The organism is Pseudoxanthomonas sp. YR558 (assembly GCF_900116385.1).
Taxonomy (GTDB): domain Bacteria; phylum Pseudomonadota; class Gammaproteobacteria; order Xanthomonadales; family Xanthomonadaceae; genus Pseudoxanthomonas_A.
This window is the reverse complement of sequence record NZ_FPCI01000002.1, coordinates 56,677-169,178: the sequence shown is the minus strand read 5'-3', so window position 1 is coordinate 169,178 and position 112,502 is coordinate 56,677. Positions and strand designations below refer to the sequence as shown.

General features: G+C 67.2%; 106 protein-coding genes, 1 tRNA gene and 2 pseudogenes (2 of these 109 only partly in view). 44 read left to right on the top strand and 65 right to left on the bottom strand.

What is annotated here, in order from left to right; genetic code table 11:
* Positions 1-313, bottom strand: the 5' end (the start) of a protein-coding gene (gene glmS, locus BM365_RS12370; protein WP_093489867.1) for a glutamine--fructose-6-phosphate transaminase (isomerizing). 1,514 nt of this gene lie to the left of the window's left edge; the window shows 313 of its 1,827 coding nt (coding positions 1-313); it begins with the start codon at positions 311-313; the stop codon falls past the left edge of the window.
* Between the two features lie 194 nt (positions 314-507).
* Between glmS and BM365_RS12365 the strand changes: the two genes are divergently transcribed.
* The 7 genes from BM365_RS12365 to BM365_RS12335 all read left to right on the top strand — a co-directional run bounded on the left by BM365_RS12365 (position 508) and on the right by BM365_RS12335 (position 9,088).
* The gene (locus BM365_RS12365; RefSeq protein WP_093490763.1) at positions 508-1,776 is read left to right on the top strand and encodes an efflux RND transporter periplasmic adaptor subunit; all 1,269 of its coding nucleotides are present in this window, start codon (positions 508-510) and stop codon (positions 1,774-1,776) included.
* A 76-nt stretch (positions 1,777-1,852) separates the two neighbouring features.
* Positions 1,853-2,575 (top strand): ABC transporter ATP-binding protein, encoded by a 723-nt coding sequence (locus BM365_RS12360; RefSeq protein ID WP_093489866.1) that lies wholly within the window; start codon positions 1,853-1,855, stop codon positions 2,573-2,575.
* An 11-nt stretch (positions 2,576-2,586) separates the two neighbouring features.
* Positions 2,587-3,897, top strand: coding sequence for an ABC transporter permease (locus tag BM365_RS12355; RefSeq protein ID WP_093489865.1), 1,311 nt, complete (start codon positions 2,587-2,589; stop codon positions 3,895-3,897).
* Between the two features lie 23 nt (positions 3,898-3,920).
* Positions 3,921-5,144 carry an ABC transporter permease gene (locus BM365_RS12350; protein ID WP_093489864.1) on the top strand — a complete coding sequence of 408 codons (1,224 nt, stop codon included), beginning with the start codon at positions 3,921-3,923 and terminating at the stop codon, positions 5,142-5,144.
* A 57-nt stretch (positions 5,145-5,201) separates the two neighbouring features.
* Positions 5,202-6,413: an ABC transporter permease gene (locus BM365_RS12345; RefSeq protein ID WP_093489863.1), complete on the top strand. Its 1,212-nt coding sequence runs from the start codon at positions 5,202-5,204 to the stop codon at positions 6,411-6,413.
* Positions 6,414-6,416: 3 nt separating this feature from the next.
* Positions 6,417-7,754 (top strand): sigma-54-dependent transcriptional regulator, encoded by a 1,338-nt coding sequence (locus BM365_RS12340; protein ID WP_093489862.1) that lies wholly within the window; start codon positions 6,417-6,419, stop codon positions 7,752-7,754.
* Positions 7,751-9,088 carry a sensor histidine kinase gene (locus BM365_RS12335; protein ID WP_093489861.1) on the top strand — a complete coding sequence of 446 codons (1,338 nt, stop codon included), beginning with the start codon at positions 7,751-7,753 and terminating at the stop codon, positions 9,086-9,088. Before BM365_RS12340 ends, BM365_RS12335 begins: the two co-directional genes overlap by 4 nt.
* Before the next feature lie 16 nt (positions 9,089-9,104).
* Here the strand turns inward: BM365_RS12335 and glmU are convergent, their stop codons facing one another.
* A complete protein-coding gene (gene glmU, locus BM365_RS12330) occupies positions 9,105-10,472 on the bottom strand; it encodes a bifunctional UDP-N-acetylglucosamine diphosphorylase/glucosamine-1-phosphate N-acetyltransferase GlmU (protein ID WP_093489860.1) in 1,368 nt (455 codons plus the stop codon).
* 121 nt (positions 10,473-10,593) lie between these two features.
* Between glmU and BM365_RS12325 the strand changes: the two genes are divergently transcribed.
* A complete protein-coding gene (locus tag BM365_RS12325; protein WP_093489859.1) occupies positions 10,594-10,998 on the top strand; it encodes a GtrA family protein in 405 nt (134 codons plus the stop codon).
* 59 nt (positions 10,999-11,057) lie between these two features.
* Here BM365_RS12325 and BM365_RS12320 read toward each other — a convergent pair whose 3' ends face one another.
* From BM365_RS12320 to BM365_RS12280, 9 genes are all read right to left on the bottom strand, one after another.
* Positions 11,058-11,480, bottom strand: coding sequence for a F0F1 ATP synthase subunit epsilon (locus tag BM365_RS12320; protein ID WP_093489858.1), 423 nt, complete (start codon positions 11,478-11,480; stop codon positions 11,058-11,060).
* 80 nt (positions 11,481-11,560) lie between these two features.
* The gene (gene atpD, locus BM365_RS12315; protein WP_093489857.1) at positions 11,561-12,967 is read right to left on the bottom strand and encodes a F0F1 ATP synthase subunit beta; all 1,407 of its coding nucleotides are present in this window, start codon (positions 12,965-12,967) and stop codon (positions 11,561-11,563) included.
* Positions 12,968-13,006: 39 nt separating this feature from the next.
* On the bottom strand, positions 13,007-13,870 hold the full coding sequence (gene atpG, locus BM365_RS12310; protein ID WP_093489856.1) for a F0F1 ATP synthase subunit gamma: 864 nt from the start codon (positions 13,868-13,870) through the stop codon (positions 13,007-13,009).
* An 84-nt stretch (positions 13,871-13,954) separates the two neighbouring features.
* The gene (gene atpA, locus BM365_RS12305; RefSeq protein ID WP_093489855.1) at positions 13,955-15,502 is read right to left on the bottom strand and encodes a F0F1 ATP synthase subunit alpha; all 1,548 of its coding nucleotides are present in this window, start codon (positions 15,500-15,502) and stop codon (positions 13,955-13,957) included.
* Between the two features lie 46 nt (positions 15,503-15,548).
* Positions 15,549-16,076: a F0F1 ATP synthase subunit delta gene (locus tag BM365_RS12300; RefSeq protein WP_093489854.1), complete on the bottom strand. Its 528-nt coding sequence runs from the start codon at positions 16,074-16,076 to the stop codon at positions 15,549-15,551.
* Between the two features lie 17 nt (positions 16,077-16,093).
* A complete protein-coding gene (locus BM365_RS12295) occupies positions 16,094-16,564 on the bottom strand; it encodes a F0F1 ATP synthase subunit B (RefSeq protein WP_056880792.1) in 471 nt (156 codons plus the stop codon).
* Between the two features lie 106 nt (positions 16,565-16,670).
* Entirely contained in the window at positions 16,671-16,973 is a 303-nt protein-coding gene (gene atpE / locus BM365_RS12290) for a F0F1 ATP synthase subunit C (protein ID WP_056880791.1), read from the bottom strand.
* Between the two features lie 66 nt (positions 16,974-17,039).
* Entirely contained in the window at positions 17,040-17,837 is a 798-nt protein-coding gene (atpB, locus tag BM365_RS12285) for a F0F1 ATP synthase subunit A (RefSeq protein WP_093489853.1), read from the bottom strand.
* Between the two features lie 29 nt (positions 17,838-17,866).
* Positions 17,867-18,238 carry an ATP synthase subunit I gene (locus tag BM365_RS12280; protein ID WP_233210804.1) on the bottom strand — a complete coding sequence of 124 codons (372 nt, stop codon included), beginning with the start codon at positions 18,236-18,238 and terminating at the stop codon, positions 17,867-17,869.
* Positions 18,239-18,665: 427 nt separating this feature from the next.
* On the opposite strand from BM365_RS12280, the gene BM365_RS12275 reads away from it, so the two are divergent.
* On the top strand, positions 18,666-18,869 hold the full coding sequence (locus BM365_RS12275; RefSeq protein ID WP_093489851.1) for a DUF2061 domain-containing protein: 204 nt from the start codon (positions 18,666-18,668) through the stop codon (positions 18,867-18,869).
* Between the two features lie 71 nt (positions 18,870-18,940).
* Here BM365_RS12275 and lpdA read toward each other — a convergent pair whose 3' ends face one another.
* From lpdA to BM365_RS12220, 11 genes are all read right to left on the bottom strand, one after another.
* Entirely contained in the window at positions 18,941-21,082 is a 2,142-nt protein-coding gene (gene lpdA, locus BM365_RS12270) for a dihydrolipoyl dehydrogenase (protein ID WP_093489850.1), read from the bottom strand.
* A 13-nt stretch (positions 21,083-21,095) separates the two neighbouring features.
* Entirely contained in the window at positions 21,096-22,523 is a 1,428-nt protein-coding gene (locus BM365_RS12265; RefSeq protein WP_093489849.1) for a dihydrolipoyllysine-residue acetyltransferase, read from the bottom strand.
* Positions 22,524-22,699: 176 nt separating this feature from the next.
* On the bottom strand, positions 22,700-23,218 hold the full coding sequence (locus BM365_RS12260; protein ID WP_093489848.1) for a DNA-deoxyinosine glycosylase: 519 nt from the start codon (positions 23,216-23,218) through the stop codon (positions 22,700-22,702).
* Positions 23,219-23,221: 3 nt separating this feature from the next.
* Positions 23,222-23,677, bottom strand: a complete 456-nt coding sequence (locus BM365_RS12255; protein WP_093489847.1) for a DMT family transporter — start codon at positions 23,675-23,677, stop codon at positions 23,222-23,224.
* A 45-nt stretch (positions 23,678-23,722) separates the two neighbouring features.
* Positions 23,723-24,784, bottom strand: coding sequence for an alpha/beta hydrolase (locus tag BM365_RS12250; protein ID WP_217645171.1), 1,062 nt, complete (start codon positions 24,782-24,784; stop codon positions 23,723-23,725).
* 24 nt (positions 24,785-24,808) lie between these two features.
* Positions 24,809-26,626, bottom strand: a complete 1,818-nt coding sequence (locus BM365_RS12245; protein WP_233210803.1) for a hypothetical protein — start codon at positions 26,624-26,626, stop codon at positions 24,809-24,811.
* A gap of 239 nt (positions 26,627-26,865) precedes the next feature.
* Positions 26,866-28,116, bottom strand: a complete 1,251-nt coding sequence (locus tag BM365_RS12240; RefSeq protein ID WP_233210802.1) for an MFS transporter — start codon at positions 28,114-28,116, stop codon at positions 26,866-26,868.
* A 151-nt stretch (positions 28,117-28,267) separates the two neighbouring features.
* The gene (locus BM365_RS12235; protein ID WP_093489844.1) at positions 28,268-30,766 is read right to left on the bottom strand and encodes a TonB-dependent receptor; all 2,499 of its coding nucleotides are present in this window, start codon (positions 30,764-30,766) and stop codon (positions 28,268-28,270) included.
* Positions 30,767-30,837: 71 nt separating this feature from the next.
* Positions 30,838-33,849 (bottom strand): beta-phosphoglucomutase, encoded by a 3,012-nt coding sequence (gene pgmB, locus BM365_RS12230; protein WP_093489843.1) that lies wholly within the window; start codon positions 33,847-33,849, stop codon positions 30,838-30,840.
* A gap of 240 nt (positions 33,850-34,089) precedes the next feature.
* Entirely contained in the window at positions 34,090-35,124 is a 1,035-nt protein-coding gene (locus tag BM365_RS12225; protein WP_343124177.1) for a LacI family DNA-binding transcriptional regulator, read from the bottom strand.
* Between the two features lie 5 nt (positions 35,125-35,129).
* Positions 35,130-35,579, bottom strand: a complete 450-nt coding sequence (locus BM365_RS12220; protein WP_093489842.1) for a DUF1801 domain-containing protein — start codon at positions 35,577-35,579, stop codon at positions 35,130-35,132.
* Between the two features lie 273 nt (positions 35,580-35,852).
* On the opposite strand from BM365_RS12220, the gene BM365_RS12215 reads away from it, so the two are divergent.
* Positions 35,853-36,494 carry an OmpW/AlkL family protein gene (locus tag BM365_RS12215; RefSeq protein ID WP_093489841.1) on the top strand — a complete coding sequence of 214 codons (642 nt, stop codon included), beginning with the start codon at positions 35,853-35,855 and terminating at the stop codon, positions 36,492-36,494.
* A 58-nt stretch (positions 36,495-36,552) separates the two neighbouring features.
* On the opposite strand, the gene BM365_RS12210 is transcribed toward BM365_RS12215, so the two are convergent.
* Together BM365_RS12210 and BM365_RS12205 are read right to left on the bottom strand one after the other, a co-directional pair.
* Positions 36,553-37,110, bottom strand: coding sequence for a hypothetical protein (locus BM365_RS12210; RefSeq protein WP_093489840.1), 558 nt, complete (start codon positions 37,108-37,110; stop codon positions 36,553-36,555).
* A 30-nt stretch (positions 37,111-37,140) separates the two neighbouring features.
* A complete protein-coding gene (locus BM365_RS12205; protein WP_093489839.1) occupies positions 37,141-38,025 on the bottom strand; it encodes a DMT family transporter in 885 nt (294 codons plus the stop codon).
* Positions 38,026-38,103: 78 nt separating this feature from the next.
* Between BM365_RS12205 and BM365_RS12200 the strand changes: the two genes are divergently transcribed.
* Genes BM365_RS12200 through BM365_RS12190 form a run of 3 tightly spaced genes read left to right on the top strand, consistent with a single transcriptional unit; the run spans position 38,104 to position 39,871 of the window.
* Positions 38,104-38,802 (top strand): DUF2306 domain-containing protein, encoded by a 699-nt coding sequence (locus BM365_RS12200; protein ID WP_093489838.1) that lies wholly within the window; start codon positions 38,104-38,106, stop codon positions 38,800-38,802.
* A 30-nt stretch (positions 38,803-38,832) separates the two neighbouring features.
* Positions 38,833-39,315, top strand: coding sequence for a YajQ family cyclic di-GMP-binding protein (locus BM365_RS12195; protein WP_093489837.1), 483 nt, complete (start codon positions 38,833-38,835; stop codon positions 39,313-39,315).
* Entirely contained in the window at positions 39,308-39,871 is a 564-nt protein-coding gene (locus BM365_RS12190; protein WP_093489836.1) for a DUF1415 domain-containing protein, read from the top strand. Before BM365_RS12195 ends, BM365_RS12190 begins: the two co-directional genes overlap by 8 nt.
* A gap of 73 nt (positions 39,872-39,944) precedes the next feature.
* Here the strand turns inward: BM365_RS12190 and BM365_RS12185 are convergent, their stop codons facing one another.
* From BM365_RS12185 to BM365_RS12170, 4 genes are all read right to left on the bottom strand, one after another.
* The gene (locus tag BM365_RS12185; RefSeq protein ID WP_093489835.1) at positions 39,945-40,397 is read right to left on the bottom strand and encodes an REP-associated tyrosine transposase; all 453 of its coding nucleotides are present in this window, start codon (positions 40,395-40,397) and stop codon (positions 39,945-39,947) included.
* A gap of 120 nt (positions 40,398-40,517) precedes the next feature.
* Positions 40,518-41,207, bottom strand: coding sequence for an HAD family hydrolase (locus BM365_RS12180; protein ID WP_255412319.1), 690 nt, complete (start codon positions 41,205-41,207; stop codon positions 40,518-40,520).
* Positions 41,204-41,911, bottom strand: coding sequence for a pseudouridine synthase (locus BM365_RS12175; protein ID WP_093489834.1), 708 nt, complete (start codon positions 41,909-41,911; stop codon positions 41,204-41,206). The genes BM365_RS12180 and BM365_RS12175 overlap by 4 nt, the downstream gene beginning before the upstream one ends.
* A gap of 4 nt (positions 41,912-41,915) precedes the next feature.
* A complete protein-coding gene (locus tag BM365_RS12170) occupies positions 41,916-43,001 on the bottom strand; it encodes a class I SAM-dependent methyltransferase (protein ID WP_093489833.1) in 1,086 nt (361 codons plus the stop codon).
* A 148-nt stretch (positions 43,002-43,149) separates the two neighbouring features.
* On the opposite strand from BM365_RS12170, the gene BM365_RS18260 reads away from it, so the two are divergent.
* The 5 genes from BM365_RS18260 (at position 43,150) to BM365_RS12145 (ending at position 47,400) form a co-directional block, all read left to right on the top strand.
* Positions 43,150-43,272, top strand: coding sequence for a hypothetical protein (locus BM365_RS18260; RefSeq protein WP_255412318.1), 123 nt, complete (start codon positions 43,150-43,152; stop codon positions 43,270-43,272).
* A 431-nt stretch (positions 43,273-43,703) separates the two neighbouring features.
* Positions 43,704-43,773 (top strand) — tRNA-OTHER (locus BM365_RS12165).
* 425 nt (positions 43,774-44,198) lie between these two features.
* Positions 44,199-45,317 (top strand): slipin family protein, encoded by a 1,119-nt coding sequence (locus BM365_RS12155; RefSeq protein ID WP_093490759.1) that lies wholly within the window; start codon positions 44,199-44,201, stop codon positions 45,315-45,317.
* 60 nt (positions 45,318-45,377) lie between these two features.
* On the top strand, positions 45,378-46,133 hold the full coding sequence (locus BM365_RS12150) for a hypothetical protein (protein WP_093489832.1): 756 nt from the start codon (positions 45,378-45,380) through the stop codon (positions 46,131-46,133).
* Between the two features lie 49 nt (positions 46,134-46,182).
* A complete protein-coding gene (locus BM365_RS12145) occupies positions 46,183-47,400 on the top strand; it encodes an RtcB family protein (RefSeq protein WP_093489831.1) in 1,218 nt (405 codons plus the stop codon).
* A gap of 113 nt (positions 47,401-47,513) precedes the next feature.
* Here the strand turns inward: BM365_RS12145 and BM365_RS12140 are convergent, their stop codons facing one another.
* Together BM365_RS12140 and BM365_RS12135 are read right to left on the bottom strand one after the other, a co-directional pair.
* The gene (locus BM365_RS12140) at positions 47,514-50,015 is read right to left on the bottom strand and encodes an ABC transporter permease (protein WP_093489830.1); all 2,502 of its coding nucleotides are present in this window, start codon (positions 50,013-50,015) and stop codon (positions 47,514-47,516) included.
* Positions 50,012-50,749 carry an ABC transporter ATP-binding protein gene (locus BM365_RS12135; RefSeq protein WP_233210801.1) on the bottom strand — a complete coding sequence of 246 codons (738 nt, stop codon included), beginning with the start codon at positions 50,747-50,749 and terminating at the stop codon, positions 50,012-50,014. The genes BM365_RS12140 and BM365_RS12135 overlap by 4 nt, the downstream gene beginning before the upstream one ends.
* Positions 50,750-50,819: 70 nt before the next feature.
* On the opposite strand from BM365_RS12135, the gene BM365_RS12130 reads away from it, so the two are divergent.
* A complete protein-coding gene (locus BM365_RS12130; protein WP_093489829.1) occupies positions 50,820-51,464 on the top strand; it encodes an arylesterase in 645 nt (214 codons plus the stop codon).
* A gap of 115 nt (positions 51,465-51,579) precedes the next feature.
* The gene (locus BM365_RS12125) at positions 51,580-51,792 is read left to right on the top strand and encodes a hypothetical protein (protein WP_056880770.1); all 213 of its coding nucleotides are present in this window, start codon (positions 51,580-51,582) and stop codon (positions 51,790-51,792) included.
* Positions 51,793-51,798: 6 nt separating this feature from the next.
* On the opposite strand, the gene BM365_RS12120 is transcribed toward BM365_RS12125, so the two are convergent.
* From BM365_RS12120 to BM365_RS12105, 4 genes are all read right to left on the bottom strand, one after another.
* Positions 51,799-52,443 (bottom strand): DsbA family oxidoreductase, encoded by a 645-nt coding sequence (locus tag BM365_RS12120; RefSeq protein ID WP_343124176.1) that lies wholly within the window; start codon positions 52,441-52,443, stop codon positions 51,799-51,801.
* A gap of 22 nt (positions 52,444-52,465) precedes the next feature.
* Positions 52,466-53,758 carry a Xaa-Pro dipeptidase gene (locus BM365_RS12115; protein WP_139227423.1) on the bottom strand — a complete coding sequence of 431 codons (1,293 nt, stop codon included), beginning with the start codon at positions 53,756-53,758 and terminating at the stop codon, positions 52,466-52,468.
* A 95-nt stretch (positions 53,759-53,853) separates the two neighbouring features.
* Positions 53,854-54,888 carry an aldo/keto reductase gene (locus BM365_RS12110; protein WP_093489827.1) on the bottom strand — a complete coding sequence of 345 codons (1,035 nt, stop codon included), beginning with the start codon at positions 54,886-54,888 and terminating at the stop codon, positions 53,854-53,856.
* A 101-nt stretch (positions 54,889-54,989) separates the two neighbouring features.
* Positions 54,990-55,724 carry an SDR family oxidoreductase gene (locus BM365_RS12105; protein ID WP_093489826.1) on the bottom strand — a complete coding sequence of 245 codons (735 nt, stop codon included), beginning with the start codon at positions 55,722-55,724 and terminating at the stop codon, positions 54,990-54,992.
* Between the two features lie 200 nt (positions 55,725-55,924).
* Between BM365_RS12105 and BM365_RS12100 the strand changes: the two genes are divergently transcribed.
* Positions 55,925-56,833, top strand: a complete 909-nt coding sequence (locus BM365_RS12100; RefSeq protein WP_093489825.1) for an AraC family transcriptional regulator — start codon at positions 55,925-55,927, stop codon at positions 56,831-56,833.
* 109 nt (positions 56,834-56,942) lie between these two features.
* Positions 56,943-57,515, top strand: a complete 573-nt coding sequence (locus BM365_RS12095) for a DUF3016 domain-containing protein (RefSeq protein WP_093490756.1) — start codon at positions 56,943-56,945, stop codon at positions 57,513-57,515.
* A 9-nt stretch (positions 57,516-57,524) separates the two neighbouring features.
* On the opposite strand, the gene BM365_RS12090 is transcribed toward BM365_RS12095, so the two are convergent.
* Positions 57,525-58,349: a hypothetical protein gene (locus tag BM365_RS12090; protein WP_093489824.1), complete on the bottom strand. Its 825-nt coding sequence runs from the start codon at positions 58,347-58,349 to the stop codon at positions 57,525-57,527.
* A gap of 98 nt (positions 58,350-58,447) precedes the next feature.
* Here BM365_RS12090 and msrB point away from each other — a divergent pair, with 98 nt between their 5' ends.
* From msrB to BM365_RS12065, 5 genes are all read left to right on the top strand, one after another.
* On the top strand, positions 58,448-58,915 hold the full coding sequence (gene msrB / locus BM365_RS12085) for a peptide-methionine (R)-S-oxide reductase MsrB (protein ID WP_093489823.1): 468 nt from the start codon (positions 58,448-58,450) through the stop codon (positions 58,913-58,915).
* A 78-nt stretch (positions 58,916-58,993) separates the two neighbouring features.
* Positions 58,994-60,052 carry a CorA family divalent cation transporter gene (locus BM365_RS12080; RefSeq protein WP_093489822.1) on the top strand — a complete coding sequence of 353 codons (1,059 nt, stop codon included), beginning with the start codon at positions 58,994-58,996 and terminating at the stop codon, positions 60,050-60,052.
* A 34-nt stretch (positions 60,053-60,086) separates the two neighbouring features.
* Entirely contained in the window at positions 60,087-60,860 is a 774-nt protein-coding gene (locus BM365_RS12075) for a HipA family kinase (RefSeq protein WP_093489821.1), read from the top strand.
* Complete coding sequence (locus BM365_RS12070; RefSeq protein WP_093489820.1) at positions 60,847-61,254, top strand: DUF3037 domain-containing protein; 408 nt, start codon at positions 60,847-60,849, stop codon at positions 61,252-61,254. The genes BM365_RS12075 and BM365_RS12070 overlap by 14 nt, the downstream gene beginning before the upstream one ends.
* Positions 61,251-61,541, top strand: a complete 291-nt coding sequence (locus BM365_RS12065) for a DUF4031 domain-containing protein (RefSeq protein ID WP_093489819.1) — start codon at positions 61,251-61,253, stop codon at positions 61,539-61,541. The genes BM365_RS12070 and BM365_RS12065 overlap by 4 nt, the downstream gene beginning before the upstream one ends.
* Before the next feature lie 7 nt (positions 61,542-61,548).
* On the opposite strand, the gene BM365_RS12060 is transcribed toward BM365_RS12065, so the two are convergent.
* Entirely contained in the window at positions 61,549-63,414 is a 1,866-nt protein-coding gene (locus BM365_RS12060; protein ID WP_093489818.1) for a M56 family metallopeptidase, read from the bottom strand.
* A 1-nt stretch (position 63,415) separates the two neighbouring features.
* On the bottom strand, positions 63,416-63,811 hold the full coding sequence (locus BM365_RS12055) for a BlaI/MecI/CopY family transcriptional regulator (RefSeq protein ID WP_056880756.1): 396 nt from the start codon (positions 63,809-63,811) through the stop codon (positions 63,416-63,418).
* A 163-nt stretch (positions 63,812-63,974) separates the two neighbouring features.
* On the opposite strand from BM365_RS12055, the gene motA reads away from it, so the two are divergent.
* Together motA and motB are read left to right on the top strand one after the other, a co-directional pair.
* Complete coding sequence (gene motA, locus BM365_RS12050; RefSeq protein ID WP_056880755.1) at positions 63,975-64,829, top strand: flagellar motor stator protein MotA; 855 nt, start codon at positions 63,975-63,977, stop codon at positions 64,827-64,829.
* Between the two features lie 9 nt (positions 64,830-64,838).
* Positions 64,839-65,834: pseudogene (gene motB, locus BM365_RS12045) on the top strand (flagellar motor protein MotB); the annotation flags it as partial.
* A 21-nt stretch (positions 65,835-65,855) separates the two neighbouring features.
* Here the strand turns inward: motB and BM365_RS12040 are convergent.
* Positions 65,856-66,269, bottom strand: a complete 414-nt coding sequence (locus BM365_RS12040; RefSeq protein ID WP_093489816.1) for a VOC family protein — start codon at positions 66,267-66,269, stop codon at positions 65,856-65,858.
* Positions 66,270-66,465: 196 nt separating this feature from the next.
* Between BM365_RS12040 and BM365_RS12035 the strand changes: the two genes are divergently transcribed.
* Genes BM365_RS12035 through BM365_RS12025 form a run of 3 tightly spaced genes read left to right on the top strand, consistent with a single transcriptional unit; the run spans position 66,466 to position 70,486 of the window.
* Positions 66,466-69,030: a TonB-dependent receptor gene (locus tag BM365_RS12035; RefSeq protein WP_093489815.1), complete on the top strand. Its 2,565-nt coding sequence runs from the start codon at positions 66,466-66,468 to the stop codon at positions 69,028-69,030.
* Positions 69,031-69,050: 20 nt separating this feature from the next.
* Complete coding sequence (locus BM365_RS12030) at positions 69,051-69,326, top strand: hypothetical protein (protein ID WP_093489814.1); 276 nt, start codon at positions 69,051-69,053, stop codon at positions 69,324-69,326.
* A gap of 2 nt (positions 69,327-69,328) precedes the next feature.
* Entirely contained in the window at positions 69,329-70,486 is a 1,158-nt protein-coding gene (locus BM365_RS12025; protein WP_233210800.1) for a cytochrome-c peroxidase, read from the top strand.
* 9 nt (positions 70,487-70,495) lie between these two features.
* On the opposite strand, the gene BM365_RS12020 is transcribed toward BM365_RS12025, so the two are convergent.
* Positions 70,496-71,050, bottom strand: coding sequence for a DUF6630 family protein (locus BM365_RS12020; protein ID WP_093489813.1), 555 nt, complete (start codon positions 71,048-71,050; stop codon positions 70,496-70,498).
* Positions 71,051-71,302: 252 nt separating this feature from the next.
* On the opposite strand from BM365_RS12020, the gene BM365_RS12015 reads away from it, so the two are divergent.
* The 4 genes from BM365_RS12015 to BM365_RS12000 all read left to right on the top strand — a co-directional run bounded on the left by BM365_RS12015 (position 71,303) and on the right by BM365_RS12000 (position 73,372).
* Positions 71,303-71,773 carry a fasciclin domain-containing protein gene (locus tag BM365_RS12015; protein WP_233210870.1) on the top strand — a complete coding sequence of 157 codons (471 nt, stop codon included), beginning with the start codon at positions 71,303-71,305 and terminating at the stop codon, positions 71,771-71,773.
* Between the two features lie 124 nt (positions 71,774-71,897).
* Positions 71,898-72,608, top strand: coding sequence for a DUF6445 family protein (locus BM365_RS12010; protein WP_093489811.1), 711 nt, complete (start codon positions 71,898-71,900; stop codon positions 72,606-72,608).
* A 51-nt stretch (positions 72,609-72,659) separates the two neighbouring features.
* Positions 72,660-72,908 (top strand): DUF3297 family protein, encoded by a 249-nt coding sequence (locus tag BM365_RS12005; protein WP_093489810.1) that lies wholly within the window; start codon positions 72,660-72,662, stop codon positions 72,906-72,908.
* A gap of 89 nt (positions 72,909-72,997) precedes the next feature.
* Positions 72,998-73,372, top strand: a complete 375-nt coding sequence (locus BM365_RS12000; RefSeq protein WP_093489809.1) for a YciI family protein — start codon at positions 72,998-73,000, stop codon at positions 73,370-73,372.
* 7 nt (positions 73,373-73,379) lie between these two features.
* On the opposite strand, the gene BM365_RS11995 is transcribed toward BM365_RS12000, so the two are convergent.
* From BM365_RS11995 to BM365_RS18185, 14 genes and pseudogenes are all read right to left on the bottom strand, one after another.
* Positions 73,380-75,314 (bottom strand): alpha/beta hydrolase family protein, encoded by a 1,935-nt coding sequence (locus tag BM365_RS11995; RefSeq protein ID WP_093489808.1) that lies wholly within the window; start codon positions 75,312-75,314, stop codon positions 73,380-73,382.
* A 72-nt stretch (positions 75,315-75,386) separates the two neighbouring features.
* Positions 75,387-76,721, bottom strand: a complete 1,335-nt coding sequence (locus BM365_RS11990) for a phospholipase effector Tle1 domain-containing protein (RefSeq protein ID WP_093489807.1) — start codon at positions 76,719-76,721, stop codon at positions 75,387-75,389.
* 23 nt (positions 76,722-76,744) lie between these two features.
* Positions 76,745-77,275, bottom strand: coding sequence for a hypothetical protein (locus tag BM365_RS11985; RefSeq protein ID WP_093489806.1), 531 nt, complete (start codon positions 77,273-77,275; stop codon positions 76,745-76,747).
* Positions 77,276-77,628: 353 nt separating this feature from the next.
* A complete protein-coding gene (locus BM365_RS11980; RefSeq protein ID WP_139227422.1) occupies positions 77,629-78,150 on the bottom strand; it encodes a hypothetical protein in 522 nt (173 codons plus the stop codon).
* Positions 78,151-78,341: 191 nt separating this feature from the next.
* Entirely contained in the window at positions 78,342-78,974 is a 633-nt protein-coding gene (locus BM365_RS17865) for a hypothetical protein (RefSeq protein ID WP_139227421.1), read from the bottom strand.
* A gap of 26 nt (positions 78,975-79,000) precedes the next feature.
* Positions 79,001-79,534, bottom strand: coding sequence for a hypothetical protein (locus tag BM365_RS17860; RefSeq protein ID WP_139227420.1), 534 nt, complete (start codon positions 79,532-79,534; stop codon positions 79,001-79,003).
* 221 nt (positions 79,535-79,755) lie between these two features.
* Positions 79,756-80,163, bottom strand: a complete 408-nt coding sequence (locus BM365_RS11965; protein WP_093489802.1) for a VOC family protein — start codon at positions 80,161-80,163, stop codon at positions 79,756-79,758.
* 10 nt (positions 80,164-80,173) lie between these two features.
* The gene (locus BM365_RS11960; protein ID WP_093489801.1) at positions 80,174-80,599 is read right to left on the bottom strand and encodes a YciI family protein; all 426 of its coding nucleotides are present in this window, start codon (positions 80,597-80,599) and stop codon (positions 80,174-80,176) included.
* 111 nt (positions 80,600-80,710) lie between these two features.
* Positions 80,711-82,810, bottom strand: a complete 2,100-nt coding sequence (locus BM365_RS11955) for a gluconolaconase (RefSeq protein ID WP_093489800.1) — start codon at positions 82,808-82,810, stop codon at positions 80,711-80,713.
* Between the two features lie 98 nt (positions 82,811-82,908).
* A complete protein-coding gene (locus BM365_RS11950; RefSeq protein ID WP_093489799.1) occupies positions 82,909-84,645 on the bottom strand; it encodes a prealbumin-like fold domain-containing protein in 1,737 nt (578 codons plus the stop codon).
* A 251-nt stretch (positions 84,646-84,896) separates the two neighbouring features.
* Complete coding sequence (locus tag BM365_RS11945) at positions 84,897-85,634, bottom strand: energy transducer TonB (protein WP_093489798.1); 738 nt, start codon at positions 85,632-85,634, stop codon at positions 84,897-84,899.
* A 32-nt stretch (positions 85,635-85,666) separates the two neighbouring features.
* Entirely contained in the window at positions 85,667-86,419 is a 753-nt protein-coding gene (locus BM365_RS11940; RefSeq protein ID WP_158253473.1) for a TonB family protein, read from the bottom strand.
* Positions 86,420-86,465: 46 nt separating this feature from the next.
* The gene (locus tag BM365_RS18190; protein WP_233210869.1) at positions 86,466-87,446 is read right to left on the bottom strand and encodes an isoaspartyl peptidase/L-asparaginase family protein; all 981 of its coding nucleotides are present in this window, start codon (positions 87,444-87,446) and stop codon (positions 86,466-86,468) included.
* Between the two features lie 198 nt (positions 87,447-87,644).
* Positions 87,645-88,211: pseudogene (locus tag BM365_RS18185) on the bottom strand (cyanophycinase); the annotation flags it as partial.
* Between the two features lie 313 nt (positions 88,212-88,524).
* Between BM365_RS18185 and BM365_RS11930 the strand changes: the two are divergent.
* The 3 genes from BM365_RS11930 to BM365_RS11920 all read left to right on the top strand — a co-directional run bounded on the left by BM365_RS11930 (position 88,525) and on the right by BM365_RS11920 (position 93,317).
* Complete coding sequence (locus BM365_RS11930; protein WP_093489796.1) at positions 88,525-89,121, top strand: RNA polymerase sigma factor; 597 nt, start codon at positions 88,525-88,527, stop codon at positions 89,119-89,121.
* Positions 89,099-90,133, top strand: a complete 1,035-nt coding sequence (locus BM365_RS11925; protein WP_093489795.1) for a FecR family protein — start codon at positions 89,099-89,101, stop codon at positions 90,131-90,133. Before BM365_RS11930 ends, BM365_RS11925 begins: the two co-directional genes overlap by 23 nt.
* 112 nt (positions 90,134-90,245) lie before the next feature.
* Positions 90,246-93,317 carry a TonB-dependent receptor gene (locus BM365_RS11920; RefSeq protein ID WP_233210798.1) on the top strand — a complete coding sequence of 1,024 codons (3,072 nt, stop codon included), beginning with the start codon at positions 90,246-90,248 and terminating at the stop codon, positions 93,315-93,317.
* A gap of 76 nt (positions 93,318-93,393) precedes the next feature.
* On the opposite strand, the gene BM365_RS11915 is transcribed toward BM365_RS11920, so the two are convergent.
* Together BM365_RS11915 and arfB are read right to left on the bottom strand one after the other, a co-directional pair.
* On the bottom strand, positions 93,394-93,954 hold the full coding sequence (locus BM365_RS11915) for a lysophospholipid acyltransferase family protein (protein WP_093490753.1): 561 nt from the start codon (positions 93,952-93,954) through the stop codon (positions 93,394-93,396).
* A gap of 40 nt (positions 93,955-93,994) precedes the next feature.
* A complete protein-coding gene (gene arfB / locus BM365_RS11910) occupies positions 93,995-94,429 on the bottom strand; it encodes an alternative ribosome rescue aminoacyl-tRNA hydrolase ArfB (protein WP_093489793.1) in 435 nt (144 codons plus the stop codon).
* A gap of 124 nt (positions 94,430-94,553) precedes the next feature.
* On the opposite strand from arfB, the gene BM365_RS11905 reads away from it, so the two are divergent.
* On the top strand, positions 94,554-95,111 hold the full coding sequence (locus tag BM365_RS11905; protein WP_093489792.1) for a DUF2059 domain-containing protein: 558 nt from the start codon (positions 94,554-94,556) through the stop codon (positions 95,109-95,111).
* 56 nt (positions 95,112-95,167) lie between these two features.
* Here BM365_RS11905 and BM365_RS11900 read toward each other — a convergent pair whose 3' ends face one another.
* The 6 genes from BM365_RS11900 to rhlB all read right to left on the bottom strand — a co-directional run bounded on the left by BM365_RS11900 (position 95,168) and on the right by rhlB (position 100,839).
* The gene (locus BM365_RS11900; RefSeq protein ID WP_093489791.1) at positions 95,168-95,782 is read right to left on the bottom strand and encodes a hypothetical protein; all 615 of its coding nucleotides are present in this window, start codon (positions 95,780-95,782) and stop codon (positions 95,168-95,170) included.
* Between the two features lie 71 nt (positions 95,783-95,853).
* Complete coding sequence (ung, locus tag BM365_RS11895; RefSeq protein WP_093489790.1) at positions 95,854-96,561, bottom strand: uracil-DNA glycosylase; 708 nt, start codon at positions 96,559-96,561, stop codon at positions 95,854-95,856.
* Positions 96,562-96,577: 16 nt separating this feature from the next.
* Positions 96,578-97,417 carry a response regulator gene (locus BM365_RS11890; RefSeq protein WP_093489789.1) on the bottom strand — a complete coding sequence of 280 codons (840 nt, stop codon included), beginning with the start codon at positions 97,415-97,417 and terminating at the stop codon, positions 96,578-96,580.
* Positions 97,418-97,431: 14 nt separating this feature from the next.
* A complete protein-coding gene (gene ftsX, locus BM365_RS11885; protein ID WP_093489788.1) occupies positions 97,432-98,376 on the bottom strand; it encodes a permease-like cell division protein FtsX in 945 nt (314 codons plus the stop codon).
* Positions 98,373-99,059 (bottom strand): cell division ATP-binding protein FtsE, encoded by a 687-nt coding sequence (gene ftsE / locus BM365_RS11880; protein ID WP_093489787.1) that lies wholly within the window; start codon positions 99,057-99,059, stop codon positions 98,373-98,375. Before ftsE ends, ftsX begins: the two co-directional genes overlap by 4 nt.
* 100 nt (positions 99,060-99,159) lie before the next feature.
* A complete protein-coding gene (gene rhlB, locus BM365_RS11875) occupies positions 99,160-100,839 on the bottom strand; it encodes an ATP-dependent RNA helicase RhlB (RefSeq protein WP_093489786.1) in 1,680 nt (559 codons plus the stop codon).
* A 225-nt stretch (positions 100,840-101,064) separates the two neighbouring features.
* Here rhlB and trxA point away from each other — a divergent pair, with 225 nt between their 5' ends.
* A complete protein-coding gene (trxA, locus tag BM365_RS11870; RefSeq protein WP_093304080.1) occupies positions 101,065-101,406 on the top strand; it encodes a thioredoxin TrxA in 342 nt (113 codons plus the stop codon).
* 207 nt (positions 101,407-101,613) lie between these two features.
* A complete protein-coding gene (gene rho, locus BM365_RS11865; protein WP_093489785.1) occupies positions 101,614-103,308 on the top strand; it encodes a transcription termination factor Rho in 1,695 nt (564 codons plus the stop codon).
* Between the two features lie 51 nt (positions 103,309-103,359).
* Here rho and BM365_RS11860 read toward each other — a convergent pair whose 3' ends face one another.
* A complete protein-coding gene (locus BM365_RS11860; protein ID WP_158253472.1) occupies positions 103,360-105,324 on the bottom strand; it encodes a winged helix-turn-helix domain-containing protein in 1,965 nt (654 codons plus the stop codon).
* 157 nt (positions 105,325-105,481) lie between these two features.
* On the opposite strand from BM365_RS11860, the gene BM365_RS11855 reads away from it, so the two are divergent.
* Positions 105,482-106,339, top strand: coding sequence for a DUF2306 domain-containing protein (locus tag BM365_RS11855; protein WP_093490752.1), 858 nt, complete (start codon positions 105,482-105,484; stop codon positions 106,337-106,339).
* A gap of 34 nt (positions 106,340-106,373) precedes the next feature.
* Here BM365_RS11855 and BM365_RS11850 read toward each other — a convergent pair whose 3' ends face one another.
* Positions 106,374-107,147 (bottom strand): energy transducer TonB, encoded by a 774-nt coding sequence (locus BM365_RS11850; protein ID WP_093489783.1) that lies wholly within the window; start codon positions 107,145-107,147, stop codon positions 106,374-106,376.
* A 189-nt stretch (positions 107,148-107,336) separates the two neighbouring features.
* Between BM365_RS11850 and BM365_RS11845 the strand changes: the two genes are divergently transcribed.
* A complete protein-coding gene (locus BM365_RS11845) occupies positions 107,337-109,130 on the top strand; it encodes a monovalent cation:proton antiporter-2 (CPA2) family protein (protein ID WP_093489782.1) in 1,794 nt (597 codons plus the stop codon).
* 9 nt (positions 109,131-109,139) lie between these two features.
* Here BM365_RS11845 and BM365_RS11840 read toward each other — a convergent pair whose 3' ends face one another.
* Both BM365_RS11840 and BM365_RS11835 read right to left on the bottom strand, forming a co-directional pair.
* Positions 109,140-112,436 (bottom strand): ankyrin repeat domain-containing protein, encoded by a 3,297-nt coding sequence (locus BM365_RS11840; protein WP_093489781.1) that lies wholly within the window; start codon positions 112,434-112,436, stop codon positions 109,140-109,142.
* Positions 112,429-112,502: the final stretch of a YcgL domain-containing protein gene (locus BM365_RS11835; RefSeq protein ID WP_093489780.1), read on the bottom strand. 184 nt of this gene lie beyond the right edge of the window; 74 of the gene's 258 nt are visible here — the last part of the coding sequence; its start codon lies beyond the right edge, outside the window; its stop codon occupies positions 112,429-112,431. The genes BM365_RS11840 and BM365_RS11835 overlap by 8 nt, the downstream gene beginning before the upstream one ends.

The following is a 112,502-nucleotide window of genomic DNA, read 5'->3' as shown; positions in this document are numbered from 1 at the left end:
CGTGGTTCTCGATGATGCCGTTGTGCACCAGCGCCACGCCGTGGCTGATGTGCGGATGCGCATTGGCCTCGGTGACGCCACCGTGGGTCGCCCAGCGTGTGTGGCCGATGCCCAGGCTCGCGTTGAAGCCCTCGGCAGCGGCGGCGCCCTCCATTTCGGCCACGCGGCCGGTGCGGCGCACGCGACGCACGTCCTGCTGGTCGACCACCGCAATGCCCGCCGAATCGTAGCCCCGATATTCCAGCCGCTTCAGTCCTTCGATGAGTACTGGCACCACGTCGCGATCGGCGATCGCGCCCACAATTCCGCACATAGGCCTGTGCCTTCCTTCTGGATGAGTCGTGTGGACATTCTACGTGTCCGGCACTGGACAGGCCCTGTCCGGCGAGTGTCCGCGGACACCCGGACAGCCTGTTGCGCCGGACAACCCCCTTTTGAATCAACCGCTTGCGTTTGGCACGCATCCTGCTGATACGAGCAGGTCATTCCAAAGAACGCATGCCACCGATGATTCGGGACACCTCCGCGCAAGACCGAGTGCTCAGCTCCACCCAGACCCGCCCGGCCTGGCGCCGTTGGGTGTGGCCTGCGGCTGGTGGCGCCCTGCTGCTGGCCGGCATCGTGTTCGCCGCCCGCGGCTGGCTCTCCGGCACCGCCTCGGTGGACGGGGCCCGCCTGCGTTTCGGCGAAGTCACCCGCGGCGACCTGGTCCGCGACATCGCCGCCGACGGCCGCGTCATCGCCGCCAACAGCCCCACCCTGTACGCCGTCGCCGGTGGCGTGGTCACCCTGAAGGTCGTGGCCGGCGACAAGGTCGCCAAGGGCCAGCCCCTGGCCGAGATCGACAGCCCGGAACTGCGCAGCAAACTGGCGCAGGAACAGACCATGCTGGCTGGCCTGGAAGCCGAATCCAGCCGCGCCACGCTGGACGCCAGCGTCACCCGCGCCAACGCGCAGAAGGCGCTGGACCAGGCGGAGATCGAACGCCAGGCCGCCGAACGCACCCTGCAGCGCTACCAGCGCGGCTTCGAAGGCGGCGCCGTGCCGCAGGTCGATGTGCTGGAGGCCCAGGACAACCTGCGCAAGGCCGAGATCTCCCTTTCCCACGCCCGCAAGGACGCCGGCCTGCAGGGCCAGGGTGCCGGCCTGGATGCCCGCAACAAGCAGCTTCTGGCCGAGCGCCAGCGCGCGGTGGTGGCCGAAGTGCAGCGCCAGGTCGATGCACTGACCCTGCGCGCGCCGTTCGATGGCCAGGTCGGCCAGGTGCAGGCCGTGCAGCGCTCCAACGTGGCGATCAACGCGCCGGTGCTGAGCGTGGTCGACCTGTCCGTCTTCGAAGTCGAGATCAAAGTGCCGGAGAGCTTCGCGCGCGACCTCGCCATCGGCATGCCGGCCACGCTGACCAGCGCCGGCCAGCCGTACCCGGGCGAGATTTCCGCGGTGTCGCCGGAAGTGGTGAACGGTGAAGTCGTCACCCGCCTGCGCTTCTCCGAGAAACAGCCGCCCGGCCTGCGCCAGAACCAGCGCCTGTCCGCGCGCATCCTGATGGACACCCGCCGCAACGTGCTGATGGTCGAGCGTGGCCCGTTCGTCGAACAGAGCGGCGGCCGCTACGCCTACGTCATGGACGGCAGTTCTGCGGTGCGTCGCCCGGTGCAGTTGGGCGTCAGCAGCCTGAGCAATGTCGAAGTGCTGAGCGGCCTGCAACCCGGCGACAAGGTCGTCGTTTCCGGCAGCGACCTGTTCGGCGATGCCGAGCGCGTCTCGGTCAACTGATCCGCATCATCCGCCTTCCCCCGCGTCCTCCCCCACGTCATCCCCTCCGCACCCGAACCCGAAGAAGGAACCCGCCATGCTTGAGATGCGCCAAGTCGCCAAGGTCTACCGCACCGAACAGGTGGAAACGCATGCGCTGCGTTCGCTCGACCTGCATGTCCGCGAGGGCGAGTTCGTCGCGGTCACCGGCCCGTCGGGTTCCGGCAAGACCACCTTCCTCAACATCGCCGGCTTGCTGGAGACCTTCACCGGCGGTCAGTTCCTGCTCGACGGCCAGGACGTGAGCCACCTCGGCGACGACGCACGCTCGCGCCTGCGCAACCAGAAGATCGGCTTCATCTTCCAGGGCTTCAACCTGATCCCCGACCTCAACCTGTTCGACAACGTCGACGTGCCGCTGCGCTACCGCGGCATGCCCGCCGCCGAGCGCAAGCAGCGCATCGAAGACGCGCTCGCCCGCGTGGGCTTGGGCTCGCGCATGAAGCACTACCCCGCCGAACTGTCGGGCGGCCAGCAGCAGCGCACGGCGATCGCACGCGCGCTGGCCGGCAGCCCGCGCCTGCTGCTGGCGGACGAACCCACCGGCAACCTGGACTCACAGATGGCGCGCGGCGTGATGGAGCTGCTGGAGGAGATCAACCGCCAGGGCACCACGATCATCATGGTCACGCACGACCCCGAACTCGCCGCGCGCGCGCAGCGCAACGTGCACATCGTGGACGGCATGGCCACCGACCTGTCGGTGGAGCCTGCGCTGATCCGTGCGGCGCACGCCGCTGAAGCCAACGCCTCCGCCTGAGGAGACCTGCCATGTTCGGCTACTACTTCACTCTCGCGCTGCGCAGCTTCAAGCGCAACAAGGCGCTGACCTTCCTGATGGTGTTGGCCATCGCACTCGGCATCGGCGCCAGCATGACCACGCTGACCGTGTTCTACGTGCTGTCGGGCGACCCGATTCCGCAGAAGAGCGACAAGCTGTTCTATCCGCGCATCGACCCGCGCTCGGCGAATGGCTTCACCCCCGGCGACGAGCCGGAAGACCAGTTCACCCGCCACGATGCCGAGCGCATGCTGCGCGACAAGAAGGGCGATCGGCAAGCCTTCATGACCGGCGGCGCGTCCTCGATCGAAACGGAAGACGGCAGGATCGAACCCTTCCGCATCGACTCGCGCTACACCACCGCCGATTTCTTCCCGATGTTCGAGGTGCCGTTCCGCTACGGCAACGGCTGGTCGGCGGCCGACGACGAATCGCGCGCGCGCGTGGCCGTCATCTCCAAGGCGCTGAACGAGAAACTGTTCGGCGGCGCCAACAGCGTCGGCCGCGAGATCAAGGCCTCAGGCGCGACGTTCCGCATCATCGGCGTGCTGGACGAATGGCGTCCGGCACCGAAGTTCTACGATATGACCCAGGACCGCTTCACCGAAGTGGAGCAGCTCTTCGTGCCGTTCTGGACTTCGCGCGCACTGAAGATGGGCACGCAGGGCAACATGAACTGCTGGGGCGATTCCAGCGCGGAAGAAGAGGGCTCGCAGGGCCCGAACGCGCCGTGCTCGTGGCTGCAGTACTGGGTCGAGCTGGGCACGCCGGAGAAAGTCGAGGCCTACAAGCAATACCTGAAGAACTACTCCGACCAGCAGCGCGCCGCCGGTCGTTTCGAACGGCCCGCCAACGTGGACCTGCACAACGTGATGCAGTGGCTGGACAAGCAGGGCGCGGTGCCCGCCGATGTTCGCCTGCAGGTGTGGCTGGCGTTCGGCTTCCTGGCCGTGTGCCTGCTCAACACCGTCGGCTTGCTGCTGGCGAAGTTCCTGGGCCGCGCTTCGCAGATCGGCGTGCGGCGAGCGCTGGGTGCGACGCGCAAGGCGATCTTCGCGCAGTGCCTGGTGGAAGCGGGCACGGTCGGGCTGGTCGGTGGCCTGCTGGGCCTCGTGCTCGCCTGGCTGGGCCTGCTGGCCGTTCGCCAACAGCCCGCCGGCTATGCCGACCTCGCGCACATGGACCTGAAGATGCTGCTGGCCACTTTCGCGCTGGCGATCATCGCCAGCCTGCTCGCCGGCATGCTGCCCGCGTGGCGCGCCATGCAGGTGACGCCCGCCATCCAGCTCAAGAGCCAGTGACCCATCCATTCAAGAGGCACGTCATGGACATCCGCCCCATCCTCTCCACCCTGGCCCGCCACAAGACGGCCGCCGCCCTGATCGTGCTGGAAGTGGCGCTGTCGTGCGCCATCATCTGCAACGCGGTGTTCCTCATCACCCAGCGGCTGGAGCGCATCGATCGCCCCACCGGCATGGCCAACGAGGAGATCGTGCGCATCAGCATGGGCAATCTCGGTGAAAACCCCGAAGCCGACGCACTAGTGAAGCAGGACGTCGCCAGCCTGCGCGCGCTGGCGGGCGTGAAAGCCGCCGGCAGCATCAACCACGTGCCGTTCGACAACTCCTCGTGGAACACCTCGATCCAACTGGTGCCGGATCAGGAGCGTCCCACCGCCCAAGCGAACGTCTATCTGGGCGATGCGGTGATCGATACGCTGGGCCTGCGGTTGGCAGAAGGCCGCGACTTCACGCCGGACGAGTACGTCAACTGGACCGAGATCAACAAGCAGAACGCGAAGGTCATGATGCCTGCGGTGATCCTCAGCCGGGAGTTGGCGAACAAGCTGTTCCCGGGTGAGAGCGCGATCGGCAAGAACATCATTTCGTGGAACGCCGACAACGTGCCGCACCGCGTGGTCGGCGTGGTGGACCGGCTGATCCGCACCAACGACAACGGCGGCCCTGCCGAAGCCGGCTACACGATGATCCTGCCGGCGAAGGACCTCACCATGGGGACCTTCGTGCTGCGGACCACGCCGGAACGGCGCACGGAAGTCCTGAAGGCCGCGCTTGCGACGCTGGAGAAGAACAGCGCACGCCGGTTGGTGCTGCGCGACGGCACCTTCAGCGACATCAAGAGCGATTACTACCGCGGCGACCGCGCGATGGCCTGGCTGTTGATCACCGTGATCATCTCGCTGCTGGTGGTCACCGCGCTGGGCATCGTTGGCCTGGCCAGCTTCTGGGTGCAGCAGCGCACCAAGCAGATCGGCATCCGCCGTGCGCTGGGCGCGACCAAAGGCCAGATCCTGCGCTACTTCCAGACGGAGAACTTCCTGCTGGCCACGCTGGGCATCGTCATCGGCATGATCCTGGCCTACGGCATCAACCAGTTGCTGATGGGCAAGTACGAACTGCCGCGCCTGCCGCTGCTCTATCTGCCGGTCGGTGCCGTGCTGCTGTGGCTGCTGGGCCAGGTGGCCGTGTACGGCCCTGCGCGCAAGGCAGCATCGGTGCCGCCTGCGGTCGCCACGCGCACCGCCTGATCCTTCGGCTCCCTGCCGCGCACGCCCCACCGGCGTGCGCGGCCCGATGGGGTTCCCATGTCTCCTCCTTTCCTGCTGCTGGGGCGCCACCATGCGGGCACCTGGTTGATCGCCGTGCAACTGGCGATCGGCGTGGTGCTATGCCTGCAGGCCTGGCAAGCGCTGACGGACCTGCAGGTCGCGCGCACCTCGCCGGATGGCATCGTCGACACTGGTCTGATGCTAGTGCCGTGGATGCAGATGACGCCGGCGTCGGATCCGGGCGTGGACGACGTGCTGCATCGCTTGCGCAGCGTGCCCGGCGTGCTGTCCGTCACGGCGGCCAACCAAGTGCCGTATGGGAACAACGCGTGGAGCGTGCACGCGTGGACGCCGGCGCGTCCCGCCGAGCGCAACGTCGTGTCAGTGTTCCTCGCCGATGAACACTTCAGCAAGACGCTGGGCATCGCCACGGTGCGTGGACGCGATTTCCTGCCGGGCGAGTTCCGCGACTATGCCGGTGATCAGGACGACCTGCACGCAGGCCCGGGGCCGGCCGTCATTTCCTCCGCGCTGGCCACGCGCCTGTACGGTGACGTCGACCCGCTCGGCCGCACCCTGTCGACCGCACCGGGCGCGCAGTTGCGCGTCATCGGCGTGATCGAGCGGCTGCCGCCACCGGCGAGTGCGCCCGATGCGCGCGACCTGGCCATGATGCTGCCGGTGCGGATGGTACGTGCCGGAGATGCGCAGTTCCTGGTGCGCCATACGGGTCCCACCGACGACATGGCAGCGCGCATTCGGTCGGTCCTGTCGGCCGCCCATCCCGACGTCGTCGCCGCCGACCCTGTCGACATAGCTGCATTGCGCGACGTGTCGCTGCATGCGCCCCGCCTGCGTGCAGGCTGGTCGGTGGGCGCCTGCATCGCCTGGTGGGTCTCCGCACTCGGCCTGTTGATGCTCGGCGGCCAACGGTGGGTGCAGGAACATGCGCAGGAATTCAGTCTGCGCCGCGCCGCCGGGGCCACCGGCCGCCAACTCGCGCGTCGGTTGCGTCTCGAATACCTGTGGCTGGCCTGCGCAGCGGCATTGCTCGGCCTGGCCTGCGGCGGCTGGCTGCTGCCGCGCATCGCGCCGGCGTGGCTGGCGAGTACGCCATCGCTGGGATCGATGGTGGCCATCGCCGCTTGGGTGGCGTTGGCCGTGCAGTTGGCCGCCGCGTGGCCCGCGTACCTGGCCCGCCGCATCCCGCCGCACCTCGTCAGTCGCAGCCCTTCGGTTAGGCTATAGCGCATGCCTACCATCCTCGTGATCGACGACAACCTGGCCGTCAGTACGGCGCTGGAAGTCCTGTTCTCCCTACACGACATCGACACCCTGCACGCCGAATCACCGGCGGCCGGCCTGGCGCTGCTGCGCGAGCAGCCGGTGGACCTGGTCATCCAGGACATGAACTTCAGCGAGGACACCACCTCCGGCGCGGAAGGCGAACAGCTGTTCATCGACCTGCGCGCCGAATGGCCCGACATGCCGGTGATCCTGCTGACCGCGTGGACGCATCTGGAAGCGGCGGTGAATCTGGTCAAGGCCGGTGCCGCCGACTACGTGGCCAAGCCCTGGGACGACCGCAAGCTGCTGGCCACGGTCAACACGCTGCTCGAACTGACCGAGACACGCCGCGAACTCGATCGCCGGCGCAGCCGCGAACGACGCAGCCGTCATCAGCTCGAACAGAAGTACGACCTGCGCAACCTCGTGTTCGAAGACCCCGCCAGCGAACGCGTGATCGCGCTCGCCTGCCAGGTGGCCCGCTCGGACCTGCCGGTGCTGATCACCGGGCCGAACGGGGCCGGCAAGGAGAAGATCGCCGAGATCATCCAGGCGAACTCCAGCGTGAAGCAGGGCCCGTTCGTGACCCTCAACTGCGGTGCGCTGCCGTCGGAACTGATCGAGGCCGAACTGTTCGGCGCGGACGCCGGCGCTTACACAGGCGCCAACAAGGCACGCGAGGGCAAGTTCGAAGCGGCCGACGGCGGCACGCTGTTCCTCGACGAGATCGGCAACCTGCCGCTGACCGGGCAGATGAAGTTGCTGCGCGTACTTGAAACCGGCCGCTTCGAGCGCCTAGGCTCCAACCGCGAGCGCAAGGTCGCCGTGCGCGTGATCAGCGCGACCAACGCGGACCTGCCGACGATGATCCGCGATGGCAGCTTCCGCGAAGACCTCTACTACCGACTCAACGCGATCGAGCTCGCACTCCCGCCGTTGGCCGAACGTCCCGGCGACATCCTGCCGCTGGCCGAACGCTTCCGCCCCGACGACAAGCCGCTCGGCGAGAGCGCTCGCGCCGCGCTGCTGCGGCACGCGTGGCCCGGCAACGTGCGCGAATTGCGCAACGTCATCCAGCGCGCGGGCTTGCTGGCGATGGGCGAGCGCATCGAAGCCGGCGACCTCAACCTGCCGCGGGCAGCGCCCGTGCGCACGACGGTCGTGGCCGAGCCCGAGCGTGCCGACATCGAGGCCGCGATCGCGCGTGCCGGCGGGGTGATCGCGCAGGCTGCCACTGACCTCGGCATGAGCCGGCAGGCGCTGTACCGGCGCATGGAACGCTTCGGCATCAAGGCCACATGATCCGTCGTTCGCTCGCCGGCCGCGTGTTGTCCTGGCTGCTGCCGTTGCTGGTGGTGGCGCTGGTGCTGCCGGTCGCGCTGTCGCACTGGCTGCAGGACGACCTGCTGGCGGTACTGGTGTCCGCGCTGGTCGTGCTTCCGCTGGCGGCCTGGGCGATCCACCGCGGCCTGCGCAGCACGCGCTCGTTATTCCGCGCGCTCGCTGGCAGCGTCAACAGCTATCGGGATGGCGAGTACAACTTCGGCATCCATTGGCAGGGCAGCGACGAACTTGCAGAACTCGTGCGCTCGCACGGCGCGTTGGGCGAGGTCCTGCGCGAGCAGCGGCAGACCCTGGTGCAGCGCGAACTGCTGCTCGACACGATGGTGCAGAACACCCCGGTGGCCATGTTGCTGGTCGCCCCCGGCGGCGATGGCGTTCGCCGCGTGGTCTTCGCCAACGTCGCCGCGCGCAAGCTGCTGCACGGCGGATGGAAGCTGGAAGGCCAGGACTACGACACGTTGGTGGCCGCTTCGCCGGTGGAGATGCGCGAGGCGCTCGCCCGGAGCGGCGACAGCCTGTTCGCCATGGGCAGCGAAGAGGACGACGAGGAAGAACAGGTCTACCACCTCGCGCGGCGCAACTTCCGCCTCAACGGGCGTCCGCACGAACTGCTGCTGCTGCGCCTGCTGACGAACGAGCTGCGCCGGCAGGAAGTGATGACCTGGAAGAAGGTCATCCGCGTGATCAGCCACGAGCTCAACAATTCGCTGGCGCCGGTCGCCTCGCTGGCGCACTCGGGCGCGGAGCTGGTCCGCCGCGGCAAGCACGAGCGCCTGGAAGAAGTGTTCGGCACCATCGAGGACCGCGCGCGCCACCTGGAAGGTTTCATCCGTGGCTATGCGCGGTTCGCCAAGCTGCCCCAACCGCAGTTGCATACCGTGCACTGGCGCGCCTTCCTGGAAGGCCTGCAGCGGCAGATCGGCTTCGAACTGTCGATGCAGGAAACCGACATCGACGGTCGCATCGACCTGGCGCAGATCGAGCAGGCGCTACTGAACCTGTTGAAGAACGCGCATGAGTCCGGCACCACGGCCGACGGCGTGTCCGTGCGCGTCACCCGCCTGCCCGGCTGGGTCCGTATCGAGGTGATGGACCGCGGCACGGGCATGAACGACGCCGTGCTGCAGAACGCGCTGGTGCCGTTCTATTCCACCAAACGCAACGGCACCGGCCTGGGCCTGGCGTTGACGCGCGAGATCATCGAAGCGCACGGTGGCCGCCTGTCATTGCACAACCGCGATGGCGGCGGCCTGTGCGTGGCGATCCAGTTGCCGGACGCGCCGGCGGCGTAGCGACGCGAAGCGCGCCTTACTTCGGCTGCTTCACCGGCCGCTGCCAACCCTCGACCGTCATCTGCCGCGCACGCGCGACGGTCAGCTTGTCGGCCGGGGCATGCTTCGAGATCACCGAGCCGGCACCGATCGTCGCGCCGTCCGCCAGCGTCACCGGTGCGACCAGCGAGGAGTTCGAACCGACGAAGACGCGATCGCCGATCGTCGTGGTGGACTTGTTCACGCCATCGTAGTTGCAGGTGATGGTGCCGGCGCCGATGTTGGTGCCGGTGCCGATGACGGTGTCGCCGAGATACGTCAGGTGGTTCGCCTTGCTGCCCACGCCGATGCGCGCGTTCTTCGTCTCGACGAAGTTGCCCACGTGCACGCCATCGGCGAGCACGGTGCCGGGACGCAGGCGCGCATAAGGGCCGATCAACGCGGCGCCTTCGCTGGCGACGCCTTCCAGGTCGCAGTGCGCGCGCACCTGCGTGCCGGCCGCGAGCGAAACATCCTTCAGGCGCGTGAACGGACCGATGACGACGCCATCGCCCAGTTCGATCTTGCCTTCCAGCACCACGTCCACGTCGATCTGCACGTCGCGCCCCACCGTCACCGTGCCGCGCTGGTCGAAGCGCGCCGGGTCGGCCAGGCGCGCGCCCTGCACGCACAGCGCGCGCGCGGCGCGCAGCTGGTAGGCGCGTTCGAGCTGCGACAGCTGCCAGGGATCGTTCGCGCCTTCCGCTTCGATAGGCTCGCCGACGAGCACCATTTCGGCCGGCGTGAATTCATCCGCCGCCATCGCGAAGACGTCGGTCAGGTAGTACTCGCCCTGCGCGTTGTCGTTCGACAAGCGGGCGAGCCAACCCTTCAGCGCGCTGCCGTCGGCGGCGATGATGCCGGTGTTGATGATGCGGATGCGGCGCTGCTCCTCATCGGCGTCCTTGTGCTCGACGATGGCGGCCACGCGGCCCGCTTCATCGCGGACGATGCGGCCGTAGCCAGTGGGATCGACCGGCTCGGCGACCAGCACCGCCAGACGACCGGGCGCATCGAGCAAGCGCTGCAGCGTCTCGCTGCGGGTCAAGGGCACGTCGCCGTACAGCACCAGCACCCGCGCGCCGTCGGGAATGGCCGGGATCGCCTGCGCGACGGCGTGGCCGGTGCCCAACTGCTGCGCCTGGTGCGCCCAGTGCAGGTCGGGCTGGTCGGTGAAGGCCGCCTGCACCTGGTCGCCGCCATGGCCGTAGACCACATGCACGCCGGCCGGCGACAGCGCGCGCGCCGCCTCGATCACATGCGCCAGCATCGGGCGCCCGGCGATGGGCTGTAGCACCTTCGGCAGCGCGGATTTCATGCGCTTGCCTTCGCCGGCGGCGAGGATGACGACGTGGAGTGGCTTCATGTGCGCATGTCCCTGTGGCTGTGCGGCGTCGCGATGTCGTCGCATGGTAGCAATTCCCCCTCCAACGCAAATCACGCCCTCCCGGTGCCATCGCTGCGTATCCCGCAGTTACCATGCGCGCATGCCCCCACCCTCTCCGCGCCATCTACTGTTCCGCCAAGGCGGCAGCTACATCGCCGTCGGCCTCGCGCAGTTGTTGCTGGACTGGCTGGTCTTTGTTGGACTGACTGCACTCGGTGTGCCGGCAGCGCCGGGCAACCTGGCCGGGCGCATCAGTGGCGCGCTGCTCGGTTTCTGGTTGAACGGACGCGTGACCTTCGCGCGCGAGGGCGCCGCACGCCTGGGCTGGTGGCGGTTCGCCAAGTTTCTGCTGGTGTGGGTGCCGCTGACGGTGGTGAGCACGCTGGCAGTGACCTGGGTGGCCACGTCACTGGGCCTGGCGCACGCCTGGCTGGCCAAACCGCTGGTGGAAGGCGTGCTGGCCCTCATGGCCTTCTTCCTCTGGCGGCACGTGGTCTACCGCTGACGCCTACGAAAACGCCGGCACGAGGCCGGCGTTTCCAATACAGCGTTCGGGCCTGGACCTCAGTGCTTGAGGTTCTTGCGCAGGCGCTCCAGCGCGCTGAGCTGGGCGATGCTCATGGCCAACTGGGCCTGGGCTTCTTCCACGCTCATCTTCGGGTCCTTGTGGGACAGCACGCGCTCGGCTTCTTCCTTGGCTTTGCGGACCTGCGCTTCATCGATGTCGGTCGCACGCACGGCGGTGTCCGCCAACACGGTGACGACCTGCGGCTGCACCTCGAGGATGCCGCCGGAGATGGCGAAGTCCAGCTGCTCGCCACTGGCCAGCGTCACCACGACCTTGCCCGGCTTCAGGCGGGTGATCAGCGGCGCATGCTTCGGCGCGATGCCCAGCTCGCCCAGTTCGCCGGTGGCGACGACCAGGGTGGCTTCACCGTGGAAGATTTCCTGCTCGGCACTGACGATGTCGCAACGGATGGTGCTCATGGAACTCTCTTTGCCGTGTAGGGCGGACCTGGGTCCGCCACGGATTGCCGCGAAGGCGGGCCGAAGCCCGCCTCAGGTGCTTACGCCTTCTCGGCGAGCTTCTTGGCCTTCTCGACGGCTTCGTCGATGCCGCCAACCATGTAGAACGCCTGCTCCGGCAGGTGGTCGTACTCGCCGTCGCAGATCGCCTTGAAGCCGCGGATCGTGTCCTTCAGCGAGACGTACTTGCCCGGCGAGCCGGTGAACACTTCGGCCACGTGGAACGGCTGGCTGAAGAAGCGCTCGATCTTGCGGGCGCGCGACACGGCCTGCTTGTCTTCTTCGGACAGCTCATCCATGCCGAGGATGGCGATGATGTCCTTCAGTTCCTTGTACTTCTGCAGCGTCGACTGCACGCGGCGCGCGGTGTCGTAGTGCTCGTGGCCGATGACGTTCGGGTCCAGCTGGCGGCTGGTCGAGTCGAGCGGGTCCACGGCCGGATAGATACCCAGCGAAGCGATGTTACGGCTCAGCACGACGGTCGCGTCCAAGTGGGCGAACGTGGTGGCCGGCGACGGGTCGGTCAGGTCGTCCGCGGGCACGTACACGGCCTGGATCGAGGTGATCGAGCCGGTCTTGGTCGAGGTGATGCGCTCCTGCAGGACGCCCATTTCCTCGGCCAGCGTCGGCTGGTAACCCACAGCGGACGGCATGCGGCCGAGCAGCGCCGACACTTCGGTACCGGCCAGCGTGTAGCGGTAGATGTTGTCGACGAACAGCAGCACGTCCTTGCCCTTGCCGGACGCGTCCTTCTCGTCGCGGAAGTACTCGGCCATGGTCAGGCCGGTCAGCGCGACGCGCAGGCGGTTGCCCGGCGGCTCGTTCATCTGGCCGTACACCATCGCCACCTTGTCGAGGACGTTGGAGTCCTTCATCTCGTGGTAGAAGTCGTTGCCCTCGCGGGTACGCTCGCCCACGCCGGCGAACACGGACAGACCCGAGTGCGCCTTGGCGATGTTGTTGATCAGTTCCATCATGTTGACGGTCTTGCCGACGCCGGCGCCGCCGAACAGGCCGACCTTGCCGCCCTTGGCGAACGGGCACATCAGGTCGATGACCTTGATGCCGGTTTCCAGCAGGTCGTTGGCCGAGGACTGGTCCTCGTACGACGGGGCCGAACGGTGGATTTCCCAATGATCCGACGCCTGCACCGGGCCGGCTTCGTCGATCGGGTTGCCCAGCACGTCCATGATGCGGCCCAGCGTGCCCGCGCCGACCGGCACCGAGATGGCCTTGTCGGTGTTCACGGCGACCAGGTTGCGCTTCAGGCCGTCGGTGGAACCGAGGGCGATGGTGCGCACGACGCCGTCGCCGAGCTGCTGCTGCACTTCGAGCGTGATGGCGGTGTTCTCCACCTTCAGCGCGTCGTACACCTTCGGCACTTCGTTGCGCGCGAATTCGACGTCAACCACCGCGCCGATGATCTGAACGATCTTGCCCTGACTCATTGCTGCATTCCTCTAGATGAATTCTTGTGACTACGCGCGTCAGACTGCCGCCGCGCCGCCGACGATTTCGGAGATTTCCTGGGTGATCGCCGCCTGGCGAGCCTTGTTGTAGACCAGCTGCAGGGTGCCGATGAGCTTGTTGGCGTTGTCGCTGGCGGCCTTCATGGCCACCATGCGCGCCGCATGCTCGGACGCGATGTTCTCCAGCACGGCCTGGTACACCAGCGACTCGATGTAGCGCGTGATCACGTGGTCGAGCACGGTCTCGGCATCGGGTTCGTAGATGTAGTCCCAGTCGTGGTGCGCGACCTGCGTTTCCGCGGCGGGCAGCGGCAGCAGCTGGTCGAACGCCGCGCGCTGGGTCATCGTGTTGACGAAGTCGTTGTAGACGACGAACACGCGGTCCAGCGAGCCTTCGGTGTAGGCGTCCAGCATCACCTTGATCACGCCGATCAGCTGGTCCAGCTTGGGCGCATCGCCCAGGTGGGACACGCTGGCCAGCATGTTGACCTTGACCCGGCGGAAGTACACCGAGGCCTTCTGGCCGATGGTGACCACGTCGACCTCGACACCCTTCTCGTTCCACTGGCGGATCTCGCCGAGCATCTTGCGGAACAGGTTGTTGTTCAGACCGCCGGCCAGGCCGCGGTCGGACGACACGATGATGAAGCCGACGCGCTTGACGTCCTTGCGCTCCACCATGAAGGGGTGCTGGTAGTCGGTGTTGGCCTGGGCCAGGTGGCCGATCACCTGCTTCATCGCACGCGCGTACGGGCGCGAGGTCTTCATGCGGTCCTGCGCCTTGCGGATCTTGGAGGCCGAGACCATCTCGAGCGCGCGCGTCACCTTGCGGGTGTTCTGCACGCTCTTGATCTTGGTTTTGATTTCGCGTCCGCCTGCCATGTCTCGCTCGCTTGTTTCGTCTTCGTCGGGCGGACCTGCGATCCGCCTGCCTACGAACGGTGGGCCGGGGCCCACCCTACGCAATTACCAGGTGCCGGTCTGCTTGAACTCGGAGATGCCCTTCTTGAAGGCGCCTTCGATCTCGTCGTTCCAGTTGCCGGTGCTGTTGACCGTGTCGACCAGCGCGCCCTGGGTGTTGGTGAAGTGCGCGTGCAGCGCATCTTCGAACGCCAGGATCTTGCTGACCGGCACGTCGTCCAGGTAACCCTCGTTGACGGCGTAGATGGACAGTGCCTGCAGGGCGATGGACATCGGCGCGTACTGCTTCTGCTTCATCAGCTCGGTGACGCGCTGGCCGCGCTCCAGCTGCTTGCGGGTGGCTTCGTCCAGGTCCGAGGCGAACTGCGCGAACGCGGCCAGCTCACGGTACTGGGCGAGCGAGATGCGGATGCCGCCCGACAGCTTCTTGATGATCTTGGTCTGGGCGGCGCCACCGACGCGCGACACCGAGATACCGGCGTTCACGGCCGGGCGGATGCCGGCGTTGAACAGGTCGGTTTCCAGGAAGATCTGGCCGTCGGTGATCGAGATCACGTTGGTCGGCACGAACGCGGACACGTCACCGGCCTGCGTTTCGATGATCGGCAGCGCGGTCAGCGAACCGGTCTTGCCGGTGACCTTGCCTTCGGTGAACTTCTCGACGTACTCCTCGGACACGCGGGCAGCGCGCTCGAGCAGGCGGGAGTGCAGGTAGAACACGTCGCCCGGGTAGGCTTCGCGGCCCGGCGGACGCTTCAGCAGCAGCGAGATCTGGCGATAGGCCACGGCCTGCTTGGACAGGTCGTCGTACACGATCAGGGCGTCCTGGCCGCGGTCCATGAAGTACTCGCCCATGGTGCAGCCGGAGTAGGCGCTGATGTACTGCATCGCGGCCGATTCGGAAGCGGTAGCGGCGACGACCACGGTGTGGGCCAGCGCGCCGTTCTCTTCCAGTTTGCGCACGATATTGGCCACGGTCGAGGCCTTCTGGCCGATCGCGACGTACACGCACTTGATGCCGGTGCCCTTCTGGTTGATCACGGCGTCGATGGCCATCGCGGTCTTGCCGGTCTGGCGGTCGCCGATGATCAGCTCGCGCTGGCCGCGGCCGATCGGGATCATCGCGTCGACCGACTTGTAACCGGTCTGCACCGGCTGGTCGACCGACTTACGCCAGATCACGCCCGGGGCCACGCGCTCCACCGGCGCGGTCAGCGAGGTGCCCAGCGGGCCCTTGCCGTCGATCGGCTCGCCCAGCGCGTTCACGACGCGGCCGAGCATTTCCGGACCGACCGGCACTTCCAGGATGCGGCCGGTGGTCTTGGCCACGTCGCCTTCGCGCAGGTGCTCGTAGTCGCCCAGGACCACGGCGCCGACCGAATCGCGCTCGAGGTTCAGCGCCAGCGCGAACGTATCGTTCGGCAGCTCGATCATTTCGCCCTGCATGACGTCGGCCAGGCCGAAGATGCGCACGATGCCGTCGGACACGCTGGTGACGGTGCCTTCGTTGCGCGACTCCGCGGCCAGCTTGACCTTCTCGATACGGGTCTTGATCAGGTCGCTGATTTCAGAGGGGTTGAGCGTGGTAGCCATGGGTAAGTCCTGTGTGCCGGCTTGCGCGCGGCGGTTCAATGGGAATTCAGTGCGTCAGCGCCGACTGCAGGCGCGCCAGCTTGCCTTTCAGCGAGCCGTCGATCACCACGCTGCCGGCATCGATCACGGCGCCGCCGATCAGCGACGCGTCGACCGCCGTCTCCACCTCGACCTCGCGGCCGAAGCGCTTCTTCAGCGCGACCTTGATCACGTCGAGTTCGCCGGCGGGCAGCGTCGTGGCGGAGGTGACCTTCGCCTTCACGACATGCTCGGCCTCGGCGCGCAGCTCTTCGAACAGGCCGGCGATTTCCGGCAGCTGCGGCAGGCGGCGGGCATCCGCGAGGACGCTCAGGAAGCGGGTGAACGCTTCGCTGGCACCATCGGGCGCCAGCAGCGACACCGCCACCGCGGGCAGCAGCTGCGGATTCGGCAGCAGCGCGGCGACGCGCGGGTCCGCCGCGGCATGCGCGGCGAAACCCAGCGCCTGCGACCAGGCGGCGAAGTTGCCTTCGTCGCGCGCCGTCGCGAAGGCGGCGCGGGCGTAGGGGCGGGCGACAGTCAGGGCCTGGCTCATCGATCAGATCGTCCGGATCAGATTTCGGCGGCGAGTTCGTCGAGCAGCGCCTTGTGGGCGTTGGCGTCGATCTCGCGCTTCAACAGCTTCTCGGCACCGCTGACGGCCAGCGCGGACACCTGCTTGCGCAGGTCCTCGCGGGCACGCGTGGCGGCGGCGTCGATTTCGGCCTGCGCCAGTTCTTTCTGGCGGTTGGCTTCGGCGATCGCTTCGTTCTTGGCCGCATCGACGATCTGGTTCGCACGCGCATGGGCCTGATCGATGATCTCGTTGGCCTTGACGCGGGCTTCCTTCAACGCCTCGTTGACTTGGTCCCCAGCCTGCTCCAGGTCGCGCTTGGCGCGGTCTGCAGCGGCGAGGCCGTCAGCGATCTTCTGCTGGCGCTCTTCGATGGCAGCCAGCAGCGGCGGCCAGATTTTGGTCGCAATGATCCAGATCAGGCCAGCGAAGGCCAGCGCCTGGGCGAACAGAGTGAGATTGATATTCATCGTAAACCTGCCGGTGAGGAAGGGCCCGCGCACGACGCGCGCGCCCAGCGACGCCTGATGGCCGACCGCGGAGGCGAACCGCCGCGGTCAGGCTTCACGCGGCTTCTCAGCCGCCGGCCAGCTTGGCCAGCTGCTCGGTGAAGATCGTGATGAACGGGCTAGCAAAGGCGAACAGCAGGCCCACGGCGACCGAGATGATGAACGCGGCGTCGATCAGGCCGGCGGTGATGAACATGCGGACCTGCAGGACCGGGATCAGCTCCGGCTGGCGGGCAGCCGATTCCAGGAACTTGCCGGCCATGATGGCCAGACCCAGACCCGCGCCCAGCGCGGCCAGGCCGATCATGATGCCGATGGCGAGGGCGGTCGAAGCCTGGACCTGGGCGAGGTTGGTGAGGATGCTTTCCATGGTGATCTCCGGAACTTAAGTGCTTGAAAGGTGGATGGTAAAAGGCGAAACGGTGAAGCGGAAACGTTAGTGGCTGTCTTCCGACAAGCTGAGGTAGACGATCGACAGCATCATGAAGATGAACGCCTGCAGCGGGATGACGAGCAGGTGGAACAGCATCCAGCCCAGGCCGAATACCGCGCCGCCGAACATGCCGACAATGCCCGCGCCGCCCAGCACCCAGATCAGCAGGAACACGATCTCGCCGCCGAACATGTTGCCGAACAGTCGCATCGCCAGGGAGATGGGCTTGCTGACCCATTCGACGATGTTGAGGATCAGGTTGAACGGCATCATCCACTTGCCGAACGGTGCCGTCAGGAACTCCTTGGCGAAGCCGCCGAAGCCCTTCGAGCGGAATGCGAAGACGATCATCAGGAAGAACACGCTGATCGACATGCCCAGGGTGGCATTGACGTCGGCGGTGGGGACCGGCTTCCAGTAGTGCACGCCCAGCAGTTCGAGCGGCTTGGCGATGAAGTCTGCCGGGATCATCTTCAGCAGGTTCATCATCAGGATCCAGAAGAAGATGGTGATCGCGATGGGCGTCACCAGCTTGCTGGTCCCGTGGTAGGTGTCGCGGGCCTGCTTGTCGACGAACTCGAGCATGATCTCGACGAAGGCCTGCCACTTGCCCGGCACGCCGGCGGTCGCCTTGCGGGTCGCCAGCCAGAACGCGAACACGATCAGCAGCCCCATCAGCACGGCCGTCACGAAGGTGTCGACGTTGATCGTCCAGAAGGGACCATCACCGCCCACCTGGGCCGTGAGGTTCTTCAGGTGGTGCTGGATGTAGGTGGTGGGAGTTAGAGCCTCGCCCGCCATGTGTCGGAAACCTTTCGTCTAGATTGGGTTTATCGCTGCTTACCAACCGCAGCCAGCATCTGTGCCACCAGTCCGGCGACCACGCCTGCCATCAGGGGCAGCGGGGGCAGCTTGTACAGCCCCGCGCCCATCACCAGCACGCCGATCACCACGACCCACTTCACCACCATCCCCGCGACCAGCCTCAGCACCGCCGAAACGGCCCCGAGTACGCCACCGCCGAAGGCCATCCAGGCCGCCAGCAGCGCGCCAGCCACGATCGCCAACCCTCCGACGGCCGCCGAGACTGCGTGGGGCACGCCCCAGAGCAGGAACAGCAGCGCGACCAGCAATACCGCGACCGTCTGCCAGACGGCGGCGCGCAACACTAGCCGCCGGCCCGCAGCGACGGAATTCAGCACACGAAAGCCCTACGGAATTGGCGGGGTACAAGGCGGTAAAGCGCCTCGCCGAGCCGCAAAAGTATAGCAGCGGGACAATTTCCGGGACAACCGCCAAAGGTCGAAAACGCTGGTGGAAGCCCATTTGGCCGCCAGCCCTTGGCCTGCCTGCATGTAACCGTTTCCCCTATTCAGAATTTTCCTGTGGATTCTCCGGAACTTTGGCGAAAACGGTGTGTCAGTCCTTGCAAGGCCTGCTGCTCAACTTCCTCGTCCGATGCTCCGTCGCAGGCCTCCCGAAGCCCCGGCTGCCCCCGGGGCTTCGCCTTTTCGGGAAAACGGCATCGATAGCCAGGCACTATCAATTAAAAACGATCAATCCATTGGACTTGCCGATGGCCGGCCCCACAATGAGATCCATTCTCATTTTTGAGCGTCCGGTGCGGCCATGAACAAGACCCTGAGCTTCGCGATCCTGCACTTCTCGGTGGCCTTCACCTTGGGCTACCTGTTCACTGGCAGTCTGCTGGTGGGTGGCATGCTGGCGCTGATCGAGCCGGCGACCAATACGGTGGTGTTCCACTTTCACGAGAAGGTGTGGAAGAGGATCGAAGCACGGCGTGCAGCGAGGGCGATGCCCCTGCCCGCCTGACGCATTCGCCGAAAAGAAAAAGGCCGCGCTCCTGCGCGGCCTTTCTCGTTGCTTCGACGCCCGGAAGCGGCTTACTTCTTCTTCGGGATGTACAGGTCGGTGATCGTGCCTTCGTAGACTTCAGCGGCCATCGCCACCGATTCGCTGAGCGTCGGATGTGGATGGATGGTTGCGCCGATGTCGCCGGCTTCCGCACCCATCTCGATCGCCAGCGCCAGTTCGCTGATCAGGTCGCCTGCATGCACGCCGACGATGCCCGCACCGATGATGCGATGGGTGTGTTCGTCGAAGATCAGCTTGGTGGAGCCCTCGCCGCGACCGATGCCGACGGCGCGCGCCGACGCCACCCACGGGAATTTGCCCACGCCGATCTTCAGGCCCTTGGCCTTGGCTTCGGTCTCGGTCACGCCGACCCAAGCGATTTCCGGATCGGTGTAGGCCACCGACGGGATCACCCGCGCCACCCACTCCTTCTTCTCGCCGGCCGCGACTTCCGCCGCCAGCTTGCCCTCGTGCGTCGCCTTGTGCGCCAGCATCGGCTGGCCGACCAGGTCGCCGATGGCGAAGATATGCGGCACGTTGGTGCGCATCTGCGCATCGACCGGAATGAAGCCGCGGTCGGTGACCGTCACACCGGCTTTGCCGGCGTCCAGCTTGCCGCCATTGGGAGAACGGCCGACGGCGACCAGCACGCGGTCCCACGTGCCCGTTTCCAGTTCCGGCTTCTGGCCTTCGGTGGCGCTCTCGAAGTGCACGGTGATGCCCTTCTTCGACGCCTCGACCTTGGCGGCCTTGGTCTTCAGGTGCACGACCGCGCCCTGCTTCTTCAGGCGATCGGCCAGCGGCTTCACCAGGTCCTTGTCGGCGCCCGGCATCAGCTGGTCCATGAACTCGACCACGGTCACCTCCGCGCCCAGCGCGCGGTACACCGTCGCCATTTCCAGGCCGATGATGCCGCCGCCGACCACGAGCAGCTTCTTCGGCACGTCGGCCAGCTGCAGCGCATCGGTGGAATCCATCACGCGCGGATCGTCCCACGGGAAGTTCGGCAACTTCACCGCCTGCGAACCGGCGGCGATGATGCATTGCTCGAAGCGCAGCAGTTGCGTCTTGCCGTCGCTGCCGACGATCTCGAGCTCGTTCGGCGAGACGAACTTCGCCACGCCGGTCACCGTGCGCACCTTGCGCTGCTTGGCCATGCCGGCCAGGCCCTTGGTGAACTGGCCGACCACCTTGTCCTGCTTGAAGCCGCGCAGCTTGTCGAGGTCGATCTTCGGCTTGCCGAAGCTGATGCCGATGTCCTCCGAATGCGAGGCCTCTTCGATCAGCGCGGCCGCGTGTAGCAGCGCCTTCGACGGGATGCAGCCCACGTTGAGGCAGACGCCGCCGAGCGTCTCGTAGCGCTCGATCAGCACGGTATCCAGGCCGAGGTCGGCCGCGCGGAACGCCGCCGTGTAGCCGCCCGGGCCCGAACCGATCACGACGATGCGGCATTCGATGTCGGCCGGCTTGCCGGTGCCTAGCGCCGGCTTCGGCGCGGAGGTCGCCGGGGCAGCGGGCGCTGCCGGGGACGAAGCCACCGGCGCGGTCTTGGCAGGCGCCGCGGCGCCCTCGCCTTCCAGGATCGCGACCAGGCTGCCTTCGGCGAGCGAGTCGCCGAGCTTGACCTTGATCTCCTTGATGACGCCGGCGGCCGGCGACGGTACTTCCATCGTCGCCTTGTCCGACTCCAGCGTGACCAAGCCCTGGTCCTTCTTCACGGTGTCGCCGACGGCGACCAGGATTTCGATGACCGGCACGCCATCGTAGTCGCCGATGTCGGGCACTTTGGCTTCGATCAGGCCACCGCCACCGGACGCGGCCGGCGCGGCGGCCGGCACAGCAGCCGCAGCCGCAGGCGCGACAGCCGGCGTCGGGGCCGGCGCTGCAGGGGCCGCCGGGGCGACCGGTGCCGGCGCGGAGGCAACAGTGCCTTCGGCTTCCAGCACGGCCACGACGCTGCCTTCGGACAGCGCGTCGCCCAGCTTGACCTTGATTTCCTTCACGACGCCGGCGGCCGACGAGGGCACTTCCAGCGTGGCCTTGTCCGATTCCAGCGTGACCAGGCCCTGGTCCTTCTTCACCGTGTCGCCGACGGCAACCAGGATTTCGATGACCGGCACATCGCTGTAATCGCCGATGTCGGGGACTTTGACTTCGATCGTGTTCGCCATGGTCTCGGTCTCCTTACAGCAGCACGCGGCGCATGTCGCCGAGCAGCTGGGCGAGGTAGGCGGTGAAGCGCGCCGCGGCGGCGCCGTCGATTACGCGGTGGTCGTAGCTCAGCGACAGCGGCAGCATCAGGCGCGGCTGGAACTGCTTGCCGTCCCACACCGGCTGGATCGACGACTTGGAAACGCCGAGGATGGCGACTTCCGGCGCATTGACGATCGGCGTGAAGGCCACGCCGCCAATGCCGCCCAGCGAGGAGATGGAGAAGCACCCGCCGGACATCTCAGCCGGGCCGAGCTTGCCGTCGCGCGCCTTCTTCGCCAGTTCGCCGCTTTCCTGCGCGATCTCGTTGACGCCCTTCTTGTCGACGTCGCGGATCACCGGCACGACCAGACCGTTCGGCGTGTCGGCGGCGAAGCCGACGTGGAAATACTTCTTCAGCGTGAGGTTCTCGCCGCTGGCATCGAGCGACGCGTTGAAGTCGGGGAACTTCTTCAGCGCCGAGACGCTGGCCTTCATCAGGAAGGCGAGCATGGTCAGCTTGATGCCGGCCTTCTCGTTCTCCTTGTTCAGCGCCACCCGCAGCGCTTCCAGATCGGTGATGTCGGCGTGGTCATGCTGGGTGACGTGCGGAATCATCGCCCAGTTGCGCGCCAGGTTGGCGCCGGAAATCTTCTTGATGCGCGACAGCGCGACGACCTCGGTCTCGCCGAACTTGCTGAAGTCAACCTTCGGCCACGGCAGCAGGTTCAGGCCACCCCCCGCAGCGGCCGGTGCGCCCGCTGCGGCAGGCGCCGAGACGCCGCCGGCCAGCACGCCCTTGACGTACTTCTGCACGTCTTCCTTGCTGATGCGGCCACCGCGCTCGCTGCCACTGACCTGGTTGAGGTCCACGCCCAGTTCGCGCGCGAACAGGCGCACGGCCGGGCTGGCGTAGGCGACCTTCTCGGGGAGCACGCGGTCGGCATTGAACTCGACCGGCGGCGTACGCGGCGGCGAGGCTTCCGGATCGATGCCCGGCTTGTCGTCCAGCACGCGCGAGGCGGCGGGCGCCACGGCGGGTGCGGCGCGTTCCTGCGCGATCTCGCGCTGGGCGATCTTGTCCGGCGTCGGCGAAACGGCGACGGGTTCGACCTTGGTACCGGTCTCGGCGGCGGGCACCGCGGCCGGAGCCGCAGCCGGCTTGGCCTCGGCGGCGCCTTCGCTGGTTTCGATGATTGCGACGACGGCGCCTTCGGCGATCTCGTCGCCCAGCTTGACCTTGATCTCCTTCACGACGCCGGCGAACGGCGACGGCACTTCCATGGTCGCCTTGTCCGATTCCAGCGTGACCAGGCCCTGGTCCTTCTTCACCGTGTCGCCCACGGCGACCAGGATCTCGATCACCGGTACGCCGTCGTAGTCACCGATATCGGGGACTTTGGCTTCCTTGATGTCGGACATGGCGTTACTCCGGTGCGGGCGTGAAGAGGGGAACCCCTATTGTGTCCGCAGTGGCGCGATGCGCCAACCATCCCTTGGTGTTAATTACTGTCCCCGCCGGGACAATGCAGGCCGCGACAGCCATTGGTATCGCTTTGGTTCGGCGCGATGCGCACGCACGATACGCTGGCGCATTGTCAGTTGGATCGGCGCAGGAACGGTGTGATCGCGCCCCAGGCCTCCAGCAAAGCGGGTAATCCCATCGCGGCATGCGCGGGGCTGGTCGAGGGCAATGCCAGCAGGGCGGGCAGCGGATCGGCGAGCGTGGTCCGCACATGCCGGCGGAACGCGTCCGCCGCCTTGCCGCCGTTGAGCGCGATCGCGGCGACCTCAGGATGCGCCGCAAGCCAGTCGCCGATGGCGTTGGGCACTTCGCTGCCGCGCACGATGGCCGCATCCAGGCTACCCGGGCGCTCACAGCGGCCGATGACATCCCACACGCCGACACCGGCGCGCCTCAATGCGTCGAAGCGCGCTTCGTAAGGCGCTTCCGGATCGAAGCCGCACAGCGCGCCCATCACCGGCCAAAACCGATTGCGCGGATGCGCGTAGTACTGCGCCCCGCGCAGCGATGCGCTGCCCGGCATGGAACCGAGCACCAGCACACGGCAATGCGCATCCGCGCGCGGCGGCAAGCCGACCAGCACCTCGCCCACCGCTCAGCCGCCCGCGGACTGCCAGGGCCGGACTACCAGTGTTGCGCCGGCCACCACCAGCAGCAGGCCCACCACGCGTAGCGTGTCCACCGGCTGGCGCGCATGCAGCACGCCGAAGTGGTCGAGCATCACCGACCCGACCAGCTGGCCCGCGACGACCAGGCAGATCAGCGACGCCGCGCCCAACCGCGGCACCAGCAGCGTGGCGGAGGCAACGAATACCGCACCGATCACGCCGCCCGTCCACGCCCACCACGGCACCTTGCCCAGTGCCGCGGGCACGAACACCGGCCGCGTCAGCAACCACCACGCCAGCAATACGCCGGTACCGACCATGAAGGAAGCCAGCGACGCGAACACCGGGCCGAACGACTGTCGCCCCAACGAGGCATTGATCAGCGCCTGGAGCGGCAACAACATGCCAATGAAGAGGGCCAAGGCCACGCCGGTCGCGTTCATGGGTCGCTCCTTGAAGGGAGCGCTACGATACGCCACCGGGTGTGATCAGCGGTGTGCCTCACCCAAGTGGCGGTCGAAGAAGCGCGCGATCAACGTGTACGCCTCCTTCGATTCCGGCAGGTCCGGGAACACCAGAAACGCATGCCACAGGCCGTCGAATACGACGAGGTCGGCGTCGACGCCCGCGCCCAACAAACGGCGGTGCATGGTGGTCAGCGAGCTGACGGAGAAGTCGCGACTGCCCGCCATCAGCAGCGTAGGCGGGAATCGCGCCAGCAGCGCGGCGTCGTTGCCGGGAAAGGCGATCGGATCATCCAGACGCGCCGTGCGCAGGTAGGGCAGGCGCTGCAGATCGCTTTGCTTCATCGGCGCGGACGCGGTGGCGATCTGGCCTAGCGTCAGCGTATCGCCGGAAAAAGGCAGCCCGGTCCCGCACAGCGTAGCGACCGCGCCTGGCGCCGGCAGAGCCTGCGTGAGGAAGCGCGCGACGGCCTGCGCCGCCAGCATGCCCCCGGCGGAACATCCGTACAGGCCGATGTCGTCGGCACGATGTTCCTTCAGCAACGCGCGGTAGACGGATTCGACATCGTCGACCGCCGCGGGATAGGGATGCTCTGGCGCCAGCCGGTAGTCGACGGTGACGACGGGTATCCCCGAGACCACCGCCACCGGTATTGCCTCGACGAGGGCGCCGCTGCCGGCGCCCCACATGAAAGCGCCGCCGTGCAGGTTGACCAGTACGCGGCCACCTTTCGTTTCGCGATGACCGCGAGGCGTCACCACGTGCACCGGCACGCCGCCCAGCGTCGTCTCGCGCACTTCGGCGTCATACGCGCGGCGCACCTCGGCGAGACGGGTGTCGTTGTATCGCTGGTAGAAGCGGCGCTGCTCGGCCAGATCACTCGGATCCGGCAGGTCGCCGGCACGCGCCTCCGCCTGCAGCGCGATGAAGCGTTCGCGCGCCGGCGCGCTGGCGAACTCGCTGAACGGCAGCGGCGTCGCCGGCAATGCCAGCGTGGCCGCATCCGGGGCAGACGCTTGGTCGCCGGCCCACGCGGGTGACACCACCGCAACGATCAGCCACAACCCGCACGCACGTACTGCCACTCGCCGCATCATGGCCCTACTCCTTCAATCCGTTTCCATCGGCGGCGTCAGCGCCAGGAACACCGTGCTCCACAGCTGCGCTGCGTTGGATTCATCTTCATGCGCGCCCTGCGCGCCGAACGGCTCGACGTGGTACCGGCCGTCGCGATAGGCCCAGGTCCACAGCTCGGAGGTGCGCACCGCATCGGCGCCGCGGATCGCGCGCCACAGCGTCCGCTGCGCCTCGCGGAGGCGGTCGCGCGTGGCGGCCGGCAGATCGTTGCGCGCCAGCTGCCGCTGCAGACCGGCGGCCAATACCGCCTGCTGCCACGCCCACACGACGGTGCCGTGGTACGCGCTGCTGCCCAGCCGCGGCCATACCGCGCGATCCGCGTAGGCCGGATTGGCCACCAGCAGGCCGACGTCCGTCATCAGGCCGGCGGGGAACGGCCGCATCAGCGCCGCCACGTCGCGATCCAGCGATCCGGCATCCGGCATTCCGAACAGCAGCCGGAAGCCTTCGTCGGAATGCAGCACGGGAATCGGCTTTCCTTGCGCGTCCAGTGCGATCGCAGGGAAGGTCACACCGCCCTTGCCCAGCGCAGCGACCGCGTCCGTATCCGGCACGCTCACCTCGGCAGCATAGGCGCTCACCTGCGCTGCGGCCTGCGCCTCCGTCAGGCTGACCGCGAACAGCTTGCCGGCCTCGGTTTCCCAACGCATGGCCTGCGTTGCCGCCGCTCGCAGTTGCTCGCGTTGCAACGTCGTGGTGTAAGGCTGCAGCAGGCCGCTGTCGAGGAAGCCGCCGATCGCGCGCAGGGACGCCGGCATCCACACCGCATTGACGTCGTAGGGATAGCGTCCGCGGCCGATGCCCTCGTTGCTGTCGCGCCACTGTCCCACCGGTTTGCCGGCCTTCAAGGCGATCAGGTGCTCGTACGAAGGCGCCTTTGCGAACGCCTCGCTCTGGCCGGCGACGAACAACAGGTTGCGCGCCAGCGCCGCTCCCCGCGTTTCCCCGCCCTGCTTCGCCTGCAGGAAGGCCTCCGCCCGGGTGCGGCCACGGGTGTCATCGAGCAACCACGCGGCGGCCACCGGCGGCAGCATGTAGTCGTCGTCGATCATCACGTAGTCGAAGATCGGCGTGGCGGCGGTCGTTCCCTGCTCCTTGCGATGGCGCAGCACCGCGAATTCGCCGATGTCCTCTTCGTGCGCCACCTCGCCTCCCGGCGACAGGCGCGCCAACACCGCACTCAGTCCTGCTTCGACCGCCGCCGGCTGCAGCACCGGCATCAGCAGACGCACCGACATCAGCGTGTCGCGGCCAAAGTAGGTATCGAAGCGCCAAGAGCCCGCCAGGAACTTCTCTTCGTAACTCAGGAATTGCAACGCCTGCCGGCTGCGTACGTCCTTAGCCGCGTTGTCGTTGAGCAGTGCCTCGCTCGCGAACGGTGTCAGCGGCGTCTCGCCGGTAGCCGCGCGCACCTGAATTTTCAGAGGGGCATCGGACACATCCGCACGCAGCACAAGCTTGCCGGCTTCTCGGGCGAAGCGGCCGTTCTCCACAGCCAGCACGATGCGGTAGCCCGGTGCGCCATCCAGCCGCAAGCGCTCCCAAGTCACCTCACGCGGCGTCACTTTAGGGGTCGCCCGCGTCTCGGGCGGATAGTCCTGCCCCAGTTGGTAGTCGCGCAGCACGCGCACGCTTCCCAGCACGGCGTCGGTGATCACCAGGCGCTCCGCTTCCACCGTGGTCTGCGCGCGGATGCCATGCCACGCGCCGGCCGGCGTCGACGCATCGGCGTCCATCCCGACCAAGGTCCACTGCACCGGCGTGGCCGTTTCCTCGAACCATACGCCCACGCCGCTGTTCCCCGCCGGAAATGCAACCAGTACCCGCGGCCTGGTACCGGAGCTGAGGAGAAGATGCGCCGCGATAGGACCTTGCTGGTAGAACGCGTTCTCGATGCGCCCTTCAGTGATGCGGAATTGGAGCGGCGGGGTGATGACCGCAGCCCCGCGGGCCAACGCCGGCATTGCGATAAGTACGAGCAGAAGCGCGGCGCATGGCGGCGACCACCGAAAACGCAAGCGATGATGCATCAGTGTCCTCCCGTCGGCACGGCCGCGATCTCGGATGTACGGCTACGGCGGTTGAGCAGCGTCAGGGAGAGCAGCAGCAGCGCCATCGGCACCAACAGCAGGTAGAAGGCGCGCGTGCCATCGAAATGCGCGAACAATTGGCCGGTGATGAACGAGCCGGTGGTGCCGCCCAATGCGGAGAACACCACGATCAGACCCGTCATTGCGGCGTGCCGCGCCTTCGGCAACGCGCTCAACGCCACCGAATTGATGGTCGGATAGATCGGCGCCATCAGCAGGCCGATCAGCGGGAAGACATACGCCGCCGCCGGTGCGTTCCACCAGCTGTGCTCGGCCCGCGGCTGCACGCTGGCGGCCAACGGCAGCGCCAGCAGCACCAGTCCCGCCATCGCGACGACGCAACCGCCCAGCACAGGGAACCAGGGCATGCGGCGCAGCAGGACGCCGCCACCGAGCCGCCCCACCGCCAGCGAACCGGCGAAGATGCCGGCCGCCTGCACGCTGAGCGTGGTGGGCAGGTGCAGGATCTCTCGATTGAACGTCGGCAACCAGGTGTTGATGGCCTGTTCCATCAGCACGTACAGGAACGCCGACACCAGGAACACGACTACCAGCGGTCGACCGAGCAGGCGCAGCATGTCGGCGAACGACTCGCCAACGGCATGGCCGTCGCGCGCGGCGGTCTCGTCCATCTCGGCGGTGGCCAGCAAGGCGATGACTGCCAGGCACAGGCCGGCGATCACCCAGTACACGTTCAACCAGACCGGATCGCCCGGTGCATCAGGGTTGATAAAGGCGGCGAACAACCACGCACTGCCGAGAATGCCCACCATGAACCAGCCTTCCACCGTGCTGGTCAGGCCGGCATGCGCCTTGGCGTCGTCGGTCAACAGACCGATGCTGGAATACACCGACACCTTCACCAGCGCGAAGCAAACGCCCACGGTGGCGAACAGCAGCTTGGTCGCCCAGAACGCCTTCAGCAGCGGCATGCCGGCGCAGGCGACCGCGACCAGCAGCAGGCCCAGCATCATCGCGCGCCGGTAGCCCAGCCTGGGCAGCGTCGACGCCACCAGGAACGACGCGACGGCGATGGGCAGGTCCTTGAACGCCTCCAGGGTGGACGCCGCCGTCTTGCTGACCCCGAAGCCCTGCATTACCTGCAGGATCACCGCCCCCACCGAGTTGAGCAGCATCGCGAAGATCATGTAGGTCAGAATCAACGCCAGCACCATGCGGCTTCGCTTCATCTATCGCCTCCGGCGCACCGACGGGATGCGCACATCACTGTGTCACCGCGGACGCGGCAACGGAACCTCCACGGCGCGCCACGCCACCGATGCGGCGCGGCCCTCCGTGGGACGCCTCCCGGGAGAGGAGAGAGGCGTCCCCCTGCCGCGCTTACCAGCTGTACTTGGCCTGCAGGTTGACCTCACGTCCTTCCAAAGGACGCGCCAGCAGTACGCCGCCCGCTGTGGTCGCCGAGCCGAAGATGCGCGAGTTGCTCTCGGTCAGGCCCAGCTCGTTGGTCATGTTGGTGCCGCGCAGGTTGAACTGCCAGTTCTGGCCGACGTTCGCGGTCACGCCGAAATCCAGGGTGTGGTACGAACCCAGCTGCTGCAGGCCCGACTGGTCCTGGGTGTGATCGCCGACATAGGTGTAGGTGATGTAAGGCGTCACGTCGCCCCAACTGGCATCGAAGCGGTAGCTCGGCGTGAACATGGCGCGGAACTTCGGTTGGCGCTGCAGCTGCTGACCTTCGATCGTCGCGCAATTCTGATTGCCGTTGATGTCGGTATACGGAACGCAGGCGTCGTAGTCGGTGTATTCACCATCCAGATAGTTCGCCACCAGCTGCAGGCGCAGCGCATCGGTGGGAGTCAGCGCGCCGATGAAGTTCACGCCAACGGACTCGGAACCATAGATGGCCGGCGCGCCGATGGGCGTACCCAAGCCGTCGGTCGGCTGGTACTGAAGGCCGCTGAATACCCGGCGGTACGCGCTGATATCCGCATAAAGCAGCGGCGACTGGTACTTGAAGCCCACCTCGTAGTTGCGGATCTTCTGCATCGGCGGGTAGTTGCCGTTGGTCGTGCCGCGGATGCCGTTGTCGAAGTCAAGGAAGTGGCCACCGGTATTGACCCGACCGTAGGCCGACATGTGGTCCGTGAACGAATAGTTGGCGCCGGCGGTGAACGCGGGATGGCTCTTCTTGTATGTATTGCGTGCGAACGTGCCGTTGCAGACTTCCACATTGTTGTCGTACAGCGTGTTCGGATTGCCGTCCAGACCGCCGGCACCGGATGAGGAGCGGTTGCAGACGTTGCTGGTCGCATCCTGGTTCTCCAGACGACCGGACAGGTCGAACAACCACTGGCCGACGCGCCACGAATCCGAGAGGTACAGCGCCAGGTTGGTGGCGCTGCCGTTCTGCGCGATGTGGTAACCGCCGAAGTCGGCGAAGCCCTGGCTGTCGGTGCGCTGGTAGGTCTGTCCGCCATTGACGTAGCTGACGGTGATCGGCGTGGCGTTGGGCTCGTTGGTCATCAGCATCTGATTGCCGAGGGACCACTTGTCGCTCATCGAGTAGTGGTTGACGTACAGGCCGATCGTCAGCGTGTTGCCCTCGAACAGGTCCTTGCTTAGGCGGAAGTCGTTGTTGAACGCCTTCAGTTCCTTGTGGATGTACCACCAGCCCTGCTGGATCACGCTCTGCGTCAGCGGAACCGCACCGCCCCCCACGTAGGTGGCCGTGGCCGAGCCCGCCGGCAGCTGGAAGCCGCCTGGTGTGCCCGCCGTGTAGAGCATGTCCTGCAACGTCGCCGGATTGTTGCCCGAAAACAGCGCGTTGGTGTCCATGTCGCCTTGGGTGAACAGGAACTTGTCGCTGATCGACCAGCCGTTGCCGAACGAGTAGTCGAAGTTGCCGCCGGCGAACACCACGTCGGCGCCGCGGCCGTTGGCCAGATCCGCGTCGACCGGTCCACCCGGGTAGTTCGGCAGGCGCACATGCCGGATCGCCTGGCTGTAGTAGGTGTCCTCCAGCGGGTCGAAGCCCGGGTACGCACTGAAGTCGTCTCGACCACGCTGGATCAGCGGAATCGGCGTGATGAACTGGTTCTTGTCGTTGAGGTAGCGCGCGTACAGCGTCAGGCGTCCGTTGTCGAAATCGCGTGAGAGCGTGCCGGTCAGCTGTCCGCCTTTGTCGGCCTTGAAGCCCGGATCGCGCACGCCGTCCGACTCGCGCCAGAAACCGCCGATGCTGCCGTACCAGTTCTCGGAGACCTTGAAGCCGGAGAAGCCGTCCAATCTCCACAGTCCTTCGCTACCGTAGGTCAGGCCGACACTGCCGGAAGGCTCGTCAGTGCCGGTCTTCAGGAAGAAGTTCGCGCTCGCGCCCATCTGGCCGTCGGCGAACACCACCGAGGGACCGCCTTGCAGGATTTCGACGGATTCGATCGTGTCGTCCAGGCGGAACATGGACGTGGTCTCGAAGAACGACAGCGTAGGCATGCCGTAGATCGGCGAACCCATCAGCAGCGTGGAGAAGTACGGCGCATCGCCGCCACCGGGGAAACCAGCGATCTCGATGTTGGCGCCGGTCTGGCCACCGGTGGATTCCGGCCACATGCCGGGCGAGATCTTCAGCAGGTCGGCGGTGCTCTTCGGATTGGCCTGTTTGATCTGCTCGGCGTTGGCGGTGACGATGTTGAAGCTGGCCTCCAGCTTGCGCACGCCGCCAGCGGCGGAGCCGGATACCACGACGGCATCCAGCGTGGTGGCGTCGCTCGATTTCTCGGCGGGCGCAGCGTTCTGCGCCAGGACGACGGCAGGCGTCAACGCTGCGGCGATGGCGGCGGACAGGGCGTAACGGATCAGGTGCGGCTTGCGGTACTGCATGGTCTCTCCCTCCAGGTACAGCGTGTTGTGGTAGTGGCACCCACCACCGCGGCTTCTGTGGCCACGTGCGGTCAAGGCGATACGAACGTCCTCAGGTCAAACGCGTTGATGTGCGGGATGACAGCGTCGGCATGGCGCAACGCGCGCGCGTCGCCGATGCCGATCGCGGCCATGCCCGCCGCATGGATGGCTTCGATGCCGGCCGCGGCGTCTTCCACGCCAATACAGCGGTGCGCCGGCACACCTAGAGCGGCGGCGACGTCGAGGAAGATGGCCGGATCGGGCTTGGCGCGAACGATGCGTCCGGCATCGGCGATGTAGTCGAAGCGGTCCGCGATGCCCAGCTTCTGCAGCAGCGTCGGCGCATTACGGCTCGCCGACGCCAGGCCGAGCTTCAGACCCGCCGCGCGCGCCGCATCCAGCGCCTCGCTCACGCCGTCGAACAGATCCTGCGGACCGACGTGCGCGATCTCCTGCACGTAGTAGCCGTTCTTCGTATCGGCCAGCGCGCGCTTCTCGTCGTTGGAATAGCTTCGCGTGGCGCGCTCGAGGATGATCTCCAGCGACGCCATCCGGTCCACGCCCTTCAGGCGCTCGTTGACCTGCAGGTCGAACGGCACGCCGATCTCGTCGGCCAGCCGCTTCCATGCCCGGTAATGCGTGTGCGCGGTATCGGTCAGCACGCCGTCGAGATCGAAGATCAGCGCGTCGCAAGCGCGGGGCAGCGCCAGCTTCGGTGGCGATGGCATGGCGAGCGGCAGCGCGACTTCGCGCCCAGCCTTCAGTATCACTTCGCTGCCGGCGTGGCCGAACGCCAACGCGTCGCCTTCATCGAGGCGATAGCGGGCACCGCGCGCGTCCACATCCACGCGCAGCGCGCAGCCGCGCCAGCGGAGGTTGAAGCCGTAACCCTTCCAGGCCTGCGGCAAGGTGGGGGCGAACTGCAGCCGGCCCGCGACGATGCGCAAGCCGCCGAAACCCTGCACCAGCCCCAACCAGCTGCCGGCCATCGCCGCCATGTGCACGCCGTGGTCGGTGTTGCCGTGCAGGTCGTCCAGGTCCACGCGCAGGCTGGCGTCGAAGTAGTCCCAGGCCTTGCCTTCTTGGCCGACTTCGCTGGCCAGGATGCCGTAGACCGGCGCCGACAACGTGGAGTCGTGGGTGGTGACGGCGTCGTAGTAATCGAAGTCGCGGCGCTTCGCGCCCAGGTCGACGCCATCGCCAGCCAGCACCATCGCCATCACCACGTCGGCCTGCTTGCAGACCTGGTGGCGATACAGGGTGAGCGGGTGGTAATCGAGCAACAGCGGGCGATGCGGCCCTTCGCGCTTGGGAAACGGCCAACGCGGCTTGGCGAGGAAATCGTCGTCCTGCGGATGGATCCCGAGCGCTTCGTCCACCGGCAAGTGCATCGCGTCGGCGGCGCGCTGCCAGAGCGCGACTTCATCGGCCTCGAGCCCGATGCGACTGGCGAGGGCGCGCAGTGCGTCGGGGCGATCCGCCGACAGGCGGGCCCAGGCCGCGACGGCGCGCTGCAGGTGCCGCTGCGCCATGCGGTTGGTGTACCAGTTGTTGTTGACCAGCGTGGTGTATTCGTCAGGTCCCGTGACCTCGTGGATGCAGAACGCACCGTCGAGCCGCGGATTGAAATGGCCGGCCTGCGGCCAGATGCGCGCGGTCTCGAAAAGAATCTCGGCGCCAGCCTCGCTGAGGAAGTCGAGATCATCGCTGGCGTCGAGATAAAGCCCGATCCCGTAGGCGATGGCGGCATTGATGTGGTACGCCGCCGAGCCGCTGGGATAGTGCGCGGAACATTCGCGGCCGGCGATGGTGCGCCAGGGGTACAGCGCACCGCGGGAATGATTCATCGCGCGGGCGGTGTCGCGTGCGCCGTCCAGCGTGCGGAAGCGGTACATCAGCATCGCGCGCGCCACGTCCGGCGCGGTGAACGCCATGACCGGCAACACGAAAGCTTCGGTATCCCAGAAGCAGTGGCCTTCATAGCCTTCGCCCGTGATGCCCTTGGCGGCCGTGCCGTTGATGCCGTCGCGTCCGGCCGACTGCAGCAGGTGGAACAGGTTGAAGCGCAGCGCGAGTTCCGCCGCGGCATCGCCCTCTACCGACAAGCCGGCACGCTGCCAGAACGCATGCAGGGCGTCGGCCTGCGCGGCCGCGATGCTGTCGAAACCGTCGCGCGACGCGCGCGCCAGCACGGCGTCCACGCTGTCCTGCGCCTGGCCATTGCCATCGTCGTAAGCGACGTACTTCTCGATCACCACGGACGCGCCTGGCGTCAGCGTCGCGCCGAAGCGCTGCTCCACGCGGCCATCGCCCGCCTGCGCCACGGTGAACGCCAAGCCCGGCGACAGCCGATGCTGCTGTGCGCACACTAGGGCGACGCCGCTGTGATGGGTGCGCTGCGTCAGCCGGGCGCCTTCGGCATCGGCATGCTCGTCCGCGACGTGCAGCTCTTTGCCGCCGTGCACGCCGATGCGGGGATCATCGCCCTGTTCGACGGCCTGCCGTCCGGTCTCGATCGATGAACACAGCGTCAGTGGGCCCGCATAGTCGATGGACGCCACTTCGAACCGGATGGCGAGCAATGCGCGCTCGGCCAACGGCACCACGCGGCGCGCGCGGATCTCGAGCGTATGCCCCTGCGCGGTTTTCAGGCGCAGGCGGCGGTCGAGCGCCCCGGCGGCAAGATCCAGCGTGCGCTCGAAGTCGAGCCACTCCGCTTCCTGCAGGCGCAGCGGCATGTCGCCGAGTTGCAGCCGGAGGTGCTTGCCCTCGGCGACCGGCACCCGCGTGTCGGTGCTGCGGGTGAAGCCGGGGAAACGCTCGTGGTAGTGGATGGGGTTCTGCTCGAACACGCTCGACAGGAACGTGCCATCACTGGGGCTGTCGTCTTCCTCCAGCGCACCGCGCACACCCAGCGTGCCGTTGGCGAGGGCGAACAGGGTTTCATCGCGCGCCGCGCGTTCGGCGTCGAACGCCCGTTGGGTGAGCCGCCAGGGATCGGACCGGCTTTCGGCCGCCGTGCCCTGACCCGATGTGTGCGCCAGCTTCTGTTCCACCGACATCCTCGTGCTCACCTGTTACCGGCCGTGGCGGGGCCACGGGCGGGGGCACGCTAGAAGTCGTTGTTATCGATGTCAAGTTATCGATGTCAAAGAAGCCTCCAAAAGCCCGGGGTACTGCTAACGCCGAGGCAGGGACGCAGACAGAAGCCTTTTTATTCAATGATTTAGGTGAGTTTAAACGCGAATCGACGCGCCCGGATGTCCACCGGGTAGCCGCTGCGATGCAGCAGCACAATGCGCTCAGGTCGTGCGGACGACCAGATGGGTCGGCAGCGTCTCGGACACCGCCTCGTCGCCCTCGATCAGGGCGCGCACCTTGCGGGCCAGCAGCACGCCGGCATCGATGAAGTTCTGGTGCACCGAGGTCAGCGGCGGCACGTAGGTCGCGCCCAGCGGGGAGTCGTCATAGCCGATCACCGAGACGTCCTCGGGTACCCGCCGCCCACGCTCGATCAAGGCGCGGATCGCGCCGATGGCCAACAGATCGCTGGCGGCGAACAGCGCGTCCACTTGGGGATGTGCCTGCAGCAGTGCGTGTACCGCATCCGCGCCCGCGCCGACGGTGAAACTGGTGACGGTCGGCGCGATCGGCGCGATGCCATGGCGCGCCAACGCGGCGCTGAAACCTTCGAGGCGTTCGGCGAACTCGCCGTGGGCCGGATCGCCGAGGAACGCGGGGCGACTGCGACCGAGCGCGATGAAACGCTCCGCCGCCAATGCACCGCCGCGGCGATTGTCGCTGCCGACCACGACCTGCGATTCGTGCCGGCTGACCGCACCCCACACCACCATCGGCCGGCCCCAGCGCTGCACTTCGTGCATCGCGTCCTCGTGCGCGCCCTGGCCGAGCAGGATCACGCCGTCCGCGGCCTGCACGTTCGGCAGCGAACCGCCCTGCAGCGAGGTCAGCAGCACGCTGTAACCGGTGGAGGTCAGTTCCTGGGTGATGCCGCCCAGCAGGTCAAGCGGATACGGACCGGACATCTGCCGTTCGACGGTAGGCTTCATTTCCACCACCACCGCGACCGTCATGCTGCGGCGGAGCTTGAGGTTGCGCGCGCTGACATTGAACGAATAGCCGTACTGTTGCGCGACCTCGCGCACGCGGGCGCGCGTTTCCGCGTTCACCAGCGGGCTGTCGCGGAGCGCGCGCGAGACGGTGATCGCCGATACGCCAGCCACCTTCGCCAGGTCCGCCATGGTCAGGTGGTCGCCGGGCGACGGCAGCGCCGTCGTGGCGGTGCCGGTACGGCGCTTGCGTTTGGCAGGGGGCATGCGGGTCACGTCCGTGCGCGGCTGGCTTCGTATTGTGCAATAAGCGTGTCCACCGGCGTCGAAGCGATCACGCGGCCGATCACCTCGGGCAGCAGGTCGTCCGGTTTCTTGAAGCGCAGGCAGCTCTTGCCCATGTCCAGCTTCATGCCGGCGTCCGCGTAGGCGTTGCGCAGTACCACGTCCTGCGCGGAGTTCGCGTAGCACACCGTCAGGTAGAGCGCGTAGTACTGCTTCTGCGCGGCGAGCGCCACGTACGGCAACGGCTGCTTGTTGTAGGTGGTCGGATAGCGCGACAGCGGCACCTCCCACGCGATCATGCCCCAGCTCATCGCCTCGACGTAGCCGTCGGGGAGGTGCCGATTGACCAGGTCGCGGACCGAAGCGATCACCGTGCGGCGATCCTCGGGCAGTTCCGCGAGGTACTCCTCCACCGTCTTCGCCTTGCTGCTGGCCATGGGCGCCTCCTCTCCGGCGCGACATTAGCGCAGCCGTGACGCCGCGTCATGCGGAATCCGCATACGCGCGAGCCCCTCGCATCGATGCCTCGTGTCGAAGTGCGGTGAAAAGCCGATGAACCTGCGCTGGATATTGCCGACGTTGCGTTTGGTTCACGTCGAAGGGCGGATGGCGTTCATGCGTGGCTGGTTACGGTGCCCACGCCTCCGATGCCGCACGTGCTCCGCATTGCTTCATCGGTGGCGATAAGAACACAACAGGAGATTCGCCGCATGACTTCGATCCGTACTCTCACGATCGCCCTTGCTTCGCTGATGGCTGTCCCGGCCGCGTTCGCACAGGAAAATTCGACCGACACCGCATCGTCTTCCTCGACCAGCGGTAAGCGTTTTGCCGTGGTCGGTGGTGCCGCCATCCTGAAGCCCGACCACGACCCGGCCCCGGGCCTGAAGATCGATGGCGACGTCGCGCCGGTGATCAGCGCCAGCTGGTACGCCACCGACAATATCGCGGTGGAACTGTGGGGCGCGGCCGACAAGTTCAACCATCGCGTGAAGGCCGATGGCGCCGGCAAGATCGGTACTGTCGACCAGCAGCCGATCGCGTTGAGCGGCCAGTACCACTTCGGTGCGCCCGACAAGGTGATGCGCCCCTTCGTGGGCCTGGGCTACTACGAGTCCAACTTCAGCAACGAGAGCATCGGCACCGACGATGCGCATGTGGGCTTGGAGACCGCCAAGGGCGCCATCGCGACCGCGGGCGTGGACTTCAACATCAACCAGACCTGGTTCGCCCGTGCGGATGCCCGCTATTTGAAGGGCGACGCGGGCGTTCGCGTCGCTGGCGAGGGCACCGGCGAAGAACTGACGATCGACCCGTGGGTCGTGGGTGTGGGTATCGGCGCGCGCTTCTGATCCATCGCTCCATCGCGTCGATACGGCGGCGGGCTTCCGGGCCCGCCGCCTTTTCATTTCAGCGGCCACCGCGCCCCTGCAGGCGGCGCAGGCGCGCCACGCGCCACTTCACGCCCCACGCGTAGACCAGATAGTGGCCCAGCAGCACGCCGGCCACGGCAAGCAGACTGCCATGGCCGCTCAGCAGCGCATGCGTCGGGGCGATCTCGCCGGCCTGCCAGTACTGCCACATCTGCACAAACCCGAGCACGATGCGCCCCGCCACGATCGCCACCAATAGCAGGGACAGCCACGCATTGGGTTGGTAGAACACGCCTTGCGGCGCGACATCCCAGCGGGTGAGCCAGACGCCGAGCAGACCCAGCAGCGCGCCGATCGCCAGCCCAAACCCGGCGCCGCGCAAGCTGTCCGGCCACCAGAACAAACCCACCGCACTGACCGCGATGAAGATCGCCACTGATATCAACAGACTCCACGCGTTGAGCGCCAGCAACCAGTCGCGCGCCATCCGGCGTGCACGCCCATAGCGATAGCGCTGCCACAGGGTCAGCGGCAGGGCCACCACCCACAGTGCGAGCAACAGGAACAGGATGAGCAGGGCGAGCACGATGGGCATGGCCGCATCATGCCCGAAAAACACACGGCATCAGGGATGCTCGGTTTCCACGTGCACCTTCTCCCGGCGCAGCAGATACAAGCCGCTGGCGACGATGATGCCGGCGCCGATCCAGGTCACGCCATCGGGTAGCACCGACCACAGCGTGACATCCAGGATCACGCCCCAGATCAGCGCGGTGTATTCGAGCGGCGCGATCAACGACGCCTCGCCGCGGCGGAAAGCTTCGGTCAGCGCGACCTGCGCCAGCGAACCGGACACGCCCACCCCGGCGATGATCCAGCCGTGCGAGGCCTGCAGCGGCTTCCATGCGGGCAGCGCCAGCAACGACGCCCCGAGCGAAAGCAGCACGACGAACCAGAACACCAGCGCCTGCGTGCTGTCGCGTTGCGCGAGCATGCGCACGGTGACCGCGCCCAGCGCATAGCAGATGGCCGCGACGAGAATGGCCAATCCGCCGGCGGTCAGCATGCCTTCGCCGGTCGGCCGCAGGATCACCAGCACGCCGACCAGACCGATGACGATCGCGATCCAGCGCCCCGCCCCCACCCGCTCCTTCAACAGCGGCCCCGCCATCGCGGTGACCAGCAGCGGCGCCACGAAGGTGATCGCATAGGCCGTGGACAAGGGCATGGTGCGCAAGCCGTACACGAACCCGGCCATCATCGCGATGCCCAGCACGCCGCGCAGCAAGTGCAGCGGCCAGTGCACACGCAACAGCGAAGCGGCCGGCACGGTCGCCAGCACCCAGATCGCCACCAGCGGCAGCGACGACAGCCCGCGCAACGCCGCGACCTGCAGCGGCGGGTACTGCGCAGAGAGCAGCTTCAGACCGGCATCCATCAGCGCGAACAGCAGCACCGCGGCGAGCATCAGCAGGACGGCGGACGTAAGCGAGGAACGGGCGGTGGTCATGCGTCATTATCGCCTTCCTTGGCCACGTTCCGCCGCGCGTGCGCTACCCTGCGCGCGTCCATCCATGCAGGCAGGCCCATGACAGCGATCGCTCCAGGCACCCCTGCATCGCCCCGCTCGCGGCTTGCCGTGCGCCTGGCCTGGGCCGTGCTGTGGCTATTGCTCGGGCTTGCCAGCATCGAGTTCCTGGTCGCCGCCTATGGCAAGTACCGGCATCTCGATTCGGCCGCCTATGGCATGTTCATGACGCGGCGGGGCTGGCTGTGGATGCACCTGGCCGGCGGTCTCACCACGGTGTTGCTCGGACCGGTGCAGTTCCTGACCCAGTGGCGCCAGCGCCGTCTGCGCCTGCATCGCGTCACCGGCCGCCTCTATCTGGCCGGCATGCTGGTCGCCGCGACCGGCGCCATCGGTCTGATCGCCACCTCGCCGGCTCCGTTCTCCATCCGTCTCGCGTTCTCCGCGACCGCCCTGGCCTGGCTGACCACGGGACTGACCGGCCTGATCGCCATCCGCCACGGCCTCGTGGACCGGCACCGCCGCTGGATGGTCCGCAACTACGCGGTGACGCTGGCGCCGATCGTCTTCCGCCTGTCGCTGCCCCTCGCCATTGCCGGCGGACTCGTGCCGTCGCCGATCCTGATCGCGACCCTGCTCTGGTGCAGCTGGATCGTCCCGCTGTTGCTGTGCGAAACGGTGCGCCGCCTTGTGGGGCGGCGACGTCCCGCCAGCGCGCCGCCCTCGACCGACGCGATCCCGCTTCCCGGCGCACGGTAGAATTCCGCGCCCGGTAACAGGATTCCCCCCATGCCCTCCTTCGACGTCGTCTCCGAAGTCAACGTCCACGAGCTCACCAACGCCGTGGACCAGGCCAACCGCGAACTCTCCACCCGTTTCGACTTCAAGGGCGTGGACGCCAAGTTCGTGCTGGAAGAGAAGCTGATCACCCAGTCCGCGCCCAGCGATTTCCAGCTCAAGCAGATGACCGACATCCTGCGCGCGCGCCTGATCGCGCGCCAGATCGACGCCCGTTGCCTGGAGTTCGGCGATGTGGAAACCAACCTGGCCGGCGCGCGCCAGAAGATCACCGTCAAGCAAGGCATCGAGCAGAAGCTGGCGAAGAAGATCGTCACCACGATCAAGGACGCCAAGCTGAAGGTCGAAGCACAGATCAACGGCGACAAGCTGCGCGTCACCGGCAAGAAGCGCGACGACCTGCAGGACGTCATCGCGCTGCTGAAGAAGACCGAATTCGAGCTGCCGCTGCAGTTCGACAACTTCCGTGACTGATACGACGGCCACGGCGGGCGCAGCAAACGACCCCATCGACGCCACGCGTCGCTGGGTGGAGCGAGCCGTGATCGGGCTGAACCTGTGCCCGTTCGCCAAGGCGGTGTACGTGAAACAGCAGGTGCGCTTCGTGCTGAGCGATGCCAGTACGCCGGAAGCCTTACTCGAAGAACTGGCGGAAGAACTGGTGCTGTTGCGCGACACCGATCCCGAGCAGGTCGACACCACGCTGATCGTGCACCCGGACGTACTGACGGATTTCCTGGACTACAACGACTTCCTCGACAATGCCGATGCGGCCGTCGAGGCGCTCGATCTGCAAGGCGTCATCCAGGTCGCCAGCTTCCATCCGGATTACCAGTTCGCCGGCACGATGCCGGACGACATCAGCAACTACACCAACCGTTCGCCCTACCCCACCCTGCACCTGCTACGCGAAGCCAGCATCGATCGTGCGGTGGAAGCCTTCCCGGACCCCGACATCATCGTCGAGCGCAACGTGAAGACGCTGGATGCGCTGGGACATGCGGGCTGGGCGAAGCTGTTTTCTGAGTGACGAAGCCGCCCGTGATGCTTGGTGTGGGAGCGACGTAAGTCGCGATGCTTCTCCTTCAGCCGCATAACACCGATCAAAGCCAGACCGCATCCCACCACGCATACTCGGAGACACTTCGCGCCAGTCCAGCGCGCATGGGGTTGGCCACGAGGTAGCGTCCCGCAGCAAGGATCGAGCGCTCGCTGCGTAGTGCGTGGTCGTGGAATCCCCTCTCCCACACGATGCCCGACCCGGGGTGATGCAGGCGGATGATCCGGCTACTGTTGGTTTTCAATCGCTGCACCGTCGTTGACAGGCTGTCCAGCGCACCCAGTTCGATCACGCCATGCCAATGGTCCGGCATCAGCACCCAGCACAACAGCCTTGAGCGATACCACAGCCGCGGGCAGGTCATCGCGCGGCAGGCATCCATGGCGCGCTCCGGATGGAGGAAGAGCGGGCGGCGATCCGCCGTCGTGAAAGTCACCATGTAGGCCTGGCCAGCCATAGAAGAGCGGCCCTTTCTCAGCTCCGAGTAACCCGACATCGCTCACCTCCTGTGGAAGAAGGTGAGCATGGCAAGCACGATGTCGATCACCATCGGAGAACCGCTCGCCGGCGTATCGGCGTTCCACGAGAAAGCCTCGCGACTTACGTCGCTCCCACATCAGGCGCGCAGAGGTGTCGCCAACCGCTGCTCCAGCAACAGTCGCGCATCGTCCAGCGACGGCAGGATCGTGTGGCCCAGCGCACGGACGGTGTCGTCCGGCTCTAGCAGGTCGGGGATCTGGATAGGGTGCATGCCCGCGGCGAGCGCGGCGCGCACGCCGGTCGGCGAATCCTCCAATACCAGGCAACGCGCGGGATCCACGCCGAGCGCGCGCGCCGCGAGCAGGTAGACGTCGGGCGCAGGCTTGGGATGTTCGACATCGCTGCTGGTGCAGATGGCGTCGAAGCGCGACAGCAGGCCGGCCGCTTCCAGCTTGCGTAGCGCGAGCGGTCGTCGCGTGGACGTGGCGACCGCGCGCGGAATGCCACGGGCGTCGAGGAAATTCAGCATCGCCAGGATTCCGGGACGGTGCGGCACGCCGGCCGCGACGACGGCGTCGTACAGCACGTGCGAGCGTTGCAGGATCTGTTCGCGCTCCGCTTCGCCGACCGCTTCGTCCAGCAGGTGGCGGCAGACGGCTTCGCTATGGCCGACCATCGACAACCACAACAGCTCGGGCAGGTCGTGGCCGCGCTCGCGCGCCGCCTCCGCCAGGCACGCGATGATGGCGCGCTCGCTGTCCAGCATCAGCCCGTCCATGTCGAAGATCACCGCGGCCGGCGCGAAGGGCAGCGATGGAGGATTCACGCGCCGGCCTCGAAGAGTCGGCGCAGGTCCTCCTCGGCGAGCACGCGCCACTGGCCCGGCGCAAGATCGTCCAGCGTCAGTCCGCCGATGCGGCTGCGATGCAACGCGTCGACGTGGTTGCCGACGGCGGCGAACATGCGGCGCACCTGGTGGTAACGGCCCTCGGTGAGCGTCAGCTGCGCATGGCGCGGATCGATGACGTGCAGGCGGGCCGGCGCAAGCGGTGTTTGCTCCGATTCCAGCATCAGCGTGCCGCTGGCGAAGAGCGCGCCTTCGTCGCCGCGCAGGTCCTGCGCCAGCGTCGCGTCGTAGACCTTGGGCAGGTTGGCCTTGGGCGAGATGATCCGGTGCAGCAGGCCACCGTCGTCGGTGAGCAGCAGCAGGCCACTGGTCTCGCGATCCAGGCGCCCCACCGTGGACAGCACCGGCGAGCGTTCGCGGAACCGGGGCGGGAACAGGTCGTAGACGACGCGCCCGGTGTCCTTGGTCGAGCAGGTGTAGCCCACCGGCTTGTGCAGCAGGATCGCGACGCCCGGTGCAGGGTCGAGCGGCTCGCCATCCACGCGGATGGCGTCGTGGTCGACCGGATCATCGGCATACAGCACCTCGCCCGCGGCGTCGGTAATGCGGCCTTCGCGGAACATCCATTGCACGTCCTTGCGGCTGCCATAGCCGAGGTTGGCAATGTGCTTGACGATTTTCATGCGCTCACCGCCTTGCCTTTACCGCGGCGATGACCTTGAAACCATCGCGTTCGCCCGCCACCCGCACCTCGCCGAAGCGCTCGTTCAAGGTCTGCTCGTACGGCAGGTGGCGGTTGGCCACCAGCCACAGGCGCCCGCCCGGCTTGAGCGCGGCGGCCGCGGCAGTGATGAAGCGCTGGCCGATGTCCGGACGGTCCGCACGGCTCTGCGTGTGGAACGGCGGATTGCTGACGATGAAGTCGTAGCGCTGCGGCAATCCCGCCGTGACGTCGTGCCAGTGGAAATCGAGCGTTGCGCTCGCACCGGTATCCGCGAGGTTCTCCTTGGCCAGCGACAACGCGCGTGCCTCGGCCTCGTACAGATCGAGCGCGGTGATGCCGGGATTTCGCGCCAGCAGCGACAGCGACAGGAATCCCCATCCCGCGCCCAGGTCGGCGCCGTGTCCGGCGATATCCGTCGGCAGGCATTCGACCAGCAGCGCGGAGGCCGGATCGATCCGGTTCCAGGCGAACACGCCCGGACGGCTGAGGTAGCGGCCACTCTCGATCCGGCGCGGCGCGTCCAGCGCCGACCATTGCGCGAGCAACGCGTCGTCGACGCTGTCCGCGCGCTTGCGCGTCCAGAACGTGCGGCAATGGAACTTGGTCAGCGTGCCCGCCAGTCCCGCGAGTTGCTTCAGGTCGGTTTCGCCCGATTTGGCGCCCTCGTTGTTGGTCATCGCGGCGACGACGACGCCGTCGGGCCCCGCCAGCTGCACGGCGCGCGCAAGCAACGCGCGCGCCTCTTCGCGCTGGCGCGGTGGCAACACCAATACCAGGGCGTAGCGTGCCTGCTCGGCTGCTGCATCGGCGACGACGCGCAGGCCGGCGCGTTCCAGCAGTTCGGCGTCGGGACGGAAACTCTGTTCGCATACCAGCTGCGACAGCGGGAACTGGCGCAACGCGGCGCCATCGCGCGCGCGCAGGAACAGCACCGGCCCGGACGGCCAAGTGAGTACGCCCTGCGCGAAGGGCAGCATCAGGGCATCGAGAGCGGGATCGGAGAAGGGAGAGGCCACGATGCGACGCGCAGGCAGGGAATGAGGCGTCATTCTAACGGCAGCCACTCGCGACCGATTCCACCACCGTCGGTCGGGCTTCGAAAATAAAATAAAAAAAGTGTTGCGCATCGCGAACAAGCGGCGTATCGTGCGCGCCCGTCGGCCACGTGGCCGTTTTTTCATCAATCGAATTCTTCCCATGAAGCCCGCCTATTCCTTCGACAGCAAGCCCGCCCTGCAGCCATCGCGCTGCGGCCTGGCGCTGCGTGCGAACGGCAGCGACCTGCGCGATATCGAACGCGCACGGCACCTGGACTTCTGACATCCGGCTGACTCCCTGGGAGATCGGCCACCCCGATCTCCCGAGGAACGCGAACGCCCTCGGGTCGCCGTACCCGGGGGCGTTTTGTTTTCAGCGTTCGCGGAGGATGCGCATGCATCGAGGTTCGTTTCTTTCCACCACGGAAGTTCCTTTCCGCCCTGGGGCATCCGGGTAGCGCGCGTGCGCGCCCCGATGCAGGGGCGCGGCTGCGACTGGCGCATGTGCGCTGCGTCGTGATGCCCCGACGCGGGCTGCACGTGGAGAGAACACCCACAAGGGCGCGTCGCGCCCGAACGGATTGCCGGTTGGCGACAGCCGGCAATGGGGAACATCGATCGAACACGCTACAGCGGTACGGGCTAGCGTCCCGTCCGGTGCGCGCGGCGCTGCCGTGGCGTATGCCGAAGCGTGGGAGACGGTGTTCCTCGAGCGGACGGAAGCTCAGAGGCAGAGCAGCGGCGCATGCCGTTGGCCACCGGTTCGAATCCGGTTCGTCCACCACTGGATAGCTCAGATGGGTAGAGCATCGGACTATTAATCCGACGGTCGCGGGTTCGACTCCCGCTCCAACACCAGACTGTAAATCTGGAATCAGGGACGCACGTCCCGCCCAGGAAACGCCCCGTGCGGCGTGTCGTCCCTCCGCGATGGATTGCGGTCTGGCGACGCACGCAGCGGGGACGGAGCCGGCACCGCGCCCTCGACGCGGAAGCGTGCAGCGTTCGATGCGGTCCACGGACCGCGCCCTCGTTGCGATGCTTCCGCCGACAGCGCCGATCGCCCGCATCGCCGCCGTCCAGGGGCGTTTCCACCTTCTTCCGCCGATCGCGAATCGCGATGGGCACCCTTCGTCGCGGGATTCGATCCACTGCGGCGATCCTTTGAATCCGGATCGAACCACCAGAGCCAACAAGGAGAACAACGCCATGTTCTGGACCAAGAGGGTCGTGATCGGTGACGGCGAGCGCGGCCTGGTGTATCGCAACCGTCGGTTCGAGCAGCTGCTCGCGCCCGGCGTGTACCGCTGGTTCGACCCGATAGGTCGGATCGAGGTGCGCACCTTCAACATCGCAGCGCCGGAATACGCCGGCAACGACGTCGACGCGCTGATCGCGCGCCTCGGCGAGCGTTTGGGCGACACCTTCGTCCTCGCCGACATCGGCGTGGACGAGGTGGGCCTGGTGCTGAAGAACGGCAAGCTGGAAGACGTGCTGCCGCCCGGCACGCGGCGTCTGTACTGGATCGGCCTGGTGAAGGTCGAAGTGCAGGCGGTGGCGCTCGCCACGCCGGACGTGGACGTCGCCGTCGCGCGACGCCTGCGCCAGCTGGGCGCGTTGTCGAAGCTGGCCGTGGTGGCTGATGTGCCGGCGGAGTTCGCCGGCCTGGTGTTCATCGACGGCAAGCTCGATCGCACGCTCGCCCCGGGCAGCTACGCCTTCTGGAATTTCCAGAAGAACGTGGTCGTGGACATCGTCGACCTGCGCGTGCAGGCGATCGAGGTCTCGGGCCAGGAGCTCCTGACCCGCGACAAGGTCAGCCTGCGCGTGAACCTGGCCGCCAGCACCCGCGTCACCGACGTGGTGGCAGCGCGCACCAAGGTCGCGAAGGTCGGCGACTTCGTCTACCGCGAGCTGCAGTACGGCCTACGCAAGGCGGTCTCCGCCAAGACGCTGGACGAGCTGCTGGGCGACAAGGCCTCGCTGGACGCCGACATCTTCGCCTACGTGCGCGGCCAGATGGCCGGGCTCGGCGTCGAGGTGCTGGGCGTGGGCGTGAAGGACGTGATCCTGCCGGGCGAGATGAAGGAGATCCTCAACGGGGTGGTGCAGGCGGAGAAGACGGCACAAGCCAACGTGATCCGCCGCCGCGAGGAGGCGAACGCCACGCGTTCCCTGCTCAACACCGCGAAGCTGATCGATGAGTCACCGGTGCTGATGCGCCTGAAGGAGCTCGAGGCCCTGGAGAAGGTCACCGAGAAGATCGACAAGCTCACCGTGTTCGGCGGCCTGGATGGCGTGCTGAAGCAATTGGTGACATTGAAGTAGCAAACCGTGGCGGCCGCATGGACGCGGCCGTCGCGGTCCACAAGGATGAAAGGACGACACATGCGCAACGACATGTTCAAGGTCATCGTGGAGCGGCCGCGACGCGGAGGAAGTTACGCCCGCGAGCGTGCGCCGCATGCCAACGATGAGGGCGCGCCGATGCAGGAAAGCCTGCGCTGGCGCCACCAGCACCGGAAATGGCTCAACGAGAATCTGCGACCGCTGGAACGCTACCTGCACGGACAGGTCGGCAAGCCCTGGGACAAGGTGTATTCGGAGATCTGTGCCGGCATCGATCGGCGAAGCACCGTGCAGCAGCACATCCACCAGCACCTGGCCGATTTCGTGGCGATGCGGCTGTCGATCATCGATGGCCGGTTGCACTGGCTCAAGGGCTGGGGGCGGCCGACGCCGTTGGCCGACCGCTGGGCACCGAAGCTCTACGTGGATCCCGCGACGGGACTGCTGCGCCGCAATCGCGAACGCGAGCAGCTGCGTCGGCAGGAACGGGTAACGTGGTCGATGCTCGAGCAGACGCCGGACCGCATCGATCTGGGGCCGCTGCATCAGCTGCACCGCCTGCAGGGCATCTGGTACGAGGTCGAGTTGGCCTTGATCCCGCCCGCCGGTCGTGGCCGAGGCGTCACCGACGTGGTGCGAAGCTGCACCGTCGTGGCCTACGGCCATCGCGGCGCAGGGCGGCACGTCGTCCAGGGCGACCGCGCGCTCTATGGCAGCGACGAGGTTTATGCGCGCCACAAGCGACAGCTCGGTACACGCGAGCTGCGCGTGCATCGGCTCCACAACACGCAATGAAGAAGATCCGTCCGGGGCGCCGACGCTCGCGGACGAAAGGAAAAGGAACATGAGCACTACGTTTGAACTGCTGCACGCCGAGGGCAGCACCACGCCGATCAAGGGCTGGGTGCGCGGCGTGCCCCTGGACCAGGGCGCCCACGAGCAGCTGCGGAACATCGCGGCCGTCCCCTTCGTCGGCCCGTGGGTCGCGGTGATGCCCGACGTGCACCTGGGCAAGGGCGCGACCGTGGGCTCGGTCATCCCGACGCGCGGCGCCATCATTCCGGCGGCGGTCGGCGTGGACATCGGCTGCGGCATGGCCGCGGTGCGGACCACGCTGCGCGCGAAGGACTTGCCGGACAACCTGGCGCAACTGCGTTCGAGCATCGAGCGCAGCGTGCCGGTCGGCAACGGGCGTGGCGGCGAACACTGGAAACTGCCGGACAGCATCCGCACGCGTATCACGCAGTCGGGACTGGAACCACGCCTGGAGGCGATCAAGCAGAAGCACCGCAAGATCCGTACCGACAAGCTGGATCGCCAGATCGGCACGCTGGGCGGCGGCAACCACTTCATCGAGATCTGCCTGGACGAGGCCGACGCGGTGTGGGTGATGCTGCACAGCGGTTCGCGCGGCACCGGCAACCTGATCGGCAACTACTTCATCGAGCGGGCGCGCGAGCACCTGGCGCACCGTGTGCTGGGGTTCCACCTGCCGGACAAGGACTTGGCCTTCTTCATGGAAGGCGAGCCCTTGTTCGACGACTACGTGGAAGCGGTCTCGTGGGCACAGGACTACGCCCGCGAGAACCGCGAAGCGATGATGTCGCGCGTACTGGCGGAGATGCGCCACCGCCTGCCGAAGTTCCAGTTGGAGAAGATGGCGGTGAACTGCCACCACAACTACGTGCAGAAGGAAACGCACGGCGGCGTGGACCTGCTGGTGACCCGCAAAGGCGCGGTGAGCGCGCGCGCAGGCGAGCTGGGGATCATCCCCGGCAGCATGGGCGCGAAGAGCTTCATCGTGCGCGGCAAGGGCAACGCGGACAGCTTCCACAGCTGCAGCCACGGGGCCGGCCGCGTGCTGAGCCGTACCGCGGCGCGCCAGCAGATCACCCTGTCGCAGCACCGCGAGGCGACGGCGCACGTCGAATGCCGCAAGGACGCCGGCGTGATCGACGAATCACCGGCGGCCTACAAGGACATCGACGCGGTGATGTCGGCGCAGAGCGACCTGGTGGAGGTCGTCCACACGCTGCGCCAGGTGGTGTGCATCAAGGGGTGAGCTTCGGCTCGCCCCTTCTTTTTCGACCGTTCTTGTGGGAGCGACGTAAGTGGCGATGAAGCGTTACCGGTGACCCATCGCGACTTACGTCGCTCCCACACCAGCCAGACGCTTCAGCCCTGCAGCTCGCGCAACGTCACCGACGGCGGCGCATCCAGCACCTTGCGCGTGGCGAACAGGCCCGCGCCCAACGCCGCCAGCATGCCCAGCCCGCCGCCGATGGCGGCCAGCTGCCAGTTGGCCTTCCACGGCAGGTCGAACACCTGCGTGGCGACCACACCGGACAAGATCGAGGCCGCGATGGCGGCGACCAGACCCGCCAACAGGCCGATGGCAGCGAACTCCGAGGCCTGCGCAAGGCGCAGCTGGCGACGGCTGCCGCCGAGCACGCGCATCACCCCGCCTTCCAGCAGCCGTTCGTCCTGGCTGGCGCTCACCGCGGCCATCAGCACCAGCAGGCCCGCCGCCAGCGAGAACCAGAACACCACCTGCACCACCTGCGAGACCTGCTCGGCCGTGCTGCGCACCTGCTTCAGCACCGCCTCCACGTCGATCACCGAGAGATTCGGGAACTGTCCCACCAGCTCGCGCGTGAAAGCGGTATCGCCGGTCGGCACGCTGACCGCGGTGATGTAGCTGGCCGAGTAGCCATCGAGCGAGCCCGGCGAAGCGACGACGAAGAAATTCGGACGGAAGCTCTCCCAGTCCACGCTGCGAAGGCTGGTGACGCGTCCCTCGAAGCGTTGGCCCGCGATATCGAAGGCGACGCGATCACCCAGCTTCCAGCCCAGTGCGTCGGCGAAATCCTCTTCCACCGACAGTTCCGGCGACGACGGCGTGCGGCCGGTCCAGAATTCGCCCGCGGTCACCTTGTTGTCGTCGCGCAACGTCGCGGCCATCGACAGATTGAACTCGCGCTCGGCACGTCGCTGCGTGCGCTCGTCGGCCTCTTCATAGTCCGCACCGCTGCTCGGTTTGCCGTTCAGTTCGACCAGGCGGCCACGGATCATCGGATACAGGTCCACCGCTGACAGGCCGCGCGCCTGCATGAAGGTCTTCACCGGATCGACCTGGTCCGGCTGGACGTTGATGATGAAGCGGTTGGGCGCATTGGCCGACAACGCGAGCTGCCAGCGATCGAGCAGGTCGGTGCGCACGAAGGTCAGCAGCAGCAGCGCCATCAGGCCGAGGCCCAGCGCGGATACCTGCGCGATCGACGTGCCCGCGCGACGGCTGACGTTGGCCAGCCCGTAGCGCAGGCTGCCGCGCAACCGCGAGCGCAGGCGGCGCACCAGCAGGATCAGCAGCCACGCCAGCAGGGCAAGCACGGCGAGCGTGCCGACGATGCCCACCAGCATCGCGGTGCCGAGCGTCGGCGAGCCGGCCTTCCACCACAACAGCGCGCCCAGGCCGACGAAGCCCGTCAGCGCGACCAGCCATGCGCTGGGCTCCGCGCGGTCCAGGTCGCGACGCAGCACGCGCAGCGCGGGCACGCGCCGCAGCGCCAGTACCGGCGGCGCGCCGAACGCGAGCAGCACGATCATGCCCACGCCATACCCCTGCACCGCAGGCAACAGCCCTGCCGGTGGGATGTCGATCTTCAACGATTGCTTCAGCCAGCTGCCGATACCCCACTGCAGGCCGAAGGCGATCAGCACGCCCACCGTGCACGCGGCCAGGCCCAGCAGCACCAGTTCGCCGACATGGATGCCGACCAGCGTGCGCTGCTGTGCGCCGAGGCAACGCATCACCGCGGTGCCGGAGAGATGGCGCTCGCTATGACGACGCGCGGCCATCGCCACCGCGACGGCGGCGAGGACCACGGAGACCAGAGCGGCCAATCCCAGGAAGCGGCTGGCGCGGTCGAGCGCGGAGCGCACTTCCGGGCGCGCGTCCTGGATGGTCTCCATCCGCTGGCCGCGCGCGAGCTGCGGCTTGACCTTTGCGGTGAAGGTTTCGACCGCAGCGGCATCGCCGGCCACCACCAGGCGATAGCGCAGGCGACTACCCTCCTGGACGAGGCCGGTGGACGGCAGGTCGTCGAGGTTGAGGAAGACTTTCGGCGCGACGTTGAAATAGTCCAGCGCCGCATCGGGCTCCTGCGTCACCAGCGCGGCCAGGGTCAGCGTGCGCGTGCCGATGCCGATCGCATCGCCCGGTTTCGCCCCCAGCGTTTCGGCGCCGGCCTGGCTGATCCACACCGTGCCGGGCGCGGGAACGCCCACCGCATCGCGCTCGACGGCGCCGGCACGTTCGACGATGCGGAAGCTGCCGCGCAGCGGGAAGCCGTCGCCCAGTGCACGCAGGTCGCCGAGCGACAGCGATTCGCCCGCGCGCACCATGCTCTGCATCTCCTGCGTCTCGGTCACGCGCAGGCCGGGGGCGTTCGCCAGCGCGCGCAGCGCGTCCGTCGGTGGCGTGTCGCCACGCACGACCACGTCGCCTCCCAGCAGGCGGTTCGCCTCGATGGCGAGCGCACGCTCCGCGCGATCGGTGACGAAGCCCACCGACGTCACCGCGACGACGGCCAGCACCAGCGCGGCGAACAGGATGCGGATATCGCCCGCCACCAGGTCGCGGAGCAACTGGCGCCAGGCCAGCGCCAGCGTCTTCATGCGGCCTCGCCCTGCAGGCGCCCGGCGTCCAGGCGCAGCAAACGCTGGCAACGCTCGGCCAAATGATCGTCATGCGTGACCAGGATCAACGTGGTGCCGGCATCGGCATTCAACGCGAACAACAGTTCGATGATCGCCTGGCCAGTGTGCGTGTCGAGGTTGCCGGTGGGTTCGTCGGCGAACAGCAGCGAGGGACGGGTGACGAACGCGCGCGCGAGCGCGACGCGCTGCTGTTCGCCGCCGGACAGCTGCCGCGGGTAGTGGCCCAGGCGCTGGCCCAGGCCGACCTTCTCGAGAATCTGTCGCGCGGGCCCGTCCACGTCTGCATCGCCCCGCAACTCCAGCGGCAGCATGACGTTCTCCAGCGCGGTCAGCGACGGCAGCAGCTGGAAACTCTGGAACACGAAGCCGACCTTCTCGCCGCGCACGCGTGCACGACCATCTTCATCCATATCGGAGATACGCTCGCCATCCAGCGTCACCGTGCCGGCACTGGGGACGTCCAGTCCCGCCAGCAACGACAACAGCGTGCTCTTGCCCGAGCCCGACGCGCCGACGATCGCGACGGTGTCGCCGTGGCCGATGCGGAAGCCGATGTCGTCGAGTATCGTCAGTTCGCCGCCGGGCAGCGTCACGTGTTTGCCCAAGCCTTGCACGTCGAGGACGGCGCGTGCGGTGGTGCGGGCTTCAGTGTGCAGTCTGCTGGCGTCGGCCATGATCATCTCGTCGGTCATTTCGTGAATCATCGGGAGCGCGGATTAAATGTTTCTTAATTCAAACAGGTATGGGGCCAAACGCACGCGCATGCAATGGGCCGCGGGCCTGGCCTTGCTTCTGCTCGTCGCGTTGTTCGCACGGCCCGTCGCAGCACAGGCCGGGAAGGCCGCACCCGCGAAGAGCGCACGCACCATCCTGGTGATGGGCGATTCGCTGTCGGCCGCATACGGACTGGCGCCGGCACAGGGCTGGGTGGCCCTCACGGCCGATCGCGTCGGCAAGACGAAGTCCGGCTGGCGCGTCGTCAACGCCAGCATCAGCGGCGAGACCACGGCGGGAGGTGCGGCCCGCATGGCGGCGGAACTGCAGCGCCATCGTCCGGCCGTGGTCGTCATCGCCCTGGGGGCGAACGACGGCCTGCGTGGCCTGCCGCTGGCGCAGACCCGCGCCAACCTGGCGAAGATGATCGCGGCCGCCCAAGCGGGCAAGGCCAAGGTCCTGCTGGTCGGCATGCGCATGCCGCCCAACTACGGCCCGGACTACACGCGCGGCTTCGAACAGAACTACAGCGCACTGTCGAAGCAGTACGGCACCGCTCTGTTGCCCTTCCTGCTGGAACCCATCGCGCTGGACCGCGATGCCTACCAGGCCGACAACCTCCACCCTGTCGCCGCGGCGCAACCCAAGCTGCGGGACCACGTATGGAAGGCGCTGGAGCCGCTGCTTCGCTGAGACACGTAGGAATTTTCCTACGCCGATCCGCGGCATCCGCCGAATGTGATAGCTGACACTTTCACGCACAGTAGCTCTGCCGGTTCCCTGCCCGGCATTGCGACTGGAGTGTTCCATGCCCCGCCTGCTTTTCACCATCGCCGCCGCCGCCAGCGGATGGCAGCTCTACGAGGGCCAGTACGGCCGCAACTGGTTCGACAACCTGGGCGACGCCCGGGAGAACGCGAAGCTGCTCGCCGCCACCCTGCACCAGCACCACGGCATCCCCACCGCCGTCGTCATCGAGATGCCCAGCAACGAGGCCATCCTGCTGGCCCGGCACGGCTGATCCCGCTTAACCCGCGAGCCCCGACAGCTGCCGCAGGGCCTGCTCGAAGGTCTCCGGCGGCTGCCCGCCCTGCACTAGGTGGCGCCCGTTGAAGATCACCGACGGCACCGCCTGGATGCCGTGCTGCTGATAGAAGCGTTCGCGCTCGCGGACCTCCGTGGCGAATCGGTTGGTCTCGAGGATGCGCCGCGCCTCGTCGATATCCAGTCCAGCGCGGCCAACGATCGCGACCAGCGCGTCGCGATCGGACACATTGCGCCCCTCGCCGTGGTAAGCCTGCAGCAGCGCGCGCTTCAAGTCGTGCTGCTGCGTGGTGCCAAGCCCTCCCGCCCAATGCAGCAGACGGTGCGCATCGAAGGTGTTGTAGATGCGGTCGCGCTTCTGAAGGTCGAAGTGAAAGCCCAAGGCTTCACCGCGCCTTCTCAGCGCTTCGCCGTTCTGCGCCAGCTGCTCAGGTGACAGGCCGTACTTGCGGCCCAAGTGGTCGGCGATCGACTCGCCCTCGGGACCCATGTCCGGATTGAGCTCGAAGGGTTGGAAATGCAGCTCGACCTCGAGACCTTCACCGATGTTGGCAATCGCGCGTTCCAAAGACGCCAGGCCGATCGCGCACCAGGGGCAGGCGACGTCGGAAACGAAATCGATCTTCACGGGGTTCGACATGCGGTCGTTCTCACTCACGGGTGTTCTTGTAGACGCGGCCCTGCTTCATCACGAAGCCGACGTTCTCCAGCACCGCCACGTCCTGCAGCGGATCGCCATCCACGGCGATCAGGTCGGCGAAGTAACCCGGCTTGAGCACGCCGACGTCCTTGTCGATGCCGAACAGGCGCGCGTTCACGACGGTGGCCGAACGGATCGCCTGCAGTGGGGTCATGCCGAACTGCACCATGCGCGAAAACTGGCGCGCATTGAGGCCATGCGGATACACGCCGCCATCGGTACCGAAGCCCATGATCGCGCCAGCCTGATGGGCCTTGCGGAAGTTCTCGCGCTGGGTGGTGCCCACGCGGCGTTCCTTCTCCAGCGACTCGGGCAGGAAGCCGGCCTTCTCCCCTTCGCCGAGGATGTATTCGGTGTTGTAGATGTCCATCACCAGTACGGCGCCGTTCTTCTTCGCCAACGCAATGCCTTCGTCGTCGATGAAGCTGGCATGCTCGATCGAATCCACGCCGGCGAGCAGCGCATTGCGGATGCCCGTGGCGCCATGCGCGTGCGAGGCGACCTTACGGCCTAGCGCGTGCGCCTCGTCGACCAGCGCCTTCAGTTCTTCCAACGAGTACTGCGGCGCGCCGACCTCGGTGCCCTTGGACAGCACGCCGCCGGTGGAGCAGGTCTTGATGAAGTCGGCACCGAACTTGACGTTCTGCCGTACCTTCTGCCGCGCGGCCCAGGGACCGTCGGCCACGCCCTCGCCCACCGCCTTGTACTCGGCCGGCAACAGGTTGTTGTCGCTGCAGTGCCCGCCGGTGATGCCGATGGACACGCCGCCGGCGAGGATGCGCGGACCTTCGACTTCGCCCGTGGCGATCGCGTCGCGCAGGGCGACGTCCGCGTAACCGGGCGAACCCGGCACGCGCACGGTGGTGAAGCCGGCCAGCAGCGTGGTGCGCGCGTTCTTCGCGCCCTTGATGGCGGCGGCCGGCAGCGAGATCGCCAGCCGCCGGTAGCCCTGCAGGTCCGCATCGCCGTGCAGGTGCACGTGCGCGTCCATCAGGCCCGGCAGCACGGTCTTGTCGGACAGGTCGTGCACGGTCGCGCCGGCCGGTACCGGCGTCGTTGCGGCGGGGCCGATGGCGGTGATGCGTGCGTCCTCGATGACGATGGCCTGGTCGGTCAGCATGCGACCGGATTCGACATCGAGCAGGCGCCCGGCCTTCACGTAGGTCGTCGCCGCGAACGCGGGCGCGCAGGCGATGGACAGGGCAGCGGCGAGGACACTCACCATACGAGCGTGCAGGCGCATCGGAACTCCGGGCAGAGAAAGGGGCCGCGCGACTCTAGCAGCCGCACGCAATCGATGACGAAGCAAGGCGGGCGATCCCGCCCTGCGCATGCGCATCAGACCGGCGTGGGATTGCGGTAGGCGAAGCCCGCCTGGTGCCAGTACGGATACGGCTTCGGCCGCTGGCTCGCCGCATCCAGCTTGGCGACCTGCTCGGCCGTGAGGCTCCAGCCCACCGCGCCCAGGTTCTGCTTCAGCTGCTCCTCGTTGCGCGCACCGATTACCACGGTGCTGACGGTGGGACGCTGCAGCAGCCAGTTCAGTGCGACCTGCGGGATCGTCTTGCCGGCTTCCTGCGCAACTTCGTCCAACGCGTCGACCACGTCGTACAGGTACTCGAGGTCGACCTGCGGACCGGCATCGTTCGCGGTTTGCGATTGCAGGCGGCTGTTCTCGGGCAGTGGCTGCCCGCGGCGGATCTTGCCGGTCAAGCGACCCCAGCCCAGCGGACTCCAGACCACCGCGCCCACGCCCTGGTCGGCGGCCAGCGGCATCAGCTCCCATTCGTAGTCGCGACCGACCAGCGAGTAGTACGCCTGATGCGCCACGTAGCGCGTCCAGCCATGGCGGTCGGCGGCGGCGAGCGACTTCATCAGGTGCCAGCCGGAGAAGTTCGATACGCCCAGGTAACGGATCTTGCCGGCCTTCACCAGCGTATCGAGCGTGGACAGCACTTCCTCGACCGGCGGACGCGCATCGAAGCCGTGCAGCTGGAACAGGTCGATGTAGTCCGTGCCGAGCCGCTTGAGTGCGGCATCGACGGCATTGATCAGGTGATGGCGCGACGAGCCCACCTGGTTCTCGCCGTCGCCGAAGCGGAACGTAGCCTTGGTGGAGATAAGCAGCGAGTCGCGCGGTCGGCCCTTGATGGCCTCGCCGAGGATCTCCTCGGCGGCGCCCTTCGAATAGACATCGGCGCTGTCGAACAGGGTGAGGCCCGCATCGAGGCAGATGTCGACCAGGCGGCGCGCTTCGGCCACGTCGGTGCTGCCCCACGCGCTGAACAACGCGCCTTGGCCACCGAAGGTGCCGGTACCGAAGGAGAGGACGGGGACGCGCAGGCCGGACGCGCCGAGATAGCGGTATTCCATGAGGGGGAATTCCTGAAGCGGGGGAGTGCGCCATTGCACTCCCCCGCTCCGCCAGCGGCAACCCCTGAGCGCGGAAAACTTTGTTGCTTGCCGACGAAGACTCAGTTCGGGCTGGCGGCCGGCCGCACGATGACCTCGCTGACGTCGACGTCGTCGGGCTGTTCCACGGCATACGCGATCGCGCGCGCAATGGCCTCGGCGGGAATCGCGACCTGGCGGAAATCCTCGAGCCACGCCTTGATGCCGGCATCGCTGGTGGTTTCAGCCAGTTCGCTGGTGGTCACGCCGGGCGACACCACGGTGACGCGCAGCTTGTCGTGCTCCTGGCGCAGGCCTTCGGAAATGGCCAGTACCGCGTGCTTCGTGGCGCAGTACACCGACGCACTGGGCCACACGCGATGACCGGCCGTGGAGGCGATGTTGACCACCTGGCCTCCGCCCTGCGCCTGCATGACCGGCAACGCGGCAGCGATGCCGTGCAACACGCCCCGGATGTTGACGTCGATCATGGCGTTCCATTCGTCGATCTTCAGTGCGGCCAGCGGCGACAGCGGCATGACGCCGGCATTGTTGACGATCACGTCGAGCCGGCCGTACTCGGCCTGGGCGAAGGCCACGAACGCCTGCACGTCTTCGATGCGGGTGACGTCGAGCGCACGGCAGCGCGCGCTGCCGCCTGCGGCGGTGATCTCGGCGACCAGCCGCTCCAGCCGGTCGGTGCGACGCGCACCGAGCACGACGTGGGCCCCGCGACGGGCGAGCTCGCGCGCGGCGGCGTCGCCGATGCCGCTGCTGGCGCCGGTGATGGCGATGACTTTTCCTTGGATTCCGGACATGGGGTTACCTCGTTTGGGGGAAGCGCGGCACGGGGCGTGCCGCGACGGGGCGCAGTCTCCGTCCGGCTGCCGCAGCGTCGATATCCGGTTCCTCCGCGATCCTTGCCTGATCCTGCCCCGGCCCTGTCGAAGCCATTCCATCCCGCGGCACGCTGCGTAGACTCGCCTCATCCCCCAAGCCCGTAGCGACGGCCCCTGCCATGACCCACACCGCTTCCATCCATGCCGACCGCCTGCGCGAGCTGGCCACCCTGATTGAACGATCCACCGGCGGCGATGGCCTGCACACGACCGCGATCCCGGCCCTGCAGTTCTCCCGGCTCAGCGCGCCGATGCCGCTCCCGATGCGTGGCGTGCAGGAAGCCGCGCTGTGCCTGATCGTCCAGGGGGCCAAACGCGCCATCCTCGCCGACGAGGTGTACGAGTACGACGCCAGTCGCTTCGTCGTCGCCTCGGTCGACCTGCCCGTCACCGGCCAGGTCACCCAGGCCTCCGCCGACGCGCCCTACCTGTGCCTGATCCTGAAGCTATCGCCCGCGACCATCGCCGAGCTGGTGACCGAAGCGGAATCGGCACGGGCGCCGTTGCCGCCGCCATCGCGTGGCCTGTTCCTGCAACCCAGCAGCGTGGAGATGCTGGATGCGGCGATCCGGCTGGTAAAGCTGCTCGATACGCCGCACGACATCCCGTTGCTGGGTCCGCTGATCGAGCGCGAGATCCTGTACCGCGTGCTGTGCAGCCCGCAGGGGGCGATGCTGCGCCACATCGGCATCGCCGACAGCCAGGGCCAGCGCGTGGCGAAGGCGATCCACTGGCTGCGGCAGCACTACGCGCAGCCGCTGCGCATCGACCACATTGCCCGCGAAGTGCATATGAGCGCCTCCGCGCTTCACCACCATTTCAAGGCGGTGACCGCGATGAGCCCCCTGCAGTACCAGAAGCAGCTGCGCCTGCAGGAAGCCCGCCGACTGATGCTGAGCGAAGTCATGGACGCCGCCAGCGCCGGCCATCGCGTGGGCTACGAGAGCCCCTCGCAATTCAGCCGCGAATACAGCCGCATGTTCGGTGCCCCGCCCGTGCGCGACGTGGAGCGCCTACGCAGCCTCTGAACGGCGTGGAAACCGGCGCTGAACGCAGCGTCGGCGCGACCCGAGGTGGCGTTGCCGCGCTTCCCGGCGCGGGCGCACAATCCCGGCGGATACCTCCCGAGGAATGGCCATGAAAGCCCCCGCCCTGCTGCTCACCGCCCTCGTTGCGCTCACCGCCGCGCTGCCCGGCGAAGCGCGGCAGAAGAACGTCACCGATCCCGGCACACCCCGCAGCGTGCCTGCCGAAGGCGGCGCCGTCAGCGTCCAGTGGACCGATCCCGCGCAGTTCAGCGAGATCAAGTTCAGCGGCAATCGTTGGGAATCGAAACGCGGCACCTGGGTGACCGACTTGGCGACGTACCTGCGCGATGAAGCGGGCCAGCGCCTCGCCCGCGGCCAGACGCTCGACGTCACCATCACCGACATCGACCGCGCCGGTCGCTATGAGCCGATCGTGCGCAACGGCATGGAGGACATCCGTATCGTCAAGGACATCTATCCGCCGCGGATGACGCTGAACTTCGTCGTGAAGGGTCCCGATGGCCAGGTGGTCGCCGAAGGCGAGCGCAAGCTGGTGGACCATGGCTTCCTGATGGGCGCCAATCTCAACAACACCGACAACCTGCGTTACGAGAAGCGCCTGATCGACGACTGGCTGCGCCGCGAGTTCAAGAGCAACGCAGCGCTGACATCCACGCCCTGATCCGCTGACTCAGGGGGCCGGCGCCGTGTTGCGCGACGCCGGCTCGTGCGGGTAGACCGCCGACACCGAGCACTGCACGCGGATCCCGCGGCGCGACCAGCGCCGCTCGTCGCCGGGGATGAGCGCATCCGCATTGCCCGAATCGAAGAGGCTGTTGCCGCCGCTGTCCTGCGCGACCACCCGGTCGCCGGGATTGCCGCAGATGAGGCCGATGCCGACGCCTGAGCGGAAGGTGATGGCGGGCGAGGAATCCAGATCGGGGCACCCGTGCGCGAGTTCGACGCGGTAGTAGCGATGGCCGCCCGAGCGACGTGGCGAGAGTTCCACCAACATGCCTTCGTTGTCTTCCGACCATGCGCGCATGTAACGCGGGTTGAAGCAGAAACTCGAGGAACCGGCGAAGCCCCGCCGTTGCGGCGCGCGCACTTCCACCGTCTCCAGCGTGGTCACGCCGTCATCCGTCTGCATCGACGCCGCGCGCGCCATCGCGGCATACTCGCGGGCGTCGATCGCCGCGATGCCGGTCACGGCGCAGGTCGCCTCGCCGATGCGCACGTATTCCTGGCCGGTCCCGCACACCCAGCCCTCGCGGGCGAGCAGGACGGCATCGGCCCGACCGGCGCCGGGACAGCCTTCTGACAGGGTGATGCGGAAACGCTGCCCATCGCGACCTTGAACGGCGAGCTCCGTGGACGAGGCCTGGCGTACTTCCGCCATCTGCCGCGCATCCAGGCAGCCGGGCGCCGGCGGCACGCGCGGCGGCGTCTCAGGCGCTTGCGCATGCGTTGCCTGGGGCAGCGCCAGCGTCGTCATCAAAGCCAGTACCAGTCGCATCCGTGCCATCTCCTGGGAAACCACGCGATGGTAAACCAGGGTTGTGGCGCGCAATAGGCGGCACCATATCGGCGGCATCCCTCACCAGGAACACGTCCATGACGACCTTCGACCTGACCCCGCCCTCCGATACCCAACGGACGGCGCTGATCGCCAGCCTCAGCGAAGACGAGCGCCGGGTGCTGCTGCAGCATGGCACCGAGGCACCGTTCTGCGGCGTGTTCCTGGACAACAAGCAGGACGGCACCTACACCTGCCGCCTGTGCGGCTTGCCGCTGTTCCGCTCCAGCGCGAAGTTCGATTCCGGCACGGGCTGGCCGAGCTTCTTCCAGCCGGTGGACGAAGCGCACGTCGGCCGCATCCGCGACAGCAGCTACGGCATGATCCGCACCGAAATCGTGTGCGCGCGTTGCCACAGCCACCTGGGCCATGTGTTTCCGGACGGCCCGCCGCCGACCGGCGAGCGGCACTGCCTGAACTCGGTCTCGCTGGCCTTCACGCCGCAGGGCGCGCCGCTGCCGGACCCGTTGCAGCGCGGCGGAGCGGAGTCGCAACCGGCGGGATGATGCGGCCGGGGCTGTCACGAGACGGGCATATGACGGCGGTAGCCTGACCGTCACCCAACCGTCGCCTGGCTGTCATGCATGGCCGCATCCATCGAAACGAACGCGACCGCGGCCATGCTTTGCGGCCTGCCTGGTGCGCTCTGGCTGTACCGGTTCGATGACGAAGGTCGGGCGAAAGCGCTCGACGCCGGCGCGTGCGACGACAGCGCACTTCGGAGCGCCGATGGCGACGATTGGCATTGGCTGCACCTGGACCTGAGCGATGTGCGCAGCGCGCAGATCGTCGCCAGACTGCCGCTGCCCGACGAAGCGCATGCGACGCTGTTGTCGCCGGATTCCCACGTCAATCTGCAGCTCGATGAGGACGTGGCGCACGGCGCGTTCGTCGATTGGGCGCACCAGCGCGGCGTGGACCTCGCCGCCGAAGGCCCGTTGCGCGGCGACGATGGCATCGGCTGGCTGCATTTCGCGATGACGGCGCACCTGCTCGTCACCGCGCGGCGGCAACCCTTGCGCTCGCTGGAAGCCGCGCGTCGCGCGGTGATCGCGGGCGCGCCGGCCGATACGCCGGTGCGCCTGCTGGAAATGGTGGCGGGGCGCTTCGCCGACACCGTGGAGCGCAGCAGCGACGGGCTGTCCGCGCGACTGGACCGCATCGAGGACCGCGTGCTGGCGGACAGCATCGGTGAGGAGCGCCGCGACCTCGCGCAGCTGCGCCACCAGACCGTGCGCCTGCATCGGCCACTCACCGCGATGCGGCGCGTGCTGAAACCGTTCGAGCAACGTCATGCCGGCGACACCGACCACGAACTGCTGCCCGCCGTCGCACGGCTCAACCAGCGCTTCGACGATCTCGATGGCGACGTGGGCACCCTGCAGGAGCGTGCGCGCCTGCTGCAGGACGAAGTGGCCGCGAAACTCGCCGAGCGCACGAACCGCCATCTGTACGTGCTCTCGATGATCACCGCCCTGCTGCTGCCGCCCAGCCTGGTCGCCGGCCTGTTTGGCATGAACCTGCCCGGGCTGCCATTCGCGCACAGCACGCATGGGCTGGCGTTCGCGCTGCTGCTCGGCGCGGCCTCGAGCGTGGGGGTCTATCTGTTGCTGCGGCGCATGGGCGTGGCACGCTCGACCTGAGCGCGGCACGCCGCCGCGCTATCCTAGCGGCCTGATGACGCTTTCTCTCCGCACCGCCACCCGTTACGTCACCCCGCTGCGCGAAGGTGGCTCGATGCCCGCCGTGGTCGAGGCCGACGACGAAGGCCTGTACGTGCTGAAGTTCCGCGGCGCCGGCCAGGGACCGAAGGCGCTAGTAGCCGAAGCGATCGCCGGCGGCCTGGCCAAGGCGCTGCAGCTGCCGATGCCGGACCTCGCCCTGATCGAGCTCGACGCGGACCTCGGCCGCACCGAAGGCGATCCGGAGATCCAGGACCTGATCAAGGCCAGCGCCGGCATCAACCTGGCGATGGACTACCTGCCGGGCGCGGTGAACTTCGATCCCGTGGCCGAACAGCCCGATGCGGACCTGGCGTCGCGCATCGTCTGGTTCGACGCCTTCATCAGCAATGTCGACCGCACTGCGCGCAACACCAACCTGCTGATGTGGCACCGCACGCTGTACCTGATCGACCACGGCGCGGCGCTGTACTTCCACCACGGCTGGGACGGCGACGCGTCCGGTGCCGGCAAGCCGTTCGCGCTGATCCGCGACCATGTGCTGCTGCGCTGGGCCTCGCGCGTGGCCGACGTCGATGTCGAAATGGCAGGCAGGCTGACGGAAGCCACGATCGCCGGCATCGTCGCCGACGTGCCCGACGCGTGGCTGCAAGGACCCGATGCGTTCGGCGATCCGGCGGCCCAACGCGCTGCCTACGTCGAGTACCTGGTCCGCCGCGTGGCGCAACGCGACGCCTTCGTGCAGGAGGCGATCCGTGCGCGCGCATGACACCTACGACTACGCAGTGATCCGCGTCGTCCCGCGCGTGGAGCGGGAGGAGTTCGTCAACGTCGGCATCATCCTGTCGTGCGAGCGCGCGGGTTTCCTCGAAGCGCGGATCGAAGTGGACGAAGCGCGACTGCGCATGCTCGATCCCTCGTTGGACATCGAATCGCTGCGCCGCCACCTGGATACCCTGCCCGCGATCTGCCGCGGTGGCGACGCCGCCGCGCCGATCGGGCTGCTGCCGCCACGCGCGCGCTTTCACTGGCTCACCGCCAAACGCAGCTCGATCATCCAGACCTCGCCGGTGCACATGGGCCGCTGCGGCGACCTGCCCGCCACGCTCGAGCACCTGATGGACCGCATGGTGCGGCCCCCGAAGGCCACCACGCCGCGATGAGCGTCTACGTGGACGATGCCGTCACGCTCTGGCGGGGGAAACGCTGGGCCCACCTGATGGCCGATACGCTGGACGAACTGCATGCGATGGCCGCGCGCCTGGGCATGCCGCGGCGCGCCTTCCAGGACAAGCGCAGCGGCGCGCACTACGACCTGACCGAAGAACTCCGCGAGCAGGCCCTGCAGTTCGGTGCGGTCGCGATCTCGCGCCACCGCGACCGCGAGCAGGTCCGCGCCATCATCCGCATCGCCCGCTCGCAGTGGAGCGGGCTGCGAACGGACGACTGACGCTCCGTCAGAGCCGCTGTGCCTTGCCGCTGCGGATGGCCTCGCCGACCAGGCGATCCACATCGCGCTGCATCCGCACGGCGGCAGCACCCTGCTGGCGGGCCAAGACTTCCTGCTGGCGCGCGAGCGGTTCCTGCTGGCGGGCCAATGCCTCCTGCCGCTTCGCCAGCGCCTCCTGTTCCCGCGCCAGCGAGTCCATCTTGCGGTCGAGCTCCACCTGACGACCCTCGCCGCCACGCATCGCGGCCGACGCTTGTTCGCTGGCGATCGCCGCCATCTTCACGCCGAGCTCGCCCTGCTTGGCACCCAGGTCGCCCTGGCGTTCGCCGAGCGCGCCCTGCTGTTCCCCGAGCTTGCCCTGTTGCGCACCCAACGCTTCCATCGGTGCGTGCGCGGCCTTGATCTGCTTCAGCGTGGCGGTGTCGCGCACGACGTACTGCTTGCCGTCCTGGCGCACCCACAGCACCGGCGCGTTGCCTTGCTGCTGCTTGCGCGCGATGACGATGTCGTCGCTGCGGCCGGCCATCGTGACTTCATTGCCGTCAATGAGGACGTAGGCATCGCCGCCGCCTTCGCGATCGATGTTGATCACGTGCGTGCTGCTGTGGGCGGGATGCTTCGGCGGCGCAGGTGGGGCGGGAGGCGCGGGCGGGGCTACCTTGGGTACAGCCGGGACGGCCGGCGCGGGCGGCGGCGGCGGCGGTGCAGGCACGGCGTACGGACTGGCGGCGGCGACGGCGCGCGGCGCGACGGCCGGGCGCGCCTGCGGTGTCGCGGTGGCGGTCGCTGCCGCGACAGGCGCGATGGCGGCGGTAGGAGCAGCGGCAGGGGTCGGTGCGACCGGGGCGACGGGCGCGCTGGCGGTGACCTGGTACGGCACGGCGCCCAGCAGGACCAGGCCGATGGTCAGGGCCAGGGCGCTGCTGCGCAGGGGCGATGCGGTGTGCTGGAGCATGAGCAGTCTCCTCTTGAGAATGCGGAACGTGGGGGAGGCGCCGGCGAGCGCCGGCGACGGTGCGGTGGAAACGCCCAGCTTCACCAGCAGGCGTCCGTAGTCGTGGGGCGCATGGCGCTCGTCGGCCAGCACCGCGGCATCGCAGGCGACTTCGCGGGCCAGGCCGTATTCGCGTGCCGCGAGGTGGGCGACGGGATGGAAGAAGAACAGGTGCTGCGCCAGCGCCGGCATCCACGCCCACCAGAGATCACGGCGCTGCAGGTGCGCGAGTTCGTGGTGTAACGCCATCCGCAGGTCGTCGCCGCGCATCCGCGCCAGGCCGGCCGCGGGCAGCAGCAGTACCGGGCGCCACGGGCCGGCGAGCATCGGCGAATCGATCTCGTCGCTGACGCGCAGCGTCGGCAAGGTGGAGAGGCCGAGGTGGCGACCGAGCGCGGCGTACTCCTCGTTCGCACGCAGGTCGGCGCAGGGTCGCGCGCGCTTCAACTGTCCGCGCAGGCGAAGTGCGTGGCGTGCGGAATTCACCAGCATCACCGCCACGCCTGCGAGCCACGCCGCGAGCAGCCAGACGTACCAGGCGATCGGCGTACCCGCGTCCTGCGCAGGCAGGGACGTCGCCGCGTCGAATGTCGCCGGAACCGTCGCCAGGTGCACGGCGGTGTCGGCGGCCGACGGGGCGGCTTGCACGGCGACCACGGCGGGTTCGGCGGGCAGCAGCGGCAGCGCGATAGGCGCATGCCACAGCAGGCCTACCACCATCTGCGTGGCGACCAGCCACCACAGCCAGGCCCGCGTGCGCGCATCGAGGCGGGGCAGGAAACGGCACAGCGCCCAGACCAGAGCGGCCAGCAGCACGGCTTGCCCGCCGACAGCGAGCAGGCGCGACGCGATCAGGTCAGCGAAGGCGTCCAGGCCCATCTCAGCTCTCCTTCCGCTTGGATTGCAGGTTGGCGACGAGGGCTTCGAGTTCGGCCAGTTCGTCGTCGCTCACTTCCGAGCGCTGCGACATCCACGCGACGAAGGGGGAGAGCGAGCCCTGCAGGGTCTTCTCCACGAAACTGCCCACCGCCGTGCGCATGACATCGTCGGACTGGGCCACCGGCGCGTAGCGGTACACCCCGTCCACGGGACGACGGCGCAGATAGGCCTTGGCCCGCAACCGCTCCATCATCGTCAGCACAGTGGAACGGGCCAGGCCGCGCGGTTCGCCGAACGCAGCGGCTACCTCGCCGACGCTGGCCTCGCCGTGTTCGGACAGGTGCTGCAGCAGCGCCAGTTCCTGGTCGCCGATGGACTTGCGGGCCTTGCCGGGCATGGGATCGCCTTGTGACTACAGTTGTCGTCAACATGCCCGTGACGACAACTGTAGTCAACCCTGCCGAAGGTCACTCCCGGGCCCGCCCCGACGAACGGTCGGCCCTCAAGAAACCGGTGGACGGGCCGATCCAGAGGAGACCCCACCCCTGCCTCGTGTCGCCATGCTCATCATCGTCGGCTTCATCATCGTCACCCTGAGCGTGATCGGCGGCTACCTCGGCTCGCACGGCAAGCTCGGCGCCCTGTGGCAGCCTTTCGAACTGGTCATCATCGGCGGTGCCGCGCTGGGCGCGTTCATGGCCAGCAATCCGACCAAGGTGGTCAAGAGCACGATCTCGGCGACCTTGTCGGTCTTCAAGGGCGCGAAGTACAAGTCGTCCGACTACCTCGACGTGCTGACGCTGATCCACGAAATGCTCAACAAGGCGCGCCGCGATGGCTTCATGTCGCTGGAAGAGCACATCGAGAACCCGACCAACAGTCCGCTGTTCCAGAAGTACCCCAAGATCCTCGCCGACCACCATCTGCTCGACTTCCTGACCGAGTGCCTGCGCCTGATGGTGGGCAGCAACATCGAACCGCACGAACTGGAGCCGCTGCTAGAGCTAGAGCTGGAGAAGCACCACCACGAAGCGATGGCGCCGGCGCATGCGCTGCAGAAAGTCTCCGACGGCCTGCCCGGCTTCGGCATCGTCGCTGCAGTGCTCGGCATCATCGTGACGATGGGCTCGATCGGCGGCGACATCGCCGCGGTCGGCGCGCACGTCGCCGCCGCGCTGGTCGGCACCTTCCTCGGCATCCTGCTGGCCTATGGTTTCGTCTCGCCGCTGGCCGCCGCCATCGAGGCGCAGGTGGAACAGGACAGCCGCATGTACGAGTCGGTGAAGACCGCCCTGCTCGCCTGCCTGCGCGGCTACAACCCGGCCGTCGCGCTGGAGTTCGCCCGCAAGACGCTGCCCTCGGACGTGCGCCCGCCGTTCGCCGAGTTCGAAGCGCACCTGAAGGCCAACAAGTAAGCCACGGCGATGAGCGAGCAACGCCCCACCATCATCGTCCGCCGGGTCAAGAAGGTCGCCGGCGGCGGCCATCACGGCGGCTCGTGGAAAGTGGCGTACGCCGACTTCGTCACCGCGATGATGGCGTTCTTCCTGGTGATGTGGCTGATGGGCGCCACCACCAACAAGGACCGTGCCGCGATCTCGGAATACTTCCGCAATCCCAGCCCGCTGAGCGGCAAGAGCTTCTCGCCCGCCCCTGGCCCGGCCGGTCCGGGCGGTGCCAGTACGTCGATGATCAAGCTCGGCGGCACGATGGACCTGCCCAAGGGCGAGAGCGACAACCCGTTCGACAAGCCGTCGGGCGATGCGCAGCAGGCCTCCGAGGAGCAGCAGAAGGCGCAGGAGAAGCAGCGCCTCGAGACGCTGATGCAGGCGCTACAGGAAGCCATCGGCAAGAGCCAGGCGCTGGAACCGTTCAAGGACCAACTGTTGCTCGATCTGACGCCGGAAGGCCTGCGCATCCAGATCGTCGACCAGCAGAACCGGCCGATGTTCGATCTCGGCGGCACGGTGTTGAAGCCCTACACGCAGGCGATCCTGGCGGAGCTGGCCACCTTCATCAACCAGGTGCCGAACCACATCAGCATCACCGGTCATACCGATACGACGCAGTACACGACGAACCGCGGCTACACCAACTGGGAACTCAGCGCCGAGCGTGCCAACGCCGCGCGCCGCGCGCTGGTGGTCGGCGGCATGCACGAGGACAAGGTCTCGCGCGTCGTGGGCCTGTCGTCGTCGGTGCTGTTCGACAAGCAGAATCCGCAGAACCCGATCAACCGCCGCATCAGCATCGTGGTGATGACCAAGGCCGCGGAAGAAGCGCTGCAGGGCGAAGGCCAGCTGCTCGCCCCCGGCGCACCCAAGCCGGACGCCGATACCGCCATGCCCGACGCGCCGGTGCAGGCGACAGCGACCACGGCGCCGACACCGGCAGCCACCGCACAGGATTCCGCAGCGCCCTGAAGCATTCGCGACACGTGTTCACTGCGACGGCCCCTTCAGTTCGATGGTGTTGCCGTCCGGATCCGTGAAGTAGAGCGACGGGCCATCGCCTTCCGCGCCGAAGTTGATCGCTGTCGGCGATGGCGTGATGCCTGCGTTCGCCAGATGGGCACGCAGCGCCGCTTCGTCGAACGGTTCGATGCGCAGACAGAGGTGATCGACATTTCGACCTCCGTCGCTTGCTGGCGCGCCACCGCGGGCACCCAGCGTTCCGTCCACGCTCACCAGATCGATCATCGATGCGCCCGCGCGCAGGTGCGCCAGGCCGAGGTGTTCGCGTTGCCGCTCGACATCGCACCCCAGCACATCGCGGTAGAAGCAGATGCTGCGTGCGAGGTCGCGCACACGCAGGACAAGGTGGTCGATCCGCTGGACATCGAAGAGCCGGGTCATCGGAACACTCCTGGGAAGTTGCAGATGCGACGATCCACGCGATGCGATCTCGACATGCAACGCGCCATCGCGGCGTTGACGCAGCTGAACAGAGCGCGCACAATCCGCGCCGATCAGCCAGCACCGAGTCGCTTCATCGAAGTTCTCACCGCCAGCGGAATGTGCCCACCGGGCCCCCACTCGCTCCGAGAACTCGATGAAACTCCTGACCCTGGCCATCCTGTCGGCGTTGTCCGCCGGCGCGCACGCGGCTGATGCCGCCCCCTCCGATGCTCCCGCTCCGGCGTCCACGACGCCGCTGGCCAACTCGCCGGAATACCTCAAGCCCACCACCCTGGACACGCTGAAGGTCGTGGGTCAGCGCTTGTTCCCGTATCAGGAAGGCATGGTGCTCAACGAGCGCTACATCGAGGACCAGGTGAAGGGCAACGGCGACATCGGCACGTTGCTGCGGATCAACCCGAACGTGCAGTTCGACGATTCCGCCTTCGCGTCGTCCAACCGCATGGGCGAGATCCGTCCCGCCAACATCAGCATCAACGGCGGACAGTACTACCAGAACCTGCTTCAGCTGGACGGCACCAGCTTCAACAACGACATCGATCCGCAAGCCGCCAATCCGCACGATCTGGCCGACGTGCCCAGCGCCACCCAGGGCATCGCGCTGGACACCGAGCTGATCGGCCAGTTGACTGTCTACGACAGCAACGTGCCCGCTGCCTTCGGCGGCTTCAGCGGCGGCGTGGTGGATGCCGAGAGCCGGAAGGCGCGCGACACGCTCGGGGGCAAGGTGTCGTTCCGCATGTCGCGCTCGGTATGGGATGAGATCAATCTTCCGGAAGGCGATGACATCTCGCAGTCCTCGATGTATACGAACCAGCCGGTGTACGACAAATACCGGCTCTCGGCGATGCTTGAAGGCCGTACCGATGGCGGCGTGGGCTGGATCGCGAACCTCATCCGCACGCGCTCCGACATCCCGCTACGCGGCTACTCAGCGGGCAACGTCAGCGTCAGCGACGAACTGATCAAGGAGCAGCGCCGCGAGAACACCAGCGCCAGCGTGAGGCTGGACTGGGCCGGCGATGGCATCACCCTGTCGGGCAGCTTCACGCATGCGCCGACGGACGAGCGCTACTTCACCCAGAACGCCAAGAATTCGTACTTCGACCTCAAGCAGGGCGGGCCCGTCGGCAGCCTGCGCATGGGACTGGATATCGGCGCATGGGACCTGGATCAGGTACTGAGCTACAGCGACCTGGAGAGCTCCCGCCGCGTGCCCGATGGCGTGGACTACTGGAAGGCCTGGGCGCGATCGCCCGCGTACGACTGGGGCGTCAACAACAGCAGCTTCGAGGGCAACTGGGGCGACATCGACCAGCGCAACCGGACCGTCGGGTACGCACTCACCGCGCGTCGTGATGCGCTCCAATGGGGTAGCAGCCATCACGCGCTGCAGTTCGGCCTGCAGTATCGCGATCGCCTGGGCACCTATCATCGCCTCAACGACCATTACAGCTTCCTGAGCCCTGGCCGGACGACGTCCTGCACCGATGCCAACGGCGTGGTCGACACCGAGGCCTGCTCGTTGTCGCCGGTCTACACCACTGTCAGCGGCGCCGGCAGCGTGGTCGCAGGACAGGGCCAGTTCTTCCGCACACGCAACATCTACTCCGCAGGCTACTTCGAAGTGAAGCTCAAGGAATGGGGCGTATTCGCCGAAGACGACATCCGGCTGGGACGCTGGAGCTTCCGGCCCGGCATCCGCGTGGACGGCGACGACATGATGGACAAGACCACCGTGGCGCCGCGCTTCGCGATGTCATGGGACGTGCGGGGCAACCAGGCTACGTTGCTGACCGCCGGTGCCAACCGCTACTACGGCCGCAGCTTCTTCACTTACAAGCTGCGCGAAGGCCGGGACAACCTGCAGACCACCTATACCCGCACGGCGCCGTCGCTGCTGTGGTCCCCCAGCCGCACCTACACGGCGAACAACCGCTTCGAGACGCTCGACATTCCATACAGCGACGAGCTGAACATCGGCATCAACCAGCGCTGGGCCGGCCTGGATTTCAACCTGAAGCATGTCCGCCGGGACGGGCGCGACGAGATCCTCCGCCGCCGCGTCGCGAGCGACGACACCAGCGGCTACTACTCGGCCAACGTCTACGAGTACATCAACGCCGGCCGCAGCCGCAGCGACACCAGCACGCTCAGCGTCGGCCTGCAGCGGCCTTTCACCTGGCGGGGCAGCGAAACGCACGCGCAGTTCGCGTTCGACCACACCGACGTGCGCCGCAACTACGTGGACTACGAAAGCAGCTACACGGACAGCGCCTACAACCGCCTGGTCCGCTACGAAGGCAGCGTGATCCACGCCTATGAACTACCGCAGGCGAGCTACAACCGCCCTTGGACGGCGCGCCTTTCCACCCAGACGCGGCTGCCGGCATGGGGGCTGATGTGGAGCAACTTCCTGCGCTACCGCGCCGGCTTCACCGGGTTCACCGTCACGGGCGCGGAGGATTACCAGGGCGAAACGATCGACGTGATCGAAAGCTACGACGCACCGCGCACCTTCACCTGGGACACCACGCTGGAATACAGCCTGGCCTTGCCACGCCAACAGGAGGCCTACGTGCGCGTGGAGGCCATGAACGTCTTCAACCGCCGGAATCCGCTGAGCGGGAGCATCAGCACCACGTCCTACTACGAACCCGGCCGCAGCTACTGGCTGGAACTGGGCTATCGCTTCTAGGCCATGACGAGGCGCGCACGATGAAGAACCCGTCCTTCGTCCCGCACTGGCTGCTGTGGTGCCTGCCCGCCACCGTGTCGGTGCAGGTCGTGCTGATGCTCGTGTCTTCCGGACCTCATGCGACGTGGCGTGGGAGCGACTACACGGCGGCGATGGCGGCATGCACCGTCGCTGCCGGATGCGCTGGTCTCTGGGCCCTCTGGCGCCTGCGCGACTGGCCGGTCACGTTGCGCCTCTTCATCGCGCTCGTGCAGGCACCCTTGCTGGCCGGTGCACTGTTGATGGCGGGCGCCTGAGCATGCGTCGCTGGCTGCCCGCCCTGGTGTTCCTGCTGCCCGGCTCGCTGCTCGTGGCGGCGACCGCCGCGCAATCGCAAAACGAGGGCGTGACAGCGGCACCCTCCATCGGCGAATGCCGCCAGCGTATTGCCGTCAGCGCGCCTTCGATGGATGCGGACTGCCTGCGTCGCGTTTACGCATTGCCCATCGCCGAATGGCCCGCACCCACGGTCGATGCGGGCGCGGCCTGGCAGGAACTGGCGCCGCTGCCCGACACGCCGCCGGTGCCTGCGGACAATCCCCAGACGCCCGAGAAGATCGCATTGGGCAAGCGGTTGTTCGAAGATCCGCGCCTCTCGCGCAGCGGGCAGATCGCGTGCGCGAGTTGCCACGACCGGCAACTGGGCTGGGGCGATGGCCGCAGCGTGTCGTTCGGCCACGACCGGCAGGCGGGCAAGCGCAATGCGATGAACGTGTCGATGGCGGCGTTCTCCAGTCCGCTGTTCTGGGACGGGCGCGCGGCGACGCTCGAAGCGCAGGCGCTGCACCCGATCCAGGATTCGGCGGAGATGGCGTTCGCCCCGCGCGCGCTGGAGAAGCGGCTCAACCGGGAGACCGACTACCCCGTCGCATTCGCGCAGGTGTTCGGCGACAAACGGATCAGCATGCCGCGCGTCGCGCAAGCTTTGGCCAGCTACCAGCGTAGCCTGGTGCCGCGCTTCAACCGTTTCGATCGCTTCCTGGAGGGCCAGCGCGATGTGCTGACCGACCAGCAACTGTGGGGACTGCACCTGTTCCGCACGCAGGCGCGTTGCATGAACTGCCACAGCGGACCCGCGCTGACCGACAACCGCTTCCACAACCTCGGCCTGCACTTCTACGGCCGATCGAAGGAAGACCTGGGCCGCTACCGGGTGACCGGCGACCCGGCCGACAGCGGCAAGTTCCGCACGCCGACGCTGCGCAACGTGGGCAAGACCGGGCCGTACATGCACAGCGGTGGGTTCATGGAGCTGCGCGGCGTGGTGAACATGTACAACGTCGGCATGCCGCGGCCGGGGCGCAAACCGGAGCAGTTGAACGATCCCCTGTTCCCGCAGGTCGATCCGTTGCTCAAGCCGCTGGACCTGCACAAGACGGAACTCGAGGCCATCACCGAGTTCCTGCGCACGCTCTGACGCGTTCGCCTAGAACGCGTCGCTGCCGGGGCGGATCTCCACGCCCATCACCGCGGCGAGCTGTTGCATGCCTTCGTCGTCGCGGCGCAACGCCATCCAGCCGGCGTAGGCGTCGCCGCCGGTGTTCCAGTTCCACAGCGTGTAGCCGTGCTCGCGGAGCCGGTCGTAGGCGGTCGCCATCAGCACCGGCACCTCGACCTCGTCCATGAAATCCTCGTCGCTGGTATCGCCGCCCCAGTCGATCTCGATGGCATAGCGCGCGGCCAGCTGGTTGACGCAATCGACGAAGGATTCCGCGTCCTTCCAGTCCACGTAGAACCCCGACGTCCAGTCGATCGCATCCTTCAGCGTCCACAGCACCTGGTCCGGTTCCGCGGGCTCCTCGCCGGTGGCGTCGCGGTACGCCGCGAACTGGCGCAGCGCGGTCTCCTCATCGCCGGGATTGATCAGGACGAGCAGGTTCCATACCAGCGCCTCGGTGTCGTCCAGGTCCATGTCGTCTTCATCGTCGAAGGCGTGGCGGAAGTTGTCGTCCGGATCGAATTCATGGTCGGGCGTGTGCATGGCGGCTCCATCGGTGATGCATGTCGAGATTGGCTGAATATTAAGGCCATGTGATGCATCCGAGCAGACTACGTGCGGCGTAAGCGCATCCGTAACTGCAACGCAACACCCCACCCTCAGGAGAGCCCAATGAACCGCACTTGCCTATCCATCGCGCTGCTGTCGATCTTCGCCGCGGCCGCTTGTTCCCCCAAGACCGCCGATGCTGAAGCGACCGCGGCGCCTGAGCCCGTTCCCGAAGCCGCGGATCCCATGCCTGCCGCGGCCGAACCTGCGATGGCGAAGGACATCGTCGATACCGCCGTGGGCTCACCCGATCACACGACCCTGGTCAGCGCCGTGCAGGCCGCAGGCCTGGCCGAAACGCTCAAGGGCGCAGGACCGTTTACCGTCTTCGCTCCGACCAACGCCGCCTTCAGCGCGCTACCGGCCGGTACCGTCGATACGCTGCTGAAGCCCGAGAGCAAGGCTGACCTCACTGCCGTGCTGACCTATCACGTGGTCGCCGGCAACGTGGATGCCGCCGCGCTGACTTCGCAGATCGAAGCCGGCGGTGGCACTGCGACGTTGAAGACCGTGCAGGGCGGTGAACTGAAAGCCCGGCTGGCCGACGGTGGCGTCACCCTTACCGATGCCAAGGGCAACACCGCCAAGGTCACGACGGCCGATCTGAGGGCCAGCAACGGCGTCATCCACGTGGTCGACAAGGTGCTGATGCCGTAATTCCTCGACGGCAGCACACGCCGGGCCGGCCGTGGTGGGCCGCCCCGGCGTTCTCTTGGTGGATCGCCCCGGTAGGGTCTAAGGTGATGCGGCCGGCGCACGCCGGCATGCCGGGAGCCGGCGCATGTTCAATCCGCGTCCGCAGGTACAGGCGATCGCCGTCGGCGACGGGCATGCGTGCGTCGTGATCGACGATGCGCTGGTGGGCCCCGAGCGCCTGCCCGCCTTCGCCCATGCCTATCGCGAAGATTTCCAGCAGGCACCGGCGAACCAGTTCCCCGGCCAGCAGTTGCGCATGCCTGAGGAGTTCACCCAGTTGCTGGGCGAGGTCTTCCGCGAGCATGCGCGGCATACGCTCGGCGTGCGCCGCGTGCTGTTCGGCGCCAGCCGTCTTTCGTTGGTCACGTCACCGCCGCAATCGCTGACGCCCGTCCACTGGCATCCGCGCCGCGTGCGCGCGTTCGAACCGGAGCAGCGCATCGTGCTCGCGGAGCTGTTCCTGTTCCACGACGTGGCGCTGGGGGGCATGCAGTTCTTCCTGCCGCGCGTTTCGCCGCAGCACATCGAACAACTCGAGCACGACGCCGAGGCGCTGGCGCCGGACGAATTTTCTCGCCGCCACGGCGTGACCGCCGGCTACCCGCGGGGCAGCGACGCATGTTTCACCGAGTCACTGACTATCCCGGCGAGATGGAATCGCCTGGTCTTCCACGACGGCGCCAGCTTCCACGCGCGGGCCATCGGTGACCCCGCGCGCCTGCTCGCGGATCCGCGTACCGGGCGCCTTAGCCTGACGGCAACGTTCACCTGCAGCCGCCCGCGCGTGGCGTGGTGAGGCGCCGCTTCGGGTATTCTTGCGCTCCCGAAGCACGCACGACGCACCGCCATGTCCGACACGCCTCCCGACCGACTGTCCTCCGATCCGCGCAGCCCGTTCCACAACGCCGAGGCGATGGACCGCGGCGTGGGCATCCGCTTCAACGGCGTGGAGCGCGACAACGTGGAGGAGTACTGCATCAGCGAAGGCTGGGTGCGCGTGCCGGTGGGCAAGTCGAAGGACCGTCGCGGCAATCCGATGACAATGAAGGTCAAGGGCACCGTGGAAGCCTGGTTCCGCTCGCCGGCCGCCGAGTAACCGCAGGCGCGGCGCGTCACGCCGCGGGAACATCGACCGCCACGGACCCGTGGCACAATCCCGGCCTGCATGACACGCCGGGAGGGCGCATGAAGTTCCTGCTGATGGTCTACACGGACGATTCCCTGATCGAAGCGCTGCCCGAGGGCGCGTTCGACCGGATGATGCACGGCTGCATCACCCACGCCGACGAACTGAAAGCCGGCGGTACGCTGATCGAATCCCAGCAGCTGGAACACGGCAGCACCGCCCGCACGGTCCGTGTGCGCGATGGCAAGACCAGCGTCGTCGATGGCCCCTTCGCCGAGACCAAGGAAATCCTGGGCGGCTACAACCTGATCGAGGCCGACAGTCTCGAAGAAGCCGTGAAGATCGCGCAGGAATTCCCGTGGATCGGCACCGGCAGCATCGAAGTGCGGCCGGTGCGCGATTTCGACGCGGTACGCAGGCGCGTCGGCGCCTGAGTCCGCCCTACTTCGCTTTCGCGCCGCCGAGGTGGCGCGACAGGAAGCCCAACAACTGCGTGTAATAAGTACGCCGATTGGCTTCGGCATAGAAGCCGTGGCCCTCGGTACGCACATACAGGGTCTCCACCGGCACGCCCGCCGCCTTCAGCGCCTTTTCCATGCGCTCCGTATGCGCCTGCGGGGCGATCTCGTCCTTGCCTCCCGCTGCGAGGAACACCGGCACACGGATCTTCGCCGCCAACGATGTAGGCGAAATGTCGGCCAGCGCCGTGCGATCGGCGCCCACCCAATCGTTCATATAGTTGCCGACCCATTTGGCATTGCGCGATTTCTGCCGGTGCATCAGTTCCAGGTCGTACACGCCGACATAGCCGGCCGCGCAGCGGTACATCGCCGGTTCCTTGGCCACGCCCATCAGGGCCGCATAGCCGCCATAGCTCGCGCCGTAGAGGCAGATCCGCTGCGGGTCGGCGATCTTCTGCTCGATCGCCCAGCGCGTGGCGTCGGTGAGGTCGTCCTGCATCGCACCGCCCCACTCGCGCGCGGCGGCCTGCATATGCGCACGCCCGTAGTTACCCGAGCCACGGAAATTCAACCGCAACACGGCGTAGCCCGCGCGCGCGAGCATCTGCGCTTCGTCGTCGACCTCCCAGCGATCGAAGATGCCGATCGGTCCGCCGTGCGGCATCACCACCAGCGGCAGCGGACCCTGGCTGCCGCGCGGACGCGTCAGGTAGCCGTGCAGCGGCAAGCCGTCGCGCGCTTTCAACGACACCGATTCGCTGGGCGCCAGCGTCGCCGGATCCAGCCAGTTGCGACGACTGAAGATCAGGTCGGCGGCGTTCGTCTCGGTATTGAAGAGATAGAAATCACCCGGGCTGGTGTCGTTCCAGATGTGGACGATCTTCAGCTTGCCATCGCGCGTGCCGGACGTGATCGAGATCGAGTGGCCGGGGAACGACCGCTCCAGCTTGCGGTAGAGGCGCGCCGTCTCGGACTTGTCGTCGAAGAACACGGTGCGGAGCTTGTCGTGCATGAAGAAGCTGCCCACCGGTGTGCGTCCACCCGGTGCGCGGATGATCCGGTAGGGATCGACCACCGCATCGCGCAGCACCTGGGTGCGCTCGCCGGTCACCGTATCCAGCGCCATGATCGCGTCCGGCCCTTCGCGCTGCTCGACCTGCAGGTAGGCCGTGCGACCGTCGGGCGCGAAGCCCAGCGGCACTTCGACACGCCGCGTCGCGTTCTCGTCGTTGATCAGCGCCCAGGGCGTATCGCCGTTGGCGCGATGGTAGAGCTTGCTGGCATTGTCCTCGCCCGCGCCGAGCGCGAAACGGACCTCGCCGGTCGCATCCACCGTGAAATCCGCGCGCCTGATGGGCGCAGTGGCCAGCGTATCCAGGCTGCCGTTGTAGGCGTCCAGGCTCATCAACCGGGTGTTCGGCATCGATGTGTCCAGCGCGTACATGCTGATCAGCACCTTGCGCGGGTCGTTCGGCATCGGATCGACCAGCTCGGCCGCGCGCGGTTGCAGCTCATTGCCGTCCAGTCCGTAGCGACCGAAGATCTGCCGGCGCACGGTGCCGTCCACATTGGTGGCGTACAGCTCGCCAGTGGCATAGGGCTGGTCGCGTGAACCGTACTTCTTGGCGACCGAGACGACGACGCGCTCATCGCTGACCCACCAAACATCGTCGATGATGCTGTCGGCGCCGGCGCTGATCTTGGCGGTGACCTGGCGGTCGCTACGGCGCTGCACGGCAAGGATCGTCTGATCCTCCAGCGGCACGGTCAGCGCGTAGTACTCGCCGGTAGGCGAGATCTTCAGGGTTTCCAGCACGTCCTGCTTAAGGAACGGCTCCAGGTCGACCTGCGCGTGCGCCCACGGCGCCAACAGGCATCCCAGCAGGATGCCCACACTCCTTGTTCCCCATTCCATGGATGCCTCCCGTGGCATCGTTGTCCCCGGGCGGATTAAACCGCAGGGCGACGGGAAGCGACAAGCACAGGCTCAGCGCGCGAGCACGGGGGGGTCGCGCTGTGGTTCCACCGGCACCGCAGGCAGGGCCGGCTGCAGTTCCTGCAAGCGCTGCTGTCCACCCCGCAGCCACGCCTGTCCCTGCTCGCTGTACAGGTGTTCGCGCCCGATCCGGTCGATCGCGGCGGCATCGCCCTGCTTCGCCGCCTGCAAAAGCTGCTCAACCGGGTTCGTAGGCGCCGCCGCTACCGGCAGCGGTCCGATCTCGACCGGACGCCACCGCAACCCTTCCGCCATCGCGGCATTGCGTGGTTGGGCATCGAGGCAGTCGATCCTGCACAGGTTCGACGGCGCGAGTTCTTCCTGTCTCCCACGGACGCCTTCCTTGTCGTACACGGAGGTGCGGTAGAAGAACTGGTGGTCTTCGGAATGGTGGATGACGTTGCGCGCAGGGTCGGTGGGTTCTTCCCGCTTCTGCAGGAACGGCGGATCGCTCAGCGCGTTGAGGTAGTCGATCATCAGGTTGCCGCTGCGGATCGACAGGCCGTCCAGCGAGTAGCTCCCACCGATGTCGCTGTGCGCACCCGCCACGGTGACGTTGAGGAAGCGCCCGCCATCGGTCACGCCAGGGTCCAGCACGCGCGTGGACTGGAAGAGATTGCGTCGCTCGTCCTCGGCGGTGATCTGGAAGCCCGACACCACCGAAGGCGGCAGCCGGCGATCATGATTGCGCGGCTCGCCGGTGCCCACCGGATCGAACAGGCCGACAGCCTGGATCACGGTGCCGGGTTCGCGCAGGGGTGGGCGCACCGGCTCAAGTCTTTCGATGTGACCGTTGTGGTCGCGCAAGATGCTCATACCTCTGGGATCCTGGATTCCGCGTTCCTCCACAATGCGCGTGAATCCCGCGGCCTGCTCCGCTCCGCGGCTGAATCCAACCGCGACCACGCGGATATCGGCACTCGGATGCTCGTTCAGCCACTCGGCCGCCTTTTGTATGAACTGAAAATACATCTGCTCCATGCGGGATTCATACGACTGACCTTTTGCAAGGTCGACATAGCCGGCTAAACCTCCCTGCGTACCCGGCCCTTCAACGTAGCCATAGCTGATCGCAGGATCCCGCAACTCTTCGACCTGCCTCGCAATCCGCGCCACGTTGGTGTGATTCTCTGGGGCATCGCTGAACATGCTATTGCCAGTCCCATCGAACGCCGCGACAAACAGCCGCTCATCCAATCTACCGGCGTCGCGCAGCACAGGTGCGGAGAACGCATCCAGTTCCCTCCCGGCATGCTGGTAGCCTTCTAGATCCTCGGACGTGGCCGGTGTTGTTCCCACACCGTCTTGATGCCGCTCGCCTCCCATCCCCCCTCCTTTGGGCGATTGCCTCAATAGGTCTTGGTCCAAGCTAGAACCAGATCATTGCGAAAGCCGCTGTACTTGTTTCCAGGAACCTGCAAGCTCCGCGTCGAAACGAACGCCCGCATGTACACATTGATCGTCCTGTCATTCACCTCCAGGATGATCGCGGGATCTCCAACGTCGCCAAGCACTTCTTCACGAGGCACGTTATGCAAGACGAGGCGATCTTTGAATATTTCGCCGATATCGACGTCTGCCTCGTGCGATGTACCGTCCTTGGACCGCCAGATGACGCGCGCCGGCTCAGGGAAGTTCCTGCGGGCGATATGGCCCGCACTTAGAATCTGCTCACGCGTGCCGCGATATGAAGAAAGTGGCGGGCTCACGACGTCAATGCTATCGACGCCATGCGTGAACCCGGAATAGAGGATCCGACAGCCTATCGTGTCGAAACAATGTGCCCCGAAGCTATGTTGAACGAACCTCAGCGGCCATTGCGCGGTCTCTGCACCCGCAACATCCCCGCCGGGAGATTTCACTTCCTGTTTAGTCGTCATGCCATGGCACCCTGATGTCAAGACAAGCGATGCGACCAGACTCGCAAGCAATCGGCATCCACCGTCGCTTCCAGCATCCGACAATCTGCCGAACATCGCCAGGCCTCCTGTCAAAACCAGACATATCTGTAAAGCACACTCGGAAGTTCCGCAAGGAGCGTCGCATTAGTGTGAGCGATATCGCGTGATGCATTCATTTACATCAACGCACGACTCGACAATAGCGCCCACCTACTCCATAGACGAATCGTTGGGTGATATCTGTTGGCGCCATAGCTTGAGCGAGCCCAGCATCGCTCCAACACCATCTGGATAGGCCATCCTTGCACTCGGGCTCTTTCGCGGCAATCCCACTAGTAGGCCTTGCTCCACGCCAAAGTCAGGTCGTCCCGGAAATAGCTGTGCTTGTTCCCCGAAACCTGTGGTTCCCGTGTGGGGACGAACGCCTTCATGTAGACGTTGATCGTCCTGTCGTTCACTTCCAGGATGATTCCGGGATCTCCGATGTCGCCGTCCACGCCACCTTTCGGCACGTGGTGCAAGACGCGCTGATCTCGGAATACGCTTGCGATGTCAACGAATGTCGAATGCTTCACGCCATCCTTCGACCTCCACACCACGCTTGCGGGTTCGGGGAAGTTACCCACCGAGAGATAACTTGCATCCAAGTTTGCCGGATATTTGTCGCCCAGCGACGCTGAAGACAACTGAAGCACATCGCCTGGCTCGGAGACGTGCGTGAACCCGTTGTAGGTCACGTGGCAGCCATAGGTCGAGTAGCAGAACGCACCGAAGTTGTGCCGCTTGAACGTCAGCGACTCACTGCTCGCTAGGCTGCCTGCTCCTGGGTGGGCGTAACTATCTTGTTGCGTCATCGCGATCCCCTGGCATCCAGTTCCGAGGCTAGTTATCGTCATCATGAACATTAAAGCCCGACACCGCACAGCCTGACGGGCACCTGGCGATCTCCTCACCACAACACGACCTCCAGCCTGCGTCTTGCATCTGTCGAATAGTACTCAGAGCATCGGAACCGACGTCGCACGGAAGGCTCCGGGGCGCCACACTAATAGTTACTGCTTGAAACAAGAATCAAATCTTCGCGCGAGTACCTACGCGCACTGGCTGACAAATGCTCAGTCTTGGTAGGAATGAGGGCTCGCATGTAGACGTTGACGGTACGGCCGTTGACTTCCAGCACGATATCCGGGTCCGCGATGCCAAGATCCTCGCGATAATCTTCCCTAGGGACGTTGTGCCGAACGACTCGATCTTTGAATATCTCGCCGATATCCACGTCCGCCTCATGGGGAACGCCATCCTTGGAACGCCAGCTCAGGTGGGCAGCCGGCGGAAAGTTTCGCTTTCCGACATGTCCCGCTCGTAGCAGTTGTTCACGAGAGCCTTTGTACGAAGACATCGGCGGACTCACTTCGTCGTCGCGATCAACTCCATGAGTGAATCCCGCGTATGTAACGCGGCAGCCAATCGTGTCGAAGCAATGCGCCCCGAAGTTGTGCTGGGCGAACCTAAGTGGCCACGCCGTGGTGGCCACGCCGCTCTCTCCAGTCTTCGACACCCTCGTCTCCTGCGTCATCGCCATACCCTGGCACCCTGCGGTTAATACAACCAATGCGATCAGCCCCACAATCCAACGCGGACCATCATCCTCTTTCCTGCATCGCGATACTTTGACCATTTCAAGGCCTCCTGCCAGAACGACCACTAGTACATCTCGCTCCACACGCGCACGAGTTCGGCACGATGTCCGCTGTAGGGATTCCCAGGAACCTGCAACACTTTTGTCGGAATGAAGGCCCGCATGTACACGCTTATCGTGCGGTCTTCCACCTCCAGGATGATGTCGGGATCGGTGATGGATACGCCTTCCCGAATATCCTCGCGTGCAACGTTATGAACAATTAGTTGGCCGGGAAACAAGGCTCGGATATCGATTTCCGTTTCGTGCGCCACACCATTCCGTGATCGCCAGGCGATGCGAACGGGCGGCGGGAAGTTCGTGCGGGCGATATGTCCCGCACTGAGAATCTGCTCGCGTGCCCCTCGATACGACGACAGCGGCGGACTTACTTCACCTTCGTCAGCGCCATGCGTGAAGCCGGAGTACGTAATCCGACATCCAATCGTGTCGAAGCAATGCGCACCGAAATTGTGTCGCACGAATTTCAGCGGCCAGTCCGCAACCGTGTTATCGGCCCTGATCGAGCCTTCGGTTCTCGTTTCCTGCGTCATCGCCATGCCTTGGCATCCTGCGGCGAGGACTATCGATGCGATCAATCCTACGAATACAAGGGAGCCACCCCTCCTTTCAGTACTCGCTGATCTCCAGATCATCGCAAGGCCTCCTGCCAGAAACAGTCCTATCTGTACGGCACGACGCCACGCAGTGCAAGGCGCGACGCCCTAATGTGAGTAAGTCGCGCACTGCATTCATTTACATCAATGTCCGACCTTGCGCTTTACTCGGCCGGCGGACCGCTCTCATCCATGTGCACGACCTCCCAGAGATGACCGTCTAGGTCTTCGAAGCCGCGCTGGTACATGAAGCCGTAGTCTTTCGCCTCCATCGGTTCGCGACCGCCGGCGGCCAGCGCCTTGGCGACCATCGCATCCACCTCGTTGCGACTGCCCATCGACAGGCAGAGCAGAACTTCGGTGTGCGTGCGCGCATCGCACAGCGACTTGCGGGTGAAGCCCTGGAAGAACGGCTCCACCAGCAGCATCACGTAGATGCTGTCGCTGATGACCACGCAAGCTGCGTTCTCATCGGTGAACTGGGGATTCGAGGCGTAATCCAGCGCGCCGAAGAAGGCCTTGGCCTTGTCCAGGTCGCGCACGGGAAGGTTGACGAAGATCTGAGTGCTCATGCGCGGCGCCTCACTGCGGGTTGCGGGATGAAAGGTCGGCCGCCAACCGCGCTTCTTGTTCGCGTAGCTCGGGCGTCAGCGCGTCGCCGAAATCATCGGCTTCGAACACCGGGCGCAGTTCGATTTCGGCGCCACCATCGAAGGGTGCGCGCTTGATCCACTCGATGGCTTCGTCGAGATTGCGGACCTGCCAGAGCCAGAAGCCGGCGATGAGTTCCTTCGTCTCGCCGAACGGCCCGTCGATCACGGTCCGCTGCTTACCGTCGAAGCGCACCCGGGCGCCGCGCGACGTGGGGTGCAGGCCTTCGCCCGCCAGCATGATGCCGGCCCTGACCAGCGCCTCATTGAACTTGCCCATCTCGGTCAGCAGCTCGGTGCTCGGCATTTCGCCGGCTTCGGACTCGGGGCTGGCCTTCACGATGACCATCACTTTCATGGGGTTCTCCTGTCTTCCAGGCCGGACCATCCGGCCGCTCTTGTCCTTACGACGAGCGGGGGCAACGGAGATCGACAGGGTGCCAGCAAGAAATCGCCGACGGACGCTCGCCTACGGCAGCCGCAGCTTCAGGTCGCGCCGCCCCTGCGCCTCGTTGCCGCTGTGGTCGCGTGCGGAGACGCGCAACAGGTAGTCGCCCGGCGGAAGCGTGTCGGGTTGCCACGTGCCCTCGGCCCACATCCCGTCGCGCACGGTGTTGGTGACGCTGTAACGGAATCGGGTGACCGCGCTGCCGTGCACGGTGATGCCGCTACCGGGCGCGTAGGCGACCTGCACCGCGTCGTCAGACGGCAGTCGCTGGAAGTCGATATTCATGCGCGGCGCTTCGTAACCCGCCACCGGCGTGCCGTCGTCGTGCAGCACTTGATAGCCCAGCGTGTACAAGCCCAGACGACGACGCGGCAGGTTGCGGTCCACCTGGTCCCAAGCTTCCACCACGATCCGCACGCCCTGCAGCGCGCGCGGCACGACGATGCGACCGTCCTGTTTCGCGTCGATGGGCTGGTCCAGCGTGTCGAACAGCGCCACTTCGTCGATGCGCGGCGGATACGCATCGGTGAAACCGGTGAAGCCGAGCCCGATGGCGTTGCGCTCATAGCCGGAGGGGCCGATCGACAGGTGCACGTGCGCCATCCGGTTTACCGTCCCCAGCGGATCGCCCGCTGCGAAGCGGGTACCCCGCCGCACCCGAATGCGGCTCGGATCACCGCTGAGGTCGTGCAACAACTGAAAGCGTGCGGGATCGAGCAAGTCGCCGCGCGGCGTACGTCCTACCCGCATGTGGATGTAGTCCAGCGCGCCCACGCCCAGACCTTCGCCCAGGCCGTCGAATCCCCATGCCGCGGATGGACTGCTGACCTTGCCGTCGGTGATCGCGAGCACCGTTGCGCCGACATCGCCGCGGATGTCTAGCCCGCCATGCAGGTGGTGCCGGCTCTCGCCTTCGTAGTCGCCACGCACTTCGCCCAGCGTACCGACGACTTCATGCCAGCCATCCTGGGGCGCGAGGGGCCAGCGACCGGCGGTGTCGGGCAGTGGATCGTCGGGCGAGGGGCCTACTGGCGAAGCGGTCGGCGCCGCGCCCGCGGTCAATGGCGCCAGGCGGTGCACGCGATGGCTGCCTGCATCGGTGAAGTGCACGCGTCCGGCGGCGTCGACCGCAAGGCCCGCCGGGCGCGAGAGGCGCTGGCCGGGCAGATGGCCCGCCAGCACGTGCCAGCGGCCGTCGCGCATCACCTGCATCACGCGCCCGGTGTACAGCTCGCCAACGTAAAGATGCCCCTCGTGCGTGAGCGCGAGGGCAAGCGGGCGACGCGGACCCATCGTCGTGTCCGTGTCGGGCCGCAGCGGCAACGTGCTGACGCCACCGTGCGGTTCGATGCGACGGATCGCGTCGTTGCGCAGGTCGGCGACCCAGACGATGCCGGTCGCATCGACCGCCACCGCCGTCGGTGTGTCGAAGCGCGCATCGCTGCCGGTGCCGTCGAGGAATCCCGGCGCATCGCCACCCGCCAGCGTCGTGACCTGGCCATCGCGACCGATGATGCGGATGCGGTCGTTGTAGGTGTCGGCGACGACGATGCGTCCTCGCCCGTCCACCGCAATGCCGACCGGCCCATTGAACTGGGCTTGCGCGCCCGGTCCGTCGCGGTATCCCGGTTCGCCGGTGCCGGCGACGGTGGTCACCACGCCCTGCGGCGTGATCCTGCGGATGGCATGGTTGCCCGTGTCGGCGACATACAGGTTGTCGTCGAGGTCGCGCGCGAGAGCCGAAGGCGTATTGAACGCGGCAGCCATGCCGGTGCCGTCCGCGAAGCCTTCGACGCCACCCGCTAGCGTGGCGACCGTACCGTCCGGGGCGATGCGGCGGATGCGGTTGTTGTCGCCCGCGTCGGCCACGTACCGCGTGCCGTCCTCCATGACGACGATGCCCCACGGATCATCGAAGCGCGCCTGGGTACCCGCACCATCACGCGCCCCGCGAATGCCATCGCCCGCCGCCAGCGTCCGCTCCGCCGACCATGCGAATGGCGTCAGCGGCGGACCCGCATCGGGCACCGGTACCGGGAATCGGGGGGTGAACAGGAAGGTGGTGGCGATCGCTGTGGTCGTCAGCACCACGACCACCCACATCCATGCGGTCCGGCTCATTGCGTCGATGCGGCGAAGAAGGTCGCCGCACGATAGTCACTCGCTGCCGGGAAAGGAAGCGCGTCCGGGGTGCGCTGCATGCGAACCCCGGTTTTCCTTCAGGGTTGACCGGTCGCCGTTACACGGCAGGGCACCAGGAACGTCACCGTGCCGCCGGACGGCAGAGTCGGGATTGCAACCCCGCTGCCCACCAGGCCCGCGATCACGCCGGAACCCGGGCATTGGGCACCGCCACCGGCACTGCAAGTGATCGGATTGCCCGCCGGCGGACAGGTCAGTCCGGTGCCCGGCGTGTCGGCGACGATGGCGCCATCGGCCGCTTCCGGGCCCGTGTTCGTCACCAGCACGGTGAACGTGCGCAGGTCGCCGGACACAGCGGATCCCGCGCCCGTCGTCTTGCTGATCGACAGATCCACCAGGCGCGCGGTGTTGGTGATGGTGCAGACGATGTCCAGGCCCGTGTGCGCTGTCGTCAACGTCAGCGTGTTGCCACTGAGGTTGCCACCTGTGCAGCTCCAAGCACTGGCGTTGTAGATGCGCGCGTTCGCCGCACCCAATGTCTCGCTCAGGGTGATGACGTTGCCGGCGGCGACCGCAACGGCCGTGCCCGTGTCGGTTTCGGCGGCCGTGTTGGCCGTGGACGCCAGGCTGGCGGCGTTGGTGCCGCCGGTCGCGGACAGGGCAGCGGTATCGTTGATCGCGGCGTTCACCCAGCGCTTGGCGAGCGCCAGCGTCGACTGCCGCGTATTGGTCAGCGTGCAGGTCAGGGTCTGGTTGGCGCGGTAGTTCGCGACCGGAATCACCACCTGTCGCGCAGCAGTATTGACCGTCGACGACACCGCAGTACCGCTCTGGTCGACGCACGTGGCGCCAGTCAGCACGTAGCCGGCCACCTGCGACTCGGTGAGCGTGATCGGGGCGGCGTGGTTGGTGAGCGCATAAGTACTCGAGGCTACCGGCGTGTTCGTCGCCGTCGTAGTCAGGTTGAAGGTCTGCGCGACTGCGTCGCTGGCGGTCAAGGCGAACGTTCCAGTGCCACCGACGGTCTGCTTGCGCACGATCACCTTGGAACCTTCAAAGCTCCAACGCATCTCCAGCTCGTCGCCGCCGGTCGGGCCGGTCAGGTCGATGCTGAAGGTCAGGCTGGTGACGCCGGTACCGTTGAACTGCACCGAACCGCATGCCGTGCCGCGCGCGACCGATGCGTTGTTGCCGGTGCGGCATTCCGCATCGGCGTCGCCAGAGAACGCACCCAACTGGCGGAAGAACCGGTTCTGCGCCGGCTGCACGACGAACTGCGTGTTGCCGCTGAGGCGGGTCAGCGAGACCGAGCCGCCCTGCGACGCGGAGCCGGTCAACGTCCAGCGCGAGCTGTTGGGATCGCTGTCGATCGCACCGCCCAGGCGATCGATATGCAACACCGGGTTGTCGACCGGCTTGCTGAAGGTGGCGGTGTAGGTGCGGGTACCGGTGTCGTGCAGCATCACCAGCGATGCGCCGTTGTTGACGGTGCCGCCGTAGGGGTCGGTCCACCAGCTGTTGTTGCTGGCGTTGAACGTGCCGTTGGCGTAGTTCTGGTTGGCGGTGCCGGTCCAGGTCACGGTGATGCCACTCGCCGTCGTCGCGGCGGAACTGGACCCGTTCGTGGTCCAGGTACCGGTCAACAGGGCGAATGCCGAGCCGGCGGCGAACAGCCCCGCAACGACCAGTCCGGCCTGTCCAAGCAGGCGCGACAGCCGGCGCCGCGACGGCTTGGCCGTGCGGCGGATCGAGGTGACGGGAAGAGATACACACGAAGCGCCCCGCAGGCGCAGACCCAAGACATTGCGCGACATCGACGAACAGATCCCCCAACGACCTTCCGGAAAGACAACGCCTTCCTGGCTGGCGCCCGCCGCGATGCGGCAGCACGCCGCGGATCGGTCGGATACACCCCCTGTAGTGCCGCCCGGCACCCGGGACCCGGCCTGCCGTCGACACTAATGTGATCCGTATCTTAGCTTACAGACCGGGGTAATGAGAGTTTCATCACATAACAATTGAGGCGCGGTGCACGCGCGGCTGGCCGGGAGCGCCGGCGGCGCGGTCAACTGGTGGACAGCGGCTTGAAGGGCGAATCCAGCACGACCGGTGTCGTGGGATCTTCCTGCTGACCCGACCCGGCCGCCGCCGCGCATTCGGGCGATCGTGCTTCTGCCGCTTTACGCGCCATCGCGTTCTCGCGCTCGTAGTCGAATGCAAAACTCACCGGAATTCGCACCTGGGTGGCGATGGGACGACCATCCACCTCCTCCGGCACCAACCGCAGGGAATCCGCCCATGCGGTCAGGCCCTCCTTGAAATCCTTGAGCCGGCCACGACGCGCCTTCAGTGACTGCAATGTGGTGCGCCCATCGGCTTCGACCCTGATGAGCACGTCGAAGCGTCCTTCCGACCCCAACTGGAACGCCGGTTGCGGATAGCGGGGGGGAGGCAGGCGCAGCGCATCGTCTGCATACCCGGGGCCGTTTGACTGATAGTCCATGCCCACCCGAAGGCTTCCGTCGGGTTGCGGGATCGCGCAGGCCTGCAATTTGACATGGGTGACACCGGGGCGAGGCGCACCTTCCACCCGGGCGGGCTCGAACCGCCACTGTGCAACACGCGTCTCGATGGCCTGCCGGACAATCCCCGGCAACTTGGCGTTGGCCTGCACCTGCTGGGGCACGCCCTCCTCATCCAGCACGACACGCGCCGTCGCCGGGAAACGCACCGGGTCCTTGGCCTCGCCTGCCTGCAGCGACGCGCTGACCAGCAGCAGGCCGATCGCAATTTCCCTTCTCATCGCCCTTCTCCTCGCGGACGTGGTGAACCCGACTAGCCCGTCGTAACCGGCTTGAAGGGCGAATCGAGCACCACGGGACGCGCGGGCGCATCCTCCGTCTCCTTGCCCATCGCGGCCACGCACTCGGGGGAACGTTGCTTGGCCTCGCGCTCCTGGCGAATGTACTCGCGCGTGCTGAGCGATCCGCCCCCCATCGCGAAATCCACCGGGATCGCGACACGCGTGACGACGGGCGCGCCTTCGATTTCCTCCGGCACGTACCGCAACGCCGCCACCCACGTGCGCAAGGCCTGGTCGAACAGTCTCAGCTGGCCCTTCCGCGCTTCAATGTTCTCGACGGTTGCACGGCCATCGGCACCCACCTGCAGGATCACGCGAAAATCCCCCTCAGCCCCGCGCTTGGCGGCATCGACGGGGTAGCGCGGCGCCGGATGGAAGTAGCGTCCATCCGCATAACCCGGACCGTTCCAGCCGTAGTCCACCGCCAGCCGCATATCGCCGTTCGCTGAAGGCACGGCGCACGCATCCAGGAAGACGGTCGTAGCGCCCGCCCGCGGCTGGTCGCCGACGCGGGCCGGCTCGAAGCGCCATTGGGCCACGCGCTGCGCGATCGCATCGCGGATCACCGCCGGCAGCTTCGGGTCCACATCGACCTGCTGCGGCACGCCGTGCGCATCCAACGCGACGCGCGCATGCGCACGAAAATGGATCGGCTTGGATGCCGGCTCTGCCGACGACGCGTTGAAGGCCACCAGCAGCAGCCCGATTCCCCACATCTTGCGCATGGCTTCGTCTCTCCCCAGGGACAGACGAAGCATAGCGCCATCCGGCTCAGCGCGCGGGCAGCGCGTCTTCCTTGTAGATCGCCACGTGAGGCACGCCATCGGCGCCGATCCAGCCGCGGTACATGCCCTCGGTGTTGAATGGGAAGGCGATCGTGCCGTCGGCGCCCAGCGCGATCGCGCCGCCGTCGCCACCCGCCTTCGGGATGTCGCGGTTGATCACGCCGTCCGCGGCACGCACCAGGCCCTCGCCGGACAGCCGCACGCGTGCGCAGACTTCGTGCGCGGCGGCGGCGCGGATGTAGTACTCGCCCCAGCCCGTACCGGAGAACGCGCAACGATCGTCGGCCCACGTGCCGGCGCCGATGATCGGCGAATCGCCCACGCGGCCGTAGCGTTTGTTGGTCATGCCGCCGGTGGACGTGCCCGCGGCCAGCAAGCCCTTCGCGTCCAATGCCAGCGCGCCGACCGTGCCGAAGTAGGCCTTGCCCGGCAGTTCCAGCGGCGTGTTGCTCGCCTGCGCCTGCTTCTCTTCCTTCAGTGCGTTCTGCAGCTGCTGCCAGCGCTTCTCGGTACGGAAGTACGACGGATCGACCAGGGTGATGCCCTGTTCCTTCGCGAACGCCTCGGCGCCGCCGCCGACCATCATCACGTGGCGCGATTTGTCCATCACCGCGCGCGCCAGCGTGATCGGGTTCTTCACCCGGTGCACGCCGGCGACCGCGCCGGCCTTGCCGGTGGCGCCATCCATGATCGAGGAATCGAGCTCATTCTTGCCGTCGTGGGTGAACACCGCGCCGCGGCCCGCGTTGAATTGCGGCGCATCCTCGAGCACGGTGATGGCGGCGGTCACGGCCTCCAGCGCGGGCTTGCCCGCCTTCAACTGCGCGTGGCCGGCGCGCAGCGCGGCTTCCAGCGCCGTGCGGGCGGCGGCTTCATCGGCCGGCGTCATGCCGGCGCGCTCGACGCCTGCACCGCCATGGATCACCAGCACCGGCGCATCCACCGCCACCAGCACGCCGTTGCGCACGGCATAGCGGCGCTCGGCGGCAGGCTTGTCCACGCGACCACTCGGCAGGTGCAGCACGGAATCGACACCGGCGATCACGGTATCGACGCGGTCCAGGTTCATCGCTTCGTCTTCCACCTGCTTCTGCGCGAAGCCGCCCTTCACCACGGTCGCACCGGCACCCGGCGCGGTGGCGTACACGCGCGCCGTGCCATCGCCTTCGACGGCCACCGCTGCGTCTTCGTCCACGCCCAGGCCGAGGATCGGGCGGCCCGCCATCGACTCGGCTTTGGCGACGAACGCGATCAGGCGCCCCAGGCGATTGCGTTCGCTGAAGTGCGTATCGGTCAGCACGCCCTTCAGCAGCGCCAGTTGCAGGAAGCCGGTCTCGATCGTGTTGTCCGGTCCCAGCGGATCGGCCAGCGCGCGCGGGCTGATCTGGCTGCCGCCATCCATCGCGCCGTAAAGGTATTCGCCCTGCATGGCCAGGCCGGCACTGGTGCCGCCCAGCGGCTTGCCCGCGCGCACGTGCGCATCGAGCGCCGCGCCCACCGGCGTACCGCGCCAGTAGCGCACATAGCGCGACTGGTCGCCGCCGGCCAGGAAGATGCCGTCGGCGCGCTTCAGGCTGCGCAGCACGGCGGGATCGCTCGCGCTTTCGCGGTCGTTGAAGACGTACGTTTCCACCGAGGCGATGCCGCCGACCTCGTTGAAGAATTCCTCGCCGATCTCGCCCGCCAGCGACGCGCGCAGCACGACGATATGGCCGTTGCCTGCCTTCTTCATGAACCAGCGCATGGCGTCGAAGTTCCGGTCCCCGCCGCCCATCAGCAGCAGGCCCGGTTCGACCTTGCCCGGTGTCTTGGCTGAAACATCGCCGAGCACGTAGTGGGCGGGCTTGGCCGCGAACGCCGGCAGCGCCAGCACGAGCACCAGCATGCCGAGCGCGCTGCGCCGCACTGCACCAAGGACAGACACCATGCCATTCACTCCACGTCGAAGGTGGCGGCAGGATGCCACGCACCGGTGACTTGTGGAGACGAAGCGGCGGCGCGCTTCCCCCATGCCGGACGGTGCGCGCTTGGGCTAGAGTGCGGGCATGCCCACCGAATTCGATGCGTGGTTCATCCGCGAGGTGCTCGTCCATGAACGGGCGCTGGTGCTGTTCCTGCAACGCCACTGGCCGCATCGAGACGAGTGGCACGACCTGCGCCAGGAGGTCTACGCACGGGTGTACGAAGCCGCCGGACGCGTACGCCCGGACTCGCCCAAGGCCTTCCTGTTCACCACCGCGCGCCACCTGATGACCGACCGCCTGCGCCGCAGCCGGGTGGTGTCGATCGAGCCGGTGGGTGATTTCGAGTCCTCGAACGTCTACCTGATCGACGAGGTGTCGCCCGAGCGCTGGGCCGGGACCCGCCAGGCGCTCAGGCGCCTGGTCGAGGCCCTGGACCGACTCCCCGACCGTTGCCGCGAAGTGGTATGGCTGCGGCGCGTGGAGGAATTGCCGCAGAAGGCGGTGGCCGCGCGCCTGGGCATCAGCGAGAAGACTGTGGAAAAACATCTGGCCAAGGGGATGCGCCTGCTCGCCGATCATCTGTATGGCGGCGACGAGGCGTATGCGCCTGGCGGGCGAAGGAATGCCCGCCTTGTCATGGACGAGGACGACGGACATGACCGACAGCAGACAGATTGAACAACAGGCGGCCGACTGGCTGGTCCGCCGCGACGCAGGAGACTGGACGCCACACGACCAGCAGGTGCTGGAGGCGTGGCTGGCCGCGTCCACGCGCCACAAGGTCGCCTTCTTGCGGCTCGAATCCGCGTGGTCCGAGGCCGGTCGCCTGCAGGCGTTCGCGGCCGGCCTGCCAGCCGGAGGCCCACCACCGCGTGCGACGACCGATGCACCTGGACGTCCCGACCTGCGCGATCTCCGCTTCGCGCCCCGCGACGTGATCGCAAGCCCCGGCCGCTGGCGGCACGGCATCGCCGCCACGCTGGCCGTGCTGGCAGTGGGCTCCGCCGCCTGGGGCGGCTGGCAGCTGACCGGGCGCGAGGAAGCGCACTACGTGAGCGCCGTCGGCCAAGTGCAGACGGTGACCCTGCCGGATGGCTCCACCGCCACGCTCAGCAGCGACAGCCAGCTCGACGTGCAGATCAGTCGGCAGGAACGCAGCATCGCGCTGACGCGCGGCGAAGCCTTCTTCGACGTGGCACACGACACGCGTCGCCCCTTCGCGGTGGAGGCGCAGGGCCGGCGTGTGGTCGCTGTCGGCACGCGCTTCTCCGTGCGCCGCAACAGCGACGAACTGCGCGTGGTGGTGACCGAAGGCAAGGTGCGTCTGGACAGCGGCCCGGCCGCCGATGGTCGCGCCCAACCCGTCGCCCTGCTACCCGCCGGCAGCGTAGCCACCGCCGGGCGCAACGGCGTGCTGGTGCGCTCGGTCCCGGTGGCCGATGCCGAACGCTTCCTCGAGTGGCGCGAGGGCTTCCTGACCTTCGACGACACTTCGCTGGCCGACGCCGCCGCCGAGTTCAACCGCTTCAATACGCGCAAGCTGGAGCTGGGGGATGCCGCGGTGGCCGACCTGCGCGTGGGCGGCAATTTCCGCTGGTCCAATGCCGACGGCTTCGTGCGCCTGCTCGAACAGGGGTTCCCGGTGCGCGCCGAGCGGCATGAGGACCGCATCGTGCTGCACGCGCGCTAGGCCGCCGCCCGACTGACGAAGGTCACGGGGGGATTTGTCCGGTTCGTTCGTCCTGATGTCCAGAAGGTGCCATCCCGAGCACCCCCGGGGAGAGTCGTCCATGCGGTATCCAATGCGAGTCCTGCTGTTGAGCATGGCCTGTAGCGCGGCCCTGGCTGCGCAGGCCCAGGCGGCCCCCGGCCGTATCGACCTGCCTGCGGGCGAACTGGCGACGGCGCTGAACACGCTGGCCAAGCAGTCCGGCACGCAGTTGGTGTATCGCGCCGACCAGATGAAGGGCCGCCGCACCACCGGCGTGCAAGGCGCGGCGAACACCGACCAGGCGCTGGAACGGCTGCTCAAGGGCAGCGGCTTCGAAGCCAAGCGCGACGCCTCCGGCGCGGTCCTGATCGTGCAAGCCGACGCTACGCCGCGTCGCGCACCGGCGCCGCGGCCCGCGCCTCAGGAGGCGCCTCCCGGGGGCGGCTCCGCACAGGCCGAAGAACCCGTAACCCAGCTGGAGACCCTGCAGGTCACCGGCTCGCGCATCCCGCGCGCGCAGATCGAAGGTCCTGCACCGATCACCGTCGTGACCGCGGAGCAGATCCAGTCGGCCGGCCTGACCACCGTCGCTGAAGTGCTGCGCTCGCTGAGCCAGAACAGCGGCAGCGTACAGGGCCAGCAGAACACCACCAGCGCGCAGTCCACGCCCGGCGCACAAGCCGTCGACCTGCGCGGCCTCGGCCCCAACCACACGCTGGTGCTGATCAACGGCCGCCGTATCGCCGACTTCCCGCTGCCGCTCAATGGCCGCAGCAACTTCACCGACATCGGCAACATCCCGCTGGGCATGATCGACCGCATCGAAGTGCTGACCGGCAGCGCGTCGGCGGTCTACGGCTCGGACGCGATGGCCGGCGTGATCAACTTCATCCTGAAGAAGTCCACCGACGGCACCATCATCGACTACCGCTTCGGCGACACCGAGCGCGGCGGCGGCGAATCGCACAAGCTCACGCTGACCACGGGCTTCGAGCGCGATGCGTTCAGCGGCATCGTCGGCCTGGAACTGATCGACAAGCGTCCGCTGTGGGGCTACGAGCGCAGCAATCAGGACTCCACCCTCGATGCGCCGACCTCGCGTCGCCGCCTGCCGCGCCTCACCGCGCAGCTCTACGACTGGGACGACGACGTCAACATCGCGCCTGCCGATGGCTGCGCCGCGATGGCAGGCCTGAACGACGGCACCACCGTGCTGGCCGAGGACCGCTTCGGCGAACCCTACTGCGGCAGCGAGCGCGCCATCGCCTACCGGACCATCCAGAACGAGCGCAAGGGTTTCAACGCCTACGGCTCGTTCGAGTACCGCTTCTCCGACAACCTGTCATGGTTCGCCGATGTCCAGCTGGGCCGCCAGGACGTGAGGCTGCTCACCGGCACCAATGGCAACGACGTGGTGAGCGACGTCATGGGCTGGGAGTTCCACGACCCGAACTCCACCGACAACAACGACAAGGTGTTCTACAACGCCGTCACCGGGCACTACGAAACGTGGTCGCGCCAGTTCACGCCCGAGGAAATGGGCGGCCTGCGCAACCGCATGAACAAGACCACCCAGAAGACGTTCGGGGTGACGACCGGTCTGCAGGGCGCATTCGGCGACAACTGGAACTGGGAAGCGGCCTACAACCATTCGCAGTACAAGGCCGACGTGGGCATGCCCCGCATCCGCGCCGAGGCCGCCAACGAACTGTTCCTCGGTGAGCGCCAGGGCTACGACGCCGACGGCTACGCGATCTACAGCCCGGATCCGGCGCGCCTGTTCACGCCGCTGACCCCGGCCGAGTTCGCGACCATCGCGGCGATGTCCACCTTCCATCCGAAGGCCGACAACGACAACCTCAGCTTCACCCTCGACACGCCGGCGCTGTTCACGATGCCGGCCGGCGACGTCGGTTTCGCCGCCGCGATCGAGTACGGCCAGCAGTCGTACGAGATCAATCCCGATCCGCTCGCCCTGACCGCCGATGCCTACTACGGCCCGCGCTACGGCGATGGCAAGGGCGATCGCGACCGCTGGAGCGTGGCCGGCGAATTCCGCCTGCCGCTGTTGTCCTCGCTGCAGGCCAGCCTGGCCGGCCGCTACGATCGCTACGAGTACGGCAACAAGAACCCGGGCAAGTTCACCTACAGCGCGGGCCTGGAATGGCGCCCGGTCGACACGCTGCTGGTACGCAGCTCGTACGGCACCGGCTTCCGCGCGCCGGACATGCACTACCTGTTCGCCGGCGACGATTACTACCGCACGCTGTCGACCGACTACTACCAGTGCCGCACCGACGAGCCCGGCTTCACCGACGGCGAGTGCTACGACGACGGCACCTGGGACATCAACACGTTCGACGTGTACACCGGCAACATGGACCTGGACGTGGAGACCAGCAAGTCGTTCTCGGCCGGCTTCGTGTGGTCGCCGTTCGCCAACTTCGACCTGGCGGTGGACTATTACCGCATCCGCGTGTCGAACCAGGTGCAGGCCCAGAGCCGCGAGCAGTTGCGCATCGACGAGGCCAACTGCCGCCTCGGCGTCACCGACAGCGGCGCCACCGTGGACGTCAACTCGCCGACCTGCGTCGACGCACTCGCCCGCGTGATCCGCGACGCCGACGGCTACATCACCAGCGTCCGCTTCGCGCCGATCAACATCGCCAACGAGGAAACCTCCGGCGTCGACGTCACGGCCAACTACCGCCTGCAGACGGCGAGCGCGGGCGACTTCCGCTTCACCGGCAGCTACACCTGGACCGACAAGCACACGCGCCAGCAGTACCCGGGCGATCCGGAAGAAGACATGCTGGACGTCAGCTTCAGCGCCACCACGCTGCCGCGCCAGAAGGGCAACCTGGGCATCAGCTGGGATCGCGATGCATGGGGCGCCAGCGTGTTCGGCAACTACCTGGGCCGCGTCGCGAACTACGACAACGACGCGTGGACGAAGGCGAGCTGGCGCTTCAATGCCGGTGCGCGCTACGACGTGAACGACCACCTGCGCGTGTCGCTGACCGTCAACAACCTGCTAGACGACATGCCGCCGAAGGACGCGACCTGGGCGAACTATCCGTACTACGACACGTCCTGGTTCGATTCCACCGGCCGCAGCTACTTCCTGCAGGTCACCTGGAAGCTGGGCGGCGCGCCGCTGTAAGCGATCGCCGGCACGAAGCTGAAACGAAAACCCCGCCGTCAGGCGGGGTTCTTCGTTGCGTCGCTAGGCAGGTCGATCACACCGTCCCGCGGTTCTTCCCCTGCCACGGCTGGTACCAGGCGCGGATCGCCGCCATGTCGGTATCCATGTCGCCGGTCGGGTAGTACACGTCGCCGATGCCGACGACCTTGTCCGGGTAGTGGAAGTACGCCATCAGGATCGGCACCTGCGCCTGCTGGGCGATCTTCAGAAAGCCGCCCTTCCACTTGTCCACACGCTTGCGGGTGCCTTCCGGTGTCAGCGCGAACCACATCTTCTCGGACTGTCGGATCATCCGCACGGCCTGCTCCACCGTGCCCTGCGGCGAGCTGCGGTCCACCGGTACCACGCCCAACTTGCGCAGCAGCGGCGACAGCGGCCACCAGAACAGTTGCGCCTTGCCCAGCACGCGCACCTGGAAGCCCATCGCGATCTTCGCCGCCATGCCCCAGATGCCGTCCCAGTTGGACGAGTGCGGCGCCACGATCATCACCAGCTTCGGGATATCCGGCAGCGTGCCGACGATCTTCCAGCCGAACACGCGCAGGAACGTGCGCCCCATCCAGCGGGTGAAGCGGTTCGGCGGCACCTGCGGCATGTTCGGCGGGATGCGCGGGACGATGTCGTGGCTCAAACGGTTACTCCCATTGGTTCTTCTGCGAACGGCCGCGCTTGACCTGGCTGCGCTCGCGCTTGGCGTCCAGCCGGCGCGCCTTGGCGGCGCGCGAGGGCTTGGTGGCGATGCGCTTCTTCGGCACCACCAGCGCGGCGGCGATCAGCGCGGCCAGGCGCTCTCGCGCATCCTGGCGGTTGCGGTCCTGCGTGCGGAAGCGCTGCGCGTCGATCACCAGCACGCCCTCGTCGGTGAGCCGGCGGTCGCGCTTGGCCAACAGGCGCTCGCGCAGTGCGTCGGGCAGCGACGGCGAGCCGGCCACATCGAAGCGTAGCTCCACCGCCGTGGCGACCTTGTTGACGTTCTGCCCGCCCGCACCACTGGCGCGCACGAACCGTTCGACGAGTTCGTCGTCCGGTATCGCCAGCGTCGGCGTGATCTCGAGTGCGGTGCTCCCCATGCGCGGATTGTAGTCAGGATGCGGGTCCGTTCGCAGCGCGCTGGCGCCCGGATCGCCGTCGATTAACACCAGATTTACTCCCGGGCAGGCACCCTACGACCCCGTTCCATGCCGTCCACGCCGCATGTCCCAGCTTCCGTCGATCACGGCCCGCGCCTTGCTGCGCCTCCTGCTCACCCTCGCCCTGGCGGCGTCCGCACCGGCCTTCGCCGCCGAGCCCACCGACGCGGACATCGACCGCCTGCTCAAGGCTTCGCGCGCGGAAAGCCTGCTCGCCGGCGTGGTGCCGCAGATGGAAGCGGTGCAGCAGCAGGAGTTCGACAAGCACTTCGCCGGCCGGGAGATGACCGACGAGCAGAAGGCCGAGGTCGCCCGCATCCAGGCCAAGACGCAGGAGATCGTCCGCACCGCGCTGTCGTGGGAAGAGATGCGCCCGGTGTACCTGGACGTCTACAAGAAAACCTACACGCGCGAAGACGTGCGCGCGATCACGAAGTTCTACGAAAGCGCCGCCGGCAAGCGGATGCTCGACAAGAACCCCGCGCTGATGCAGAACATCATGTCGGCCGTGCAGCAGAAGATGGTGCCGATGCTGGAAGCCCTGCAGGCGGAGATCAAGAACATCCCGGTCACACCGCCTCCGCCGGTATCCCCGCCGCAGAAGCGTCGCCGTACGCGCTGAGCGCGCGGCGCGCGTGGTTGAAAAGGGAGCGCCCGTGACGGACGCTCCCTTCCGGATCAGGGCTTCGCGACAGAAGCATCCCCGGCCGACAGCGTGCGCTGCGCGAGGTCCGCGGCGCTCTTCTTGTTCCAGACGGCCAGATAGTCCGCCTGCTTCTCGACGATGGACGCCCGGTTCGCCTTGAACCACGCCTCGCCTTCCGGCGTGTTCTGCACATGCTTGGCGTTGGCGATCCACTTCGCCACATCCGCATTGCGCCAGTTGAACTCGTTCTCCGAGGCCGCCTTGATCGGCCACAACGAGAAGCGCGCCTTCCACGCGCCCATGCGCGGCGTCACCACCGCGTAGTACGTCTGGCCCGGGGCCAGGTCGGCTTCCATGAAATCCGCTGCCTCGGACACCACCATGAACCGGTGGCGGCCCGGCGCAACGTCGTGCACGACCTGGGTTCCGGTAGAACTGACTCCGATGAAGCGGGTCTCGTCGCCGGAGATGTCGAACAGGGAGGCCTGGATCGCGCCACCGAACGAGGACGGGCGCAGGAACACCACGCGACTGTTCTCACCGGGCGGGGCCACCAGGGCACTGCCGTCCGCAGGCTTCATCAACGACGACGCACATCCCTGCAGGAACAGGAACGACAGAACCACCAACACCTTCATTGCTTTCATGCACCCCTCCCCATTGGTGCGCATGGCATCGCGCCGCACGCAGAATCCGGGCCCGACGGACCCGGGACGAATCAGACGTCCAACGCATCCTTCGACGGCAGTCGCCAGTCGATAGGCGGCAGCCCCCGCTGCGCCAGGTAATGGTTGGTCGCCGAAAAATGCCCGCAACCCAAGAAACCGCGGTGCGCCGACAGTGGCGAAGGGTGCGGCGCGCGCAGCACGCGGTGACGCCGCGTGTCGATCACCTTGCCCTTGGCCTGCGCGTAGCTGCCCCACAACAGGAACACAAGGCCTTCGCGCTCACGCGCGAGCGTCTCGATGGCATGGTCGGTGAAGCCTTCCCAGCCTTTGCCCTGGTGGGCGCCGGCGCGGCCCTCCTCCACCGTCAGCACCGCGTTGAGCAGTAGTACGCCTTGGCGTGCCCACGGCAGCAGGCAGCCGTGACCTGGCGGCGGGATACCGAGGTCGGCGTTGATTTCCTTGTAGATGTTCACCAGCGACGGCGGTACCGGCACGCCCGGCAGCACGGAGAAGCACAGCCCATGCGCCTGGCCCGGGCCGTGGTAGGGGTCCTGCCCGAGGATAACGACCTTCACCGCGTCGAACGGCGTGGCGTCGAAGGCCGCGAAGATCTGCGGGCCCGGTGGATAGATGCGTGCGCCGGCGGCCTTGCGCTGGCGTAGGAACGCGGACAGTTCGCGCATCTCCGGCCGCTGCAGCCAGTCGCCGATGCGCGCCTTCCAGGAAGGTTCCAGCTTGGTGCGGTCTTCTTCCGTCATGCAGGAGGCAGCGGTCTCAGACCAGCGCGCGCGATTCGTCCATGCGCGCCAGGCGCAGCTGGAACAACACCTTCGTCACCAGCAGGCGTTCCTCGATCGGCTTGAGCACCAGGTCGTTGGCGCCGGCCTGCAGCAGCTCCGCCTGGTTGTCGCGGTTGCTGTCGCCGGTCATCACGAGGATGGGCAAGCGACGCTTGCCATAGACGAAGTCCACGCGGATTCGCTGCACGATGTCGCGGCCGCTCAATTCGCCTTTCAGGATCACGTCGGTCAGCACCAGGTCGAACTTGTGCGTGGACAAACCCAGCGATTCCGCGGTGAGCAGGGCGAAGGCATCCTCGGCCTTCAGCACGTGCACGACTTTCAGCGATTGCCGTTCCAGCATGCGGCGGGTGGTCTCGGCCACCACGCGGCTGTCCTCGATGAAAAGGATCGTCGCGCCGGGCACCGGCTCGGGCTGCACATAGCCGCGGATGAACGTTGCCAACGCCTCGTGGCCCAGCGATTTGTCGAAGTAATCGGTGACGAACTCGGTGAAGCGCCGCTCTTCCAGGTGCTGCTGCGCGTCGCCGGATACCACGATCACCGGCACGTAAGCTTGGCCCGCCGCTTCGCGCACGCTGCGCGCGATCTCCAACCCATCGCCGTCGGGCAACGCCAGCGCGGTGGTGACCAAGTGCACTTCGCCCTGCTCCAGCGCGGCGCGCGCCTCGGCGATGCTGGAACAACCGATGACCTGCACGCCGGGCACTTCGCGCCGCAGGACGTCCGCGATCAGCTTGCGCACCAGCTTCGAGCCGTCCACCACCATCACACGGGGGGCGTCACTGATCAGGTGCCGGAGTTCCTGGGCCATGAAGGAGACGAGTCTCAGGTTTCTGTGGGGCGAGTCTGACGCAAGAAATGCCCGGTCACCAGCCATGCGCCCAACCAGCCGATGACCGTCGCGGCTGCGACGACGGCGACCGCACCCACGGGGTCAAGCCCAACCAGGGCGAACGCGCTGCCATAGCTGCGCGCGAGCGTCGCCAGGGGTTCTCGAAGCGCAAAGGCGGCTAGGGTCAGCAGGCCAAGCGCCAACCCACCGGCTGCCAGGCCGTACCACGCACCCAGGTAGATGAAGGGGCGGCGGATGAAGCCATCGCTGGCGCCCAGCAACTGGAGCACGCCGATCTCCTCACGCCGCGACTGGATGTCCAGCCGCACGGTGTTGCCCACCACCAGCAGCGCGCCCAGGCCGAACAACGCCGCCAGTACCCATGCGAGTCGACGGCCGAAGCCCATCCAGCCCGCGAGCCGGTCGCGCCAGGCGGCATCGTGCTGCAGCAGGTCGGTCTCGGGCAGCGCCTGCAGGGCGGCGACCAGGCGCGCGTCGTCGCCTTCCGGCACCACAATCAACAGGCTCGGCAGCGGATTGCCTTCCAGCGTGTCGAGAGAGGCACCCAAGCCACTGCGTTCGCGGAACTCCGCCATACCCTGCTCTGGCGTGCGCAGTTCCACATCGGCAACGTCGTCGCGGCCGCGCAGTTCGAGCGCCAGCGCCTGCGCGCGCGCCACGGGCGTGTCGGGCTTGAGGAACAGGTCGATCTCGCGCGATTGCTGCACGTCGCCGGCGAAGTGCCCGACGTTCTGCAGCGCCAACCACAGGCCCAGCGGCAGCGCCAGCGCGATCGCCATCACCCCGATCGTCAGCAACGTCGCCCACGGACGACGCGCCGCACGGCCCAAGCTGGAGACGAAACTGTAGAGATGCTGGTCCAGCCAGATGCCGATGCCGGAGCGCGCCTGCGTCCGGGCGTTCTTCGCGTCGCTCATTCGGCCAGGTCCGCGGGAGAGATGTCGTCGGCCAGCTTGCCGTGGTCGAGGATCAGCACGCGCTTCTTCATGCGCTTGAGCAGCGAGAGATCATGGCTGACCACCAGCACGCTGGTGCCGCGCTCTGGCATAGACGCGAACAGCGACATGATTTCCGCCGCCAAAGTGGGGTCGAGGTTGCCGGTGGGTTCGTCCGCCACCAGCAGGCGCGGCTCGGCGACGATCGCGCGGGCGATGCCCACACGCTGCTGCTCGCCCGCCGACAGTTGCGTGGGCAGCGCGTTCTCGCGATGGCCCAGGCCGAGTCGCGCGAGCACCTCGCGCACGCGCTTGCCGATGTCGCCGCGACGGTCGCCGCGCAGGATCAGCGGCAGCGATACGTTTTCCATCACCGTGCGATCGGTCAGCAGGCGATGGTCCTGGTAGACCGCCCCCACCTCGCGCCGATGCAGCGGAATGCGACCGCCGCGCACCTTGAGCAGGTTGCGTCCGCCAAACAGCACCGCGCCCCGCGAGGGTCGCTCACTGAGATGGATGAGTTTCAGCAAGGTGCTCTTGCCGGCGCCGGAATGACCGGTGACGAAAAGCATCTCGCCCTCGGCCACCTCGAAGCTGACGTCGACCAGCGCCGGATGGCCGCCGGGATATTGCTTGCTGACGTTTTCGAATCGAAGGACGCTCATGTCCCTCGATTATGCCGGAGCGGTGGAGACGCTGGCGATGCCACGCGGACAAAAAGAAGCCGGGACATGCCCGGCTTCCATCGACCCGATGCGGTGGCGGTCAGCCGCCGACCAGCGAACGGATCTTGCGGCCGAGGCGCGTCAGGAAGCCCGCGTTCTCGTCCGGAACCTTCGTGGCGACGGGCTTCGGCGAAGACGGAGCGGCCGCACTCGCCACCACGCCCTCGGCGCCTTCCAGCGGCCGGCCATGACGGCGGCGACGTCGCTTGCGCGGCTTGCGGTCGCCTTCCGGTACGCCAGCGCCTTCCGGACGCACGTCGCTCGCGGGACGCGGCGCCTGGGGTTTCGCGGCGGCCTCGCCTTCCGGACGCGGCGCGCGCGGCGGGCGCGGCTTGCCATCGGCCGAGCGCGGGCCTTCGCGGCGTCCACCCTCGCGACGACCGCCTTCGCGACGGGGACCGCCGGCGCCGGTCTTGCGACCACCACCGCGACGCTCTTCGTCGGCCGCCTTCTGTTCGCGGGCTTCGCGGAAGATCTGGCCGATGCTCTCTTCTTCTTCGTCGCCTTCAACGGCTTCCGGCTTCGGGCGCTCCGGCCGCGGCAGCGCGGTCAGCAGCTCCGCGGTGACCGGCTCGGACGGGATCTTCTGCTCGATGTAGGCCTCGATGTCCGGCAGCGACATCGCGTAGCGCTCGCACGCGAAGCTGATCGCATCGCCCTCTGCGCCCAGACGCGCCGTGCGACCGATGCGATGCACGTAGTCTTCGGCATCGAACGGCAGGTCGTAGTTGAACACGTGCGACACGCCATCGATATGCAGGCCGCGCGCGGCCACGTCGGTGGCAACCAGCAATTCGAGCTGGCCGGCCTGGAAGCGCTTCAGCAACGACTCGCGCTTCTTCTGCGGCACGTCACCGGAGAGCACGCCGACGCGGTAGCCGGCGCGTTCCAGCGCGCGCGCCACGCGTTCGACGAACGCCTTCGTGTTGACGAACACCATCGTGCGCGCGCCTTCGCTGCGCGACAACAGGCCGATCAGCAGCGGGATCTTCTCGTCGTCGGCGGGGTAGTACAGCTTCTGCCGCACCTTCGCCGCCGTGATGAACTCGGTCTCGACGACGAGCTTCTCGGGCTCGTTCATGTGCTCGTACGCAAGCTCGAGCACGCGATGGGACAGCGTGGCCGAGAACAGCAGCGTCTGCCGCGTGGTGCGCTCGGGCATGCGGCGCAGCAAGAAGCGGATGTCCTTGATGAAGCCCAGGTCGAACATGCGGTCGGCTTCGTCGAGCACGCACATCTCGCAGGCGTGCAGGCTGACCACCTTGTGCTGCTTGACGTAGTCGATCAGGCGGCCGGGTGTGGCGATGATGACGTCGACACCCTTCTGCAGCAGCTCGCGCTGCTTGTCGTAGTCCACGCCGCCGTAGACGAGCGCGAAGCGCAGGCCCAGGTCGGCGCCGAACTTCACCGCGTCCTTGTGGATCTGGATGGCGAGTTCGCGCGTGGGCGCCAGGATCAGCGCGCGCGGATCCTCCGGCTTGCGTTCGGCCAGCGCCGGACGGCTCAGCAGGCGGTTCATCACCGCGACCAGGAAGGCCAGCGTCTTGCCGGTGCCGGTCTGCGCTTGTCCGGCGACGTCACCGCCGGCCAGTGCGACCGGCAGCGTCATGGCCTGGATCGGCGTGCAGCGGGAGAAGCCCGCGCCTTCGAGGCCTGCGAGCAGGGCCGGATGAAGGTCGAACGAGGAAAAAGTAATGTCGGTTAAAGGTTTGTCGCTCATGCCATCTTCTTTGCGCCGCAGTGTTCTGCGTGCGGCTGTGTGAATGCGGGTCGCTGTGCTTGCAACGGGGGGTCCGGCGTCGCACACTGCGCTCCCTGTGCCGGGCTGCGCGGCCGCCCAGGAGCTCCTTGAAATGGCCGCGGAACGCCCCAGTTTACCCCAAACAGACGGCCGACCCGGCCCGAACCCGTCCGTGGGACCCCGCGGACCCCGCAGGAGACCCCAGTGAGCGATAAAGTTTCCCACGTCGGCGATGCCGATTTCGATGCGGCCGTGCTGCAGTCCGGCGAGCCGGTACTGGTGGATTTCTGGGCCGAATGGTGCGGTCCGTGCAAGATGATTTCGCCTGTCCTGGATGAGCTGGCCGAAACCTACGGCGGCAAGCTGAAGGTGGCGAAGGTCAACGTGGACGAGAACCGCGCGACCGCCATCAAGTACCACGTCCGCTCGATCCCGATGCTGCTGCTGTTCAAGGACGGCCAGATCCAGGCGACCCAGATCGGCGCCGTCGGCAAGGGTCAGCTGACCCAGATGATCGACAAGGCCCTGGGCACCCAGGCGGCCTGATCCGGCAGCCCCCGGCAAGACGGGGGCGCTGGCTGAATCCGCTTGAACCCGCTGCGGCGGCCCGGCTTGCCGCCGTCGCAGGCCGGTGATAGTGTCGAATCCGAATCCGGCGCAGGGGATGCGCCGCACCCATCTGAAGCCCCACTTCTCTTTACTCACCCGCCGCCGCAACGCCGGCGCGCTCGCCACCTAGCGAGGAATCGCAACTTGTCCGACAGTAGCAACGAAACCGGCGCTCCCGCCGAGAAGCGCGTGCGCAAAGCCCGCGTCCCGAAGGCCCCCTCCGCCGACACTTCCGCCCCCCAGGCCGACGCCGCCCCGCAGCTCCCGCTGCCGCCGGTGAATGAATCGCCTGCGCCGGCACCCGCTTCCGCGCCCGCAGCGGCCCCCGCCCATGAAGGCGGCGAATCCGCGCACGGCGGCGGCCAACAGGGCCAGGACGGTGGCCAGGACGCGCGCGAGCCGCGCGACGGCAACCGCTTCGGCAACAACCGCCGCGAACGCTTCCGTAATCGCCGCGAGCGCAACCGCGAACGTTACGGCAACGACGGCATGCCGCAGGAAGGCGGTGGCAACAACGGTGGCGGCCAGGAGAATTTCGCGCCGCGTCAGCCGCCCAGCGTGCCGGAAGGCTTCCCGCAGTATTCGCTGGGCGACCTCAAGCGCATGCCCGCGCCCAAGCTGCTGGACATCGCCGAGCAGCTGAACATCCAGGAAGGCGTCGCCCGCGCCCGCAAGCAGGACGTCATCTTCGCCCTGCTGAAGGTGCTGACCCGCCACGGTGAAGGCGTCGCCGCCGACGGCGTGCTGGAAATCCTGCCGGACGGCTTCGGCTTCCTGCGCGCGGCCGAGGCCAGCTACCTGGCCGGCCCGGACGACGTCTACATCAGCCCCAGCCAGATCCGCCGCTTTAACCTGCGCACCGGCGACCACCTGGCCGGCCGCATCCGCTGGCCGAAGGACGGTGAGCGCTACTTCGCGCTGTCGACGATCGACACGATCAACGGCGAACCGCTGGAAGCGTCGAAGAACAAGGTGCTGTTCGAGAACCTGACCCCGCTGTTCCCGCGCCGCCGCTTCACGCTGGAGCGCGGCAACGGTTCGTCGGAAGACATCGCCGGCCGCATCCTCGACCTGATGGCGCCGCAGGGCAAGGGCCAGCGCGCGCTGATCGTGTCGCCGCCGAAGGCCGGTAAGACGATCATGATGCAGCAGATCGCCACCGCCATCACGACCAACCACCCGGACGTGCACCTGATCGTGCTGCTGGTGGACGAGCGTCCGGAAGAAGTGACCGAAATGCAGCGCACCGTGCGTGGCGAAGTGGTCAGCTCGACCTTCGACGAGCCCGCCGCGCGCCACGTGCAGGTCGCCGAAATGGTGATCGAGCGCGCCAAGCGTTTGGTGGAGCACAAGAAGGACGTGGTGATCATGCTGGACTCGATCACCCGCCTGGCTCGCGCCTACAACAACGTCGTGCCCAGCTCCGGCAAGGTGCTGACCGGCGGCGTGGACGCCAACGCCCTGCACCGCCCGAAGCGCTTCTTCGGCGCCGCGCGCAACGTGGAAGAAGGCGGCTCGCTGACCATCATCGCCACCGCGCTGGTCGAGACGGGCAGCAAGATGGATGAGGTGATCTACGAAGAGTTCAAGGGCACCGGCAACAGCGAAGTGCACCTGAACCGCCGCATCACCGAGAAGCGCGTCTATCCGGCCATCGACATCAACCGCTCCGGCACGCGCCGCGAGGACCTGCTGATCGAACCGGAACTGCTGCAGAAGATCTGGATCCTGCGCAAGCTGCTGCATCCGATGGACGAGATCGCGGCGATGGAATTCCTGTTGGACAAGATGAAGAACACCAAGTCCAACGACGAGTTCTTCAGCTCGATGAAGCGCTGATCCGGCAACGGAGACGCCAGAGAGAACGCCCCGCATCGCGGGGCGTTTTCGTTACCGGCAATGAAAATCGTCAGGGCCCACCGGCTCGCAGCCATCGCCCCAACGCCCGGTCTGGCGCCAATAGTCCGCGACACCCGCTTGCACGAGCAGCGCCTTGAAGTCCGGATGCGCGCGCATACCGGAATACGGCGCATTCCAGAAAGAAACGTACGGATACTGCGGCATGCGGCCTTCATCGAAGCCCGGCTGCAGCGCAAGCTCGTTCCGTAGCGCGCGTACCGCCAATCCGGGATCGCCCAGCGCATCGGCGACGCTGGTCTGCACGTAGGCGGCGTCCTGCCCCCCGGCGTAGGCCCCATCCGCCAACGCCTTGCGGACAAGCGCGAGCATCGCGCCGCGGTCGTCGAGCACCGTGCCGAGATCGCGGAAGAACGGCGTGTCGAAGCCTTCTTGCCGCTGCAGACGCTGGTGCAGATCGCGCAGTTCGGGCAGACCGCCGCTCCGCTTGCCCGCCAATTGCCGGAAGAACGCCACCGAGTCCGTTTCGCGCTGGCTGCCTTCCATCTCCAGACCGCGCCGGTACTCGGCTTCCGCGTCCGCGTAACGGCGCGCGGCGGTGTAGTCGTACTGCAGGTCGCGCGACAGGAACAACGCCCTCGGCTCGACCGCGCGCACCTGCTCCACCAATGCGATGGTGTCTTCCAGGTGGCCCATGGCATACAGCATGTAGGCGTAGTCCCATGCGCGCTCCTTCGTCGGCGGCCCCGCCTCGGCGACCTGTCTCGCGAGTGCGATGGCCTCCGCGCGCCGACCCTCACGCCACCACGCATTCGCACGATCGCGCCTGGCGACCCAACTGTCCGGCGCGAGGCGAGCGATATCGTCTCGGACCTGCGCGGCTTCGGCGCGCAATCCGTCTGCCTGCGGCCCATCGAGCTCCTGCGCCATCGCGATGAGCGAAGACGCCAGCGCGTCCCGGCACAACACGCACTGCGGATCCAGCACGATCATTTCGCGGGCGAGCTGCAAGCGCAGGCGATCATGCTCGACATCGAACTGTTCGCGCATGACGATGCTGCGCCAGCGCAGGAAGCGCTCATAGGCATCGACCTGGGTCGTACCGCCCTGCTCGCGATTGAACCTCGCCACGTCCAGCCTCACGCTCAAGGCATGCGCCACGTCGCGCGACAGCGCATCCTGTACCGCGAAGACATCGCGCAACTCGCGCGCATAGGTCTTCGACCACAGTTGCGATCCATCCTCGGCGTGCACCAGTCGCGCGGTGATGCGCAGGTGCGCACCCTGCCGCCGGACGCTGCCTTCCAGCAGATACGCCACGTCCAGTGCACGGCCGATGCCGCGCAGGTCGTCCGTGTCCTTGAATGCATCGCTCGACGTGCGCCCTACCACGCGTAGCGCCGGCGACTGCGCCAACTGGTTGCGGATCTCTTCGGCCAGGCCATCGGCAAGATGGGCCTGGTCGCCTGCCTGGGAGAGGTCGGCGAAGGGCAGCACGGCAAGCGAAGGCCGGGCCTGCGTAGCGATACCGTCGCTAGGCACGTCGTGCGCAACGTCCCGCTGCGTCCAGACCACCGCACTCAAGCCCAGCAGCAAGGCGCACGCCGACCCGATGACCCAGGGTTGGCGCCAACGCGGCGCACCTTCCGGCTTCCCGGGCGAAGCAGCGATGTGTCCAGCGGCCGGCAGGTCGAAGCGATAGCCGATGCCGTACACGGTGTGCAGCAGGCGCGGACGCTGCGCGTCTTCGCCCACCGCCTGGCGCAACAAGCTCATGACCCGGTTGATCACGCTTTGGGTGACGTGCCGGTGGCCCCAGACCTCATCGAGGATCTCGTCCCGCGTGAACACCCGGCCAGGCGATCCCGCCAGCAAGGCCAGCACGGCGAACGCCTTGGGTTCCAGCGTCTGCTCGCGTCCTGCTCGCAACAGTCGCCGGCCAACGAAGTCGATGACCACGTCGTCGAACGCCAGGCGACTGGAATCGGTCTGCGGCATGCGCTCCCCCGCGGGACGATGCCCGCGCGCGCCAGTATAGGTGCGGTCCGCAGGCGCGCCCTCATGACTTCCTGCGCCTGGCCTAACGACCTGGACCGGTCTATGCGGAACGCTTCGCGCGGCGGAAGCAGTCCGCAGCCCATCCAGGACAGACCCGATGAACACCACGCGCATGCGCCTTCCCGCCCGGCCGGACATCCGGCAATACCTGCTCGGGTGGATCGGCCGCGCCATCCAGGTCGTCGCGCTTGCCGGATTGCTGGCCTTCGGCGCTTACATCGTCCTCCGGGCGACCGGCGCCACTCCCGGCAACTTCGAACAATGGCGCGTCCTGGTGGACGGTTTGCCGATGCAAAGCGCGCAGGTCTGGGTCGCCAACCTCGGCATCGGCCTGCATTTCGCAATGGGCACGATCCTGGTGCTGGCTTGGCCGATCCTGCTGTCGTCGCGCATCCGCGCCCGCCACCGCGCCGTGCATCGCTGGACCGGGCGTGTCTACGTCACCGCCGGCGTGTTGGCCGGCGTGGGCGGCCTGTCGTTCATCCTGACCCACGGCGCTTACACGCGCGCGGCGTCGATCGCGTTCGCGGTCTGGGGCGCGGTGATGATGCTGTGCGCGACGATGGCCTTCGTACACGCGCGCGCAAAGCGCTTCGACCGGCATCGCGCGTGGGCCATCCGGTTGTTCGCGATGGTGTTGGGCTCATGGGTGTTCGACCTGGAGATCCGCGCATGGAAGGATCTCACCGGCGGCGTCGGCATGGGCGCGGGCAACACCAGCGGCCCATTCGACTACGCCATCCTCTACCTGTTCTTCGTGCCCAACCTGCTGGTGGCGGAGTGCTTCATCCGCAATCTGCACAGGCGCATCACGCTACCGCGCCGCTTGGCCTGGCCGGCCGTCGCAGGGTTCGCGTTGGCCGGCGGGCTGTTTGCCTATGCGGTCGTGACGGTGACGGCCACACCGTCGGGAAAGTACGGCAAGCATCTGTTGCAAGCCTTCGGCGGTGGGTGATCATGCGCCTCCGCCACATGGACACGGGTGCCGGCTACGAGCCTCCACCCAGCGGCGTCAGCAAACGCAGCCCTTTGCCCACTTCATACAGGCCGCCCGCAAGCATCGCTTCAGGACTCTCATCCCTGGCCCTATCGTCCTGGATCCACGGTATGGTCTCCCTGGGTCCTGGAATGTACGCATCCCACTGCCCATACGAGGGCCTGCTGTTGCCTGCGAACTCATAATCGACCGGCACACGCACCAACGTGAATCCATGTTCCCGGACCAGGTCATTGGCCGACATGGAGAACAACCAGTTCTTGGCTGCGGTAACGGTGGAGCGGGAGAAGGCGCTCCTCATCCGCTTCATCTCGTTGACATTGCCGATCGTCCGCAGATTGACCTGCTCGACCGCGGCGTCCATCACCTTGCCATCCGGCCCGATCTTCAGCACCACGTAGGCGGTGCCACGCGCGCCCACTTCCAGCGCGCTCATGGGATAGGACGGAGGCTTCATGTCCAGGCCCTTGAGGGCACCGGACTCCTGCTGGCGCTCCTCCGGCGTCATCGCGTCCTTGCCGAAGTAGCCGTCGCGGATACCGACCCGATAGCCGCCTTCCTCGAGCTTGTTCGCGACCACAAGCAGGCTCATGCGCGCTTTGACCTTCCTGGGCTCGCCCTCGACCAGCACGGGTTCGAACTTCCATGCCGGACCCGATTTCTCCACCAGCGTCGCCACCACGTCAGGCAGCTTGTCGCGCTGATCGACTTCAAGCCCGCTGACACTGCCATCCCGCTCGATGAGGATCGAGCCCGTCACCAACATGCTCGATTCAGCCTGCTTCCGGATCGCTTGTGGACTCTGGGCAAAAACCGGTTCCGCACACACCAGGAGCAACAAACCCCAGACCAACGCATTGCACCATCCGATTGAGTGCCTCACACGCCCTCCTCGTTCCGTGGAAGTAGGCCTCTCCGGCCCCGTCCGCCGCATACTATCCCCACGAGGTGACGCATGCACGGTAGTGGTCTGGAGTTGGCGCTGGTGTTCCTGCTGGCCGCGGTGATCGCGGTGCCGGTCTTCAAGCGTTTCGGGTTGGGGGCGGTACTGGCGTACCTCGTGGCCGGCGTGGTGCTGGGCCCGGACGGGTTGGCACTGGTGCGGGATGCCGACCGCATCCTCAACGCCGCCGAGATCGGCGTGGTGATGATGCTCTTCGTCATCGGCCTGGAACTCTCGCCCTCGCGCCTGCGGGTGATGCGCAAGCCGGTGTTCGGCGCCGGCGGCCTGCAGGTGCTGCTCAGTGCGCTGCTGCTGGGCGGCATCGCGCTGCTGTTCGAACATCACTGGAAGACCGCGCTCGTCGTCGGCCTCGGCCTGGCCCTGTCGTCCACGGCGGTCAGCCTGCAACTGTTGTCAGAGCGCAAGGAGCTGACCAGCGAACACGGGCGTCTCGGCTTTGCGATCCTGCTGTTCCAGGACCTGGTCGCGATCCCGTTGCTGGCTGCCATTCCGCTGCTGGGCGGCGCGAAGAACGAAACGCTCACCTGGACGATGGTGTTCCATGCCGTCGGTGCGATCGCCATCGTGGTCCTCGGCGGGCGGCTTGTGCTGCGCCACCTGTTCCGCGTGGTCGCGCGCACGCGCATGCCGGAAGTGTTCACCGCCACTGCTCTACTGGTGGTGCTGGGCATCGCCTGGTTCATGCAGCTGGCTGGGCTGAGCGCGGGCCTGGGCGCGTTCCTGGCCGGCGTGCTGCTGTCCGACTCCGAGTTCCGCCACGAACTGGAATCGCAGATCGATCCGTTCAAGGGCCTGCTGTTGGGCCTGTTCTTCATCGCCGTCGGCATGGACATCGATCTCGACGCGGTGGTGAAGCAGCCCGAGCTGATCGCCTTCGGTGTGCTGACGCTGCTTGCGGTGAAGTTCAGCGTCCTGTTCGGCATCGGCCGCTGGCCGGGACGCCTCGACCCGAAGGGCGCGCTGCTGATGGCGGGTACGCTCTGGCTGGGTGGCGAGTTCGCCTTCGTGGTCTTCAGCGAAGCCTCGCGCGTGCGCCTGATCGATACGGAACTGCGCAACCAGCTGAGCGCCATCGTCGGCGTATCGATGGCGCTCACGCCGGTGTTGCTGCTCGGTTTGCATCGCCTGCTGGCCGGCGTGAACCGGCCCAAACCCACCACGCGCACCTTCGACGAGATTCCCGACGAGCAGCCGCAAGTGCTGATCGCCGGCATGGGCCGGTTCGGACAGATCGTGGCGCGTCTGCTGACGGCGCAGAAGATTCCGTTCGTCGCGCTTGAACACAGCCCCGAGACCGTGGACACGCTGCGCCGCTTCGGCAACATCCGCATCTACTACGGCGACCCGACCCGCCCGGACCTACTGCGCTCGGCCGGCGCGCAGCACGTGAAGGTCTTCGTGATCGCGATGGACGACCCCGACACCAACATCAAGGCCACGCGCCTGATCCGTCGCATGTTCCCCGAGGCACGCGTGCTGGCACGCGCGCGCAATCGCCAGCATGCCTGGCGGTTGATGGACCTGAGCGCGGAGGCCTATCGCGAAACGCTGGGCTCGAGCCTGGAAATGGCGGAGCAGGTGCTGGTCGAGCTGGGCGTGCCGACGCACACCGCCGCCGAACACACTCGCCGCTTCCGCCAGCACGACGAGAAACTGCTGCGCGCGCAATACCTGGTCTACGACGACGACGGCGCGGTGATTCAGACCGCGCGCGATGCGATCAGCGACCTGGAGAAACTGTTCGAAGCCGATGCGACCGGCGAGGACACGCCGCCGGCGCGATGAGCCGGCAGGTCAACTGCGATCGCGCAGGAAGCGGGCCATCGACGCTCCCGCACCGGGTGTGGCGGGCACGAACTCCGCCGCCACGTCGATGAAGCCGCGCATCACCGCGATCTCACGCGGCGTGCGGTTCAGCACATCGCGCAGTTCCGGATCGGCGCCGGCACGCAACAGGCGGCTAACCACGCGCAGCAAACCGTGCAGCGAGGCCAGATGCAGCGGGCCGAAGCCACGCGGATCCTGCACGTCCAGTGACACGCCTTCGTCGAGCAGGCGTTCCAGGCCGGCCAGCACGACTTCTTCGTCGCAGGCGGTACCCGGCTCGGCACGCGCGCCTAACAGCAGCAGCAAAGGCGTGACCGAACCTGCAGCCACCTGCTCCGATTCCGCGCCAGACAACAGCAGCGTATCGAGCAGCGCGACCAGGCGCGGCTTCTCGCGCGCCGTGAAGCCGTACAGCGTGGCGCAATGCAGCGGCGTGAGGCCCTGCGCATCGCCGGCATGCACGTTGGCGCCGGCGGTGATCAGGCGCGCGGCGATCTCGGGCAGGCCCAAGGCCGCCGCCAGCATCAGCACGGTCACACCACCGGGCAGCCGGTATTCGATATCCGCGCCCGCCGTCAGCAGCGCACCGACGATCTCCGCCTGGCGCATGCTGACCGCGGCCGACAACGGCGTCGCGCCGGTATGCGCGGCGCGCTGCGGGTCGGCGCCGCGCGCGATGAGCAGCTCCACGGTGGTAGTGAAGCCACCGCCGGCGGCGCGCAACAACGCGGTGCAGCCTTGCGCATCGGGCGAATCGACATCGAAGCCGAGGTCGAGCAGGCGACGCACCGCGTCGCGGTCGCCCATCATCGCGGCCGATGGCAGGTCGGCAGGTCGCAGCGCACGCTTCGGCAGCGACCAGATCCGCCAGTCCAGCCAATCGGCCAGGTCGCGACGTCCGCAGGCCAGCGCCACGCCCAGCGGTGTCTGCCCGTCGGCGGCACGCGCCTCGGGGGAAGCGCCTTTCGCAATCAGCTGCTTGAGAGCGGTCTCGCGACCGAGCACCGCCGCCAGGTGCAGCGCGGTCATGCCATGGCTGTCGCGCGCTTCGCGGTCTACGCCGATGTCGAGCAGGCGATCGAGCACTCGCTGCCAACCCAACCGCACGGCGAGCGAGAGCGCCGGATCGCCTTGCGGCGACACACCGAAGGGATCGGCGCCGCGTTCAAGCAGATCCAGCGCGCAGGATTCCAGCGTGCGCGCCGCCTGGTCGTCCGCCGCGCACGCGGCCAGGAAGCGCGCCAGGCCACCGGCGCCGGCCGGCGAAACGCCACGCGCGAGCACCGCAGCCAACGCAGGCGCGCCCACCGCACCCTGCGACAGCAGGGCGAACGCCAGCGTGTCGCCCGCCGCGTTGCGGACGTCTGCATCGGCACCATTGCGGAGCAACCATGCCAGGCGCGCCGGGCGTTGCAGGTCGGCTTCGTGCAACAACGCACCGAGCTCTTCGCGAGAGCACAGGCGCGCGAGCGCATCGAGACCTTCGAACTGCCCACTCGCCAGGCCCTCGCGCAGCAGCGCGGACGGCGCGCGGTCCGGCGGCGTCTCGTCCTCGGCGGCAGCCACGGCACTGGGCAGGGCATAGGCGGGATCGAGCGCGGAGACCAGCGCCCAGCGCCCGGCTTCGGCCGCGGCATCGACTGCACGCCGGCCCGCGGCGTCGGTATCGGCAGGATCCAGGCCCCATTCCAGCAGGCGGCGCACCAGCGCGGGCGATACCTGCTCCGCGCCGCACGCCAGCATCAATGCGTTACGACGCTCGGCATCCGTGGCCTGGCGATCCGCCCCGGCGTCGGCGAGCTTTTCCAGCACCGCGGCGCGGGCGCCGCGCGCGGCGTCGAGCCACGGCGTGCGCTGCTGCGCGTCGCGCGCATGCACGTCGGCACCGGCAGCGAGCAGCGTCGTGACGACTTCGGCGTGACCGGCGTAGGCCGCTTCGTGCAGGGCGCTGCGGCGCTGGGCGTCGCGCGCATCGACCTTGGCCTTGTGCTTGAGCAGCAACTGCACGCCGGCAGGATCGTCTTCTTCGGTCGCAGCCGCCGCCAACAGTACCGGCTGCCCGCCCTGCGGGTCCGGGCGTGCGCCGCGTTCGAGCAGGAATTTCGCCAGCCGCCAGTTGCCGGCCATGCAGGCCACGCCCAACGGGGTCAGGCCGTCATGGTTGAGCGCATCGAGTTCCGCCGCCGCATCGCGCAGCAGTGCGACCACGCCAGGGTCGGAACTGCGCGCGGCATGGTGCAGCGGTGTGTTGCCTTCCGCATCGGCGATGCGCGGGTCGGCGCCATTCGCCAGCAGCGTGGTCACCGCATCCGGCCGGCCATGCCAGCTGTCGCGGGTCGCGGCCAGCAGCGGGGTGACGCCGGCATGCGCGTGGTTGAGATCCACGCCGTGCGCGATCAGCGTGCGCAGCAGGCGCAGGTCCGGCAGCACGGCCGCCAGCGCGCCAAGGCTGCGTTGGTCGCGCGAGCCCTCCGCCGGCAGCGCATGCGCATCGGCGCCGGCTTCGATCAGCGACAGCGCGCGATCCACGCGCCCGGCGCGCGCCGCTTCGAACAAGGCCTGGTCCAGGTCGACGTCCGGGGCTGTGTCGGCTTCGACGACGGGCGCATCGAAGGTTTCCACCTCGCGCTCCGGCATCTCGACCACCGGCAGCACGCCCGCGCCCGCTACCCGCTGCACGCCCAGGTGCAGCAGCGGCAACAGCAGGGCATAGGCGATCGCGAGGCCGGTGCGGGCGCCGTCGGGTACCAGCCCTTGCCAGGCCAGGCAAAGGCCGCCGCCGATGGCCACGGCCAACGCCGTCGCCACCGCCAGGCCACGCCAGGCATGGAAGTCGTGCTCGACCAACCCACGCCAGTGGGCAGCCAACGCCCCACCGTCGCGCTCCAGGCCATGCCACAGCGGCCACGTGCGCCAGAGGCCCACGATCACCACACCGATCACCGCACTCACGCCCAATGCTGCCGGCAGGCTGCCGCTGTCGTGCAGCGAGGCGAGTGGCCAGGCCAGCAGCAGCGCGCTGCCGGCGAACGCTACCGCCCAGGCCAGCCCCAATGCCGGCAAGTCCTCGCGCCAGGCGCGGGACGGTGCGAGCACGCGGGTGCCGCGAAGCCAGGACACGCCCAGCGCCACCACCGGCTGCGCCAGCCACGCACCGAGGGCCGCCGGCACGCCGCCCAGCCATGCACCGGCGCCGGCCAGCAGCAGGCCTGCCAGCAAGGCGACCAGGGCGACGTGACGGGTCTGCAGCCGGGACTCAGGCATCGGGAAGGACAGTGGGATCGGGCTGCGGCGGGAATTGGATATGGAAGCCGCGCGCGGCGAGGTTGG

What these genes read in the sequence shown, in the direction of transcription:
- BM365_RS12275 (WP_093489851.1), top strand. Translation starts at nt 18,666, where the DNA reads ATGAACAAGACCCTGAGCTTCGCGATCCTGCACTTCTCGGTGGCCTTC.
- BM365_RS12060 (WP_093489818.1), bottom strand. Translation starts at nt 63,414, where the DNA reads ATGGGCCTGGACGCCTTCGCTGACCTGATCGCGTCGCGCCTGCTCGCT.
- BM365_RS12355 (WP_093489865.1), top strand. Translation starts at nt 2,587, where the DNA reads ATGTTCGGCTACTACTTCACTCTCGCGCTGCGCAGCTTCAAGCGCAAC.
- ftsX (WP_093489788.1), bottom strand. Translation starts at nt 98,376, where the DNA reads ATGAGCGACGCGAAGAACGCCCGGACGCAGGCGCGCTCCGGCATCGGC.
- BM365_RS12150 (WP_093489832.1), top strand. Translation starts at nt 45,378, where the DNA reads ATGCGCAACGACATGTTCAAGGTCATCGTGGAGCGGCCGCGACGCGGA.
- BM365_RS12155 (WP_093490759.1), top strand. Translation starts at nt 44,199, where the DNA reads ATGTTCTGGACCAAGAGGGTCGTGATCGGTGACGGCGAGCGCGGCCTG.
- BM365_RS11985 (WP_093489806.1), bottom strand. Translation starts at nt 77,275, where the DNA reads ATGACGACTAAACAGGAAGTGAAATCTCCCGGCGGGGATGTTGCGGGT.
- BM365_RS12350 (WP_093489864.1), top strand. Translation starts at nt 3,921, where the DNA reads ATGGACATCCGCCCCATCCTCTCCACCCTGGCCCGCCACAAGACGGCC.
- ung (WP_093489790.1), bottom strand. Translation starts at nt 96,561, where the DNA reads ATGACGGAAGAAGACCGCACCAAGCTGGAACCTTCCTGGAAGGCGCGC.
- BM365_RS11905 (WP_093489792.1), top strand. Translation starts at nt 94,554, where the DNA reads ATGTCCCAGCTTCCGTCGATCACGGCCCGCGCCTTGCTGCGCCTCCTG.
- BM365_RS12170 (WP_093489833.1), bottom strand. Translation starts at nt 43,001, where the DNA reads ATGACGCCTCATTCCCTGCCTGCGCGTCGCATCGTGGCCTCTCCCTTC.
- BM365_RS12215 (WP_093489841.1), top strand. Translation starts at nt 35,853, where the DNA reads ATGACTTCGATCCGTACTCTCACGATCGCCCTTGCTTCGCTGATGGCT.
- BM365_RS12000 (WP_093489809.1), top strand. Translation starts at nt 72,998, where the DNA reads ATGAAGTTCCTGCTGATGGTCTACACGGACGATTCCCTGATCGAAGCG.
- BM365_RS11860 (WP_158253472.1), bottom strand. Translation starts at nt 105,324, where the DNA reads ATGCCGCAGACCGATTCCAGTCGCCTGGCGTTCGACGACGTGGTCATC.
- BM365_RS12135 (WP_233210801.1), bottom strand. Translation starts at nt 50,749, where the DNA reads ATGACCGACGAGATGATCATGGCCGACGCCAGCAGACTGCACACTGAA.
- BM365_RS12015 (WP_233210870.1), top strand. Translation starts at nt 71,303, where the DNA reads ATGCCTGCCGCGGCCGAACCTGCGATGGCGAAGGACATCGTCGATACC.
- BM365_RS12365 (WP_093490763.1), top strand. Translation starts at nt 508, where the DNA reads ATGATTCGGGACACCTCCGCGCAAGACCGAGTGCTCAGCTCCACCCAG.
- BM365_RS12005 (WP_093489810.1), top strand. Translation starts at nt 72,660, where the DNA reads ATGTCCGACACGCCTCCCGACCGACTGTCCTCCGATCCGCGCAGCCCG.
- BM365_RS11890 (WP_093489789.1), bottom strand. Translation starts at nt 97,417, where the DNA reads ATGGCCCAGGAACTCCGGCACCTGATCAGTGACGCCCCCCGTGTGATG.
- BM365_RS12065 (WP_093489819.1), top strand. Translation starts at nt 61,251, where the DNA reads ATGAGCGTCTACGTGGACGATGCCGTCACGCTCTGGCGGGGGAAACGC.
- BM365_RS12030 (WP_093489814.1), top strand. Translation starts at nt 69,051, where the DNA reads ATGAAGAACCCGTCCTTCGTCCCGCACTGGCTGCTGTGGTGCCTGCCC.
- BM365_RS12255 (WP_093489847.1), bottom strand. Translation starts at nt 23,677, where the DNA reads ATGAACGCGACCGGCGTGGCCTTGGCCCTCTTCATTGGCATGTTGTTG.
- BM365_RS11930 (WP_093489796.1), top strand. Translation starts at nt 88,525, where the DNA reads ATGCCCACCGAATTCGATGCGTGGTTCATCCGCGAGGTGCTCGTCCAT.
- BM365_RS12195 (WP_093489837.1), top strand. Translation starts at nt 38,833, where the DNA reads ATGCCCTCCTTCGACGTCGTCTCCGAAGTCAACGTCCACGAGCTCACC.
- BM365_RS12235 (WP_093489844.1), bottom strand. Translation starts at nt 30,766, where the DNA reads ATGCAGTACCGCAAGCCGCACCTGATCCGTTACGCCCTGTCCGCCGCC.
- arfB (WP_093489793.1), bottom strand. Translation starts at nt 94,429, where the DNA reads ATGGGGAGCACCGCACTCGAGATCACGCCGACGCTGGCGATACCGGAC.
- BM365_RS12345 (WP_093489863.1), top strand. Translation starts at nt 5,202, where the DNA reads ATGTCTCCTCCTTTCCTGCTGCTGGGGCGCCACCATGCGGGCACCTGG.
- BM365_RS12210 (WP_093489840.1), bottom strand. Translation starts at nt 37,110, where the DNA reads ATGCCCATCGTGCTCGCCCTGCTCATCCTGTTCCTGTTGCTCGCACTG.
- BM365_RS11965 (WP_093489802.1), bottom strand. Translation starts at nt 80,163, where the DNA reads ATGAGCACTCAGATCTTCGTCAACCTTCCCGTGCGCGACCTGGACAAG.
- BM365_RS11915 (WP_093490753.1), bottom strand. Translation starts at nt 93,954, where the DNA reads ATGCCGCAGGTGCCGCCGAACCGCTTCACCCGCTGGATGGGGCGCACG.
- msrB (WP_093489823.1), top strand. Translation starts at nt 58,448, where the DNA reads ATGACGACCTTCGACCTGACCCCGCCCTCCGATACCCAACGGACGGCG.
- BM365_RS11900 (WP_093489791.1), bottom strand. Translation starts at nt 95,782, where the DNA reads ATGAAAGCAATGAAGGTGTTGGTGGTTCTGTCGTTCCTGTTCCTGCAG.
- BM365_RS12010 (WP_093489811.1), top strand. Translation starts at nt 71,898, where the DNA reads ATGTTCAATCCGCGTCCGCAGGTACAGGCGATCGCCGTCGGCGACGGG.
- BM365_RS17865 (WP_139227421.1), bottom strand. Translation starts at nt 78,974, where the DNA reads ATGGTCAAAGTATCGCGATGCAGGAAAGAGGATGATGGTCCGCGTTGG.
- BM365_RS12320 (WP_093489858.1), bottom strand. Translation starts at nt 11,480, where the DNA reads ATGAGCACCATCCGTTGCGACATCGTCAGTGCCGAGCAGGAAATCTTC.
- BM365_RS12140 (WP_093489830.1), bottom strand. Translation starts at nt 50,015, where the DNA reads ATGAAGACGCTGGCGCTGGCCTGGCGCCAGTTGCTCCGCGACCTGGTG.
- BM365_RS11855 (WP_093490752.1), top strand. Translation starts at nt 105,482, where the DNA reads ATGAACACCACGCGCATGCGCCTTCCCGCCCGGCCGGACATCCGGCAA.
- BM365_RS11990 (WP_093489807.1), bottom strand. Translation starts at nt 76,721, where the DNA reads ATGGGAGGCGAGCGGCATCAAGACGGTGTGGGAACAACACCGGCCACG.
- rhlB (WP_093489786.1), bottom strand. Translation starts at nt 100,839, where the DNA reads ATGAGCGACAAACCTTTAACCGACATTACTTTTTCCTCGTTCGACCTT.
- BM365_RS12265 (WP_093489849.1), bottom strand. Translation starts at nt 22,523, where the DNA reads ATGTCCGACATCAAGGAAGCCAAAGTCCCCGATATCGGTGACTACGAC.
- BM365_RS12115 (WP_139227423.1), bottom strand. Translation starts at nt 53,758, where the DNA reads ATGCGCCTGCACGCTCGTATGGTGAGTGTCCTCGCCGCTGCCCTGTCC.
- atpD (WP_093489857.1), bottom strand. Translation starts at nt 12,967, where the DNA reads ATGAGTCAGGGCAAGATCGTTCAGATCATCGGCGCGGTGGTTGACGTC.
- BM365_RS11955 (WP_093489800.1), bottom strand. Translation starts at nt 82,810, where the DNA reads ATGAGCCGGACCGCATGGATGTGGGTGGTCGTGGTGCTGACGACCACA.
- BM365_RS11845 (WP_093489782.1), top strand. Translation starts at nt 107,337, where the DNA reads ATGCACGGTAGTGGTCTGGAGTTGGCGCTGGTGTTCCTGCTGGCCGCG.
- BM365_RS11995 (WP_093489808.1), bottom strand. Translation starts at nt 75,314, where the DNA reads ATGGAATGGGGAACAAGGAGTGTGGGCATCCTGCTGGGATGCCTGTTG.
- BM365_RS18260 (WP_255412318.1), top strand. Translation starts at nt 43,150, where the DNA reads ATGAAGCCCGCCTATTCCTTCGACAGCAAGCCCGCCCTGCAGCCATCG.
- pgmB (WP_093489843.1), bottom strand. Translation starts at nt 33,849, where the DNA reads ATGTCGGTGGAACAGAAGCTGGCGCACACATCGGGTCAGGGCACGGCG.
- BM365_RS12090 (WP_093489824.1), bottom strand. Translation starts at nt 58,349, where the DNA reads ATGCGACTGGTACTGGCTTTGATGACGACGCTGGCGCTGCCCCAGGCA.
- BM365_RS11925 (WP_093489795.1), top strand. Translation starts at nt 89,099, where the DNA reads ATGACCGACAGCAGACAGATTGAACAACAGGCGGCCGACTGGCTGGTC.
- atpA (WP_093489855.1), bottom strand. Translation starts at nt 15,502, where the DNA reads ATGGCTACCACGCTCAACCCCTCTGAAATCAGCGACCTGATCAAGACC.
- BM365_RS11950 (WP_093489799.1), bottom strand. Translation starts at nt 84,645, where the DNA reads ATGTCGCGCAATGTCTTGGGTCTGCGCCTGCGGGGCGCTTCGTGTGTA.
- BM365_RS12335 (WP_093489861.1), top strand. Translation starts at nt 7,751, where the DNA reads ATGATCCGTCGTTCGCTCGCCGGCCGCGTGTTGTCCTGGCTGCTGCCG.
- BM365_RS12325 (WP_093489859.1), top strand. Translation starts at nt 10,594, where the DNA reads ATGCCCCCACCCTCTCCGCGCCATCTACTGTTCCGCCAAGGCGGCAGC.
- BM365_RS12225 (WP_343124177.1), bottom strand. Translation starts at nt 35,124, where the DNA reads ATGCCCCCTGCCAAACGCAAGCGCCGTACCGGCACCGCCACGACGGCG.
- atpE (WP_056880791.1), bottom strand. Translation starts at nt 16,973, where the DNA reads ATGGAAAGCATCCTCACCAACCTCGCCCAGGTCCAGGCTTCGACCGCC.
- BM365_RS12095 (WP_093490756.1), top strand. Translation starts at nt 56,943, where the DNA reads ATGAAAGCCCCCGCCCTGCTGCTCACCGCCCTCGTTGCGCTCACCGCC.
- BM365_RS12080 (WP_093489822.1), top strand. Translation starts at nt 58,994, where the DNA reads ATGGCCGCATCCATCGAAACGAACGCGACCGCGGCCATGCTTTGCGGC.
- atpB (WP_093489853.1), bottom strand. Translation starts at nt 17,837, where the DNA reads ATGGCGGGCGAGGCTCTAACTCCCACCACCTACATCCAGCACCACCTG.
- BM365_RS12240 (WP_233210802.1), bottom strand. Translation starts at nt 28,116, where the DNA reads ATGAAGCGAAGCCGCATGGTGCTGGCGTTGATTCTGACCTACATGATC.
- BM365_RS12100 (WP_093489825.1), top strand. Translation starts at nt 55,925, where the DNA reads ATGACCCACACCGCTTCCATCCATGCCGACCGCCTGCGCGAGCTGGCC.
- BM365_RS12185 (WP_093489835.1), bottom strand. Translation starts at nt 40,397, where the DNA reads ATGTCGGGTTACTCGGAGCTGAGAAAGGGCCGCTCTTCTATGGCTGGC.
- BM365_RS12025 (WP_233210800.1), top strand. Translation starts at nt 69,329, where the DNA reads ATGCGTCGCTGGCTGCCCGCCCTGGTGTTCCTGCTGCCCGGCTCGCTG.
- BM365_RS12220 (WP_093489842.1), bottom strand. Translation starts at nt 35,579, where the DNA reads ATGGCCAGCAGCAAGGCGAAGACGGTGGAGGAGTACCTCGCGGAACTG.
- BM365_RS12105 (WP_093489826.1), bottom strand. Translation starts at nt 55,724, where the DNA reads ATGTCCGGAATCCAAGGAAAAGTCATCGCCATCACCGGCGCCAGCAGC.
- BM365_RS12360 (WP_093489866.1), top strand. Translation starts at nt 1,853, where the DNA reads ATGCTTGAGATGCGCCAAGTCGCCAAGGTCTACCGCACCGAACAGGTG.
- motA (WP_056880755.1), top strand. Translation starts at nt 63,975, where the DNA reads ATGCTCATCATCGTCGGCTTCATCATCGTCACCCTGAGCGTGATCGGC.
- BM365_RS12295 (WP_056880792.1), bottom strand. Translation starts at nt 16,564, where the DNA reads ATGAATATCAATCTCACTCTGTTCGCCCAGGCGCTGGCCTTCGCTGGC.
- BM365_RS12110 (WP_093489827.1), bottom strand. Translation starts at nt 54,888, where the DNA reads ATGGAATACCGCTATCTCGGCGCGTCCGGCCTGCGCGTCCCCGTCCTC.
- BM365_RS12300 (WP_093489854.1), bottom strand. Translation starts at nt 16,076, where the DNA reads ATGAGCCAGGCCCTGACTGTCGCCCGCCCCTACGCCCGCGCCGCCTTC.
- atpG (WP_093489856.1), bottom strand. Translation starts at nt 13,870, where the DNA reads ATGGCAGGCGGACGCGAAATCAAAACCAAGATCAAGAGCGTGCAGAAC.
- BM365_RS11920 (WP_233210798.1), top strand. Translation starts at nt 90,246, where the DNA reads ATGCGAGTCCTGCTGTTGAGCATGGCCTGTAGCGCGGCCCTGGCTGCG.
- BM365_RS12175 (WP_093489834.1), bottom strand. Translation starts at nt 41,911, where the DNA reads ATGAAAATCGTCAAGCACATTGCCAACCTCGGCTATGGCAGCCGCAAG.
- BM365_RS17860 (WP_139227420.1), bottom strand. Translation starts at nt 79,534, where the DNA reads ATGGCGATGACGCAGGAAACGAGAACCGAAGGCTCGATCAGGGCCGAT.
- BM365_RS11850 (WP_093489783.1), bottom strand. Translation starts at nt 107,147, where the DNA reads ATGTTGGTGACGGGCTCGATCCTCATCGAGCGGGATGGCAGTGTCAGC.
- BM365_RS12200 (WP_093489838.1), top strand. Translation starts at nt 38,104, where the DNA reads ATGACAGCGATCGCTCCAGGCACCCCTGCATCGCCCCGCTCGCGGCTT.
- BM365_RS12145 (WP_093489831.1), top strand. Translation starts at nt 46,183, where the DNA reads ATGAGCACTACGTTTGAACTGCTGCACGCCGAGGGCAGCACCACGCCG.
- BM365_RS11940 (WP_158253473.1), bottom strand. Translation starts at nt 86,419, where the DNA reads ATGCGCAAGATGTGGGGAATCGGGCTGCTGCTGGTGGCCTTCAACGCG.
- lpdA (WP_093489850.1), bottom strand. Translation starts at nt 21,082, where the DNA reads ATGGCGAACACGATCGAAGTCAAAGTCCCCGACATCGGCGATTACAGC.
- BM365_RS12125 (WP_056880770.1), top strand. Translation starts at nt 51,580, where the DNA reads ATGCCCCGCCTGCTTTTCACCATCGCCGCCGCCGCCAGCGGATGGCAG.
- BM365_RS12205 (WP_093489839.1), bottom strand. Translation starts at nt 38,025, where the DNA reads ATGACCACCGCCCGTTCCTCGCTTACGTCCGCCGTCCTGCTGATGCTC.
- BM365_RS12035 (WP_093489815.1), top strand. Translation starts at nt 66,466, where the DNA reads ATGAAACTCCTGACCCTGGCCATCCTGTCGGCGTTGTCCGCCGGCGCG.
- BM365_RS11945 (WP_093489798.1), bottom strand. Translation starts at nt 85,634, where the DNA reads ATGAGAAGGGAAATTGCGATCGGCCTGCTGCTGGTCAGCGCGTCGCTG.
- BM365_RS12075 (WP_093489821.1), top strand. Translation starts at nt 60,087, where the DNA reads ATGACGCTTTCTCTCCGCACCGCCACCCGTTACGTCACCCCGCTGCGC.
- BM365_RS11960 (WP_093489801.1), bottom strand. Translation starts at nt 80,599, where the DNA reads ATGAAAGTGATGGTCATCGTGAAGGCCAGCCCCGAGTCCGAAGCCGGC.
- ftsE (WP_093489787.1), bottom strand. Translation starts at nt 99,059, where the DNA reads ATGAGCGTCCTTCGATTCGAAAACGTCAGCAAGCAATATCCCGGCGGC.
- BM365_RS12130 (WP_093489829.1), top strand. Translation starts at nt 50,820, where the DNA reads ATGCAATGGGCCGCGGGCCTGGCCTTGCTTCTGCTCGTCGCGTTGTTC.
- BM365_RS12055 (WP_056880756.1), bottom strand. Translation starts at nt 63,811, where the DNA reads ATGCCCGGCAAGGCCCGCAAGTCCATCGGCGACCAGGAACTGGCGCTG.
- glmU (WP_093489860.1), bottom strand. Translation starts at nt 10,472, where the DNA reads ATGAAGCCACTCCACGTCGTCATCCTCGCCGCCGGCGAAGGCAAGCGC.
- BM365_RS12020 (WP_093489813.1), bottom strand. Translation starts at nt 71,050, where the DNA reads ATGCACACGCCCGACCATGAATTCGATCCGGACGACAACTTCCGCCAC.
- BM365_RS12040 (WP_093489816.1), bottom strand. Translation starts at nt 66,269, where the DNA reads ATGACCCGGCTCTTCGATGTCCAGCGGATCGACCACCTTGTCCTGCGT.
- BM365_RS11840 (WP_093489781.1), bottom strand. Translation starts at nt 112,436, where the DNA reads ATGCCTGAGTCCCGGCTGCAGACCCGTCACGTCGCCCTGGTCGCCTTG.
- BM365_RS12340 (WP_093489862.1), top strand. Translation starts at nt 6,417, where the DNA reads ATGCCTACCATCCTCGTGATCGACGACAACCTGGCCGTCAGTACGGCG.
- BM365_RS11980 (WP_139227422.1), bottom strand. Translation starts at nt 78,150, where the DNA reads ATGACGCAACAAGATAGTTACGCCCACCCAGGAGCAGGCAGCCTAGCG.